The organism is Acidovorax sp. NB1 (genome assembly GCF_005405905.1).
Classification (GTDB): Bacteria; Pseudomonadota; Gammaproteobacteria; order Burkholderiales; family Burkholderiaceae_C; genus Acidovorax.
On the sequence record NZ_BJHU01000013.1, the window covers coordinates 227,792 to 340,307 of the forward strand.

Genomic DNA, 112,516 nt, shown 5'->3' on the forward strand with positions numbered 1-112,516 from the left:
TGGGTGTCCAGTCGCCCGCCTCGCTTTCGCGCATCTGCTGGGCCACCCAGTAGCCGTCCTGGCCGGGCAGCTTGATGTCGAGCAGCACCAGGTCTGGGCGGTGGGTCTTGAAGAGGTGCAGTGCAGCCTGGCCCTCGGGCGCCTCGAAAATGTCGGACACGCCAGCACGCCGCAACTCGGCCACCAGCGCTGCGCGCACGGAGCCCTGGTCCTCCACCACCAGCACCGAGAACGCATTGCCGGTGGGCAGGGGCTCGGGGGCCGGGTAGGGGGCGTTGCTGGAGCTGAAAGGCACGGTGGGTCTCCTTGGCGCCTTCAAGAAAGGCGCGGTCTCGGGCTCCCGGAGTACATGGCCCCGGGGCCTCGCACAGGCTCAGGATTCGCGGCGCAGCGCCGGGAACAGGATCACGTCGCGGATGCTCGGGCTGTCGGTCAGCAGCATCATGAGCCGGTCAATGCCAATGCCGCAACCCCCTGTGGGGGGCATGCCGTATTCCAGTGCACGCACGAAGTCGTGGTCATAGAACATGGCCTCGTCGTCGCCACTGTCTTTGGCCGCCACCTGGGCGTGGAAGCGCGCGGCCTGGTCTTCGGCATCGTTCAACTCGCTGAAGCCGTTGCCGAACTCGCGGCCGGTGATGTACAGCTCGAAGCGCTCCGTCACTTCGGGGCGGGTGTCGTTGGCACGTGCCAGGGGCGAGATTTCGGTGGGGTGCTCCATGATGAAGGTGGGCTGCCAGAGCTTGTCTTCCACGGTTTCTTCAAAGTAGAACACCTGCAGGCTGGCCAGCGAGCGGGTGGAGAGCTTGTCCTTCTCTTCCGTCATGCCCAGCTTCTTGAGGGCGCTGATGAGCCAGGCGGCATCGTCCACATGGGCGCCTGCTTCTGTGTATTGGAAGATGGCTTCGCGGATGGTCAGGCGGGCAAAAGGCTGGCTCAGATCCACGTCGCGCCCACCGTAGCTCAGCTGCAGCGAGCCTGTGGCCTTCAAAGCCACCTCGCGGATCAGCGTCTCGGTGAAGTCCATCAGGTCCAGGTAGTTCCAGTACGCCGCGTAGAACTCCATCATGGTGAACTCGGGGTTGTGGCGCACCGAGATACCTTCATTGCGGTAGCTGCGGTTGATCTCGAACACCCGCTCGAAGCCGCCCACGATCAGGCGCTTCAGGTACAGCTCCGGCGCAATGCGCAGGTACATCTCCTGCTCCAGCGCGTTGTGGTGCGTGACGAACGGCTTGGCGTTGGCCCCACCCGGGATGGGGTGCAGCATGGGGGTTTCGACTTCCAGGAAACCGTGGCTCACCATGAACTCGCGCAGGCCGCTCACCGCCTTGCTGCGCGCCATGAAGCGCTTGCGGGCCTGCTCGTCGGTGATCAGGTCCACATAGCGCTGGCGGTATTTTTGCTCCTGGTCGGCCATGCCGTGGAACTTGTCGGGCAGGGGGCGCAGGCTCTTGGTCAAGAGGCGCAGGCTGGTCACCTTGATCGACAGCTCGCCGGTCTTGGTCTTCATCAGCGTGCCCTCGGCGCCCACGATGTCGCCCAGGTCCCAGTGCTTGAACGCGGCGTACAGGTCTTCGCCCACGGCGTCACGGGTCACATAGAGCTGGATGCGGCCGCCCACGTCGCCCAGCGAGCCGTCCTGGATGGTGGCGAAACTGGCTTTGCCCATCACGCGCTTGAGCATCATGCGGCCAGCCACGGAGACGCTGACGGGTGCTGCCTCCAACGTTTCGTTTGCAGTCTCGCCATGCTCCAGGTGCAACTGCGCCGCTTTGTGGGCAGGCTTGAAGTTGTTGGGGAAGGCCACGCCGCCACCATTGGCTTGCACTTCGCGCAAGGCGCGGAGCTTTTCGCGGCGCTCGGCGATGAGCTGGTTGTCGTCCTGGGGAGCGGGGGCGAGGTTCTGGTCTGACATATGGAGGCCGTCGGTGCGGTGGCGTGGAAGGGGCTGGCCTACCCGAAGGGTCGGGCCTGAGCCAAACTCCTCATTTTATCGGTTATGTGCCGTCTTTTTGCGCCATGTCCCCTCGCGGGTGGCTTCCCCACAGCGCAGCGGCGGTCCGTACCACGATCTGGAAGTCGCCCCAGAGGGTGTGCGAACTTGCGTAGTCAGCGGCATACTGCAATTTGACAGGAAGGATCTGCTCCACATAGGTGCGCTCCGGGTCGCTGCTGTGGCCCAGCAGCGTGCTCTCTTCCCGAAACTCGATGGATGCTAGGTCCGTGATGCCCGGGCGCACGCTAAGCACGGTGTCTCTCAGTTCGGCGGGGTACAGCGCCACGTACAGGGGCACCTCGGGCCGTGGACCCACGATGCTCATGTCCCCCGCGAGCACGTTGATGAACTGGGGCAGCTCATCGAGCTTGGTGCGCCGCAGCCAATGGCCCGCGCGGGTGATGCGATCATCGTCCCCCACCGTGATCGCGGGGCCGGCGGCGTCTGCGCCGGCCCGCATGGTGCGGAATTTGTAGATGCGAAAGGGCTGACCCGCGCGCCCGATGCGCGTCTGCCGAAAGAAGATGCCACCCGGCGAGTCAAGCCGGACCCGCACGGCCACGGCCACCAGCAAGGGTGCCAGCAGCACGAGCGCCAGCGCCGAAAAAGCGATGTCAAACAGGCGCTTGGGCATCAGCCCAATACCTCGTGAAGCGCCGCGATCACGCGGTCCTGGTCTGCGTCGCTCATGGCCGTGAACAAAGGGATGCTAATCATCGACTGGTAGGCAGTTTCGGCATGCGGAAACATCTGCGGCGTGAGTTGGTAGCGGTCCCTCCAATAGGGATGCCGGTGCAGGGGCACATAGTGGACGCTGGTGCCGATATCCCGGTCCGACAGCGCCTGAATCACGCCGTCGCGGTCCAAACGGGAGCCCTCCTGCAGCCGGATGACATACAGGTGCCAGGCGTGCGTGTCGCCTTCCAGGGCATCGGCCGGCAGGATCAGTGGCAGCGAGGCCAAATGCTGGCGGTAGCGGGCCGCCAGATACTGGCGCCGCTGCACGAAGCCCGGCAGGCGCGCCAGTTGCTCCACCCCCATGGCGGCCGCGATGTCCGTCATGTTGTATTTGAAGCCCGGGGCGACCACTTCGTAGTACCAGGCCGGCGTCTTGGAAGTGAAGCGGTCGAAGGCGTCGCGGTTCATGCCGTGCAGGCGCATCACTCGCATGCGCTGGGCGATGGCTGGGTCGCGGGTGACTGCCATGCCGCCCTCGCCGGTGGTGATTGTTTTGTTGGCATAGAAGCTGAACACGGTCACATCGGACTGCAACTGCCCCACCACCTGGCCTTGCCAGGTGGTGGGCAGCGCGTGGGCTGCGTCTTCCACCACCTTGAGCCCGTGCTCCCGGGCAATCGCAAGGATCTTGTCCATAGGGCAGGCCAGGCCGCCGTAATGCACCGGCATGATGGCCCGCGTGGCGGGCGTGATGGCCGCGCGAATTTGGGCGGGGTCGATGTTCAGCGTCACCGGGTCCACATCCACCAGCACTGGGTCGGCCCCGAGGTAGCGGACTACTTCCACCGTGGCCGTGAAGGTCAGCGTAGGCGCTATCACCTCATCCCCGGGGCCGATGCCCAGGGCTTCCAGGGCGAGATGCAGGCCTGCGGTGGCCGAGTTCACGGCAATCCCCTCGATCCCGTTGCCGCCCAGGTACTGCACGAACGCCTGCTCGAACTCCTTGGTCTTGGGCCCGGTGGTCACCCACCCCGAGCGCATGGCGGCGCTGGCGGCTTCGATCTCGGCGGGCCCGATATCTGGCCTAGCGAACGGCAGGAAGCTGGTGGGAGCAATCGGTACGGCGGGGTGGGGCATCGTGGGGTCAGGCAATCGATGGGGCTGGGGTCAGTGCGCTGCGCGGCCTATGGGGTGGTACTCCAGGCCCAGCGCCTTCACCTCTACGGGTTCAAAAAGATTGCGGCCGTCGAAGATGACGGGCGCCTGCAAGGTGGCTGCGATGCGGTCGAAGTCGGGGCTGCGAAACTCTTTCCATTCCGTCACGATGAGGAGGGCCGTGGCGCCTTCGAGGGCATCGCTGGCGCTGTCCGCAAAATGCAGGCCGTCCCTGTGGCCCAGCACCGCGCGGGCCTGCGCCATGGCGACGGGGTCGTAGGCGCAGACCTGGGCTCCGTGCTGCAGCAGCTCCTGAATGATGGTGAGGCTCGGCGCCTCGCGCATGTCGTCCGTGCCCGGCTTGAATGCCAGGCCCCACAGTGCGAACCGCAGGCCGGTCAGGTCCTTGCCGAAGCGGTCCCTGACCTTGCGCACAAGTACACCCTTTTGCCGGTCGTTGACGGCCTTCACACCTTCGAGCACCTGCAGATGGTGCCCATGGTCCGAGGCTGTCTTGAGCAGCGCGCTCACATCCTTGGGAAAACACGAACCGCCATAGCCGGCGCCAGCGTACAGGAAGTGCGTTCCGATGCGCGGGTCCATCCCCATGCCGTTGCGCACATGCTCGATGTCAATGCCCAGCGTTTCTGCCAGCAGCGCCAGCTCGTTCATGAAGCTGATGCGGGTGGCCAGCATCGCATTGGCCGCGTACTTGGTGAACTCCGCGCTGCGCACGTCCATCACCACGAACCGGTCGCGGTTACGCATGAAGGGGGCGTACAGCGTGTGCAGCCGGCTGGCAGCCTCAGGGTCGCTGGTGCCGACGATCACGCGGTCGGGCCGCATGAAATCCTGCACAGCGGAGCCCTCCTTGAGGAACTCCGGGTTGGATGCGATGGAGTAGGCAGGCTGGGTTGTGCGTGAGGCCAGCACCGCGTCCATGGCCTGGCGCACCTTGTCCGCGGTGCCCACCGGCACGGTGCTCTTGGTGACCACCAGCTTGTACTGCGCCATGTGCTGTGCCACGGCCCGCGCAGCAGCCAGAACGTGCTGCAGGTCGGCCGACCCGTCTTCGCCTGCCGGCGTGCCCACCGCGATCATTTGGATCACGCCGTGCGCCACGGCCTGGGCGACATTGGTGCTGAACTGCAGCCGGCCCGCATGCGCGTTGCGCACCACGATGTCTGCAAGGCCCGGCTCGTGGATGGGGATGTGCCCCTCGCGCAGCGTGCCGATGCGGTCGGCATCGTGGTCCATGCATACGACATGGTTGCCCATCTCTGCAAAGCATGCCCCGGTGACGAGGCCCACGTATCCTGTGCCAATGACGGTGATCTTCATATGCGGTGCAGCGCTTCTCGTGCGGCATGTGCAACATGCGAGAGGCGCCCGGTGTGGGCGGAGGTGTTCATCGAGGTTTAACCGCCCATGTGAGGCGGTGGGTCCGAAGGGGGCGCAGCAGTTGCGACGCCGGTGCAACCATCCACGCCGGCAGCCTGCGTGCGATGGGCGGTGCCAGCGTCAGGCGGTGCGACTGCAGGTGCGCCTTTGGGAACAGTGCTTGCAGTTCCTGCAGCGGAACGCGCCGGACATCGGGGTTGCCGGGATTGTCCACCACAAAGTCGTACACCAGCACGCCCCCTCCCGGTGCCACCCAGCGCCACAGTACTTGCGCCATCTGGTGGCGAAACCCCGCATCCAGCAGCGAACTGAACAAAGTGAATGCCAACACTGCATCTTGGCTGGCGGGCGATATGTTGGCGTGAACGGCGTCTTCTTCCAGCAGCGTGACGTCCTTCGGTAGAAGACGCCGCGCCAGCGCCGCGCGGGCGGGCAGTAACTCGATACCGGTCAGGCAGGCCGGGGTGGCGCCCAGCCGAAGCAGGTCTTGCAGGTTGCCGCCGCTGCCGCAGCCCACTTCCAGCATGCGCCGGCTGCCCAGGCTGGGCCAGCCATGGTCAGCCCAGGTGCGTACCATGGCGCGCAGGCGCTCCTGCTGGGCCTGCAGGGCAGCGGCATTGCCGTACAGGCTGTAGCGTGCTTCGTCGGCGGCGGCGTCGCGCCGTGCATAGCGCGCCTTGACGGCATCTGGTTCTTGCTCCGTCATCGTGTGATCCGAGCAAAGTCGGCAGAAGGCTGGCGGGACCGCACGATGTCCCACAGGCCCCGCCACGTGCCCAGCCCATAGCCCACGTGGAAGGCCGCGATGGCCGCCGGCAGCCGGGGCAGCAGGGCCCAGTCGCCCGCAGCCCGGGCTGCTGCCGCAGATGCGGCCAGCAGATAGGTGCCGTACGCCAGGGCGAGGCCCGCGAAGGGGAGCGCCGTCCAGGGCAGCAGCGCGGTGCCGGCGCACGCGGCGGCCACGAAGATGGCCGGGACGAGCTGGCGCAGGGCACCCGGCTGGCCGTGCTTGCGCATGACGAAAGGCCGCCAGTAGCCGTACTGCCGCTGCTGCGAGAACAGGTGCCGCAGCGAGTCGCGTGGATGGTAGGTGGAGCGGATCAGCCGGCTTTGCCAGATGCGGGCGCCAGCCAGGCGCAGCCGCAGGTTGTGTTCGTCGTCCTGGTTGCGCACCAGGGCTTCGTCGAAGTGGCCGAAGCGCTCGAACACGCTGCGTGGCCAGCAGCCCAGGTAGACGGTGTCGACGGCGCCCTCGAACTGCACGTCGCGCGAGCGTGCGCCACCCACCACCCAGCGGCACTGGAAGGCCGCCGCCACCGCCACGCCCGTGGGCCCGGTGCCGCGGGCCACCCACGGGCCGCCCACGTTGTCGGCGCCCGTGCGCTCCAGGGCCTGTATGCACTGCGCAAGATAGTCCGGCGCGAACTGGCTGTGCACGTCCAGGCGCGCAATGATGCGGCCCCTGGCCCTGGCGATGCACGCGTTCAGGCCTGTGGAGACAATGCGTCCGGGGTTGTCCACCAGCACCAGGCGGGTGTCTGCGGCGCAGCGCTCCAGCAGCCGCTCGCGGGTGCCGTCATCGCTGTCGCCGTCGGCCACGAGCACTTCCATGTGCCAGCCCTCGGGCAGCACCTGGCTGATGGCCGAATCGCAGAACGCGTCGATGTGCTGGCGCTCGTTGCGGCACGGCACGATGACGCTGATGAGCGGGTTCAAGTCACGGTCCTCCTGCATGTTCACTGCGCGCCTGCAAGTCGTTGATAGAGCGCATGCACCCGGTCCATCTGGATGGCCCGGTCGCCGTCCTTAGCGATGCGCGCCGCATTGCGCTCGCCCACCAGACGCGCCGTGGCGTCGTCGGTGACGAGCGTGCGCAAAGTGTCCGCCAGCCCCGCGGCGTCGCCGGCATTGACCAGCCATTGCGCACCCAGCCAGTGCCGGTTGGCCTGCAGGTCGCTGGCGACGACGGCCAGGCCGCAGGCCATGCTTTCGAGCACTGCGACCGATGTGGCGTCGCTGTCGGGCACCGAGACGGAGATCCTGCAGTCGCCAAGCACGTGCGCCATGCCCGCGTCGTCCAGCCGGCCGTGCAGGAGCACGCACCCTTGCAGGCCCGCGGTGTGTACCTGCTGGCGCAACGCTGCCTCGAGACTGCCGCCGCCCAGCAGATGCAGGCGCAAGTCCAGGTGCGGCAGCCCGGCGCGCAGCCGTGCGAAGGCCTCGACGATGGTGTCGATGCAGTAGTTGGGCTCCCATGCGCGCAGGCTCACCAGTTGCACGGCGGGTTTGTTGTTCCAGGGCACGGGGCGAAAGCGATGCAGGTCCACGCCCCAGTGGATTTCCTCGGCCGGGCAGGCGGGGCCGAACCGCGCCACGGCTTCCATCAGGCTGGCCGAGTCGCCGGTGATGAGGTCTGCCTTGCGCAGTGTCCAGGCCGTTAGCCAACGCATCCACGGGCTCTTGAGCGGGGTCACGAGCAGGTCGGTGCCCCATGCCGTCATCACCAGCGGGTGCCGGCCGCATCGGGCCGCGAGGTAGCCGTACGACGTGACGTAGTGGGCATGCACGATGTCGGGTGCCAGCTCGCGCAGGTGGCGCTTCGTTTCGCGCACGCGAAAGAGCCAGTCGATGGAGCGCCGCACCGGCCGCAGCGTGCGGACCTCAACGTCCGCCAAGGGAGCAGGCCGGGCCGTGATCAGCGAGACGCACCAGCCGCGCTGCTGCATCTCGCGCGCCCAGCGCTGCACATGCGGGCTGGTGGCGTCGCCGAGCAGGCACAGGTGCCTTGGTGGGGCGTGTTTCATCGCAGCGGCCCCGCCCAGGATTCGTAGTGCGCCACGAGTTCGGGGAACTGCGTCAGCAACTGGGCGTCCCGCTCGCGGACATCGCCGATCTGGCGCGCTGGAGCGCCGGCCACGATGGCGAAGTCAGGCACCTCGCCGCGCACCTGTGCATAGGCGCACACCACCACCCCCTTGCCCAGGCGCGAACCCGCCTCGATCAGGCTGTGCGGGCCGATGAAGGTGTAGGCGCCTATCTGCACCGGGGCGCTGATGTAGCCGGGCCTGGCGCCCTCGTGGGTGGCGTAGCCCCGGCCCATCAGGCGGATGGCGCGGTGGGAGCTGTGGGTCACGATGCTCACGAAGTTGGTCACCTGCACGCCTTCGCCGATCCGCAGGCCGGCCGTGGCGTCGATGAAGTTGAACTGTCCGATGAACACATGGTCGGACAACTGCAGGCCTTCGGAGCCTTCGATGCAGGTGCTGGGCGCGATACGCGTGTGGGCAAGCTCGCGGCCAGCTGCGTCGCGTTCGCCGAACACCATGCGGTAGAAAAGTGCCTGCCAGAGGCTGCGACGCCAGCGGTTAAGCAGCGCTCTCATGGGGGATGTCCTTCCAGTTCGCCAGTGCCCAGAAATAGTAACCAAAGTAGACCAGCATGCTGGCCGAAATGCCCCACCCGGCGCCGGCCAGGCCGCCCAGATAGAGCCCGGGCACCAAGCCTGCAAAGAACAGGCATTGTCCGGCCAGCGCCAGGCGCAGCGCCCAGGCCTGGGCTTTCCAGGCCATGGTCACCACCGCCAGCGGGGACGCGACGAAATGCAGGGCGATGTAGGGCGCCATCGCGCGGGCGAGTTCGCCGGTCTGTGTCCACTGGTCGCCGAACGCCAGGGTGAAGGCCTGGGGGCCGGCCAGCAGCAGCACGGCCGCCAGCGGCAGCGCGATGGCCGCCAGCCCCAGCATGGCACGCCGGACGATGGCACGCGCTTCGCCATCTCCTGGGGCCCTGAGCAGGCGTGGATACAGGGTTTGCGACAAGGCCCCGCCCACCAGCGTCGCCGGAGCCTTCAGATAGCGCAATGCCAGCGCCCAGACGCCCGCAGACGCGTCACCGGTCAGGGTAGCCACGAGCACCAGCGTGAGCGTGTCTTGCAGGGCCCCGAGAAATGCGTGGGGCGTGTTGAGCAGCGGGAAGTCGCTATGCCGCCGCGCGGCGTCGGTCAGTGCCTGCCTCGGCATGCGCCACAGTGCTGCCCAGCCCCCCGCCGGTGCTGGGCGCGCCAGCAGGCACGCGGCGCCCAGCGCGGTGGCGGCAGACCCCAGCATCAGCCCCATCGGACCCATCTTCAGCAGGCCTAGCAGCAGCTGCACGATGGCGCCGCCCCCCTGCTGCAACAGCCTGGCCAGCGCCAGCAGCCCGAACAGCTGGGAGCGCGTGGCCCACATCGTGAGCCACTGCATGGCGCCTCCCGCCGCCACGGCCAGGGGCAGGCTCCACGCCAGCGGCAGATCGCCCCAGAGCGCCAGCAGCGCGCCCACGGCGGCGGATGCTGCGGTGACGGCCAGCAGGATGCGGGCGCACAGCGCCATCAATTCGGCGGCGCCCTCGTCGGCTGTCTCCAGCGGCAGCGCGAAATCATACCTGGCACAGGCGACCACCGCGATGTTGGTGGACACCGCCCACAGCAGCGCAAACTGCCCATAGGCCTCGGGGCTGTACAGGCGCGTGAGCGCAGGGCCGAGCAGCAAGGGGATGGCGTGGGCTGCCACGCTGCCCGTGAGCAGGGTCAGCGTGGCGCGCAAAAGTTCTGGCTTCATGGCGCTGCCGCGGCGTCAGGTTGGTAGCCCGGCACCAGTTGCCGCAGCAGGGCCGTCATGGCGCTGCGGTCGCCCGCCTGCGCAGCCCGCTGCAATGCGTGCAGCAGGGCGCGCAGATCACCCCAGGGGCGGTACTCCTCGCGGGCCCGCAGGATGCGGGGATGGGCGGTGGGCAAGGGGTTGTCGCCAATCAGGAGTTCCTCGAAGAGCTTTTCGCCAGGGCGTAGGCCGGTGAAAACGATCTCGATATCGCCCGCAGGGTGCTGTGCGTCGCGCACCGTAAGGCCCGACAGCGCCACCATGCGCTGCGCCAGGTCCAGGATCTGCAGCGGCTCGCCCATGTCGAGCAGAAACACATCGCCCCCTTCGGCCATGGCGCCGGCCTGCAGCACCAGCTGGGCGGCTTCGGCGATAGTCATGAAGTAGCGTGTGACGTCGGGGTGGGTCACCGTGATGGGCCCGCCAGCGGCGATCTGCCGGCGAAACAGGGGGATCACGCTGCCGCTCGACCCCAGCACGTTGCCAAAGCGCACCATGGAAAAGCTCGTGCTGCATTTCCAGGGGGGGGCCTCACCGACGTCGCCGTCCCCAGCGCGGCCGAAGGGACTGTGCGGCGATGCTGCGACCGCCTGCAGCACCATCTCGGCCACGCGCTTGGTGGCGCCCATGATGTTGGTGGGCCGCACCGCCTTGTCGGTGGACACCAGCACAAAATGGCTGGCATCGTGCTCCACGGCTACCTGCACCATGGCCAGCGTGCCGAACACGTTGTTCAGGATGCCTTCGCCCGCGTTGGCCTCCACCATGGGCACGTGCTTGTAAGCGGCGGCGTGGTAGATGGAGGCAGGGCGATGGTGGCGGCAGATGTCCGCCATGCGGTCCCGGTGTGTCACGTTCGCCAGCAGCGGCACCAGCTCGCAGCCGTGTTCTCCCTGCTGCGCCAGCGCCTGCAGTTCGTGGTGGATGCTGTAGAGCGCAAACTCGCTGTGGTCCACCAGCAGCAGTTGCCGGGGCTGCTCACGCACGATCTGCCTGCACAGTTCGCTGCCGATGCTTCCACCGGCACCAGTCACCAGCACCACGGTGCCCGAGAGATTGCGGCCGAGCAGCCCGGGGTCGGGCGCTACGGGTTCGCGGCCGAGCAGGTCTTCGATCTCCAGGTCCTGAAAGTCGGTGACGGTGACCCGGCCGCTAGCCAAGTCCGACAGGCCCGGCAAGGTGCGGATGCGCACGGGCAGGTCCCGCATGCCTTCGATGATCTCTCGGCGGCGCTGGCGCGTGCTGCTGGGCAGCGCGAGCAGGACGTCGGTGATCTCGAGCCGGCGCACCACGTCGGCAAGGGCCTGGGGCGAGTGCACGCGTACGCCGTTGATGCTGCGGCCGATCTTGCTGGCGTCGTCGTCCACAAAGCCTTTGAGCCGGTACTGGCGCATGTTGCCCAGGCCAGCTGCCGTCTGTGCCCCCGCGCTGCCCGCACCGTAGATCAACAGGCGATACGGCGCATGCCGGCTGCGGCCCGCCAGCGCCAGCCAGCCCAGTGCACGGCTGGCACCCACCAGAAGCATGAACAGCAGTGGCTGCAGGATGCCGACGCTGCGGGGAACCCCCTCCCATTGCGCGGCCAGCAGGCAGGCCAGGAGCAAGGCGCCATAGATGGCGACGGCCTTGCCCGTGGTGATGAGCGCTGTGATGCCGGTGTAACGGAAGATGGCGCGGTACAGTCCCAGCTTGGCAAAGATGGGAAACGCGAGCGCCGGCGCCAGCGCGTAGGCCAGCCACTGCATGCCTTGCGGCCAGTGGGGGGTTTCCAGCCGCAGTGTGAAGGCGAGCCACACAGCTGCGAGCCCCAGGCACACATCCATGGCCACGACCACCAGGCGTTTGGCTGCGCGGGACAAACCCAGGATGAGGCTTAGCATGGGTGTGAAATCGGGCGACGGGCGACGGGCGACGGGCGACGGGCGACGGGCGACGGGCGACGGGCGACGGGCGACGGGCGACGGGGGGCTTCCACTCTTCACTGCGTGGGGGCAATCCCCGTCCTCTCCAGCACATCCCCCACCAACTCCAGCCGCACCAAAGGGTTGTCGAGCTCCATCAGCCGTTGCTTGAGTTCCAGGGGTACAGGCAGCAGCTCGCACCAGCGGTTGGACACCCAGCCGCAATCGTCGAGTTGTGCATCTGTGGGCGTGATGGCGCTGGGGGTTTCGGGGTCGCGTTGTTGGAGAGTGTGAAGCACCTGCGCCAGAGCAATCGCCGCTTTCTTGAGGTCGTCGGGGACGGGCACGGAGAGGTCAGGGGCCATGTGGTTCACGTCTGCGGTCCATAGACCGTGGGGCAGGTGATGGCGCCGGGTGATGCGAAAACGCTGGCTGGCGCGACAGAGCAGGGTGATCAGGCCTGGCTGGGGATGATCCAGTTGCTCAATGATGGCCAGGGTACCGACATCGTTGAAACGCTCTTCTGGCGCACCCGCTTGGCGCACTTCGTGGCCGTGGGTCAGAGATACCACGCCAAAGGGGGCGCCTGCTTGGTGGCATTTGCGCACCATGTCCAGGTAGCGCACCTCGAACACTCGCAGCGTCAGCACGCCGCCCGGGAACAACACGGAGTTCAGCGGGAACAGGGGCAGAGATGACAGTGTGAGGGACTGGGACATGACCGTGGTGAGGCGCCTGGGCCCGCTATCATCCCACGGAGCAACCCGCTTTCAGTGCCGCCACCGGTTTTTGTTCCGCCTGCCCCTTATCCATACATGCTCTTCCAGATCGCCTCTTTCCTGCTCGACGTTGTTGGTGGCTTGCTCACGGGCGCGTGTTTGCTGCGGCTGTACATGCAGTGGCAGCGTGTTCCGTTTGGCAACCCAGTGGGGGGGCTCGTGTTTGCCCTGACGGACTGGTTGATCATGCCGCTGCGCCGGGTCATTCCTCCGGTGGGGCGCTGGGATGTGTCCAGCCTGGTGGCCGCTGCGCTGCTGCAGCTGGCGCAGTATTTCCTGCTGACTTTGTTGCTTGGCGCGGCATCGGCGTGGGCCTGGTTGCCGTGGTTGGCCCTGTGTGGCCTGGCGCGGGTGGCAGTGTCAGGGCTGATTGGCCTGTTGATCGTCTACGCGGTGATGTCGTGGGTGCAGGCGCGTTCGTCGTTGTCCGACGTGATCGCCAGACTGTGCGAGCCGGTGCTGCGGCCCTTGCGCAGGATCATCCCGCTGGTGGGGGGAATCGACCTCTCGCCCTTGGTGGCCCTGGTGCTGCTGCAGGTCGTGATGATTGTGCTGGGCCATGTGCAGGCCAGCGTCATGCGTTGAACGGGAGAGTCCAAAAAATGACTCTTCCGCGCAATAGGTAAGCTTTTTTAGCTATCAATTGAGGAGCAAATGGCCGTGCAAGTCGCGCAGGCCATTGATCCCATCAGGCGTTACATCACTGCGTCAGCCGGCAGGCGCTGCAGCATGGCCAGGCTGCTGGACACGGTGTTGCGCAGTTCGCGTCGGTCACAGATGAAGTCCACAGCACCCTTGGTCTGCAGGAATTCGGCGCGCTGGAAGCCTTCGGGCAGGGTCACGCGCACGGTGGATTCGATCACGCGGGGGCCCGCAAAACCGATCAGGGCCTTAGGCTCGGCGATCACGATGTCGCCCACGAAGGCGAAGCCAGCGCTCACGCCGCCCATGGTCGGGTCGGTCAGCACGCTGATGTAGGGCAGGCCCTTCTTGGCCAAGCGGGTGAGGGCCGCGTTGGTCTTGGCCATCTGCATCAGCGACAGCAGGCCTTCCTGCATGCGTGCGCCGCCGGTGGCGGTAAAGCAGATGAAGGGCACCTTTTGCTCGATGGCGGTTTCCACGCCGCGCACGAAGCGCTCGCCCACCACGGAGCCCATGGAGCCGCCCATGAAGTCGAACTCGAAGCATGCGGCCACCACGTTGATGCTCTTGACCGCACCGCCCATCACGATGAGGGCATCGGTCTCGCCGGTGTTCTCCAGTGCTTCCTTCAGGCGTTCAGGGTACTTGCGGCTGTCCTTGAACTTGAGAGCGTCCACGGGCAGCACTTCCTGGCCGATCTCGTAACGGCCCTCGGCATCCAGAAACGAGTCCAGGCGCGCACGGGCGCCGATGCGGTGGTGGTGGCTGCAGTGGGGGCAGACGTTCTGGTTGTGTTCCAGGTCAGCTTTGTAGAGCACCGTTTCGCAGCTCGGGCACTTGATCCACAGGCCTTCGGGCACCTGGCGGCGCTCGGTAGGGTCGGTTTGCTGGATCTTGGAGGGCAGAAGTTTTTCGAGCCAGGACATGGTGTTTTCCTCTTCAGTGGCGAGATCTGTCAGCGCAGCCGGTAGGCGTTTGGGGACAGGTCTTGAGTGAAATGAGGGCGCGCACCATGCGGCGCGCGCCGGGCAGCATTATGCGTCGAGTGCTTTACGCACACCACGCAGGAAGTCCACGGTGAGGGGCACCACCTTGGCGTGCTCCTGGTCTTCGATCAGCTGGATGATGCGACTGCCGATGACCACGGCGTCGGCCACCTTGCCGATGGCCTGGGCAGTGGCGGCGTCGCGGATGCCGAAGCCCACACCCACGGGAATGGTCACATGCTGGCGGATGCGGGGCAGCATCTGCTCCACAGCCGCCGTATCCAGCGCGCCGGAGCCAGTCACGCCCTTGAGTGACACGTAGTACACATAGCCACTGGCCACGCGCGCTACCTGGGCCATGCGTTCATCCGTGCTGGTGGGGGCCAGCAGGAAGATCAGGTCCATGCCGTGCTCACGCAGGCTGGCGGCAAAGGCTTCGCATTCTTCGGGCGGGTAGTCCACGATGAGCACGCCGTCCACGCCCGCCGCAGCAGAGTCGCGCACAAACGCGCCTTCGCCGTGCTTCTGGTCGTAGCGTTCCACGGGGTTGGCATAGCCCATCAACACCACGGGTGTGGTGCTGTTGCGCTTGCGGAACTCACGCACATGGTCGAGCACCTGCGTCATGCCAATGCCCAGGCTGAGGGCCTTTTCGCCCGCCTTCTGGATCACCGGGCCATCGGCCATGGGGTCGGAGAAGGGCACGCCCAGTTCGATCACGTCGGCACCTGCCTCGACCATGCCGTGCATGAGCGCGGGGGTGATGTCGGCGAACGGGAAACCGGCGGTCACATAAGGAATCAGCGCCTTGCGGCCCTGCGCTTGCAGGGCAGAGAAGGTGGATGCGATACGGCTCATTTATTTCACCACCTTGATGGGTTGCTCGCCACCCTTGACGGACTGCCCCTGGCAGCTGGGTCGGCAGTAAAAGTCGGCGCCGCTCAGGTCGGCCACGGTACCGATGTCCTTGTCGCCTCGGCCCGAGAGGTTGACCAGGATGGACTGGTCTGGGCGCATGGTTTTGGCCAGCTTCATGGCGTAGGCCATGGCATGGCTGGATTCCAGCGCAGGGATGATCCCCTCGGTGCGGCACAGGTAGTGGAAGGCGTCCAGCGCTTCCTGGTCGGTGATGCCGACGTATTCGGCGCGGCCGATCTCCTGCAGCCAGGCGTGCTCGGGGCCCACGCCGGGGTAGTCCAGGCCTGCGCTGATGCTGTGGGTTTCTGTAATCTGGCCGTTGTCATCCTGCAGGATGAAGGTGCGGTTGCCGTGCAGCACGCCCGCGCTGCCTTTTTGCAGCGATGCCGAGTGTTTGCCCGATTCCAGTCCTTCACCGGCGGCCTCCACGCCGATGAGGCGCGTCTTCTCGAACGGGATGTAGGGGTGGAAGATGCCCATGGCGTTGCTGCCGCCGCCCACGCAGGCGATGACGGCATCTGGCTGGTTGCCCAGTACCTTTTGCTCTGCCAGCATGGCAGGCATCTGCGTGATGGCTTCTTTGCCTATCACGCTCTGGAAGTCGCGCACCATCATCGGGTAGGGGTGCGGGCCTGCCACGGTGCCGATGATGTAGAAGGTGTTGTCCACATTGGCCACCCAGTCGCGCATGGCCTCGTTCAGCGCGTCCTTCAGGGTCTTGCTGCCCGACTCGACAGGCACCACGGTGGCGCCCAGCAGCTTCATGCGGTACACGTTGGGGCTTTGGCGCTTGACGTCCTCGGCACCCATGTAGACCACACATTCCAGGCCGTAGCGCGCGCAGATGGTGGCGGTGGCCACGCCGTGCTGACCTGCGCCAGTCTCGGCAATCACACGGGGCTTGCCCATGCGCTTGGCCAGCATGGCTTGGCCGATCACGTTATTGATCTTGTGGGCGCCCGTGTGGTTGAGGTCTTCGCGCTTGAGGTAAATCTGCGCGCCACCCATTTCGCGGCTGGTGCGTGCGGCATGGTAGATGGGGGAAGGGCGGCCTACGAAGTGCTTGAGCTCGTACTCGAACTCGGCGAGGAAGTCCGGGTCGTTCTGGTAGCGGGCGTAGGCCTCGCGCAGTTCTTGGATCGCGTGGGTCAGCGTCTCGCTGACAAAACTGCCGCCGTAGGGGCCGAAATGGCCCGATGCATCAGGTTGCTGATAGGAATTCATGGGGGTTCTTTGCAAGTTGGGCATCGGCCGCACGCACGGCGGCGATGAACCGTTGGATTTTTCCGGCGTCCTTGATGCCCTTCAGGGGGGCGCCATCGGGGCTGTTGGGGTCGGTGGCTTCGACGCCGGAGCTGACATCAACCGCCAGCGTCTTGCAACGCGGGCGGACTTGCAAAATGCCATCGGTCACGTTTGCAGGCGTGAGTCCACCAGACAAAACGAGGTGAGAGCTGACGCTTGGTGGAAGGAGTGACCAATTGAATGCCTTGCCGCCGCCGCCATAGCCTTCGACATGCGCGTCGAGCAGGATGGCCTGGGCGTGAGAATAATCGTGCGCGTATTTTACGAGGTCGAACCGGGCGGCACCATCACCCAGGGGAATGCGTGCGGCACGCAGGTAGGGCCGTGCACCCTGGCCGGTGGCGGCGAGGCAGTCTTCGGGAGATTCATCGCCGTGAAACTGGATGGTTGCGCCTGCGATCAAAGCGCTTGCAGCTATCACATTTGTAGCGGATTCGTTCACGCAGAGCAGCACGGGGGTCACGAAAGGTGGTAGCCGCCTGGCCAGCTGTGCTGCGCGCGCGGGTGTGACGGCACGGGGGCTTGGTGCATAGAGCACGAAACCGATCGCGTCGGCGCCGGCGGCCACCGCCGCGTCCACGTCTTCCTCACGCGTCAGGCCGCAGATCTTGATGCGGGTACGGGCGGGGGGGAGGGGGTGGTTGTCGTGGACTTTCATGGCAGCCAATCATACGCAGCCGTGCGCTGGGGTAGGCCCCAGCGGGCGTCGTAGACCGGGCCCTGGAAGTACAGCCCATCTGGCGAAAAGGTGGGCGCCGCAGCGTCGCGTGATCTGGCCGCCAGCACCTGCGCCACCCACTCGGGCGGCTGGTTTCCCTGGCCCACGGCGATCAGGCAGCCCATGATGTTGCGGATCATGTGGTGCAAAAACGCGTTGGCCTGGAACTCGAAGCGCCAGTAACAGGGGCTCCAGCCCAGTTCCGGGTGGGGCTCGCCCAGACCCCGGTGGGTGATATCGATGCGCTGCAGCGTCTTGACGGGTGACTTGGCCTGGCAGGCCGAGGCGCGAAACGACGTGAAGTCATGCTCGCCCAGCAGGATGTCGGCGGCTTGCCGCATGGCGCTGTGGTCCAGCGGGTGGTAGACCCAGCCCACGCGGCCAGCATCTACGCTTGGCCGCACGGGGGACTGCAGAAGCACATACGCGTAGCGCCGCGCGACTGCACTGGCGCGGGCATGGAAGTCGTCAGGAACGGGCTGCGCCCACTGAACGGCAATGTCGGCCGGGAGAAAGGTGTTGGTGCCGCGCACCCAAGACGATGCGGGCCGATGAAGCGGGGTGTCAAAGTGCACCACCTGCATCAAGCCGTGCACTCCTGCATCGGTGCGGCCCGCGCACAGGGTGCTCACAGGGTGCGTGGCAAAGCGGCCCAGGGCCGCTTCGAGTTTGTCCTGAATCGTGTTGCCCGATAGCTGGCTTTGCCACCCACTGTAGGCCTGGCCGTTGTAGCTGACACCCAGTGCCACCCGCGTCATGGGGAGGCCTGGGGACGAGGTGGGTAGGGAGGTGCTTGACGAAACGGGCTGCATCAGCCCAGTTCGGCCAGCATGCGCTGGGCGCGGGTCTTGAGCGCACCGCTGGATTCGGCCACCACCTCTTCGATCAGCGTGCGGGCGCCGTCTGTGTCGCCAATGGCGTTGAACTCTTCCGCCAGCGCCAGTTTGGTGGCCAGGGGATCGTCTTGCGCGGCGGCGGAACCATCGTCAGAGGGCTCGGGGGCGGGCGCTGGGGCCTTGGCTGCAGGAGCGGCCATGGGCTTGCTGGGCGCATTCAGGTCCAGTGACAGTTCGCCCAGGTCGAACTCCATGGGGCCGGAGTCTTTGGCGTCGCCCGTCAGTGGCATGGGGCCGGAGGGCGCCATGCTCAGGTCGTCCGCGCTGGGGAAGTCCAGATTGGCCACCGGAGGGGGCGCGATCATGGGGCTGGGCGCTGTGTCGGGGCTGTTCCAGGCAGCAGGGGGTTCTGCGGAGGGTGGGGGCAGATCCAGTTCCGGGCGCAGCGTCGGGGGCTCATCGTCGTTGCGGGCACCGGCGGCTGCGGCAGCGGCTGCTGCAAAACCGCCAGGTGCTGCGGGCGGCGCATCAGTGAGTGCGTCGTCAGGCAGGTCCAGGTCGAGATCGAGGTCCAGGTCGGGGGGCAGCGCCGCAGCGGCCGGACCGGCTGCGCCGGTGAAGGTGCTGGGGAAGCCACCGGGAGGCAGCGATGGAGATTCGTCTTCGCCCATGCCAGGGCGGCCGCCAGGCTGGTACAGCCGGTTGTCGGGCTCCAGGTCGCGGCCCAGTTCGGCAACGCGGGCCCAGTCCGGCCCTTCGCCTTGGGTCAGCTTGAAGACTTCACCTGCCACGGCCTCCAGGGCCTTGCGGTCTTGGCGCTTGGCGTAGATCTCGCCCAGCTTGACGTGCACGGAAACACGGCCTGGGTTGTGGCGGACCGCTTCTTTCAGAATTTCTTCGGCCTGCAGATCGCGGCCATAGGCCAGATACACATCGGCTTCGGCCACAGGGTCCACATCGCCCCCCGCGTCCAGCTGGCTGGGCGAGTAGGCCATGGAGGAACCGGTGGTCATCTCGCTGTTGGCCGTGTCCACGCGCTGGCCACCGCTGGCACCGAAGAAGGAGTCGGGCTGGATGCGGCTTTCGAGGAAGGAGCTGTCCACCCCGCTGTTCTGGCGGCGCCGCTGGACGACGCGGTAGGCGCCAAAGCCCAGCAGGCCCGCCAGAACGATGCCGCCACCAATCGGTAGCAGTGGGTCGTCCATCAGGCCTGCCAGGAAGCCGGGTTCCTCAGCTGGTGCAGGCGCCGGGACTGGGACGGGCACGGGGGCTGGCGTTGGTGCCGGGGCGGGGGCCGATGCTTCGGCTGCGGGTGCCGAGGCTGCGGCTTCGGCGGGAACCGTGGCTTCTGCCGGGGCGCTGGCAGCGGCGGAGGGTGCCGAGGCCGGGGCTTCGGGTGCCGGTGGCGCCGTGGGCGTTGCGGGCACAGCGGGTGCTTGAACTGCCACGCCTGCGGGGGCGCTTGCTGCGCCAGCCGCTGCAGGGGCCGCACTGCCGCCAGCGGCCGACGAGGCGGCTCCCAGCTTGTTCAGGTCGGTGATGTTCTTGGACAGCTCGGCCATCCGGGTGGCCGCTTCGCCGGCCTGCTTGTCTTTGGCGACCTGCTCTTCAGCGGCCTTCTGGCCCTTGACGGAACCCTTGGAGAGCGTGAGCTTGTCCGGAGCGGCCGTTGCGGGCTTTTTGTCTTCGACGCGGGTTTGCACAGAGCCGGAAGCGGATCGCTGCGCCGCAGCCACTTCGGTGGTGGGCGCTGCGCCAGCAAGCTTGCGGCGGAAATCGTTGAAGTCGCGCGCCTGTGCGGCGAGGATCTGGCGCGCCTCGGGGGCGGTGGTGGACTGGGCTGCTGCCTCGTCGGGCATCTGCAGCACGGCGCCAGCCTTGATGCGGTTGACGTTGCCCTGGATGAAGGCATCGGGGTTGGCGCGCATCATGGCGACCAGCATCTGGTCCAGCGACACGCCCGCGGGCTTGTAGGCGTTGGCAAGGCGGCCGGCTGTATCGCCAGCTTGCACGGTCACACCATCGGCAGGTGTTACGCGTGGTGCTGGGGCAGGAGCGGGACGAGGGGCCGCTGGTGCGGCAGCGGATTCGGCAGGCCTTGGCGCGGCGGGTGCGCGCACGGCGGGCGCGGCCTGCACCGCTGGTGCGGAAATTTGGGGCGATGCCGTAACCGCAGGCGCAGGGCGGCGCAGCGCGGGCGGATCGAACAGCATGGTGTAGCTGCGCACCAGGCGGCCGGTGCCCCAGTTGGCGTCCAGCACCAGGTCGAGGAAGGGTTCGTTCACGGGGCGGTCGCTGGTCAGGCGCAACACGGCCGTGCCATCGGGGCGGCGCTGCAGCTGGATCTGCAGGTTGTTCATCGTCTGGGTGTATTCCATGCCCTGGGCGCGGAACACTTCAGGGGCGGCTGCCGTGGCGCGCAGCGTGTCGGCTTCGGCCGGGGTGATTTGGGGCAGATCGATTTCTGCACGCAGGGGCTCGCCCAGGGCAGACTGCACAGTGATGCGACCCAGCGCGAGAGCGGACGCATCGGGGGCGTAAAAGCCAGCCGACACCACGGCCGCAGCCGCCAGGACAGAGAATTTCCAACGATGCATGTTTGCCAACAACTGATGAGGATTTTTTGCGGCTCGGACGAGCGGTGCTTTTTTTGTCATGGTCTGGTCCCGCCCCGGCGCGTGAAAATATGTAAAAAGCACCATAGCATCAATGTTTTGCACTGACAAGCTGAGGTGGCTCCGAAGCTTTGAGAGGGGCGCCGGGGCCCCAACTTGGGGCCTGCGGCTGTTGCCAATTGCCAACGTACCGTAACCGAGTGTGTCTGTAGTCCGGGCGTAAAAAAGCGCGCACACGGGGAGTGTGCGCGCTTCCGGGGCGGGGCTGGTAGCCCCTGGGATCAAGCGTCCAGCAGGATGCGCAGCATGCGGCGCAGGGGCTCGGCAGCACCCCACAGGAGCTGGTCGCCGATGGTGAAGGCGCCCACATATTCAGGGCCCATGGCCAGCTTGCGGATGCGGCCCACGGGGATGGTCATGGTGCCGGTCACGGCCACGGGCGTCAGATCCTTGATCGTGGCCTCGCGCGTGTTCGGAACCACCTTGGCCCACTGGTTGTCGGCGGCGATCATGGCTTCGATGTCCGCCACGGGCACATCCTTCTTGAGCTTGAAGGTCAGTGCCTGGCTGTGGCAGCGCATAGCGCCCACGCGCACGCAGAACCCGTCCACAGGCACGGCGGCAGAGTTGAAGCCTTCACCCTGGCCGAGGATCTTGTTGGTCTCGGCCATGCCCTTCCATTCTTCCTTGGACATGCCATTGCCCAGGTCCTTGTCGATCCAGGGGATCAGGCTGCCGCCCAGGGGCACGCCGAAGTTGGCGGTTTCGGCGCCGGTCAGGGCACGCTGCTTGGCGATGACCTTGCGGTCGATCTCCAGGATGGCGCTCTTGGGGTCATCCAGCAGCGAGCGCACTTCGGCGTTAAGGGTGCCGTACTGCGTGAGCAGCTCGCGCATGTGCTGGGCACCGCCGCCCGATGCGGCCTGGTAGGTCTGGGTGCTCATCCACTCGACCAGGCCCGCCTTGTACAGCGCGCCCACGCCCATCAGCATGCAGCTCACGGTGCAGTTGCCGCCGATCCAGTCCTTGCCGCCGTTGGCCAAGGCGTTCTTGATGACGGGCATGTTGACCGGGTCCAGCACGATGACGGCGTTCTTCTCCATGCGCAGGGAGGAGGCGGCGTCGATCCAGTGGCCGTTCCAGCCGGCGGCGCGCAGCTTGGGGTACACCTCGTTGGTGTAGTCACCGCCCTGGGCGGTGATGATGATTTCGCAGCGCTTGAGGGCCTCGATGTTGAACGCGTCCTGCAGCGCAGTCTCGTTCTTGGCCTGGGCAGGGGCCTTGCCGCCTGCGTTCGAGGTGGAGAAGAACATGGGCTCGATCAGATCGAAGTCCTTCTCTTGTTCCATGCGGTCCATCAGGACCGAGCCGACCATGCCGCGCCAGCCGACCAACCCTACCAACTTGCTCATTTCAACGCCCCTTTTCAGTGTAAGAAACAGTGCCCGACCGGGACTGACTTTTGCCCCGGCTCGTCTGGGCCAGGGAGGGCGCACGACGATACCGGAGCTGGGTCAGCCCTTAATGGTCGTGGTTTTGGTGGTGATTGCGCGCACAGCCACGCCTGCCAGGGCGGCAGTAGCGGTGTTCAGGTCGAACGGGCGGGCGGCAAACATGGGCGAGATTGTAGCGGATTGCCTTCGAATGCAGCATTTTTAAGCCCAAACCACCGGATTTCAGTGCTGGGCGATGCTTTCTTGAGACAGGTGGAAAGCGGGCACCCACAAAAAAGCGCCGCAGTGCGGCGCTTCTCGGGGAGATCGGGGCCCGCTGGCGGGGCCCGTCTTCATCAGTTCATCACTGCGCGGACAGCGCCTTCACCACGGCATCGCCCATCTGCGAGGTGCCCACCTTGGTCGTGCCTTCGCTATAGATGTCCGGCGTGCGCAGGCCTTGCTCCAGCACCTTCTGCACAGCGGCTTCGATGCGCTTGGCGGCTTCGTCCTGGTTCAGCGAGAAGCGCAGCATCATCGCGGCGCTCAGGATGGTGGCCAGTGGGTTGGCCACGCCCTTGCCGGCGATGTCGGGGGCGCTGCCGTGGCTGGGCTCGTACAGGCCCTGGTTGCTGCTGTTCAGGCTGGCCGATGGCAGCATGCCGATGGAGCCTGTCAGCATCGACGCTTCGTCGGACAGGATGTCGCCAAACATGTTGCCGGTCACGATCACGTCGAAGGCCTTGGGCTTCTTCACCAGCTGCATGGCGGCGTTGTCCACGTACATGTGCTCCAGCTCCACGTCCTGGTAGTCCTTGTGCACGTCGATGACCACGTCCTTCCAGAACTGGAAGGTTTCCAGCACGTTGGCCTTGTCTACGCTCGTGACCTTCTTGTTGCGCTTGCGGGCGGCTTCGAAGGCCACGCGGGCGATGCGTTCGATCTCGGGGCGCGAGTAGCGCATGGTGTCGAAGGCTTCTTCAGCGCCGGGGAAGTGGCCGTCGGTGGCCACGCGGCGGCCACGGGGCTGGCCGAAGTAGATGTCGCCCGTCAGCTCGCGGATGATGAGGATATCGAGGCCCGCGATCAGCTCGGGCTTGAGGCTGGATGCACCCACCAGCTGCTCGTAGCAGATGGCGGGGCGGAAGTTGGCGAACAGGCCCAGGTTCTTGCGCAGGCCGAGGATGGCCTGCTCGGGGCGCAGGGGGCGGTCGAGCTTGTCGTACTTCCAGTCGCCCACGGCGCCGAAGAGGATGGCGTCGGCGCTCTTGGCCAGATTCAGCGTGGCTTCGGGCAGCGGGTGGCCATGGGCTTCGTAGGCGGCGCCGCCCACCAGGGCGGATTCCATCTCGAACTTCAGGTCGAGCGCCTTCAAGACCTTGACGGCCTCGGCCACGATTTCGGTGCCAATGCCGTCACCCGGCAGAACTGCGATTTTCATTGGTTTGCTTCTATTTTGATAGCTGCTTGCGCTTTATGGATGCGCGGAAACGGCCATTTTTGATGGATATTTTGGGGCTCAGGACACCATGGTGTGCGCCAGCCAGGGCTTGGTTGCCAGGCGTTCGGCCTCGAAAGCCTTGATCTTGTCGGACTTGCGCAGGGTCAGGCCGATGTCGTCGAAGCCGTTGAGCAGGCAGTACTTGCGGAAGGCGATCACATCGAACGGGATCTCCTCGCCCTGCGGGCGCACGACCACCTGGCGCTCCAGGTCGATGGTGAGCTGGTAGCCGGGGAAGGCGGCCACTTCGTCGAACAGCTGGGCCACGGTGGACTCGGGCAGCACGATGGGCAACAGGCCGTTCTTGAAGCAGTTGTTGAAGAAGATGTCGGCAAAGCTGGGCGCGATCACGGCGCGAAAGCCGAACTGGTCCAGCGCCCAGGGCGCGTGTTCGCGGCTGGAGCCGCAGCCAAAATTCTTGCGCGCGATCAGGATGCTGGCGCCTTTGTAGCGCGGCAGGTTCAGCACGAAGTCGGGGTTGGGCTTGCGCTGGCTTTCGGGGATGCCGGGCTCGCCCTTGTCCAGGTAGCGCCACTCGTCAAACAGGTTGGGGCCAAAGCCCGTCTTCTTGATCGACTTGAGGAATTGCTTGGGGATGATGGCGTCGGTATCGACGTTCTCGCGGTCCATCGGGGCCACCAGGCCCTTGTGCACGGTGAATTTCTGCATGGCTGCCTTGTGTTACTTGTTGGCGGCGCGTTCAAGCGCGCCCCCTGCCCGTTGAACGTCCTGGCCCACGCCCTTGACGGTGTTGCATCCGGCCAGCAGCAAGGCGGCAGACAGTGCGATGAGGGTTGCGGCAATTTTCTTCATGGCGGGCTCCTTCAGGCGAATTGGCGAATGTCCACAAAATGGCCGTGCACGGCCGCGGCGGCGGCCATGGCGGGGCTGACGAGATGGGTGCGGCCCCCAGCGCCCTGGCGGCCTTCGAAATTGCGGTTGCTGGTGCTGGCGCAGCGCTCGCCGGGTTCCAGGCGGTCGGCGTTCATGGCCAGGCACATGCTGCAGCCGGGCTCGCGCCATTCAAAGCCTGCGGCCTTGAAGATCTGGTCCAGGCCTTCACGCTCGGCCTGCTCTTTGACGAGGCCCGAGCCGGGCACCACCATGGCCAGCTTCACGTTGCTGGCCACCTTGCGGCCCAGGTTCTTGACCACTGCGGCGGCTTCGCGCATGTCTTCGATGCGGCTGTTGGTGCAACTGCCGATGAACACCTTGTCGATGGTGATGTCGTTGATGGGCTTGCCCGGTTGCAGGCCCATGTAGGTGAGCGCACGCTCGATGGCACCACGCTTGTTGGCGTCCTTTTCCTTGTCGGGGTCGGGCACGCGGGCGTCCACGCCCAGCACCATCTCGGGGCTGGTGCCCCAGGTGACCTGCGGCACGATCTCGGCCGCGTCGAGCTTGACCACGGTGTCGAACACAGCGTCTGCATCGGAGTGCAGCGTCTTCCAGTACGCCACGGCCTGGTCCCACTCCACACCGGTGGGCGACAGGGGGCGGCCCTTCACATATTCAATCGTCTTGTCGTCCACCGCCACCAGGCCCGCGCGTGCGCCGCCTTCGATGGCCATGTTGCACACGGTCATGCGGCCTTCCATGCTCATGGCACGGAACACCGAGCCTGCGAATTCGATGGTGTAGCCCGTGCCGCCCGCCGTGCCGATCTTGCCAATGATGGCCAGCACCACGTCCTTGGGCGTCACGCCCGGCGCCAGCGTGCCGTCCACCTGCACCAGCATGTTCTTGGCTTTTTTAGCCAACAGGGTTTGCGTGGCCATGACGTGCTCGACTTCGGAGGTGCCGATGCCGTGGGCCAGTGCGCCAAACGCACCGTGTGTGCTGGTGTGGCTGTCGCCGCACACCACGGTCATGCCGGGCAGGGTGGCGCCGTTTTCGGGGCCGATCACGTGCACGATGCCCTGGCGCTTGTGCATGAAGGGGAAGAACGCAGCGGGCGAGATGGTCGCCATGTTGTCGTTCAGCGTGGTGATCTGTTCCTTGCTGATCGGGTCGGTGATGCCGTCATAGCCGTTCTCCCAGCCTGTGGTGGGCGTGTTGTGGTCGGCCGTGCCCACGATGGAACTCATGCGCCACACCTTGCGGCCCGCTTCGCGCAGGCCCTCGAACGCCTGCGGGCTGGTGACTTCATGCACCAGGTGGCGGTCGATGTAGAGGATGGAGGTGCCGTCCTCTTCGGTGTGGACGACATGCTCGTCCCAGATCTTGTCGTACAGGGTGCGTCCCATGGCGTGGCTTTCTTTCTGCTTTCAGGTGGGGGATTGGATTTTAGTGTCGGGGGTGGAGAGCGGCAGTGCCTCGGATGCGGACCGTGGCGCGAGGTGTTCCACCAGCAAGCGGGCCGTGATGGGCAGGGCGTCGAAGTCGCGGGCCACCACCCGCAGCTCGCGGTGGGCCCAGGCATCCGTCAGCGGGATGGCCTGCAGCTGGCCCACGCCGCGCATCAGTGCAAACGCCCGGTCGGGCAGCAGGCCCACACCCAGGCCGTTGTCGATCATGCGGCACATGGCATCAAGCCCGGTGACCTGGATGCGTTGGCGCAGCGGCCGTCCGGCAGCGGCGGCGGCTGCGCGCATGGCCAGGCTGATGCTGCTGTTGGCGTGCAGGCCGACGATGTCCCAGTCCAGGACTTCTTCAAAATTGATAGCTGCTTGGGCAGACAGGGCGTGCCCAGAGGGGACTACAAGCACCAAACGGTCTGACCGGTACGGGCGGCTTTGCAGGGCGGGATTGCCCCCTGCGCTGGCGGTGCCGATGTTGCAGATGCCCAGGTCGGCCGCGCCCTCCTGCACGGCGTGCAGCACGTCGCTGGAGAGGTGTTCCTGCAAGTCGATCTTGATCTGGCTGTGCTCGCGAGCAAACGCGCCCAGGTCTTCGGGCAGAAACTGGAAGATGGCCGAGATGTTGGCGTGCATGCGCACATGGCCGCGCACGCCGTCGGCGTATTCGCTCAGCTCGCCCTGCATGCGCTCCAGGCCAAACAACACAGTGCGGGCGTGGTGCAGCAGGCTCTCGCCCGCGGGGGTCAGGGTCACGCCCCGGCTGTGGCGGTAGAGCAGGGCGGTGTCCACGGCCGTTTCCAGGTCGGACAGGCGCTTGCTGACGGCCGATGCGGCAATGAATTCGCGCTCGGCCGCCCGGCCGATACTGCCGAGTTCGCACACCGCCACAAACAGTTGCAGCGAGGTGAGGTCGATACGGCGCGCAAAACTGCGCTCTGAGCTTTTCATGGGGCGTTTGTCTTCTCTGAATGAGAAGGTTGGCTATTTTCTGCCCATTATGTTTTGTTTGTCATCGCCATGTGCGATGGCTTGGCTGCCCGTCCGCGTGTGAATGGCGAGCTGGCGGGCCCCGGGCGGGCCGAGGTGGTGGATTCAGGCCGCGCAGGTGCTGCCGTGCTCCGGCACTGCCGCATTCCAGCGCAGCTCGTGCGCGATGCGCTGGCGCAGGTGGTCGGCCGCGCCCATTTCGCCATGCACCACATACACCTGGTCGGGCGCATGGCCCATGCTGCGCAGCCAGGCGATGAGCTGGTTGCTGTCGGCATGGGCCGAGGCGGACGACAGCCGCACCACCTCAGCGCGCACGGCCACGTCCTGGCCGTGGATGCGGATCGTCTTTTCGCCCTCGGCCAGGCGGGCGCCGCGTGTGCCCGGCGCCTGGTGGCCGGTGAGGATGATCATGTTGCGGTGATCGCCCGCGTGCAGCGCCAGGTGGTGCAGCACGCGCCCGCCGGTGGCCATGCCGCTGGCCGACAGGATGACCATGGGGCCATGCAGCCGGGCCAGGCCCTTGGACTGCTCGGGCGTCTGGACCATGGTGGCGCCATGCTCCAGCGCCTGCACCTCGCGGCCGCTCAGGCGGTGCTCCTGCATGTGGTGCTGGAACAGGCCCGTGGTGCTCACGGCCATGGGGCTGTCCAGAAACACCTTGAGCGACGCAGGCACCACCCCCTGCGCCTTGAGCAGGCCAATGGCATGCAGCACCACCTGGGCACGGCCCACGGCAAACACCGGCACCACGGCCGTGCCACCGCGCGCGGCCAGGCGCTGCAGGGCGGGGCCCAGTTCGTCCAGCAACCCCTCGGGCGGGTGTTCGCGGTCGCCGTAGGTGGATTCGATGAGCACCGTGTCGGCCGGGGGCGGGGCATCGGGCGGGTTCATGAGCAGGTCATCGGGCCGCCCCAGGTCGCCCGAGAACAGGATGCGCCGGCCGCCCACCTCCAGCAACACGCTGGCGGCGCCCAGGATGTGGCCTGCCGGGGAGAACGTCACCCGCCAGCCAGGCATGGGCTCAAATGCCTTGTGGAAGGCGTGGGTCTGGAACTGCTTGAGGCAATGCAGCGCATCCAGCCGGGTGTACAGCGGCAGGGCCGGGCTGTGGCTGCTGAGCTGGTGGCGGTTGAGGAAGGCGGCGTCCTCTTCCTGCAGGTGCCCACTGTCGGGCAGCAGGATGGTGCACAGGTCGCGTGTGCCTGGCGTGCAGTGGATGGCGCGGGCATAGCCATCGCGGGTGAGCAGGGGCAGGTAGCCGCTGTGGTCCAGGTGCGCGTGGGTCAGCACCACGGCATCGATCTGGTGGGGCGTGACGGGCAGGGGCTGCCAGTTGCGCAGGCGCAGCTGCTTGTAGCCCTGGAACAGGCCGCAATCCAGCAGCAGGCTCTTGCCGTTGTGCCGCACCAGGTACTTGGAGCCGGTGACCGTGCCCGAGCCGCCCAGGAAGGTGATATTGACGTTCATGCCGATGCCCCTTGTTCCCTTTTTTCCCGGATTGCAGCCCTTTGACCGGCCGGTGGGCTTTCATGCTACTGCGCAGATCGCCCAGGGTTGCGGCGGGCGGGCGGATTCTTGCCTCAGATCAAGAAATTGCCGCTGGCAATGTTTTTCTGTTGCAAATCCCCTGGCGGTACTACAGTGGGCAGCCCATCTCCTGATGCCCCGTTTTTGGCGGGACCTTCATCCCAAAGGTTGAGGTATGCAACCCAGGTTTTCCTGTCACGCGCATGGCGCCTTGCTGGCAGCAGTTTTGCTGACGGGCGGGCCGCAGGTGCGCGCGCAGACCCTGGACGATCCGCCCGAGTGGGCGGACGAGCCTCCCGTGCTGTCGCGCTGGCTGGAAGAGGGCTACGACGCCGAAGTGCGGCGCCAGCCACACCGGGCCGCGCAGCGGTACTGCGATGCCGCACGCTATGGCAGTGTGGAGGCGCAATACCGCTTGGGCCGCCTGCTGATGCGGGGGCGCGATGTGGTGCCAGACCCGGCAGCCGCCGCCACGTTGCTGGCCCTGGCGGCGCAGCGGGGCCACGAGAAGGCACGCGGCCTGGCCGAAGGCCTGGTGCCTGGTGATCAGCTGCCGGACTGCCTCACCACGGGTGATGCGCCCCGGCTGGAGGTGCGCGATTCTGCCCAGGAGGTCGTGCCCCAGGAGGTGGTGGACCGCTATGTCAGCAACCTGCCCGACGACAAGCGCCGCCACGCCGAGCTGGTGCAGCGGCTTGCACCCCGCTTCGAGGTGGATCCGCGCCTGGCGCTGGCCATCGTGCGTTCCGAATCCAACTTCCAGGCCCGCGCGCTGTCGCCTAAGAATGCGCAGGGGCTGATGCAGCTGATCCCCGAGACGGCCGAGCGTTTTGGCGTGCGCGATGTGTGGAACCCCGAGCAGAACGTGCGGGGCGGGTTGACCTACCTGCGCTGGTTGCTCGACCGTTTTGGGGGCGATGTGGCACTGGCCTCGGCCGCCTACAACGCGGGCGAGAAAGCGGTGGAGCGCCATGGCGGTGTGCCGCCTTACAGCGAGACACGCGAGTACGTGCGCCGCATTCTGGGCTTTTACCGCGCGCCGCAGCATGAGCGGCCTGGCAAGGCCACGGGGCTTGTAGCGCAGCCGGTTGCGCGCATGAAAAAACCGCCCGGGCCGTGAGGCCGAGGGCGGTTGGCAGTCGGGCGTTGCGGTGGCCTGATCAGCTGAAGAAATTCTTCAATCGGTCCGTCCAGCTCTCGCCGCTGGGCGAGTGGCGGGCGCCGCCCTTCTTGAGCGAATCTTCCAGCTCGCGCAGCAGCTTGCGCTGGTGCTCGGTCAGCTTCACAGGTGTCTCGACCGCAATGTGGCAGTACAGGTCGCCGGGGTAGCTGGCGCGCACGCCCTTGATGCCCTTGCCGCGCAGGCGGAACTGCTTGCCGGCCTGGGTGCCTTCGGGGATGTCGATGGCCGCCTTGCCCGCCAGTGTGGGCACTTCGATCTCGCCGCCCAGCGCGGCCGTGATGAAGCTCACGGGCACCTGGCAGTGCAGGTCGTCGCCGTCGCGCTCAAAGATGTCGTGCTTCTTCAGGCGGATCTCGATGTACAGGTCACCGGGTGGGCCGCCATTGGTGCCTGGTTCGCCGTTGCCGGTGGAGCGGATGCGCATGCCGTCGTCGATGCCGGCAGGGATCTTCACTTCCAGCGTCTTTTGCTTCTTGAGCTTGCCCTGGCCATGGCAGGCCGTGCAGGGCTCGGGAATGATCTTGCCCGTGCCCCGGCAGTGTGGGCAGGTTTGCTGCACGCTGAAAAAGCCCTGGCGCATCTGCACCGTGCCCGCTCCCTGGCAGGTGCCGCAGGTCTTGGCGCTGGTGCCAGGCTTGGCGCCACTGCCGTGGCAGGTGTCGCAGCTCTCCCACGAGGGGATGCGGATCTGCGCGTCCTTGCCACGTGCGGCCTCTTCCAGCGTGATCTCCATGGCATAGCTGAGGTCGCTGCCCCGGTAGACCTGGCGGCCACCGGCACCGCGCCCACGCCCGCCCTGCTGGCCGAACATGTCGCCAAAGATGTCGCCAAAGGCCTCGGCAAACCCGCCAAAGCCCTCCGCCCCCGCGCCACCGGGGCCGCGCATGTTGGGGTCCACCCCCGCGTGGCCGTACTGGTCGTAGGCGGCCCGCTTTTGCGGGTCCGAGAGCATCTCGTAGGCCTCCTTGGCCTCCTTGAATTTCTCTTCGGCAGGCTTGGCCGCGTCACCCTGGTTGCGGTCAGGGTGGTGCTTCATCGCGAGCTTGCGATAGGCCTTCTTGATTTCTTCGTCCGAGGCGTTCTTGGGAACACCCAGGATTTCGTAAAAGTCTCTTTTCGACATGGTGATCTGCGGTCCGGTTGGAACAGGAACGCCGCGCAAGCACCGTCAACGGCACCGCGCGGCGGCTGGGATCAACGGGAAGGTGTTCAGCCCTTCTTGACTTCCTTGACCTCGGCGTCCACCACGTTGTCATCGTCCGCAGGCTTTGCGGAAGATGCGGCGCCTGCAGCCCCTGCTGCGTCGGCACCACCGGCGGCCTGGGCGGCTTGTGCAGCCTGGGACTCGGCGTACATCTTCTCGCCCAGCTTCTGGCTGGCGGCCATCAGGGCGGTGGTCTTTTCGTCGATGGAGGCCTTGTCCTCGCCCTTCAGGGCTTCTTCCAGTGCCTTCACGGCGGCCGTGATCGCGTCCTTTTCGCCTGCGTCCAGCTTGTCGCCGTGTTCGGCCAGGCTTTTGTTCACGCTGTGAACGGCGGCTTCGCCCTGGTTCTTGGCCTGCACCAGCTCAAGCTTCTTCTTGTCGTCCGCAGCGTTCAGCTCGGCGTCCTTCACCATCTTCTGGATTTCTTCTTCCGACAGGCCGGAGCTGGCCTTGATGGTGATCTTGTTTTCCTTGCCCGTGCCCTTGTCCTTGGCGCCCACGTGCAGGATGCCGTTGGCGTCGATGTCGAACGACACTTCGATCTGGGGCACGCCACGCGCTGCGGGTGGAATGCCTTCGAGGTTGAACTCGCCCAGGGCCTTGTTGCCCGATGCCATTTCGCGCTCGCCCTGGAACACCTTGATCGTCACGGCGGGCTGGTTGTCGTCGGCCGTCGAGAAGGTCTGTGCGAACTTCGTCGGGATCGTGGTGTTCTTAGTGATCATCTTGGTCATGACGCCGCCCAGGGTCTCGATGCCCAGGGACAGCGGTGTCACGTCCAGCAGCAGCACGTCCTTGCGGTCGCCCGACAGCACCTGGCCCTGGATGGCAGCGCCCACGGCCACGGCTTCGTCAGGGTTCACGTCCTTGCGGGGATCCTTGCCGAAGAATTCCTTGACCTTCTCCTGCACCTTGGGCATGCGGGTCATGCCGCCGACCAGGATCACGTCGTGGATGTCGGACACGGACACGCCGGCATCCTTGATCGCTACGCGGCAAGGCGCGATGGTGCGCTCGATCAGCTCTTCCACCAGGGCTTCCAGCTTGGCGCGGGTCAGCTTGATGTTCAGGTGCTTGGGGCCCGACGCGTCGGCCGTGATGTAGGGCAGGTTGATGTCGGTGGAGGCCGAGTTCGACAGCTCGATCTTGGCCTTTTCAGCGGCTTCCTTCAGGCGTTGCAGGGCCAGCACGTCCTTGGACAGGTCCACGCCCTGTTCCTTCTTGAACTCGCTGATGATGAAGTCGATGATGCGCTGGTCGAAGTCTTCGCCGCCCAGGAAGGTGTCGCCGTTGGTGGACAGCACTTCGAATTGCTTTTCGCCGTCCACGTCGGCGATTTCGATGATGGACACGTCGAACGTGCCGCCACCCAGGTCATACACGGCGATCTTGCGGTCGCCCTTTTCCTGCTTGTCCAGGCCAAAGGCCAGGGCCGCTGCGGTGGGTTCATTGATGATGCGCTTGACTTCCAGGCCGGCGATGCGGCCGGCGTCCTTGGTGGCCTGGCGCTGTGCGTCGTTGAAGTACGCGGGCACGGTGATCACGGCTTCCGTGACGGGCTCGCCCAGGTAGTCCTCGGCGGTCTTCTTCATCTTGCGCAGGATGTCGGCCGACACCTGCTGGGCCGACAGCTTGCTGCCACGCACTTCCACCCAGGCATCGCCGTTGTCGGCAGCCACGATGGAGTAGGGCATCAGGTCGATGTCCTTTTGCACTTCCTTTTCGGTGAACTTGCGGCCAATCAGGCGCTTGATCGCGTACAGCGTGTTCTTGGGGTTGGTCACTGCCTGGCGCTTGGCCGAGGCACCGACGAGGATCTCGCCATCTTCCTGGTAGGCAACGATGGACGGCGTGGTGCGCGCGCCTTCGCTGTTCTCGATCACGCGCGTGGTGTTGCCTTCCATGATGGACACGCAGCTGTTGGTGGTGCCCAGGTCAATGCCGATGATTTTTCCCATGATTTTTCTCCGAATGCTTGAATGGTTTGGATGGCTAGTAACTTGTGGATAACTCGTGGGGGTTCAAGTCATCCGTGCTGATTTATTTGAAGATTTACTTCGGGGCCGTGACGGTGACCAGGGCCGGGCGCAGCACGCGCTCGGCAATCACATAGCCCTTTTGCAGCACGGCCACGACGGTGTTGGCCTCTTGCTCGGCGGGCACCACGCTGATGGCCTGGTGCTGGTGCGGGTCGAACTTGGCGCCGGCGGCGGGGTTGATGGCGATCACCTTGTTGCGCTCCAGGGCCGAGGTCAGCTGGCGCAGGGTGGCGTCAGCGCCTTCGCGCAGCTGCTGGGGCGTGGCCTCCTTGATGGCCAGGGCAGCGTCCAGGCTGTCGGCCACGGGCAGCAGGCTTTCGGCAAAGCTCTCGATGCCGAACTTGCGGGCCTTGGCCACTTCGTCGTCGGCACGGCGGCGGGCATTCTCGGCCTCGGCCTTGGCACGCAGGAACTGGTCGGCCAGGTCGGCACTCTTGGCCTTCAGCTCGGCCAGCTCGCCCTGCAGGCGGGCCAGCTCGTCGGAGGCGTGGGCAGCCATGGCGGCTTCGACTTCTTCGGGGGCGGGGGCGCTCTGGGGCGGGGTGGTTTGGCTGTGGTCTGACATGTCTTGGTCTGAAGGTGAATGAAACAGTACGCGCGGGAGTTGGGGGCATGCCACCACAAATCAAGGTCTGCACCAGGGATTTGTCTTTTGGGGCCCTGCATGCAGCGCGCGGCGGTGGTAAGCATGTCGGCCCAACCCCGGGTTTTGCAAGGGTGGAGTGCCCTTTGGGCCTGCACTTGCGCCGTGCTGGGCGGGGCTTGCCGCGTGCAGAGTGTACAAGCGGCAGCGGCCGGGCTATAATCGCAGGCTTTCCCTTGCCACACCACTTCTAGACGCGGTGGGTGGTCTCACCCAAAAGGAGTTTGCATGCGTCATTACGAAATCATTTTGTTGATCCATCCGGATCAAAGCGAACAAGTTCCAGCCATGCTGGAGCGCTACAAGGGCATGATCACCGCTGGCGGTGGCAAGGTGCACCGTGTGGAAGACTGGGGCCGTCGTCAACTGGCGTACCTGATCAACAAGCTGGCCAAAGCCCACTACCTGTGCGTGAACATCGAAGCCGACCAGGCTGTGATGGCTGAACTGGAGCACGCCTTCAAGTTCAACGACGCCGTGCTGCGCCACCTGACGGTTCAGAAGAAGAAGGCCGACACGGGCCCATCTTCCATGATGAAGACCGTCGAGCGCGAAGAAGCCCGCAAGGCCAGCCAAGCGGAATACGCAGCTGCCGGCGGTGAGCGCGGCGAGCGCTGATCCATCACTCTTTGGAGTGGAGAACCGCGTTGTCCTGACCGCCTGTATCGCAGAGGCTGAACCCCTGCGCTACACCCCCGCCGGATTGCCTGCCATCACCCTGCGTCTCGAACACGAGTCCCAGCAAACTGAGGCAGACCATCCCCGCGAAGTCAGGGCAGCCATGAAAGCCGTTGCCTTTGGTGCAATGGCCGAGCGGCTGGCAAGGCAAAACATCGGAAGTCTCTGGACTTTTCATGGATTTCTGGCTAACCAGCGCAATGGCAAGACTGCAGTGCTCCACATCCAGGATATTCAACAAAATTAATTTTCAAGGGGTCCGCAATGGCCACGTTCAAGAAGTTCAACAAAGACAAGCGCCCAAAGCGCAACACCCAGTCCCTGCTGTTCAAGCGCAAGCGCTTCTGCCGCTTCACGGTGACGGGCGTTGAAGAAATCGACTACAAGGATGTCGATACGCTGCGCGATTTCATCGCCGAAAACGGCAAGATCATCCCCGCGCGCCTGACCGGCACGCGCGCTATCTTCCAGCGTCAGCTGAACACCGCCATCAAGCGCGCCCGCTTCCTGGCCCTGGTGCCTTACAGCGACCAGCACAAGATCTAAGGAGCACAACCCATGCAAATCATTCTGCTCGACAAGGTTGTGAACCTCGGCAACCTCGGTGAAATCGTCAAGGTCAAGGACGGCTACGCCCGCAACTTCCTGATCCCTTCGGGCCGTGCACGCCGTGCCACCGAAGCTGCCAAGGCAGAGTTCGAAGCCAAGCGCGCTGAACTCGAAAAGGCTGCTGCCGCCAAGCTGGCAGAAGCCCAAGCCCAAGGCGAAAAGCTGGCTGGCACCACCGTCAAGCTGACCCAAAAGGCGGGCGTGGACGGCCGCCTGTTCGGTTCCGTGACCAACCATGACATCGCCGAAGAGCTGAACAAGCTGGGCTACAAGGTTGCCAAGGCCCAGATCCGCCTGCCCAACGGCCCCATCAAGGTCGTGAGCGAAAGCGCTGTGAACGTGGCTCTGCACACCGATGTGGTGGTGGAAGTCAACGTGTCGGTCTACGGCGAAACCGCTTGATCGACAGCGCGTAGATAATCTGCGCGACTCGCTGCGAAAGCCGCCTCCGGGCGGCTTTCGTGTTTTCGATCGGGGCATTTGTACAGGGTTGCCCACCGGTCATCCACAGATTGTCCCAAGGCTTATCCATCCAGGCCGCCGCCCCGTGGTCCATGGGGTGGCCTGTTTTCAGACCTGTCCCGGAGAAATCCATGTCCGCTGTTTTCCCTCCGCTCGATGAACAGGGCTCGCTGCCATCCCCCAGCGAGGATCAGGAAATCGCCAAGCTGCGCACGCCGCCGCATTCCATTGAGGCCGAGTCCAGCGTGTTGGGCGGTCTGCTGCTGGACAACAACGCTTGGGACCGTGTGGGAGACCTGCTCAAGGAAGGCGACTTCTACCGCTACGAACACCAGGCCATCTATGCGGCCATCGGCGCACTGATCAACGCCAGCAAGCCTGCCGACGTGATCACGGTGTTTGAGCAGCTCAAGAACCAGGGCAAGGCCCAGGAGATGGGCGGGCTCACCTACCTGAACAATCTGGCGCAGTACGTTCCGAGCGCCACCAACATCCGCCGTTACGCGGAGATCGTGCGCGAGCGGGCCATCCTGCGCAAGCTGGTCACGGCCAGCGACGAGATATCCACCAACGCCTTCAACCCACAAGGCAAGACGGTGGAGCGGATCCTGGACGAAGCCGAGGCCAAGATCTTCGCCATTGGCGAAGAGGGGTCGCGCAACAAGCAGGGTTTTCAGTCGCTCGATAATCTGGTGATCGACCTGCTCGACAAGGTGCAGGAGATGGCCGACAACCCGGCCGACGTGACCGGTGTACCCACCGGTTTTGCGGACCTGGACCGCATGACTTCGGGCCTGCAGGCGGGGGACATGATCGTGCTGGCGGCCCGCCCCTCCATGGGCAAGACCTCGTTTGCCGTGAACATCGCCGAGCATGTGGCCCTCAACGAAGGCCTGCCGGTCGCCATCTTCTCCATGGAAATGGGTGCTGCCCAGTTGGCGGTGCGTATCGTGGGCTCGATCGGTCGGGTGAACCAAGGCAACCTGCGCACAGGCAAACTCACGGATGATGAATGGCCGCGCCTGACCGAGGCCATCGAACGCTTGCGCACCGTCTCGCTGCACATCGACGAGACCCCGGGCCTTTCCCCCGGCGAGCTGCGCGCCAACGCACGGCGCCTTGCACGCCAGTGTGGCAAGCTGGGCCTGATTGTGGTGGACTATCTGCAGCTCATGAGCGGCTCGGGTTCGGCAGCAAGCTCGGACAACCGGGCCACCGAGCTGGGCGAAATCTCCCGGGGCCTCAAGATGCTGGCTAAGGAGCTGCAGTGCCCGGTGATCGCGCTTTCCCAGCTCAACCGCTCGGTGGAGCAGCGCACCGACAAGCGCCCCATGATGTCCGACCTGCGCGAATCGGGCGCTATCGAGCAGGACGCGGACATCATCATGTTCATTTACCGCGACGACTACTACAACAAGGACAGCAAGGAGCCCAACGTGGCCGAGGTCATCATCGGCAAGCAGCGTAACGGCCCGACGGGGACCGTGAAGCTGTTCTTCCAGAAGAACCAGACCCGCTTCGAAAACCTAGCCATGGGCGGCGGCGACGATTACTGACGCGCGGAAATCGATCTCCAAAAATGAAAAGGCCCCTGCCATCGGCAGGGGCCTTTTGCTTTTCTGTCCGAGATCAGAGCACTTCGCTGGCAAAGTCCGCCAGGCGCGAGCGCTCACCCCGTGCCAGCGTGATGTGTCCGCTGTGTGGCCAGCCCTTGAAGCGGTCCACTGCATAGGTCAGGCCCGAGGAGCCTTCGGTCAGGTAGGGGGTGTCGATCTGCGCCAGGTTGCCCATGCAGATGATCTTGGTGCCCGGGCCGGCACGGGTGATCAGGGTCTTCATCTGTTTTGGGGTCAGGTTTTGAGCCTCATCAATGATCACGTACTTGTTCAGGAAGGTGCGTCCGCGCATGAAGTTCATGCTCTTGATCTTGATGCGGCTACGGATCAGCTCGTTGGTGGCCGCGCGGCCCCATTCGCCCGCATTGCCACCGTCGCCCTTGGCCAGAAACTCCAGGTTGTCGTCCAGAGCGCCCATCCAGGGGCCCATCTTTTCTTCCTCGGTGCCGGGCAGGAAGCCGATGTCTTCGCCCACGCTTACCGTGGCGCGGGTCATGATGATCTCGGTGTAGCGGCGGTCGTCCAGCACCTGGGTAAGGCCTGCGGCCAGGGCCAGCAGGGTCTTGCCGGTGCCGGCCGTGCCGGTCAGGGTCACGAAGTCGATCTCCGGGTCCATGAGCAGGTTCATGGCGTAGTTTTGCTCGCGGTTGCGCGTGGTCACTCCCCACACCGCATTTTTGGCAGAGCCGTAGTCCTTGAGCGTCTGCAGCACCGCCGTTTTTTCGCGGATCTCGCTCACGCGTGCAAACAGGCTTGGCTCGCCAGGGGCCTCGAAGTACACGAACTGGTTGATCATCAGCTGCGGCACGATGGGCCCGCCGATGCGGTAGTAGGTGTGGGCGCCGCTCTGCCAGCTTTCCACGTTCTTGCCGCTCTTGGCCCAGAAGTCGGGTGGCAGGGCCAGTACGCCTGCGTAGAGCAGGTCGCCGTCTTCCAGCGTCTTGTCGTTCTGGTAGTCCTCAGCGTTCAGGCCCAGGGCGCGGGCCTTGACGCGCATGTTGATGTCCTTGGACACCAGCACCACCTCGCGCGGCGCATGCAGCTTGCGCAAGGCTTCCACCACGCCCAGGATCTGGTTGTCGGCCTTGCCGGGTGGCAAGCTGGTGGGCAGGCTGTAGTCCAGCGGCACCGTCTGGAAGAACAGGTGGCCGCCCGCAGCACGCTGGCCGGTGGAGTCGAGCTTCAGGCCCTTGGCCATGTCGGCGCCCTGGGCGGCAGCCAGCGCATCCAGCGTGCGGCTGGCTTGGCGGCCATTGCGGGCGACTTCGGTCATGCCCTTCTTGTGGCCGTCCAGTTCCTCCAGCACGATCATCGGCAGGAAGATGTCGTGCTCTTCGAAGCGGAAGAGGCTGGTCGGGTCGTGCAGCAGCACATTGGTGTCCAGCACGAAGAGCTTGGTCGGGCCTTGCGGTGCGGCTTTCTTGCCCCGTGGTGCCGGGGCAGGTGCTGCAGCGCTGGGGCTTATGGCCGCGGTGGTGGTGCGGGCCTTGCGCGCGCCTGTCGCGCGGGCGGCGGGCGATGCTGCAGGCTCGGGAGTGCGGGCCAGACTCTCTGCCGAGACCAGAGGAGTGGCGACCAGGGCGATGGGCGCCAGCGGCGCTGAGTTGCCTGTTTTGCGCCCGGCACGGGCCGATGGGGTGGTTGCCCGCACGGGTGCGGCAACGGGTTCATTGGCGGAGGTGGGTGACACCCGTGGACGGGCCGTGACTTCAAAGGCTTCGGGCGCGAGGAGTGCAGCGCGCCGGCTGGGGGCGGGGGGCAGGGGCATGGTGGCAGGGCCTCGGTCGGTAAAGGAAGAAAGACGGGTCAGAAAGCAAAAAGCCGCCTGGAGGCCGAGGCGGCTTTTTGGGGTGGGGCAAACGTCGCGATAACCAGGGGCATAAATCCATTATGCCTACTCTGGATGTCTTGCCGGGGCAAAACCAGTGGGGTGTCGCGTCGATGCTCCAGCGGCTTGATCCGGGCGCGAAGGCTGTGGAGGATCAGGCGGCCTTTTTCAGGGCCTTGATGGATTTCACGGTCTTGAGGACTTCGTCCACATGGCCGGGCACCTTGAGGCCGCGCCACTCTTGCACCAGCAGGCCGTCGGGGCCGATCAGGAAGGTGCTGCGCTCGATGCCCTTGACCTTCTTGCCGTACATGATCTTGTTCTTGACCACGCCGAACATGTGGCACATCTTCTCTTCGGTGTCGGCGATCAGCTCGAAAGGCAGTTCCAGCTTTTCCTTGAAGTCGTCATGCGACTTCATGTTGTCGCGCGACACGCCGAACACGGCGGCGCCAGCCTTCACGAAATCCTTGTACTTGTCGCGAAACTGCATGGCCTCCGTGGTGCAGCCAGGCGTGTTGTCCTTGGGATAGAAGTACAGAACCAGAATTTGGCCAAGGTGGGAGGTGTTGGAGACCTTGATTCCACCGGTCGCGTTGGCTTCAAATTCAGGGAGGGGTTTGTTGACAACGATCGCCATATCACTTCAATCTCTCAGGATGTAGTCGTTGGTAAGCCGGGGGAATGGGGTGTGTTATTGCTCTTGGTGGTGCCCCCGACCGCAACCGGTGATTTTACCCCGAAATCGATTGCCGGCCAAATGTAAGACTGTGTGTCTTGCCTTTGGTGGCGCGCACTTTTGCAAGGCTTTGCATAGGTTCTGCGCGCCTGGCGCGGGGGCTGCGGGCGGCCCTCAGGGCTCCAGAATCAGCGCTGCCACCACGTTGCGGCCTTCCCCGGCCAGGATGTTGTAAGTGCGGCAGGCCGCTGCCGTGTCCATGGTTTCCAGCCCGAGCCGCCGGGTCATCAGCGGTGCCAGCCAGGGGGGGGGCGGGAAGCGGTTGCGTGTGCCGCTGCCGAAGATCACCAGTTCGGTTTCCAGTGTCGCCAGCTGTGCGAAGTGTTCCGGGGTCAGGTCTTCGTAACGCGTGCAGGGCCATGCCTGGCGCAGACCGCTTGAGCCCAGAAGGACGCTGTGGGTGATCTTCTCTGCGTCCACGCTGATCCAGCCGGGGCCATAGCCGCTGATGGTCTGTGCGTTCGAGCGGTCGGGCTGGAATTTCATGGATGTGCGTGTGGTGCGGTCTGCAGGGCGCTGCCGCAGGCGCGCGCCAGGGGGGAGGGGGCCGGTTCTGTGGTCAAATTATAGGTTTCGCCGAGTGCCCAGCGGCCCTGGCTGCCTTGTCGCCGCTGTCTCGCCGTCTTTTCCACCGCCTCGCTTTTTCGTCAGCGCATGAAAACCGTCCAAAAATCCGCCAAGCTCGCCAACGTCTGCTACGACATCCGGGGGCCGATCATGGACGCGGCCAAGAAGATGGAGGAAGACGGGCACAAGATCATCAAGCTCAACATCGGCAACCTGGCCGTGTTCGGCTTCGATGCGCCCGAAGAGATCCAGCTCGACATGATCCGCAACCTGCCCAACTCTGCGGGCTATTCGGACAGCAAGGGCATTTTTGCCGCGCGCAAGGCCGTGATGCACGAAACCCAGAAGCAGGGCATCAAGGGCGTGGCGCTGGACGACATCTACCTGGGCAACGGTGCCAGCGAACTCATCGTGATGGCCACGAATGCGCTGCTGGACACGGGCGACGAGCTGCTGCTGCCCTCGCCCGACTACCCGCTGTGGACGGCGGCGGCCAGCCTCTCGGGCGGCACGCCCGTGCACTACCTGTGCGATGAAGCCAACGGCTGGATGCCCAACCTGGCCGACATCCGCGCCAAGATCACGCCCCGCACCAAGGGCATCGTGGTCATCAACCCCAACAACCCCACGGGCGCGCTGTACTCCGACGATCTGCTCAAGGGCATCGTCGCCATCGCCCGCGAGCATGGCCTGGTGATCTTTGCCGACGAGGTGTACGACAAGGTGCTGTACGACGGCGCCAAGCACACGGCCATCGGCTCGCTGAGCGAAGACGTGCTCACGCTCACCTTCAACTCGCTGTCCAAGAGCTACCGCTCCTGCGGGTACCGTGCGGGCTGGCTGGTGGTGTCGGGCGACAAGAAGCCCGCCAAAGACTACATCGAGGGCCTGAACATGCTCTCGAACATGCGCCTGTGCGCCAACGTGCCCGGCCAGTGGGCCGTGCAGACCGCGCTGGGCGGCTACCAGAGCATCAATGAGCTGGTGGGCGAGGGCGGCCGCCTGCGCAAGCAGCGCGACCTGGCCTATGAGCTGATCACCGCCATCCCCGGCGTGAGCTGCGTGAAGCCGCAGGCGGCGCTGTACATGTTCCCGCGCCTGGACCCGGCCGTGTACCCCATCGAGGACGACCAGCAGTTCTTCCTGGAGCTGCTGCAGGAGACCAAGGTCATGCTGGTGCAGGGCACGGGCTTCAACTGGGCCGCGCCCGACCACTTTCGCATCGTGTTCCTGCCGCACGAAGACGACCTGCGCGACGCCATCGGCCGCGTGGCACGTTTCCTGGAGCAGTACCGCAAGCGCTGCGGCACCGATCTGCGGCGCGTCGGCTAATACTCACTTTTTGATAGCTGCTGGCGCTTGATGGACAGGCGCAAACCCCATTTTTGACTGGTATATCTTCCATGAAACCCATCCAAGTAGGCCTTCTGGGCATCGGCACCGTCGGCAGCGGCGTGTTCAACGTGCTTGCACGCAACCAGGACGAAATCAGCCGCCGTGCGGGCCGTGGCATCGAGATCACCATGGTGGCCGATCTGGACGTGGAGCGCGCCAGGGCCGTGGTGGGCGATGGCATCCAGGTCGTCAACGACGCCCGCGCCATCATTGCCAACCCTGACATCGACATCGTCATCGAGCTGATCGGTGGCTACGGCATTGCGCGTGCGCTGGTGCTGGAAGCCATTGCGGCGGGCAAGCATGTGGTCACCGCCAACAAAGCGCTGCTGGCCGTGCACGGCACCGAGATCTTCGCGGCCGCATCGGCCAAGGGCGTGATGGTGGCCTTCGAGGCCGCCGTGGCCGGTGGCATCCCCATCATCAAGGCGCTGCGTGAAGGCCTCACGGCCAACCGCATCCAGTGGCTTGCCGGCATCATCAACGGCACCACCAACTTCATCCTGTCCGAGATGCGCAGCAAGGGCCTGGACTTCGACGTGGTGCTCAAGGAAGCGCAACGCCTGGGCTATGCCGAGGCCGACCCGACCTTCGACATCGAAGGTGTGGACGCGGCCCACAAGGTCACGCTGATGAGTGCGATTGCGTTCGGCATTCCGGTGCAGTTCGACAAGGCCTATGTCGAAGGCATCACCAAGCTGGGCGCAGCCGACATCAAGTACGCCGAGCAGCTGGGCTACCGCATCAAGCTGCTGGGCATCACCAAGCGCGCTGAAAAGGGCATCGAGCTGCGCGTGCACCCGAGCCTCGTGCCCTCCAAGCGCCTGATCGCCAACGTCGAAGGTGCGATGAATGCCGTGGTGGTGCAGGGCGACGCCGTGGGCACCACGCTGTACTACGGCAAGGGTGCGGGCTCCGAGCCCACTGCCAGCGCCGTGATCGCCGACCTGGTGGACATTGCCCGCCTGCACACCGCAGACCCCGAGCACCGCGTGCCGCACCTGGCCTTCCAGGCCAACACGCTGCAAGGTGCCATGGACCAGCTGCCCGTGCTGCCGATGAGCGAAGTGGTCACCAGCTACTACCTGCGTCTGCGTGTGGCCGACCAGGCCGGCGTGCTCGCCAAGGTCACGGGCCTGCTGGCCGAGGCCGGTGTGAGCATCGACGCCGTGCTGCAGCGCGAGGCCGATGAAGTGGGCGGTGAAGGCTCCACACAGACCGACCTGATCATCCTGACCCACGACACCCGCGAAGGCACCATGGACGCCGTGATCGCCCAGATGCAGGCCCTGCCCACGGTGCTGGCCCCCATCACGCGCATCCGCAAGGAAGAGCTGAACTGAGCCAGCCCCCACGAGCCATGATGCCGCCCCGCCATGCCCACCCTGGTTGCCGCCCTCACGCTGTCGGCGCTGCTCAAAATGGCGCATGTCGATCTGCCGCGCTGGCATCTGGCGTTCTGGTTCGGCCTGCTGGTCATGCTGACCTTGTTCGGGTTCATGCCGCGCGCGCAGGCCATCCTCAACGGGGTGGGCAGTTTTCTGGCAGCCTGGCTGTACTTCGTGCTGCTGGAGCGCACGGACAACTACGAGGACAAGCCACTGCACTGGCTGGTCCTGATCGGCGGCTTCCTGCTGCTGATCGCCTCACGTTTTTACCTTGATATCCGCGTGTACGGCATCAGTCTTTGAGCGACACCGACGGGACCCCCTCATGAAATACCTCAGCACACGCGGCCACGCAGACCGCAAACAGTTCTGCGACATCCTGCTCGAAGGCCTGGCGCCCGATGGCGGCTTGTACCTGCCCGAGACGTACCCCAAGATCACCGCCGCCGCCTTGACCAAGCTGCGCAAGGCGTACCACGAGCAGGGCTACGCCGAGCTGGCGTTCCAGATCCTGTCGCTGTACATCGACGACATCCCTGCTGCAGACCTCAAGGCCATCTGCGCCAAGACCTACACCGCTGAAGTCTTCGGCACGGGCGAGATCGTTCCCCTGCGCCACCTCGAAGACGGCCTGTGGCTTGAAGCCCTGTCCAACGGCCCCACGCTGGCCTTCAAGGACATGGCCATGCAACTGCTGGGCAACCTGTTCGAGTACGAACTGGGCCGCCGTGGCGAGCAGCTCAACATCCTGGGCGCCACCAGCGGCGACACCGGCAGCGCGGCCGAATACGCCATGCGCGGCAAAGAGGGCGTGCGCGTGTTCATGACCAGCCCGCACGGCCGCATGAGCGCCTTCCAGCAGGCGCAGATGTTCAGCCTGCAGGACGAGAACATCCACAACATCGCCATCGAAGGCGTGTTCGACGACTGCCAGGACATCGTCAAGGCCGTGTCCAACGACCACGCCTTCAAGGCCAAGTACAAGATCGGCACGGTCAACTCCATTAACTGGGCGCGCCTGCTGGCGCAGGTGGTGTACTACTTCGCGGGCTACATCCAGGCCACTGAGAGCAACAGCCAGAAGGTCAGCTTCACGGTGCCTTCGGGCAACTTTGGCAACGTGTGCGCAGGCCATGTGGCACGCATGATGGGCCTGCCCATTGCCAAGCTGGTGGTGGCCACCAACGAGAACGACGTACTCGACGAGTTCTTCCGCACCGGCGTGTACCGCGTGCGGGGCAGTGCCGACACGCACGAAACATCGAGCCCCTCGATGGACATCAGCAAGGCCAGCAACTTCGAGCGCTTCATTTTTGACCTGCTGGGCCGCAACGGCCAGCGCACCAAGGCCTTGTTCAGCGCCGCGCTGCAAACCTATGGCCGCTTTGACCTGAGCGCCGACCCGCTGTTTGCCGATGCCGCCAAGAAATACGGCTTTGAAAGCGGCAAGAGCACCCACGCCGACCGCCTGGCCACCATCAAGGACACCTTCGAGCGCTACGGCGTCACCATCGACACCCACACCGCCGACGGCGTGAAGGTGGCGCGCGAACACCACAGCGATGCCAAGGTGCCCATGATCGTGCTGGAGACTGCACTGCCCATCAAGTTTGCCGAGACCATCGTCGAGGCCCTGGGCCATGCGCCCGAGCGCCCCGCCAAGTTTGCAGGCATCGAAGACCTGCCCAAGCGCGTGCACGTGATGCCCGCCGATGTGGAGCAGGTCAAGGCCTACATCGAGCGCCACTGCGCTCCCGCTGCGCAGGGTTGAGGCTGCTTCCCCTTCCTGGAGGGGAATGTTTGAGAAAAAACGCCCCTGGCGCGCGTCTGGTAAGCGCTAGTAGCTATAAATACGATAGCTAACCAAGGAGCACTGGATGAAGGTTGTCGGTTTTGCCGGGTTCTCCGGCAGTGGCAAGACCACGCTGGTCGAGCAGCTGATCCCCGAGCTGCGGCTGCGCGGGCTGCGCGTGTCGGTGGTCAAGCATGCCCACCACAGTTTCGACATCGACCACCCGGGCAAGGACACCTACCGCCACCGCGAGGCTGGCGCCTTTGAAGTGGTGGCTGCGTCGGACAAGCGGCTGATGCTGGTGCGCGAGTTCGAGCAGCCCGCCACGCTCAGCGTGCACCACCTGCTGGCCGAGCTGTACCAGGGCGTGGACTGGGTGCTGGTGGAAGGCTTCAAGGACAGCGACCTGCTCAAGGTCGAAGTCTGGCGCGCCCCCGAGCCCGGCCAGTTGGCCAAGCCCGTGCGCTACCCCGAGGACGACTTTGTGGTGGCCGTTGCCACCGATGCCGCCGCAAGCCTGCCCCAGCCCACCCAGCTGCCGCTGCTGGACCTGAACCAGCCCGCACAGGTGGTGGACTGGCTGATCGAGTACGGCCACCGCTTTGAATACAACTGGGAACTGCACGGAGGGCTGGTGCCATGCGCCCCCCAATGAAGCCCCTCAAGGCGCTGGACGACGCGCTGGCCGATCTGCTGGCCCAGGCCACGCCGCTGCCGGGCACGGACACCGTCACCACCTTCGACGCCGACGGCCGTGTGCTGGCGCAAGACTGTGTCTCGGCCCTGCAGGTGCCCCCTCAGGACAACAGCGCGATGGACGGCTACGCCGTGCGCTGCGCCGATGTGGCGGCGGCAGGGGTGGTGTTGGCCGTGTCGCAGCGCATTCCTGCGGGCAGTGCGGGCGACCCGCTGCAGCCTGGCACGGCCGCACGCATCTTCACCGGCGCGCCCGTGCCTGCAGGCGCCGATGCGATCCTGATGCAGGAGGACTGCGAGGCCCTTGCTGCCGCCGATGGCCTGGGTTCGGTGCGTGTCAACGCCGTCCCCCAGGCCGGCCAGTGGATCCGCAGCGCGGGCGAGGACATCACCCGGGGTGCTGTGGTGCTGGCGGCGGGCACGCGCCTGACCCCGGCCGAGCTGGGCCTGGCGGCCAGCATTGGCCTGCACGAACTGCAGGTGGCCCGCCGCCCGCGCGTGGCGCTGTTCTCCACCGGCGATGAACTGGTCATGCCCGGCGAGGTGCCGCCCGAGCAGATGCGCCCCGGCGCCATCTACAACAGCAACCGTTTCTTTTTGCGTGCCATGCTGCTGCGCCTGGGCTGCGAGGTCACCGACTTCGGCATCGTGCCCGACCGACGGGATGCCACCATCGCGGCCTTGCGCGATGCGAGCGCCGCCCACGACCTGATCCTGACCAGCGGCGGCGTGAGCGTGGGTGAGGAAGACCACATCAAGCCCGCCGTGGAAACGCTGGGCACGCTGGACCTGTGGCAGATCGCCATGAAACCCGGCAAGCCCTTCGCATATGGCCAGATCCCGCGCGAGGGGGGCGCCGCCCATTTCATGGGCCTGCCCGGCAACCCGGTGTCTAGCTTTCTGACCTTTGCGCTGCTCGTGCGGCCGTTTGTGCTGCGGCTGCAGGGTGTGTTGGATGTGGCTCCCCAATCCATCGCTGCCCGCGCTGATTTTGTGTGGCCCAAGGCCGACAAGCGCCGCGAATTTCTGCGCGTGCGCCACAACGCCGCAGGCGGGCTGGACCTGTTCGGCAACCAGAGCTCGGGCGTGCTCACCTCGGCCGCCTGGGGCGACGGGGTGGTGGACAACCCGGCGGGCCAGACGATTGCGGCGGGCGATACCGTGCGGTACATCGCCTTCTCGGAAATCCTGTCATGAAGATATCTGTCCGCTATTTCGCATCCATCCGCGAGGCCATTGGCACCGGGCAGGAGGGGGTGGAGACGGCCGCCGCCACGCTGGGCGCACTGCGCGACGAACTCATTGCGCGCGGCGGTGCCCATGCCGCCAGCCTGGCGCGGGGCCGGGCTGTGCGCATGGCACTCAACCAGACCCTGAGCGATGAATCCGCCCCCCTGGCCGACGGGGCCGAGGTGGCGTTTTTCCCGCCCGTTACCGGGGGCTGAGCCCAGCAGAGGCCAGGGCCTGCAGGCGCAGATTCAGCGCTTCCGATGCGCCCATCATCGGCGCCCGCAGTTCATTGCACATCTCGCCTGCATGGGCCAGCACGGCCTTCAGCGGCGCCGGGTTGGGCTCGGCAAAGCAGACCTCGATCCAGGGCAGCAAGGCCTGCCACACGCGGCGGGCTTCGCCCAGGTGGCCTGCGCGCAGCAACTCCATCAGCTCCACAAAGCGGGGTGTCTGCCAGTGCGCGCTGGCCGAGATCGCGCCCGCGCCGCCCAGGGCCAGGGTGTGGAAGATCTGCGCGTCTTCGCCCGTCAGCACCTGCAGGCGGCCATCGGCGATCAGGGCCTGTGTCTTGGCGGGGTTGCCGCCGCAGTCCTTGATGGCCTCTATGCGCGGATGTGCGGCCAGCGCCAGCAGCGTTTCGGTGCTGAGCGTGGCCCCTGTGCGGTAGGGAATGTCGTAGATGAGCACGGGTGCCTTGCTGGCATCGGCCAGGGTGCGGAACCAGTGCAGCAGGCCCTCCTGAGAGGGGCGGATGTAGTGCGGGGCCGACACCAGCAGGCCCGCCGCCGGATAGCGTGCCAGGGCCTGCACCTGCTCCAGCACCTGGCCCAGGTGGTAGCCCGACACACCCATCACCACGGGCAGGCCCTGGGCGGCCTGGAGCACCGTTTCCAGCACCTGCAGCTGCTCGGCCTTGTCCAGCGCGGCGGCTTCGCCCGTGGAGCCGCAGGCAACAAAGCCTGCCACCCCCTGGGCACGCAGCCGGGCGGTGAGGGCAGCGAGCGCCGGGTGGTCCACAGCCCCGTCCTTGAACGGCGTGACCAAGGCGATCCAGAGCCCGCTGAACAGCGGCAGCGGGGAGGGCGTGGTGGCAGTGGTTGGATTGGTAGCGGTGGCAGACATGCAAAACATCCTTTCAGGGTTCGACCAGGGGAAGAACCGTCCGGAAGGAATGCGCGCGGAATGCCGGGGAGGGAAAAGAGAAAAAAAAGAAGGTGATTTCTCTACCAGGTGGTTCCGTCGCTCATCCGGACGGAACCACAGCTCCGGTCAGATGAGCTCTGGTTTTTTGGCTTTGACCACGCACTGCAATGCCACCGCAGATGCGGCAGTCATGGCGAAGGGTGTGTGCGTGGGCATGGGGCGCAGTATAGCGAGGCCGTTGTGAAAAGCTTGTCTGAAAGCCGCCACGGCGCGGCTCTAGGGTTGTGCAGGGGCCGCAGCGGGTTGCTCGGGGATCAGCTCGGGGCAGGGCCAGTTCAGCAGCTCGGCCAGGCGGGTGGTGATCCAGGTGGCCTCGGCCACTGACACGCCCGATTCGGCCGTGCACAGCCCGGCGTGGATGCGCCGCAGGATCTCGGCCTCTGACGGGGCCTGCACGTGGTAGAGCGTCTGCGCATGCTCCACCAGGTGGCCCGCGAGGTCTTCGCACAGCTCATAGCGGGTGCGCACCACGGCGGGCTTTTCGGTCAGGCGCTGGCGTGTATCGCTGTACACCGCCATGAACGAGGGCGGTACGTGGATCTGGTTGTCGTCGTCCATGGTGCTTGTCAGTCCGGGGTGAACAGGCGCTCGAACTTGGCCTGGTCTGCCGCCAGCGCAAAGCTCACGAGCTGGCCCATCTTCATGTCCGACAGCCGACAGGCGGCAAACAATGTGGTCTTGCCAGCCAGCTCCATCACCTCCAGGTCGATGATGGCGTAGGGGGAGGGCACGAACACCTGGTGCTCGAACACCTCCTTGTGCGTATTGCGGGGCGAGGGGTAGAGCTTGTACAGCTCGGTGGTGATGGTTTGCGTGGCCATGGTGGAAAAAGGGGCTGCGGTGCGGGTACAGTGCGGGCGAATCGTACAGACAAACCCTTTTACCCCTCTATGGCACGAAACAAAAGCGAATGGCCCGCCAAGGTCCTGGCCCTGATCCAGAGCGGCAACCTGCCTGCGGCCATCGCACAGATCAAGGTGGCGCCCTCGGTGTCCGACGTGACACGTCTGCAGACCCTGCTGGCCAAGCTGCCGCCCACCCCCGCGCTGGCCCAGCTGAACAAGGTGGTGGAGGAAGAGCATGCCCTGCTCTCGGCCCCCCGGCTGCACCGCTCGCCATGAGCGCGCCGCATGCCCCCCTGCCTGAAAGCCCTGCCGCCATGAGCCTGCCCCGCGTTTCCATCCAGACCGAAGATTTCGACCTGTCCGCCGAAGTGGCGGCCCTGCGCAGCGAGAACAAGGGCGTGGGCGCGGTGTGTAGCTTTGTGGGCACGGTGCGCGACCGCAACGAAGGGGACCAGGTGGCGTCCATGGAGCTGGAGCACTACCCGGGCATGACCGAAAAATCCATCGAGGCCATGGTGGACGAAGCCTTTCGCCGCTTCGACATCTTTGGCGCCCGCGTCATCCACCGCGTGGGGCTGCTGCAGCCGCTCGACCAGATCGTGCTGGTGGCCGTGACCAGCGCCCACCGGGGCCAGAGCTTTCAGGCCTGCGAGTTCTTGATGGACTACCTCAAGACCCAGGCACCGTTCTGGAAGAAGGAAGAAACCCCCCAGGGCGCCCGCTGGGTGGATGCGCGGGTGAGCGACGACGCGGCGCTGGCGCGCTGGGGCATCACGCTGGGCAACGCGACCTGATGCGTTGTGCGCTTTGGGCGCTGGAAATTGGAAAAAATTGGCCGTCTCCGCGCTCTGGTAAAGCGTTTATAGCTATAAAAATTATAGTAACTGATGCTTGTGTGGTGGGGCAAATCACTGACGCAGGTCAACAAGGGGCCATGGGGTGGGCCAGGGAACTGTCTTGAAATCAGGCAGGCCGCGCCTCAAGTGTTCTGCAATTCGGAGGACATTCACCCATGCGTCTCGACAAATTCACCACCAAGTTCCAGGAAGCCCTGAGCGATGCCCAGAGCATTGCGCTGGGCCATGACAACGCGTACATCGAACCCGTGCATGTGCTGCTGGCCATGCTGCAGCAGGACGACGGCCCCAAGGCGCTGCTGCAACGCGCGGGCGCCAATGTGCCCGGCCTGCTCACGGCGGCCGAGGCGGCCGTCAAGCGCCTGCCCCAGGTGCAGGGCAATGACCAGGTGCAGGGCGGGCCCGAGCTGGGCCGCGTGCTGCAGGCCACCGAGAAGGAAGCTATCAAGCGCGGCGACCCCTTCATTGCGAGCGAGTTGTTTTTGCTGGCCGTGATCGACAGCAAGGGCGATGCCGCAAAGATTGCGAAGGACAACGGCCTGACCCGCAAGAGCCTGGAGGCCGCCATTGACGCCGTGCGCGGCGGCCAGAAGGTGGACAGTGCCGAGGCCGAAGGCCAGCGCGGCGCGCTCGCCAAATACTGCCTGGACCTGACCGAGCGCGCGCGCCTGGGCAAGCTGGACCCTGTGATTGGCCGCGACGACGAGATCCGCCGCGCCATCCAGGTGCTGCAGCGCCGCACCAAGAACAACCCCGTGCTCATCGGCGAGCCCGGCGTGGGCAAGACCGCCATCGTCGAAGGCCTGGCACAGCGCATCGTGGCGGGCGAGGTGCCCGAAAGCCTCAAAGGCAAGCGCGTGCTCAGCCTGGACATGGCGGCCCTGCTGGCCGGTGCCAAGTACCGGGGCGAGTTTGAGGAGCGCCTGAAGGCCGTGCTCAACGAGCTGGCCAAGGACGAGGGCCAGACCATCGTCTTCATCGACGAGCTGCACACCATGGTGGGCGCGGGCAAGGGCGAAGGCGCGATGGATGCGGGCAACATGCTCAAGCCCGCCCTGGCGCGTGGCGAGCTGCACTGCGTGGGCGCCACTACGCTGGATGAGTACCGCAAGTACATCGAGAAGGATGCGGCACTGGAGCGCCGCTTCCAGAAGATCCTGGTGGGCGAGCCGAGCGTCGAGGCCACCATCGCCATCCTGCGCGGCCTGCAGGAGAAGTACGAGGTGCACCATGGCGTGGACATCACCGACCCGGCCATCGTGGCTGCGGCCGAACTGTCCAACCGCTACATCACCGACCGCTTTCTGCCTGACAAGGCGATCGACCTGATCGACGAGGCGGCGTCCAAGATCAAGATCGAGATGGACTCCAAGCCCGAGGTCATGGACCGCCTGGACCGCCGCCTGATCCAGCTGCAGATCGAGCGCGAGGCCGTGCGCCGCGAGAAGGATGAGTCTTCGCAAAAGCGCTTTGCGCTGATCGAGGAAGAGATCGCCAAGCTGCAAAAGGAGATCGCCGACTACGACGAGATCTGGCAGTCCGAAAAAGCCCAGGCGCAGGGCAGTGCCCATGTGCGCGAGGCCATCGACAAGCTCAAGTTCCAGATCGAAGAGTTCACCCGCAAGGGCGACTTCAACAAGGTGGCCGAGCTGCAGTACGGCAAGCTGCCTGAGCTGGAAAAGCAGCTCAAGGAAGCCCAGGCGCAAGAGGCTGGCAAGGACGGTGCCCCTGCCGCGCGCCGCCTGCTGCGCACCCAGGTGGGTGCCGAAGAAATCGCCGAGGTGGTGAGCCGTGCCACCGGCATCCCCGTGTCCAAGATGATGCAGGGCGAGAAGGACAAGCTCTTGCAGATGGAAGACAAGCTGCACGAGCGCGTGGTGGGCCAGCAAGAAGCGATTGCCGCCGTGGCCAACGCCATCCGCCGCTCGCGCTCGGGCCTGTCCGACCCCAACCGCCCCACGGGCTCGTTCCTGTTCCTGGGCCCCACGGGCGTGGGCAAGACCGAGCTGTGCAAGGCGCTGGCGGGCTTCTTGTTCGACAGCGAAGACCACCTGATCCGCATCGACATGAGCGAGTTCATGGAGAAGCATTCCGTGGCCCGCCTGATCGGCGCGCCGCCTGGCTACGTGGGCTATGAGGAGGGCGGCTACCTGACCGAGGCCGTTCGCCGCAAGCCCTACAGCGTGCTGCTGCTCGACGAGGTGGAAAAAGCCCACCCCGACGTGTTCAACGTGCTGCTGCAGGTGCTGGACGACGGCCGCCTGACCGATGGCCAGGGCCGCACCGTGGACTTCAAGAACACGGTGATCGTGATGACGAGCAACATTGGCTCGCACCTGATCCAGGCGATGGTCGGGCAGGACTCACAGGACATCAAGGACGCGGTGTGGGGCGAGCTGAAAAACCATTTCCGGCCCGAGTTCTTGAACCGCATCGACGAGACGGTGGTGTTCCACGCGCTGGATGCGCAGCACATTGCGTCCATCGCCAAGATCCAGTTGCAGCTGCTGCAATCCCGGTTAGCCAAGATGGATTTGGAGCTGCAGGTGTCCGACGCCGCCTTGGCAGAATTGGCCAAGGTGGGGTTCGATCCCGTGTTCGGTGCGCGGCCGCTCAAGCGGGCGATCCAGCAGCGCATCGAGAATCCGCTGTCGAAGTTGCTGCTCGAAGGGCGATTCCCGCCCAAGAGCGTGATTCCGGTCACCGTCAATCCGGTGCTGGAGCCGGGCGTGTTCCAGTTCGGCGTGGCCGAGCGGGGATGAGCCCGGCGGGGAAGGGTGAGCTTTGCCCTTTCCCCAAGATGTGAAGGAGAGGTGTCGTTTGAATGAATTTGTTGCAGGCCTTGTGCGCCTGCTGCTGCGTGTTGTGGTCCTGGCCATGGGGCTGGTGCTGTTTGCCAGCCTGCTGGTGGCGGCCCTGGTGCTGGCGCTGGTGTGGATGCTGCGCGCAGGCTGGGCGCGCCTGACGGGCAAGCCTGTGACTCCTTGGGCCATGCGCATGGACCCCCGCACGGGTTTCAGCACCGTGTTCCGCTCTACCGAGCGTTGGTCGTCTGGCCGCCGTGGCGCAGGAGCGCCAGACGCGGGCGGCGATGCAGCGGCATCGCGCCGGGGCGGTATCCTGCCGGGATCTGCCGAAGTCACCGACGTCGAAGCGCGCGAAGTGCGCTGAGAGTGGCTGCCGGGACGCACCCTCAGGGCGTTTACCCTGTGGGTGCGTTCGTTTTTTCGTGACACGCCCTGATCCATGACACCTGCCGATATCCACGCCCATTTCGACTCACAACGCCAGGCTAGCCGCGCGCAGGTGGATGTGCCCCTGCTGGTGCGCCGCGAGCGCTTGCTGCGCCTGTCCAAGATGCTCGACGAGCATGGCCCCGTGCTGGCCGCAGCGGTGCAGGCCGACTTTGGCATGCGCTCGCCGCGCCTGACCGAGGTGGCCGACTTCTTTGTGCTGCGCGCACTGCTGTCGCACACGCTGCGCCACCTAGCGAAGTGGACCAAACCCCAGAAGGTGCGCACGCCGCTGTATCTGCAGCCCGCCCATGCCTTCATCCAGCGCCAGCCGCTGGGTGTGGTGGGCGTGATTGCGCCGTGGAACTACCCGGTGCAGCTGGCCCTGGCGCCCGCCATCACGGCGCTGGCAGCGGGCAATCGGGTGATGCTCAAGCCCAGCGAGCTCACGCCCCACACCTCGGCCCAGCTGGCGGCCCTGGTAGCCCAGTTTTTTACCCCTGACGAGTTCTGTGTGGTGCAGGGCGATGCCAACTTGTCGGCGCTGTTTGCCTCACTGCCGTTCGACCACCTGGTGTTCACCGGCTCCACAGCCGTGGGGCGCAAGGTGGCGCAGGCGGCGGCGCAGCACCTCACGCCCACCACGCTGGAGCTGGGCGGCAAGTCCCCTTGCATCATCGACGGCCACTGCAACATGCAGGACGCGGCGCTCAAGATCGCCCACGGCAAGTTGCTGAATGCCGGGCAGACCTGCATCGCACCCGACTACGTTTTGCTGCCTCGGGGGCGCGAGGGCGAATTTGCGCAGGCCTACCGCGCAGCGGTGGCCCGCCTGTTCCCCACCATCGAGGGCAACGCCGACTACGCCTCCATCATCACCCCGCGCCACCATGCGCGCCTGCGCACCATGCTGCAGCAGGCCCAGACCCAGGGGGCCGAGGTGCAGACCATCGACCCGGCCGCAGGCAAGCCCGTGATCCACACGGTGGGCACGCTGGGCGACGGCGCCAGCCGCCAGATGCTGCCCACGCTGGTGTTTGGCGCCACCTCCCAGATGCAGCTCATGCAGGAGGAAATTTTTGGCCCCATCCTGCCGGTGATCTCGTACGAGCGGCTGGATGACGCCATTGCCCACATCAACACCGGGCCGCGCCCGCTGGCGCTGTACTGGTTTGGCGACAGCGAGGCCGTGCGTGACGACGTGCTGCGCCGCACCGTGAGTGGCGGCGTGACGGTGAACGACACGTTGATGCACATTGCCCACGACAACCTGCCCTTTGGCGGCGTGGGCGACAGCGGCTGGGGCGCCTACCACGGTGAGCAGGGCTTTCTGCGCTTTTGTCACCAGAAGTCGGTGCTGGTGCAGTCGCGCTGGGCGATGGGCGCGCTGTTCTACCCGCCCTATGGCGCCCGGTTCGACCAGGTCATGGGTTTGTTGCGCCGCTGGCTGTAGCCGTCGTGGGGGGCTCGCTCTCTGGGCTCTCTTGCACTTGGGCGTTTGACGCTGCGGTCCCACCGTCCGGCGGGGCCGGGGGGCGGGTGATGAGCTGCACGATGGCATCGCGCAGCTGGCCGGTGGACACCGGTTTGTGCAGCAGCAGGGCCGAGGTGGACTGCGCATCGCGCAGGCGCTGAGGCGAGGTGTCTCCCGTCATGATGATGGCGGGCACAGGCGTGCCCAGGTAGGTGCGCAGCGCCTGCAGCACCTGCTTGCCGGTCTCTTCGTGGCGCAGGCGGAAGTCCGTGATGATGATGTCGGGGGTCACGTCTTCCAGCGCCTCCAGTGCATCGGCGCTGGACTCGGCCGTGAGGCACTGGCAGCCCCAGCTTTGCAGCAGTGATTGCATGCCCAGGCGCACCGCCTCGTCATCGTCGATGGCCAGCACCTTCAACCCCGCCAGGCTGCGGGCCGGGGGCGTGGGGCTGGCATCGTCCTCCAGCGCGCCCTGCCAGCGGTCCAGCCACAGCCGGAACACCGAGCCCCGGCCGGGGTGCGAACGCAGCTCCACCGAAGTCTTCATCTCGCGCGCCAGCCGCTGCACGATGGCCAGGCCCAGGCCCAGGCCCTTGCGCCGGTCGCGCTCGGGGTTGCCGAGCTGGTGGAACTCCTTGAAGATGTCTTCCCACTGGTGCACGGGGATGCCCGCCCCGGTGTCCCACACCTCCAGCGCCAGTCGCTTGCCGCGCGTGCGGCAGGCAATGAGCACACCGCCGCGCGCGGTGTAGCGCAGTGCGTTGGAGATGAAGTTGTGCATCACCAGCCCGACCAGCGAGCGGTCGGCAAAGGCGGCGGCCGAGGTCTCGCGGGTGCGGTACACCAGCCCCGCCGTGTCGGCCTGCACGCCGAATTCCTGCTCCAGCGCCGTGAGCAGCGGCTGCACGGCAAACGCCGCTGGCCGCACCTTCACCACACCCGCTTCCAGCCGCGAATAGTCCAGCAGCGTGGTGAGCATTTCGGCTGCCGCGCCCGAGGCGGCGTGCGCGTGCTGGAGCACCGTGCGCTGGTGGTCGTTGAGCGGGCTGCGCTGCAGCGATTCGAGGAAGAGCCCCATGGCATGCAGGGGCTGGCGCAGGTCATGGCTGGCGGCCGCCAGAAAACGCGATTTGTCGCGGTCGGCCTGCTCGGCGGCCCCTTGTGCCGCCAGGGCGCGCTGGGACTCGGCGCGCAGCTCGTTCACCAGGCGCTCGTTTTCGAGTTTGAGCGCGATGCTGCGCCGCGTGGCCCGGTCGGCGGTGCGGGCCTGCAGGCAGGTCAGCGCGTAGTACACGCCGCTCAGGAACAGCGCAGGCCACATCACGGGCCCGCCGGCCAGCGCCACGGCCGTCATCACCCCGCCGATGGCGCTGGTGAGGTAGGTGACATAGGCCCGGTACAGCGGCGCCCCCAGGCCCAGTGCGCCGGACGAGACCGTGCTGATGATGCCGATGGCATAGATCACGCTGTCGGAGGTGCCCCAGTACAGCACCACATAACCCAGGCTGCCCCAGCTCAGCCCCATGGCGGCCATGCAGGCAATCAGCTTGCGCGCGGCTTGGGGGGCCGGGTCGGAGAAGGGGGAGATGCTGCGCAGCGTGAGGTAGACACCCGCAACCACCAGCGCGTGGGTGGCCAGCCAGACGGTGGTGGCCTGCGTGTCGGCCACGCGGGCCATGACCCACAGGGTGCCCAGCGCGGTGGCCAGAGACGCCAGCAGCGTCATCGGGAAGTTTTGCCGCAGCAGGGCTACTTGCTCGCGCAGCACCTCGTCGCGTTCCCACACGGGCCAGCCCCAGCGGGTGGGGGGCTGGGCGCCTGGGGGCTCGGGCGCGGTGTCAGAGGGGGTCATGGAGCTGTGGTGTAGACAGGCCCAGGCGCTGCGCGGCCAGCAGCGCGGCGCTGCGGCTGTTTACGCCCAGCTGCGAAAAGATGGCGGCCACATGCACACGCACCGTGTTTTCGCTCAGGCCCAGGTCGCGGGCGATCACCTTGTTGGGTTTGCCGGTGCACAGCAGCGAGAGCACATCGAGTTGGCGCGCCGTGAGCGAGGGCGCATCGGGCCCGCGCGTGGTGGCGCTGTTGCCGCTGTTGATCGGGAAGCAGGGCTGGCCCGACAGCGCGCAGGTGATGGCCTCCAGGATGTCTTCGGCATTGGCCGATTTGGGCAGAAAACCGTCGGCGCCCCGGGCCCGCGCCTCGTGGACCGCATCGGGCGCCACGCTGGCGGACACCAGCACGATGCGGGCCTGGGGACAGGCCTGGCGCACCAGGCGCAGGCCGTCCAGGCCACTCATGCCGGGCAGCTGGATGTCGAGCAGCACCAGGTCGATGTCGGCCTGCTGCAGTGCACAGGCGTCGGCAATCGAGCCCGCCTCGGCAATCGTGCCCACGCTGGGATGGTCCTGCACGATCAGGCGCAGCCCGGTGCGGAACAGGGCGTGGTCGTCCACCAGCAGCAGGCGGGCATTCGTCCGGGCACTTTGGAGGGCACTCATTGGGCAAGTATTGCGCACAACCGGGTGTTGCGGGCTAGTCCATTTGTGCGATGGACGCAGGCTAGGTCACTTTCTAGACTTTCCGTCAAGCATTGAAAAGCACGTTGAACAGATTTCTGGAGTGCCCGCCGATGCGCAAACCTTCGTCTTCCACCTCGTTTTCAAAGGGCTTCCTATGACCACCAATGCGCTGATCCACGGTTCCACCCCTTCTGCAAGTGCCCATCGGGGGGGCGAGCGGCGACCGGCCGCCCCTGCGGGCGCCGGCCTCGGGGGCAATACGCTGGCACAGATCATGGAAGAAAACTGCCCCGACATGCTGGCCGCCGCAGGGGTGGTGATCGAGCACCTGGATGCCCAGGCCGGAGCCTGGCAGTTTTCTGCCGACCAGGGGCAGACCTGGCGCGCCATCCGCACCGACCTCATCAACCGCCCAGGCAACCTGGGCCTGGCACTGGACCGCGATGCGCGTCTGCGGGTGCTGCCCTTTGGCGGCCACCGGGTGACGGGCGCACGGGTGGCTTTCCATGCCGTGCAGCGCAGCCACGGGCAAGGCAACGGCAGCTACCGCGCCTATGCCCCGGACGAGCGGGACGGCGGCTCGCGCACCGTGACGCTGGTGCTCAGCCTCGCGGCCATCAACGGCGCACCGCCCGTGGTGCATGTGCCGCGCCCGCGCAACAAGCGGGCCATGGTGCAGCGTGCGGCGGCCTCGGTGGGGGTGGGCGCTGCGCTGTCGGGCTCGATGGCCATGGCCTGAACCATGCGGCAGAGCGGGGCCGGGTGCCCGGCCGTGCATGCCACAAACACCGCATTTTGGGGAGCGAAGCCGAACGTTTGACGAGGACAAAACAGGGGCCTCTGGAGGGCAAAAAACCGTTTGCGGCGACAATGCCGACCTTTCGCATTTTCATTCCCTGTTTTCGTTCGGTTTTTTCATGTCCAGTATCCAGGTTCGTCCCGCCACGCTTCGCGATGCAAAAGCCATCGCCCAGATCCACACCGTCTCCGCCCAAGAGGCTTACAAAGGGCTGGTGCCAGACGAGCAGTTGAAATCCATGTCGTCGGTCGAAAAGCGCCAGGCCTACTGGCGCGAGGCCATTGAGTATTGCGAGCCCCAGGTGCAGGTGGCGGTGGACGGCGAGAAGATCGTCGGCTTTGTCGGCTACGACCGCTCGCGCGATGAGAAGTCCCGCCCCACCACGGGTGAAATCTGGGCCATCTACGCTGCGCCCACCCACTGGAACCAAGGCGTTGGCCTGGCGCTGTGGGACGCCGCCCGCGACGGCCTGCACGAAGAAGGCTGCACCAACGTCACAGCATGGGTGCCGCTGCGCAACGAGCGCGCCATTCGTTTCCACGAAATGGCGGGCTTCAAGCAAGAACTCTCTACCGCCAAGACCAATGTGATTGGCGGCGTGAAGATCGAAGAAGTGCGCCTGAAACGGCCCATCAACGCATAGGCCACACGATGATTGAATGGAGCCGCCAGGGCCAGACACAACAAGCCCAGTGGCGCTCCGAAGCTGGCGCCCCGGCGCCGCGCCGGGTGGTCACCGCCGACGACACCTTGCCCGCCGACACGGCCTACCGCATGGCCTGTGAAGGCACAGGCCTGCTGTGGCAGGGCGATTTCCAGAACGCCCGGCACCTGCTGCAGGCGCTCATGCGGCGTGCGGATTCCAAGACCGGCAAACACCGCCGCTCGGCTGCCAAGGCCGCCCAGAAGGCTGCAGTGGCCACGCCTTCCGAGGCTTTTCACCTGCACCGCCAGGCCCAGGCGCAGCGTGCGCGGGTGCTGGCGTCCATCCTGATCCCGCTGGAAGGCGACTACAGCATCGCGCTGCGCCGCGCGCCCGACTGGCGCGAGGCCTGCACCCAGGCCTGGGGGCCTGCCACCGGTGAGCGCTGCGTGGCCACGCTGCGCGAGCTGCTGGGCCTGGTGGGTGCCTACGAATGGCGTAAGAAGGGGGTGGAGGTGCCCGCGCTGGGCGCAGCGCCCCGCGACCGGATCCATCCGCACTACGGCGTTTTCTCGCCCGTGCGGGGCGAGTATGTGGACCTGGTGGCCAGCACCCCGCTGCCCAGCCAGGCGTTGGCCTTTGACATTGGCGTGGGCACGGGCGTGTTGTCTGCCGTGCTGGTGCGCCGGGGTGTCCAGCGGGTGGTTGCGACCGACCAGGACCCCCGGGCCCTGGCCTGCGCACGCGACAACCTGCAGCGCCTGGGGGTGCTGCCCCAGGTTGAACTGCTGCAGACCCATCTGTTTCCGCCCGGCCGTGCGCCGCTGGTGGTGTGCAACCCTCCCTGGGTGCCAGCGCGCGCCAGCTCGCCCATCGAACACGCCGTGTACGACGAAGGCAGCCGCATGCTGCGGGGTTTTCTGGCGGGGCTGCCCGAGCACCTGGAGTCTGGCGGCGAGGGCTGGCTGATCCTGTCGGACCTGGCCGAACATCTGGGCCTGCGCCCGCGCGAACAACTGCTGGGCTGGATTGCCGAAGCAGGCCTGGTGGTCCGGGGGCGGCACGATGTCAAGCCGGTCCACGCCAAGGCGGCCGATGCGGGGGATGCCCTGCATGTGGCGCGGGCGGCGGAGGTGACTTCGCTCTGGCGGCTGGCTGCAGCCGCCTGAGGCTGGAGTTTCAGAGCTTCAGCCCTCCAGCAGTGCGGGCTGCGTGGCGGCATAGACGCCGGGCGCGGCCCCGGGGGCACGTGGCAGCAGTTGCTCCAGCCGCTCGCGCAGGCTGGCGGCGCGTTCAGTGCCTGCGGCCAGGGCCACTTCCTCGAACATGGCATCTCCCACGTCCAGCATGCTGGTGCGGTCCCGCGCGGTGCGCAGGGCCTCGCGAAAATGCTGTGCCAGCACCGGGTCGCGGCGGGCAAACAGCCGCTCGCAGGTGTCGAACAGGTACATGCGCGCACCGGCGAGCGAGCGCAGGGATTCACCCGGCTCCGGCCGCTCGATGGACGGGGCTTGGCTGGTGGCCTCCGCCTCAGCGGGTGAGGGGAGGGGGGCTGTGGAGGGCGTGGGCAGCTCGGCCGGGCCCGTCAGGTAGCCCTGGCGCATGAGGTTGTCCACAATCTGCGCGCCGATGCCGTTGTACATAGCCTGCAGGTCGGACAGCGGTTTGCCGTCGGCCAGCAGCAGCAGCGAGCGTTCGCGCAGGCTCAGGGTGCGTACGCCGGGCGATAGCTCCTGGCGGGCTTTGTCGGTCTTTTGTAGCAGCATGGGGGGCTCCGTTCGGGCACGAATGCCCGCCATTGCAGCCGCCCCCCATGACGCCGTGATGACCCTTTGCCGCACAATCCGGGGGCTTTGCCCTGTGGCGTTTGGCCGAAGACTGAGATTTGCTCACTTTTTGATAGCTATAAAAGCATATCCATCAGGCGAAAGCGCTTGTTTTTATTCATATTCTTAGGGCTGTGCCGTGTGTGCGCGGCCCTGCACCGCCCCCGACCGCGATGACCCTGCTGCTTGCCCCCATGGAGGGGCTTCTGGATTTTGTGCTGCGCGACGTGCTCACGCGCGTGGGCGGGGTGGACCGCTGCGTGTCGGAGTTCATCCGCATCACCGGCACGCTGCTGCCCGACAAGGTGTTCCTGCGCTACCTGCCCGAGCTGCGCAACGGCAGCCGCACGCTGGCGGGTGTGCCCGTGCGGGCGCAACTGCTGGGCTCCGACCCGGTCAGCATGGCCGAGAACGCCGCACGCCTGGCCGCGCTGGGGCCGGAGGGCATCGACCTGAACTTTGGCTGCCCGGCCAAGGTGGTCAACCGCCATGGTGGCGGGGCTGCGCTGCTGCAGGAGCCCGAGCGCATTGCCGCCGTGGTGGGGGCTGTGCGCCGCGCCGTGCCAGTGCACCTGCCGGTGTCGGCCAAGATGCGCCTGGGCTTCAACGACACGGGGTTGATGCGCGAATGCGCCCAGGCCATGCAGGCCGGGGGCGCGGCCGAGCTGGTTGTGCATGCCCGCACCAAGGCCGATGGCTACCGCCCACCTGCGTACTGGGAGCACATCCCCACCATCCGCGCTGCCGTGGCCATCCCGGTGGTGGCCAATGGCGAGATCTGGACGGTGGCCGACGCGCAGCGCTGCCGCGATGTCTCGGGCTGCGATGCCCTCATGCTGGGGCGCGGCATGGTGGCCGACCCGGGGCTGGCCCGCGCCATCCGTGCCTTCGACGCCGGGCAGCCGGGGGCGGACCCTGTGGTCTGGGCCGATTTGATTCCCCACATCGCAGCCTTCTGGCAGCTGGTGTGCGACGACCTGGAACCCCGCCAGCGCGCGGGGCGCCTCAAGCAGTGGCTCAACCTGCTGCGCAGGCGGTTTGTGGAGGCCGAGGTGGCGTACCAGCATGTGCGCACCATGACGGACCAGCGCGCCATCACCGCCTGGGTGGTGGCGCAACAGGCCCAGGCGCAAAGCGGCGCCTGATCCGCCCCGGACCGCAGGGGCGCGGGTGCTTGGCTACAGCAGGTGGTCGGGCGCGAGGGGGCCCAGCAGTTGCAGCATCAGGCGCAGGGGCAGGCTGGCATCGGGCTCGGTGGTGGCGTCGGGCAGGCCGCTGTCCTTGGGCGCGCGCCATACCAGGCCCTGGTCGGTCTGCTGCACCTGCCAAGCGGCGTCTTGCAGGGCGGTGTCGATCTGTGCCGTGGCACGGCGTGACAGCTCGCCACTGCGGATCAGCAGCGCCACCTCGGTGTTCTGCCGCTGCGAGCGCAGGTCCAGGTTCATCGAGCCGATGACGAGCAGGCGGCCGTCCACGATCATGAGCTTGGAGTGCAGCATGGCGCGCGAGCTGCCGCCGGCTCCGCTGCCGCCCGTGCCCCCCATGCTGCCGGTGCTGCCGAAGGCCCCGCGCAGCACCCCGGTGAGTTCGCTGCGCATTTCGTACAGCTCCACCCCCATGGCCAGCAGCGTGGGCCGGTGGCGCGCGTAGCCCGCGTGGGCAATGGGTGCATCGTTGGACGCCAGCGAGTTGGTGAGCACCCGCACACGCACGCCCCGTGCCCGTGCGGCGGCAAAGGCACGCTCCATGTCGGGCCCGGGCACGAAGTAGGGCGAGATGATCAGCAGGTCGCGCCGCGCCTGGCCCATGAGCTGCAGCAGGCCGTCCACCACGGTGTCGGTCTGGGCTTCGGCGGTGGTTTCGCCGTCGGGCGGGAGCGAGGGGGCGGTGTTGCCATTGCCATTGCCATTGCCATTGCTCAGGGCGGGATTGGCTGACAAGGCAGGTGGCGCCACGGGCTGGGCGACTGTCTGGGAAGCCGTGGGCGCATCCGCCGAAGCGGATGTGGTTGTGATTGCAGTGCCCCGAGGGCGGACCAGCGCCGCGATGTTGGCGGGCGTGGCGCGCGGCGGGTTCTGGTCGGGCAGGGGGGTGGCGGAGGTGCCATCGGGCGGGATCTTGGCGGGCCGGTCCGCCAGCACGGCGGCGGGTGCCCAGACAAACTGCACCTGCTTCAGGTCCATGGGCTCCTGGTTCCAGATGCGTGCACGCCGCGTGTCCGTTGTGTTGCGCCCGGTGGGGGCGGGCGGGGCCCCGGGTGCGGTTGCGCTGGTGCTTGCGCTTTCCACGCGCTCTTGCTGCGTGGCCTCGGCGGCGCGGATGCTCTCGCGCAAGCGGTCCAGCTCTTCACGGGTGATGAGCGACTGTACCGGGTAGGCGCGCTCGTTGTTCCAGTAGCTGTCGAAGCTGCGCGAAAGATCCTGCACGACGCTGCCCGCAGCCAGCACGTCCAGGTCCACAAAGTTGCCCGATTCGGAGTTGCCGAAGTAGGCATCCCCCAGGTTGCGCCCGCCCGTCACGCCGAGTGCGTTGTCAGCGATGAAGAGCTTGTTGTGCATGCGCTGCTGCACCCGCGAAAAATCGCCCAGCAGGCTGAACATGCGGCCCACGGGCGACCCGCGCGCGCCTGTGAGCGGGTTGAACATGCGCATCTCGACATTGGGCACAAAGGCCAGCCGCATCACCAGCGCATCACGCCCGGTGCTGTGAAAGTCGTCCAGCAGCAGCCGCACGCGCACACCGCGCCGGGCGGCGGCTGCCACGCTGAGCAGCAGGCGCTCGCTGCTGGCGTCGGCGTGGATCGCGTAGTACTGCAGGTCCAGCGTTTTCTGGGCGGCATCCACCAGGGCCAGGCGGCTGCTGTAGGCCGCCTGGGGGCCGCTGAGCAATACAAAGCCCGAGGGATGGCGGGCCTTTTGGGTCATGCGGCGAGCCTCTACCCATTGGCCCAGTGGGGTGTCGCTGGGGTTTTGCAAAGCGGTGGACACAGGCCGCTCCACATCCTTGGGCAGGCCCGCGCAGCCCATGAGGGCTACGGTGGCCAGCAGCGCAAGGCCCCATCGGCCATGGCGGGCCAGGGAGGTCAGGAAGAGGGGGGAGGGCAGCAACGGGGCCATGGTGGGATGAGAGGATGGGGGATTGTGACCTTGGAGCCACAGGGGCGTTGCTCCAAGGTGTATCCCGCCATCAGGCCCGGGCCTGTCGGACGAGGCCCCCATTTGCCCTACTGTCCTACGGATGCACCAATCCCAGGCCTCTCACGTCCGGCCCGGCGCTGACGGCTTACCAGCTCACTTCGCGGTCGGGTGTGGCACTGATCTTGTGGATGGACAGGTCGGCGCCGTCGAACTCTTCTTCCTGCGTGAGGCGCAGGCCGACTGTGTGTTTGAGCAGGCCATAGACGATGAAGCCCCCCAGCAGCGCCCAGACCACCCCCAGGCCCGTGCCGATCAGCTGTGCCGGCAGGCTGACGCCGCCCAAGCCCCCCAGCGCCTTGCTGCCGAAGATCCCCGCCGCCAGCCCGCCCCAGGTGCCACACAGGCCATGCAGAGGCCAGACGCCCAGAACGTCGTCAATCTTCCATTTGTTCTGGGTAAGGGTGAACATCAGCACAAAGATGGCGCCCGCCACAGCGCCCACCACCAGCGCCCCCAGGGGATGCATCAGGTCCGAGCCTGCACACACGGCCACCAGCCCGGCCAGCGGGCCGTTGTGCACAAAGCCCGGGTCGTTTTTGCCCAGCACCAGCGCTGCAAGCGTTCCGCCCACCATGGCCATGAGCGAGTTGACCGCTACCAGGCCGGAGATTTTGTCCAGGGTCTGGGCGCTCATCACGTTGAAGCCAAACCAGCCCACCACGAGCACCCAGGCGCCCAGCGCCAGGAAGGGGATGTTGGAAGGTGGGTGGGCCGAGATCGCGCCATCCTTGCGGTAGCGGTTGGCGCGCGAGCCCAGCAGGATCACGGCGGGCAGGGCAATCCAGCCGCCCATGGCATGCACCACCACCGAGCCCGCAAAGTCATGAAACTCTTCGCCCGTGACGGCCTTGATCCAGGCCTGCACGCCGAAATGCTGGTTCCAGGCAATGCCCTCAAAGAAGGGATACACAAAACCCACAATGACCGCCGTGGCCATGAGCTGGGGCCAGAACTTGGCCCGCTCGGCAATCCCCCCGGACACGATGGCCGGAATGGCGGCCGCAAACGTGAGCAGGAAGAAGAACTTGACCAGCGCGTAGCCGCTTTGCTGCGCCAGCGCTTCTGCCCCCATGAAGAAATGCGTGCCGTAGGCCACGCTGTACCCCACCACAAAGTAGACGACGGTGGACACAGAGAAGTCCACCAGGATCTTCACCAGCGCATTCACCTGGTTCTTCTTGCGGACCGTGCCCAGCTCCAGAAAGGCAAAACCGGCGTGCATGGCCAACACCATGATCGCCCCGAGCAGAATGAACAGAGCATCCGTGCCCTGTTTGAGTGCTTCCATAACGTCCTCGCGCTAGTGATTGATCGACTCTGGTGCATTTTGAGTGTCTGCAGCAGATTTGCACCAGATTGATGCAAAAGTCGTGCCAGATATTGGTGCGAGTATCTGCACTGAGATGGGGCGGCGTGGCAATGGGTGGCGGGGTGCCCTGCGGGCACGGTTCGTTGGACCAGGGGCTGTGGTCAATCCACCGAGGTGCTTGGGGAGCTTTCTTGCAGATCACCGCGCATCACTGCGATGGTGGCGTCTGCGGGCGCTGGCGGCCTGCGGCATTTCAATGCTCTTGGGGGGCCAACTGCTGAGCATGCCCTGGGACTCCCAGCAGCCCGTCCCAATCTGCTCTGGACTCATTGCCCCCTGCCTGGTTCGCGAAACATTTCCCCGTAAGCGCTTGTCCGGCGCCGCTGGAGAGGGCTTGATGCCTGGAGTCCTCTGAATAGGCCTATGGCCGCGCGTGTAGCAGAAAGAGTATTGAGAAGAGTGGTTGCTACTGGGGCCTGCTGAACCCAAGCTGTGGCGGCATGCGGCCTATGGAGGTGGGCGCCTGCCGGGTTGCGATTCCACCGGGGCGGGCGCCGGTCGCGCGGTGCAAAACCTTGACGCAGTGAAAGACAGGGGATGCCTGCTGCGTCAAAAAGCTTCGCGCCCAGGCACCCGGGCCACGATGCGCAGGTCCGGTCCCAGTGCTTCCACCGACCTGAAGTTCAGCTGCAGCCCCTGCGACAGCACTTCGAAAGGCCCCAGCTGGGCCAGTCCGAACCCAGAGCCCAGCAGCATGGGGGCCAGATATACCAGCATCTCATCCACCAGCCCCTCGCGCACCAGCGAACCATTGAGCTTGTGGCCGGCTTCGACGTGCAGCTCATTCACCCCACGAGAGGCCAGGTCGCGCAGCATTGCAGGCAAATCCACTTTGCCCTGCGCGGTGGGCAAGCAGACCACGGTGGCACCACGTGCCTCCAGGGCGACCCTCTTTTCATCGTTCTGGATGGCCGCGTAAATGTAGGTGGCGCGGCCCTCCAAAAAGAGGCGGGCGTCCGGTGGGGTCTGCAACTGGCTGTCCACCACCACCACATGGGGTTGGCGCGGGGTGGACACCTCGCGCACATCCAGGCGTGGGTTGTCGTCCAGCACAGTGCCAATGCCTGTGAGCACTGCACAGGCGCGCGCGCGCCAGGCATGGCCATCGGCACGGGCTGAAGGCGACGTGATCCACTGGCTGGCTCCGTTGGGGAGCGCGGTGGTGCCATCCAGCGAAGCCGCAGTCTTCAGGCGCACCCAGGGCGTACCCCGCACCATCCGGCTGAAGAATCCGATATTGAGTTCGCGTGATTCATCCGCCCCGGGGCCGACCTCCACCTCCACCCCTGCCGCACGCAACCGGGCAAATCCCTGCCCGGCGACCAAGGGGTTCGGGTCGGTGAGGGACGCCACCACCTTGCCAATCCCGGCCGCCACCAAGGCGTCGCTGCACGGCCCTGTACGCCCCTGGTGCGCGCAGGGCTCCAAAGTCACATAGGCAGTCGCCCCTCGGGTGCTGTGCCCTGCTTCTTGCGCGGATCGCAGCGCCACAACTTCCGCATGGGGGCCTCCTGCCTGCTGTGTATGACCACTGCCTATTTCCCGCCCGTCTGGCGCCACCAGCACACAGCCAACGCGCGGGTTGGGGTTGGAAACAAAAAGCGCCTGGGCGGCAAGCCCAAGCGCTTTGTTCATCATGGTCGTCAACTCGTCAGTGCGGTGCATGGGCGGATGCTAATGCATAGGCAAGGGCCAATAGCGGGCTAGTAAGGGGGGGCCTACCTGTTCCAGCATTCATTCATCAAGGGTTGCACTCCAGAGGCTGCGCCTCGGACGCCAGTATGCGTCAACGTGTAGTTGCCGCATTTGTCACCAAGTTGCCCGCCTGCAGGAGTTGCTGTCAGTGTGTATGCGGTTCCTGATGCTGCACCTCCTGGTGGTGATGCCACTGCAATGGTGTAGCGGCCAGAATTAATCGTAGTGAGTGTCGTCGGAAACGATGCTGTCAACGGGTAAGTGCCGGTAGCTGTGGCCGCACGCTCCATCCATTGCGACGCTTGAAGCAAGGCGGCGCGGGCTTCTGCGCGGTACCCGCGGCGAACATACTCCGAGTAACTAGGCAATGCAATGGCTGCAAGAACGGCCACGATGGCGACCACAATCATGACTTCAATCAAAGTGAAGCCTCTTTGTTGCTGATTCATCTGAAATCCACCTCCGATACCTAAGTTACTGCAATTGCCGCCAATTGACTGTCGATGCTGGCTTGGCTAGCTGTAGTTGTGGTGGTTCTGTACCGGGGGGGAGGGGGCCACTACCGCCACCGCCACCGCCACCGCCACCGCTGCCGCCGCCAATTTTGATAATAATCCCTTTTCCTCTCAAGGAAATGCCTTTGGGAGATGTGGTTGTACGATTCGTGTCATTGTCCTGTGCGGCGGCCGCCTGATAAAGACCGTCGCCGTTAGCATCCAGGATTTGCTGCGTAGGTTTCAAACCATACTGAACACCTAGAAACGTTCTGTAGCCCCGGGCAGGCGAAGAGGTGGGTTGGCAGGTTTCTCCAGTTGTGTTGCCTCCGGATGCAGGAACTATACTGAGGAGATCAATGACGTCGCTGCCATCAAAGAAAGTGGGCATGCTCAAAACCCGTTCCCCAGCAATCGGTAATTCAAAATACCAACCCTTTTGAGTGCCAGCGAGGGAGTAAGCCAGTGCTGTCTGGGTAGCGGGCATGCGCCAGAAGCTTGAATTGCTACTGGTTCCCTGTCCGGCAATGACTGGTGCGCTAAACACGCGTTCTGCAAGTTTTGTATCTCGTCCGTTGGTTCCGACGGCTGTTGGTGTTACTGTGGATGTATCCTCAAGCACCTTGCCTAAATTGGGGCCAGCGGCTGTATCCAGCTTGTAGCGTGTATTGTCCAATATCGAGTAAAGTGTTTGAACCGTTACGTCCGTTCGGTCGCCTTCGGTTAAATTTCTACCTGTCCCAAAAACAACCATCATGCCACCGACAGTAACGTTAGGCCTCAGATTAACGGCTGCAGTAATTGGTTGGCGATTTGCAGTATTTGCCTTTTCCACCGCAGTGTAGAAGGGGGTGCATGCCGTGCATCCTGCCGAGGAGAATGCTACTTTCCAGTTGCTTGCATCTGCGTTAGATACATCAAACTTCCAAATATTACCGCGCAAATCTCCTGCATAAATAATATCCACGGTGCCATCGCCATTCACATCCAGCAAGCGTGGCGTAGAAAGTCCATTTGCTGCAGATTCCGCTCCTGTACTCGCAGCATTGATCTTTTTGATGGATTTGTCTCCATCGAGATATTGAATCAAAAGAACGGGATCTTCACTGCCGCTGTTATAACCATTGCCCAATACAACAGCCCAACGGCCATTATTCATGCGCGTAATCTGGGTAGCAATCTGTGAGTTGTTCTCTGAAGTAACAGGGTCTCCAAAAATATAACCAATATCGCTATCCACTCCATCGGTCTTGTCCATCACGACGAGCGAAGATGCGTTGGCTGCTGAGAGGTTGGAGGTTTCTGTCCCTCCCGTGTATCCAGGGCGGGTGACATCCAGAACATAATAGCCTTTGCCGCCAGCGCCCAATGTTCCCACCAACATTGTTTTCCATGACGGAAGCGCACTGGTTCCTGTATTGACATCACCCGTGAAAGGTGATCCATCAACAAAATAGCGGTGGCTGTAATCTTGTTTCGACAGCTGGGAAAGATTTTTTATGACCCCCTGAGGAACATATGCAATCTTCTCCGCACCATCTGCAGCTGAAAAACCATGCAGCATGCCATCGTTACCGCCAACATAAAGCATAGGCATACGATAACGCTGTGCATTTGCAAAGGTGCGATACCCATCTACAGTCAGACCATTATTGGGAGGGCCGACGTACCACAATGTGGAGTTTGCAATATCACCCTGCCGAGAACGACGAACCCGGAATGGCTCCGTAACGGTTGTCCCTTCTTTGGTTCTGTCGCCTCGAATGTAGTTCAGTCGGTCTTCTCCAAGGGCATCGGTCACTGTATCAACAGTGTTTAACAGAATTTTTTGAGCTGCACTAAGGTTCGTCCAAGTAAATGTTGTGCCAGCGGTCGTCGTGTCGTTGTATGTGAAAATTAATCTGGAAGATACGTCGGCAGTCGACAGTTCATCCAGCTTATCTCCTGTTGTCTTTCCTCTTATTGGCAGGGTTGAGGTCATTCCCCACGCTGTGTTGTCGGAGAGTGTCCCAGTCGCAACAGCAACTGTTTTCGATCCAATCCCACCAATCCAACCATCTGCTTCGTAGGTGGAGAAGAAAGCCGTAGTTCCTTGATTGCTGATGGAGCTGGAAGCGCTTGAAAATCCAGTTATCGGCCTAGTGGAGTCGGCAATAATTGTGCCAACAATATCTTTAAAAGCATTAACCAAATCTTGTGACGTCTGCGCTGGATAAAACTTGCCTCGGCTATTTATGGCAGTGTGCCAGAGTTCTTCTTGCCGGCCAGTTTCATTGGTGGTCAGGGGATCTCGCCACAGTCTGGTCCCAACAATAGCGCGCGAAAAATCCCCGCCATACATGCCTTGTGCAATGTTGAACATGGGATTGGTACCAATATTGGTCCAGTTTGCCGCTGCGTTGTATCCAATCGTATACGTGACCATGTGCTGCCAGTTGGCAGGATTGTTCTTTGGATTCCAGTACTGTGGGATGGTTGCCGTGGTGGCTCCGTCGGCAAATGTTTCAGAACCTGATTTTTTTATGAGTGGAACAACTTGATTGTTGATCCCTGATTGGAGATCATGCCTCCAGTAATAAAATGCCATATCAGATAGTGTGGATACGGCATTCGTTCCCCAGTTATCTCTGTATATACGTGTTTCAGGTGCTGTAATATCGTAGGACGTTCCGTCCGGCAAAGTGTGGTTGGTGCCGTCGTCGTTGTTGATGGTATTGGCTGGGTTGTTATTCCAACCGCCATCGGTCATCAAAATGTTATACGAGCGGCGGCATGCATGTACGGGAGCCTCAGTGGTGCCGGGGTCAAAATTATATGGATTGTTGATTCCTGTGGTTTTCAGGTATTCACCTGCAATCCCTTGCATGCGGTGAGTTGGGGTGTTTCCTCCTGCGGCCAGTGTATTCACCCATTTGATGAAATTTCCGCGATGACTATCGTCCGTGGGGTCCTCTAGTCCTCGCAGGACTTTCATTGAGTTTTTGCTATTGCAACTCGCGTCGGTGCTGGGTATGGTATTGCAACCCCAAAGGGACTGATAGGCAAGTCGTATGGAATCATCCGGCACGTTAGTGGGTTTGAAGGTTTCTTTCAGCGCATCTTTCAGTGCAGTAATGCCGGCTGCGCCCATACTGCCAGAATTGTCAACTGATACGATGATATTTGGCGCCGGCTCTCTGCTTGCTGAACCGGCTGGGTATTGGACTAGGCTCAAGAAGTCGCCCGCCAGAACCATTTGGGGACAGCCAATGGTGCTGATGATTAGCGCTATGGCATTTTTCCGAAAGTTATGATTTGTTTTCATATAATTTCCTGATGTCGCCGTGAATTACTTGGTTTCGCCAGATATGGATGGGAACGCTACGATGTTTTGTAAAACAACTTGTGTGCTCGGCTTGAGTCCGCGAGCAATAGCTGTAATGCGAAAGAAGATCTTGGCATTTACTACTTCAGGCTCTGCCCCAGCTAACACACCTGGACCGGTTTCTTTGGGTTCATACTTAATGACTTCTACCCAGTACCAAGCCCCTCTGCCTGCCGTAGTGTCTGCCAAGATGGAGTTACTGGAAGTTCCAGCGCTTCCCCCTGTGTACTGGCCGTATCTAGCTCCAATATTGGCAGCAATCATGGCGCTCATCGTGATAGAGTTATTCCAAAAGTCCTGCGCACCAGTGCGAAACTGGCAAATGCCGTTGAAGCATTTTGTGGTCTGAGCATCGAGGGCGTAAGTCAGTGCATCGAGCTCGTCATGAGCAGTTGGATAAAAAGTTGAACTGACGACTGCTCGCTGGTTTGTTCCCAATTCTATGCCCTGGCGAATATCCAGTTCGGCGTCTTGCAGCATCACTTGTGCTGCCTCAAACGCCCTCTGGTAATCTGTATCGTTTCCCACGATGAGTTCGTTAAAAAACGCTGTTCTTGATGCCCACAAGGCCAGCAGCATTGACATCAAAACCAATACGATGACAATGAAAAGCGAGATGCCTTGTTGATTTTTATATTTTTTCATGACTAACTCACGATATGGCTTTGGGCCATGCATGGTTACGAATGTGGAATATGTTCTTGAATACCATTCGTAATCTGTTTCCTCGGGTTGCAGTGGTTCCGTCGCATTTTGTATAGCTTGCACCGACGGTATCTATGATTTGCTCACCCTCTAGCTCAAGGCATACTTCAATGCCATATACCTCAGGCCAGTCGGTGGGGCTCAGGTTGGCTGCAGATGCATAGCGAAATTGTGGCTGGTTATCTGCTACGTTCAATTTTTGTTGTAGATAGCGAATCCTTATGTCTACCAAGTTGCTAATGATTGGTTGAATATTGCCAATACTGTTAGAGCATTCAAGGTCGGTGCCATTTTTCCGAAATTGATTGAGAATGATTGGAGCTGAAGCAACTCCATTGTTTTCTCCTAAGCAATCACTGACAAGATATCCCTCGATTGGCGTGGAAGAAGGTGGGGATGGATAAATGGAATCGCTCGCATTGACATATCGCAACGAGATTATGAACTGGCTAGCTGTCGGTGCGTCCAGTCCTGCAATGGGTGGGAGGCCAGATAACGTAACAGCAGTCGGTTGAACAAATGTCGCTGCATCACGCGGATCCGCTGCTGTATTGAGTGGTCTTCCTCCAGCTTGGCGTAGTTGTTGTCCAATTACTCTGAAAGCATAAGATGCCTGTTGTTGCAGAGTGGTGGTGTCACTAATCGTGGTGGTTACCCCCCGCGATACCATAATCGCACCTAGGCCAACACTAATTGTGAGCAGGCCGATTGTCAAACCAACCAATAATTCTATAAGTGTGGCTCCGCGTTCTTTGTTCTGCATGCGGGAGGAAATATATGAATTGAAGGTGCTATGCGCTGTTGGGCTTGTGTGCATCATAGGCTTTATTCAAATGTCAGAACAAAAAACCAGCGGGCCGCTGGGTATGCAGCGTTGAGTAAGGTTGATATATTGCAAGTGGCAAATTTTCCCCGCTGGGCAGGTTACAGATCCAGAGGATGAAGTTCCAGTCACTGAAAAAATGGCCTTGTATGCGGAGGTATCTGCCAATGAATCACCTTCACGGGCGCGTTCATTTTCTCGCCAGGAGAGCATCACCCCCAACTGCCTGGCATCGCTTCCAGAAACAAAGACAGTTGCATCACCAACGGGTAAATTTGCCCTCACACTGCGCAACCAGCGATCCACGTCGTAAGCGGCCAATTGGGCTGCTGTGCAGTTTGAGGTGGGAAATCCTGAGTCGATCGCACAAGCCGGGGGGGAGCCCAATGTCGATGCCCACGCAACGGCATAGCTGGCGGCGTTTCCAATTGCGTTTGGGTTAGCTCTGACCCGCTCACTAAGGTCCTCAATCAGCTTGACGGCTTGAGCGCGCCTGACGCCGGTTTGGGTGTCGGCTAGTGTTCGCATCTGAATGCCCACTACGCCGAGTAATCCAAGCGCCATTACTACGATTGCAACCAATGATTCGAGGAGCGTAATCCCTTTTTGAGAGGCCTTGCGATTGCGGGAGGGATCATAAACTAGCATGTCACGCTTTCTTTAACAACACGGACTCGCCCGCCAGATGAAAAGCAAACCGCAGTCGCGGCGGGTGATGTCACGCCACCTGCTCGTGGGACAATGGCGAAGCTGGCTGCATTAATATTATTGGTCCGCCCCCATCGATCGAAGCGAAATGATGCTGCGCTATTGTTGTTCATAACATTTACACTCGTGGGCATTTGAAAAGATTGCAGGACTTCTTCTCCCGCATCTAGATTCCCGTCCTCATCTGTGTCCGCAAAAATAATCCATCCGCAGCTCCATTCTTGATTGGTCGAAGCGAATGTGCAGCCATCCGTGCCATTTGCAATTTTTCTAACACTAACCTTGCCGCCTCGCTTGATTGCCTCCGATCGTGCCACATAAATTGTGCTGGTTATGTTGCTTACCGTTTGGTTTGTGCGCCAGCGCTCAATCATGGGACCAAAGCTTGGGAGTGCCATGGCTGTAAGCACGGCCAGAATTGTGATGACAATCAGCAGCTCAAGGGCGGTGAAGCCTAGAGCGTGCCGCGACGTCTGGGCTAGTCGCCTTGCTGGGTCAGTGTGGGGTGCGTGCATGCTTCGCATCATATGTCTCTGGAGTTTGTCCGGAGGTGCGGGTTGGATGGGTGGCTTCGACGGAGTGATGAGCGGTGTTCGCTATCGTGTGTAGCCGAGGCATGCACCTGCATTGTTGCGGCCTCGGCACTCGCGTTTCAATCGACGGTCTCTCTCGGCACTTGACTCTTCCGAGCTGCTCTTTGGCTGCTTGGCGCGAGTCTGTTTGTTTGTGGGGCCACTGGTACTTTGTGCTGTGTTGGGATCCTTTTTTGTGTGGGTTTTTAAGTGGGCTGCATTTGGAGTGCTGAGGGTCGCAAGAAAAATAAGCGCGTAAATTAATTGAAAAGTTGTTGATCGCATTTTTGGATTGATCGAGTTTAAAATTTCAGTAATGTTGGATGGCGGCTATGTGTTTTAGGTAATTCCGGTGATGTTTGAAAAAATGGCATGAGGGCTGATCTTATTAAGATATTTCATTCTCATATTTCGAATTTTTGATATTTAATTGATTTATCCTTTTTGAAGCGAGTCCAGGCGCTGGGGGGCATTTTTTCGCCCATTGTCTATTATAAAAATTATCGATCCCCTTTGTTTTTTGCCTGCTATTTGCGCTGTTCTGCTAAAATTAAAGAAGGTCTCATCTGTGGAGTTATTGGAAAAGGCGTGGTGTGTCGTGATGATGAGGCTCCTTCGGGTGGCGATGAGCTGGGGGGCAAACTTTGGGTATCTTTCTTTCCTCTTCGTGAAAACCTGCTGGCTGCCCTCTCGGCAACTTAGTTGAGGACCTCGAATGGCTTTGCAGATTGAGTCCTGTCAGGCCGTGCGTCATTCTTGCCCACTGTTCGGAAACTGGCACATAAATTCTGGTGGATTTGGCATGTGGATGCTTTTGATATCCGGGCTTCCCCCCCCCTCGGGGGGCAAGATTTTTGGATTCGGCGGAGTCTGAATGGCTCATGATTTTGGTGCGCAGTTTTCCAGGTGCTTTCTGAAGGGGGCTGGGTGGATGGTCGCGCCCACGTTTGTGGCCCTTGCTTCAATGCGTTTGTGCTGCGCGCCTCGCTGGCAATGATTGCGCGCGCGAAAGACGTGCAGGTATGGGTGTTTGCGCATCTGGGTTGCATCCGTCGCGCCATGGCGCTGATTGGGGGGGGGGCACCTAGTGCGCTTAAAGCAGCCGCTCAGGTTGGGCTGTATTTTTTCTCGTATTTCGGGGTGGGGCGACTCTTTCGATGTGGCCAAGCGGTTGGCAGCGGCGTTGCGGGGTCTTGGGCAGTGAGCTTGGCGCAGTTGGGTCGAATGGTTGCGTTGGACTTTGTTTTCTAGCAGTTCCCAACGGCTTGCCCACGAGGTTGGGTGGTCAAAAACCTGTCTCGGGGTATAATCCAAAGGTTTTGCATGGTGCAAGACGCACGCCAGCGGCCGTTCCAGCTGCTGGCGCAAGTAAAAACCATGGCCTGCTTCGCGCTAGGCCACATCCAAGGAAAAACATGATCGCATCCTCCATCAAGGCCGAAGTCGTCAAGGCGAACGCCCGTGCTGCCAATGACACTGGCAGCCCAGAAGTGCAAGTGGCCCTGCTGACCGCCCGCATCAACGAACTGACCCCCCACTTCAAGACGCATGCCAAGGACCACCACGGTCGTCGCGGCCTGCTGCGCATGGTGAGCCGTCGTCGCAAGCTGCTGGACTATCTGAAGGCCAAGGACGCTGACCGTTACACCGCGCTGATCGCCAAGTTGGGTCTGCGCAAGTAATTTTCATTGCATGCGAAAACGCCTGGGTTAGTCCGCTAGCTCAGGCGTTTTTTACTTCGGAGTCGCAAAACAGAGCGAAGCTGTGTCATTCCAATGAAGTTGCCGCCATGGCTTGGTGGGCAGGTTCCCTGGAATGGCATCGTGTTCTGAATTGCCCTCCATGACAATCTGGCAGCCAGCTGCCAGCTATTAAAACAGGAGCTGAACATGAGCATTTTCAACAAAGTCACCAAGTCCTTCCAGTGGGGCGACAAGACCGTCGTCATGGAAACGGGTGAAATCGCCCGCCAGGCCTCCGGCGCCGTGCTGGTCAACATCGACGATACCGTGGTGCTGGCCACCGTGGTCGGTTCCAAGATCGCCAAGGCTGGGCAGGATTTCTTCCCGTTGACCGTGGACTACATTGAGAAGACCTACGCCGCCGGCAAGATCCCCGGCAGCTTCTTCAAGCGCGAAGCCAAGCCCAGCGAACTCGAAACCCTGACCAGCCGCCTGATCGACCGCCCGATTCGCCCGCTGTTCCCGGAGGGTTTCTACAACGACGTGCACGTGGTCATCCACACCATCTCGTTGAACCCCGAAGTAGACGCTGACATCGCCGCCATGATCGCCGTGAGCGCCGCTCTGTCGATCTCCGGCATCCCGTTCAACGGCCCCATCGGCGCCGCACGCGTGGGCTACATCAACGGTGAATACGTGCTGAACCCCGGCCAGACCCTGCGCAAGAACTCGCAGATGGATCTGGTGGTGGCCGGTACCGAAGCCGCCGTGCTGATGGTTGAGTCCGAAGCGCAGCAACTGCCTGAGGACATCATGCTGGGCGCCGTGGTGTTCGGTCACGAACAAGGCAAGATCGCGATCAACGCCATTCACGAACTGGTACGCGAAGCCGGCAAGCCCGTATGGGATTGGCAAGCTCCTGCCAAAGACGAGCCATTCATCGCCAAAGTCGCTGGCCTGGCCGAAGAAAAGCTGCGCGCTGCCTACCAGATCCGCAGCAAGCAAGCCCGCACGCACGCCCTGCGCGAAGCCACGGCCTCCGTGTTCGCGTCGCTCAAGGCCGAAGGCGTCGAGTTCGACTCCGTAAAGGTCGAGGGCCTGCTGTTCGACATCGAAGCCAAGATCGTGCGCAGCCAGATCCTGGCCGGCGAGCCCCGCATCGACGGCCGTGACACGCGCACCGTGCGCCCGATCGAAATCCGCAACTCTGTGCTGCCCCGCACCCACGGCTCCGCCCTGTTCACGCGCGGTGAAACCCAGGCGCTGGTGATCTCCACGCTGGGCACCGAGCGCGATGCGCAGCGCATCGATGCGCTGGCCGGCGAGTTCGAAGATCGCTTCATGTTCCACTACAACATGCCTCCCTTCGCCACCGGTGAAGTGGGCCGCATGGGCTCCACCAAGCGCCGCGAAATCGGCCACGGCCGCCTGGCCAAGCGAGCCCTGGTCGCCGTGCTGCCGACCAAGGAAGAATTCCCCTACACCATCCGCGTGGTGTCCGAGATCACCGAGTCCAACGGCTCGTCGTCGATGGCGTCGGTTTGCGGCGGCTGCCTGTCCATGATGGACGCCGGCGTGCCCATGAAGGCCCACGTGGCCGGCATCGCCATGGGCCTGATCAAGGAAGACAACCGCTTTGCCGTGCTGACCGACATCCTGGGTGACGAAGATCATCTGGGCGACATGGACTTCAAGGTGGCCGGGACCACCAGCGGCATCACCGCCCTGCAGATGGACATCAAGATCCAGGGCATCACCAAGGAAATCATGCAGGTCGCCCTGGCACAGGCCAAGGAAGCGCGCATGCACATCCTGGGCAAGATGCAGGACGCCATGGGCGAAGCCAAGACCGAAGTGTCCAACTTCGCGCCCAAGCTCTACACGATGAAGATCAACCCCGAGAAGATCCGCGACGTGATCGGCAAGGGTGGTGCGGTGATCCGTGCGCTGACCGAGGAAACCGGCTGCCAGATCAACATCGAGGAAGACGGCACCATCACCATCGCCGCCACCGATGCTGCGAAGGCCGACGAGGCCAAGAAGCGCATCGAGCAGATCACGGCCGAAGTTGAGATCGGCAAGATCTACGAAGGCCCTGTGACCAAGATCCTGGACTTCGGTGCACTGATCAACCTGCTGCCCGGCAAGGACGGCCTGCTGCACATCAGCCAGATCGCGCACGAGCGCGTCGAGAAGGTGTCCGACTACCTGACCGAAGGCCAGATCGTGAAGGTCAAGGTCATGGAAACCGACGAGAAGGGCCGCATCAAGCTGTCGATGAAGGTGCTGGCCGAGCGCCCAGCCGGTGGCAGTGATCGTCCCGCGCCCGCTGAGCGTGGCGACCGCGAGCCCCGCCGCGACCACGGTCGTGACGGTGGCCGCCAGCCTGCTGAGCAGCAACAACAGCAGCAATCCTTGCTGTCGGACGGTGCGTCCGAGCAGGTGGTTGGCTAAAAGCTTGATTGCTATTGATTTTGTAGCTTGAAGCGCTTATCCATAGCGCGCAAGCTGCCAAAATCTTTTGAACCCTATCCTTTATGGATCGCAATATGCGTGCAGTTGAGATCACGTCTTTTGGCGGGCCTCAGGTGTTGGCTTTGGGGCAGCGCCCCATGCCGCAGCCTGGTGTGGGTGAGCTGTTGATCCGTGTGGCCGCCAGCGGCATCAATCGCCCCGATGTGCTTCAGCGCATGGGGCACTATGCGCCGCCGCCGGGGGCATCGGACCTTCCAGGTCTGGAGGTTGCGGGTGTGGTGGAGTCTGGTGACGCTGCCGCGTTGGCCGAGGCGGGGCTGCAGGTGGGTGACCGCGTGTGTGCACTGGTGGCTGGTGGTGGTTATGCCGAATGGTGTGTTGCTCCGGTGGCGCAGTGCTTGCCCGTGCCAGAGGGGTTGAGTGATGTGGAGGCTGCATCGCTTCCCGAAACCTTCTTCACGGTGTGGAGCAATGTCTTTGACCGTGGCCGCCTGCAGGCGGGTGAGACCCTGCTGGTGCAGGGGGGCACAAGCGGCATTGGTGTCACGGCGATCCAGCTGGCCCGGGCGCTCGGTGCGGTGGTCATTGCCACCGCGGGCAGTGACGACAAATGCGCAGCGTGCCTCGCGCTGGGTGCGCACCATGCCGTCAACTACAAGTCGCAGGACTTTGTGGCTGAGGCTCGGCGCATCACCGAGGGGCGGGGCGTGGATGTGGTGCTCGACATGGTTGCGGGCGACTATGTTGCGCGGGAGGTGGAGTGCCTTGCGGAGGATGGCCGCCTGGTCATCATCGCCGTGCAGGGTGGTGTCAAGAGTGACTTCAATGCGGGGCTGGTGTTGCGGCGCCGTCTGACCATCACTGGTTCTACGTTGCGTCCGCGCCCTGTCGGCTTCAAAGGGGCCATTGCCCGGGCGCTGCGCGAGCAGGTGTGGCCTTTGCTGGCGGTTGGCAAGGTGCGCCCGGTCATCCACAGCACATTTGCGGCGGCAGACGCTTCGCAGGCCCATGCCTTGATGGAGTCGAATCAGCACATCGGCAAGATTGTTTTGACGTGGTAACCATGAACAACAAGAAAAAACTCATCGCAGGCAACTGGAAGATGAACGGCGGTTTGGCCGCCAACGAGGCTTTGCTGAAGGCGCTTGCTGCTGGCCTTGGTGATGTGGCGTGCGACGTGGCGGTCGCTGTGCCCACTCCTTATCTGGCGCAGGTGCAAATGCTCACCGCTGGAACGGTGGTTGCAGTCGCGGCGCAGGATGTATCCCCTCATGAATCGGGTGCCTATACCGGCGAAGTCTCCGTGGCCATGCTCAAGGAGTTTGGTGTGCGCTATGCCTTGGTCGGGCACTCGGAGCGCCGACAGTACCACGGCGAAACCGACGTGGTGGTGGCGGAGAAGGCGCAGCGTGCCCTGGCGGCCGGAGTCACGCCCGTCGTTTGTGTGGGGGAAACCTTGCAAGAGCGCGAGGCGGGCCAGACCGAAGCAGTCGTCAAGCGCCAGCTCGCTGCTGTGATCCACCTCAATGGCCATTGCATTAGCGAGATCGTGGTGGCGTACGAGCCAGTCTGGGCCATTGGCACGGGCCGCACGGCATCGCCAGAGCAGGCGCAGGCTGTCCATGCCGTGCTGCGTGCGCAGCTCTCGGCGGCCAGCGAACATTCCGACCGCATCCGTCTGCTCTATGGCGGCAGCATGAATGCCGCCAATGCGGCGCAACTGCTGGCTCAGTCGGACATCGATGGTGGATTGGTGGGTGGCGCCTCGTTGAAGGCGGCCGACTTTTTGCAAATCATTGCGGCAGCCCGTTGAGGCTGCCGAAGTTATTCAATCAGGAGTGAACAGAGAATGAACGTGATCGTGAATGTGATTTTGGCGGTGCAGATGTTGGCAGCCCTGGTGATGATTGGTCTGATCCTCATCCAGCATGGCAAGGGGGCCGACATGGGGGCTGCATTCGGCAGTGGCAGTTCTGGCAGCCTGTTCGGTGCCAGCGGCAGCGCCAACTTTCTGTCCCGTACGACGGGTGTGCTGGCGGCGGTCTTTTTTGTGTCTACTTTGGCTCTGGCCTACTTTGGCAACGCCCGTCCTGCCAGCTCGGGCAGTGTGCTTGAAGCCCCTGCGGCTGTGGTGCCTGCAGCCGCTCCGGATGCCGCAGTGGCACCTGCCGTGCCTGCATCGGGTGCTGCGCAGATTCCGACCAAATAATCTGCACTAATTTGGGTCCTGCAAGCTGAAGCAGGGTTTTTCCGGAGTAGAATTCCGGATTGTCTGGAAAGCCAAAACCGCAAGGTTCCTCATGCCATCCAGACGCAGCAACCAGCCGTCGTGGTGAAATTGGTAGACACGCTATCTTGAGGGGGTAGTGGCGAAAGCTGTGCGAGTTCGAGTCTCGCCGACGGCACCAAAACAAAGGCCTCCCCGCATGACCCATCCGGGCTCATGTCGGGCAAGGCCACAGCGGTGAGCACATCCTCAAGATGAACCTCGATCAGTACCTCCCCGTCCTTTTGTTCATCTTGGTTGGCATCGCCGTCGGCGTTGTCCCCCTCGTACTCGGCTACATACTGGGCCCCAATCGCCCGGATGCCGCAAAGAACTCCCCCTACGAATGTGGCTTTGAAGCCTTCGAGGATGCGCGCATGAAGTTCGACGTGCGCTACTACCTCGTGGCCATTCTCTTCATTCTGTTCGACCTCGAAATCGCATTCCTCTTCCCTTGGGCGGTGACGCTGCATGAAGTGGGCATGGCCGGTTTTGTGGCTGTTGTGATCTTCTTGGCCATCCTGGTCGTGGGTTTTGCCTACGAGTGGAAAAAGGGTGCCCTGGACTGGGAATGAGCGGGCTTCAACAAGGATCGATGCAATGATTGAAGGCGTGATGAAGGAAGGCTTCATCACCACGAGTTACGACTCTGTGGTGAATTGGGCCAAGACCGGTTCCCTGTGGCCGATGACTTTTGGTTTGGCCTGTTGTGCTGTGGAGATGATGCACGCGGCGGCTGCTCGCTATGACATCGGCCGTTTCGGCGCCGAGGTTTTCCGCGCCAGCCCTCGCCAGTCCGATCTGATGATTGTGGCGGGCACGCTGTGCAACAAAATGGCGCCTGCGCTGCGTAAGGTGTACGACCAGATGTCGGAGCCTCGGTGGGTGCTGTCGATGGGCTCGTGTGCCAACGGCGGTGGCTACTACCACTACAGTTATTCTGTGGTGCGTGGGTGCGATCGCATCGTGCCTGTGGATGTATATGTGCCTGGTTGCCCCCCTACAGCAGAAGCGCTGATCTACGGGATCATCCAGTTGCAGCAGAAGATTCGCCGCACCAACACCATTGCTCGTGTCTGAAGGGTTGATGATGACTGCTGTTGCCATTCGGCCTGAGAAACTCAAAGACAACATTGCTGCCGCGCTGGGCGCCAAGGTGCGTCAGATCACAGTGGCCCTGGACGAGGTCACGGTGGTGGTGTCTGCTGCAGACTACCTGGATGCCATGCGTCTGTTGCGCGACGCCGAGGGCTGCCGCTTTGAGCAATTGGTGGATCTGTGCGGCGTGGATTACTCCGCTTACGGCGATGCGGTGAATGAAGGTGCTCGCTACTGCGTGGTGTCGCACCTTTTGTCGGTGAGCCTCAATCAGCGCGTGCGGGTGAAGGTGTTCTGCGCTGACGATGATTTTCCGGTGGTGGCATCGGTGTCTGATCTGTGGAATTCAGCCAATTGGTACGAGCGTGAGGCGTTTGATCTGTTCGGCATCGTGTTCGATGGTCACAACGACTTGCGTCGCATCCTGACTGACTACGGTTTCATTGGTCACCCGTTCCGCAAAGACTTCCCACTCTCGGGTCATGTCGAGATGCGCTACGACGCCGAGCAGCGCCGCGTGGTCTATGAGCCTGTGTCGATCGAGCCGCGCGAAATCACGCCGCGCATCATCCGCGAAGACAAGTACGGAGGCCTGCACTAAGGCGCTTGTCGCCCCACGTGAACCATCATGGCTGAAATCAAGAACTATTCCCTGAACTTTGGTCCTCAGCACCCTGCAGCGCACGGCGTGCTGCGCTTGGTGCTCGAGCTCGACGGCGAAGTCGTCCAGCGTGCCGACCCGCACATCGGCCTGCTGCACCGCGCCACTGAAAAGCTGGCCGAGCACAAGACCTACATCCAGTCGCTGCCCTACATGGACCGTCTGGACTATGTGTCGATGATGTCCAACGAGCACGCTTACTGCTTGGCCATCGAAAAACTGCTCGGCCTGGAAGTGCCCGTGCGTGCGCAATACATCCGTGTGATGTTCTCTGAGATCACGCGCCTGCTAAACCACCTGATGTGGCTGGGTTCGCACGGCAACGACTGTGGCAGCTCCACGATCCTGATCTACACCTTCCGCGAGCGTGAAGACCTGTTTGACATGTACGAGGCCGTTTCGGGCGCGCGCATGCACGCGGCGTACTTCCGTCCCGGCGGTGTGTACCGCGATTTGCCGGACTCGATGCCGCAGTACAAGGTCAGCAAGATCAAGAACGCCAAGGCACTGGAGGCCCTGAACCAGAACCGCCAAGGCTCGCTGCTCGATTTCATCGATGACTTCACCAAGCGCTTCCCAGGCTGCGTGGATGAGTATGAGACGCTGCTCACCGACAACCGCATCTGGAAGCAGCGTACCGTGGGCATCGGCGTGGTGCCGCCCGAGCGTGCGTTGAACCTGGGCATGACCGGCCCCATGATCCGCGGCTCTGGTATCGCCTGGGATCTGCGCAAGACGCAGCCCTACGATGTGTACGACCGTATGGACTTCGATGTGCCTGTGGGCAAGACGGGTGACTGCTACGACCGCTATTTGGTGCGTGTGCAGGAAATGCGCGAGTCCAACCGCATCATCAAGCAGTGCGTGGACTGGCTACGCGCCAACCCCGGCCCCGTGATCACAGACAACCACAAGGTGGCAGCGCCAGCGCGTGAATCCATGAAGTCCAACATGGAAGAGCTGATCCACCACTTCAAGCTGTTTACCGAAGGCTTCCACGTGCCCGAAGGCGAAGCCTACGCGGCCGTTGAGCACCCTAAGGGCGAGTTCGGCATCTACCTGGTGAGCGATGGCGCCAACAAGCCCTATCGCTTGAAGATTCGTGCGCCCGGCTTTGCACATCTGGCCACATTGGATGAAATGGCCCGGGGTCACATGATTGCCGACGCGGTAGCCATCATCGGCACCATGGATATCGTGTTCGGAGAGATCGACCGATGAGCAACAACAGCAATACCAAGATCACTGAAGCCACGCTCGCCCGTTTTGCGCGCGAAGTGGCCAAGTACCCGCCCGAGCAGGCGCAGTCCGCCGTGATGGCCTGCCTGTCCATCGTGCAGCAGGAGCAGGGCTGGGTCAGTGTCGAGAGCGAGGCTGTGATCGCCGACTACCTGGGCATGGCCCAGATTGCGGTGCACGAAGTCACCACGTTCTACAACATGTACAACCAGCAGCCGACGGGCAAGTACAAGCTCAACGTCTGCACCAACCTGCCTTGCCAGCTGCGCGACGGCCAGAAGGCGCTGCACCACCTTGAGAAGAAGCTCGGCGTGACCATGGGCGAGACCACGCCAGATGGCCTTTTCACACTGCAGCAGTGTGAATGCCTGGGCGCCTGCGCCGACGCACCCGTGATGCTGGTCAACGACCGCACCATGTGCAGTTTCATGGACAACGACAAGCTCGACCAGCTCGTCGATGGCCTCAAGGCAGCGGAAGGGCAAGCATGACCACCGCCGCACAAATCCTCTCGCAGTTCCAGGCCACGGGCGTCCAGACCTGCTTCCATGATCGCCACATCAATCCGCAGATCGTTGCGGGCCTGGATGGTACGAACTGGAGCATCAAGGACTACGAAGCGCGTGGCGGCTATGCTGCGCTGCGCAAGATCCTGGGTACCGACGGCGGAGAGCCGCTCACGCAAGACCAGGTCATCGCCACCGTCAAGGAATCAGGCCTGCGCGGCCGTGGCGGTGCGGGCTTTCCCACCGGTCTCAAGTGGAGCTTCATGCCCCGCTCGTTCCCTGGTCAGAAGTACCTCGTCTGCAATTCCGACGAGGGTGAGCCGGGCACCTGCAAGGACCGCGACATCCTGCAGTTCAACCCGCACATCGTCATCGAAGGCATGATCATTGCGGCCTACGCGATGGGCATTTCCGTAGGTTACAACTACATCCACGGCGAAATCTTCCAGACCTACGACCGCTTCGAAGAAGCGCTCGAAGAAGCACGTGCGGCGGGCTATCTGGGCGACAATATCCTGGGCAGCAACTTCAGCTTCCAGCTGCATGCCGCACACGGTTTCGGTGCGTACATCTGCGGTGAAGAGACCGCGCTGCTTGAATCGCTGGAAGGCAAGAAGGGCCAGCCACGTTTCAAGCCGCCATTTCCGGCCAGCTTCGGTCTGTACGGCAAGCCCACCACCATCAACAACACCGAGACCTTCGCGGCCGTACCGTGGATCATCCGCAACGGTGGTGCAGCCTATCTTGAATGCGGCAAGCCCAACAACGGCGGCACCAAGATCTTCTCGGTCTCGGGCGATGTGGAAAAGCCAGGCAACTATGAAGTGCCCCTGGGGACGCCGTTTGCCAAGCTGCTCGAGCTCGCCGGTGGCGTGCGCAAGGGCCGCCAACTCAAGGCCGTGATCCCGGGCGGCTCGTCTGCCCCGGTGCTGCCAGCGTCCATCATCATGGAATGCACGATGGACTACGACTCCATCGCCAAGGCAGGTTCCATGCTGGGTTCGGGCGCCGTCATCGTGATGGACGATTCCCGCAGCATGGTCGAAAGCCTGTTGCGCCTGTCGTACTTCTACTCGCACGAATCCTGCGGGCAATGCACGCCGTGCCGCGAAGGCACGGGCTGGATGTGGCGTGTGATCGACCGCATTCAGCATGGTCAGGGGCGCGATGGCGACCTGAACCTGCTCAATTCGGTGGCAGACAACATCCAGGGGCGCACCATTTGTGCGCTGGGTGACGCAGCGGCCATGCCGGTGCGCGCCATGATCAAGCACTTCCGTCCGGAATTCGAAGCGCTGATCCGCCAAGAGAAGACCTCTCAGGCCTCCACCTCCGCCTGATCGCGAGAAACGCATATGGTTGAAATCGAACTCGACGGGCAGAAAGTAGAAGTTGCCGAAGGTTGCATGGTGATGCATGCAGCCGAAAAGGCCGGCACCTACATTCCCCATTTCTGCTACCACAAGAAACTCTCAATCGCTGCCAACTGCCGCATGTGCTTGGTGGACGTGGAGAAGGCTCCCAAGCCTATGCCTGCCTGCGCTACGCCGGTGACGCAGGGCATGATTGTGCGCACCAAGAGCGACAAGGCCATCAAGGCCCAGCAGTCGGTCATGGAGTTTCTGCTGATCAATCACCCGCTGGATTGCCCCATCTGTGACCAGGGTGGCGAATGCCAGTTGCAGGATCTGGCCGTGGGCTATGGCGGCTCTTCTTCGCGCTATGAAGAAGAAAAGCGTGTGGTGCCCGTCAAGGACGTTGGTCCGCTGATTTCCATGCAGGAAATGAGCCGCTGCATCCATTGCACCCGCTGCGTGCGCTTCGGCCAGGAAGTGGCCGGCGTGATGGAGCTGGGCATGATCCATCGCGGCGAGCATTCCGAGATCACCACCGTCACGGGCGATACCGTGGACTCCGAGCTGTCGGGCAACATGATCGACATCTGCCCCGTGGGTGCCCTGACCAGCAAGCCGTTCCGCTACAGTGCCCGCACCTGGGAGTTGTCGCGCCGCCGCTCGGTGAGCCCGCACGACTCGACTGGCGCCAACCTGATTGTTCAGGTCAAGAACCACAAGGTCATGCGCGTGGTGCCTTTGGAAAACGAAGCCGTCAACGAATGCTGGATTGCCGACCGCGATCGTTTCTCCTATGAAGCGCTCAATGGCGAAGACCGTCTGACCCAGCCCATGCTCAAGCAGGGCGGGGTGTGGAAGGAAGTGGACTGGCAGACCGCGCTGGAATACGTGGCCAACGGTCTGAAGAACATCAAGAATGATCATGGCGCCAAGAGCATTGGTGCCTTGGTCAGCCCGCACAGCACGCTCGAAGAGCTGTACCTGGCCTCTGCGCTGGTGCGCGGCATCGGCAGCGACAACATCGACTACCGGTTGCGCAATGCTGAGTTCGCGGCGCCTGAAGGTATCCGCTGGCTCGGTACGTCCATCGCTTCCCTCTCCATGCTGCAGCGCGTGCTGGTGGTGGGCTCCAATCTGCGCAAGGACCACCCGCTGTTTGCCCTGCGCATCCGCGAGGCTGCACGCCATGGTTGCCAGGTCAGCGCCATCGGTTCGACGGCCCAGGATTGGGCAATGCCTGTGCAGCCGTTTGTTGCACAAAGCGCTGCGGAATGGGTCACGACGCTGGGGGGCATCGCTTCCGCAGTGGCCCAGGAAAAAGACATTGGCGCCCCCGAAGGTGCGGCCGCTGCCAGCGAGGCTGCCCAAGCCATCGCCCGCTCGCTGCTGAGTGGTGAGCGCAAGGCTGTGTTGCTGGGCAATGCCGCTGCGCACCACGCGCAGGCCACTCAGCTGCTTGCCCTCGCCAACTGGATTGCAGAAAACACAGGCGCGACCGTCGGTTACCTGACGGAAGCAGCCAACACGGTGGGCGCGCAGTTTGCGGGGGCTCACCCTGTCAACGGTGGTTTGAATGCGGCCCATATGGTCTCCGGTGGTTTGAAGGCGGCACTGCTTCTGAATACTGAGCCAGTGCAGGATTCCGCAGCAGGTTCTCAAGCAGCTACTGCCTTGGCTGCTGCAGAGATGGTGGTTACCTTGAGCCCCTTCAAGGCCAACATGGAGTTCAGTGACGTTCTGTTGCCAATTGCTCCGTTCACCGAAACTTCGGGCAGCTTTGTCAATGCCGAAGGTCGCCTGCAAAGCTTCCACGCCGTGGTCCGCCCCCTGGGGGACACCCGCCCCGCCTGGAAGGTCCTGCGAGTGCTGGCCAACCTGCTGGGCGTGTCTGGCTTCGATTTCGAAACCTCGCAGGACGTGCTGGCCCGCGCTACGAATGCCCCGGCGGGTTCGGTCACGCAATTGCCGGCTGCACAGCTGTCGAATGCAGTGAAGGCGGTGCCCGCAGCGGTAGCCGCAGCAGGCGAGCCCGTGGTGGCTTCCATCTATCAACTGGACGGCCTGGTGCGCCGTTCCACGTCGCTGCAGCTCACTGCCGACGCGCGCATGGCACGTGAAGGAGTGGCCGCATGATCGACGCGATCTACAACGCGGGCCTGAACCTGCTCTCCTTTGGCTGGTGGACTGGTGTGGTCTGGCCGGTGCTCTGGATCCTGATCAAGATCGTCTGCATCCTGGCGCCCCTGATGGGCGCAGTGGCTTACCTCACCTTGTGGGAGCGCAAGCTGCTGGGTTTCATGCAAGTGCGCCATGGCCCCAACCGCGTGGGCCCCATGGGTCTGCTGCAGCCGATTGCCGATGCGCTCAAGCTGCTGACCAAGGAAATCATTCAGCCCACCGCTGCCAGCAAGGGCCTGTTTGTGCTGGGGCCGGTTATGGCCATCATGCCGGCCTTGGCTGCCTGGGTAGCGATCCCTTTCGGCCCCGATGTCGCGCTGGCCAACGTGAACGCCGGCTTGCTGCTCGTGATGGCTATCACCTCCATCGAGGTGTACGGCGTGATCATCGCTGGCTGGGCATCGAACTCGAAGTACGCCTTTTTGGGTGCACTGCGTGCTTCGGCACAGATGGTGAGCTACGAAATCGCCATGGGCTTCTGCTTCCTGGTGGTGATCATGGTGTCGGGCAGCATGAATCTGACCGAAATCGTGATGTCGCAGGGCAAGGGCATGGCTGCCGACAAGGGCCTGGTGTTCCTGTCGTGGAACTGGTTGCCCCTGCTGCCCATCTTCTTGGTGTACCTGATCTCCGGCGTTGCTGAAACCAACCGCCATCCCTTCGACGTAGTCGAAGGGGAAGCCGAAATCGTGGCCGGTCACATGGTCGAGTACTCGGGCATGGGCTTTGCCATCTTCTTCCTGGCGGAATACGCCAGCATGTGGCTCGTGTCCATCCTGGCCGCGCTCATGTTCCTGGGCGGTTGGCTGTCGCCCATCGACAGCGCGCTGTTCAACTGGATCCCTGGCTGGATCTGGCTGGGGCTCAAGACCTTCCTCGTGGTGTCCATGTTCATCTGGATCCGCGCCACCTTCCCGCGCTTCCGCTATGACCAGATCATGCGTCTGGGCTGGAAGATATTCATCCCGGTGACGCTGGTCTACCTGCTCTTCGTGGGCGGGTGGCTGCTCTCGCCCTGGAACATCTGGAAATAAGCGGGGACACACAAATGACTGCCGTTGTTGCTGCTGCACCTTTTTCGTTCAAAGATTTCTTCAAGAGCTTCATGCTCGTGGAGCTGGTCAAGGGCATGGCCCTGACCGGTCGGTACGCCTTCCGCCGCAAGGTGACCGTCCAGTTCCCGGAAGAAAAAACACCTCTGTCGCCTCGTTTCCGCGGCCTGCATGCACTGCGCCGCTATGAAAACGGTGAAGAGCGCTGCATTGCCTGCAAGCTGTGCGAGGCCGTGTGCCCCGCCATGGCCATCACCATTGAATCGGACGTGCGTGAAGATGGTTCGCGCCGCACCACGCGCTACGACATCGACCTGACCAAGTGCATCTTCTGCGGCTTTTGCGAAGAGAGTTGCCCGGTGGATTCGATTGTCGAGACGCACATCTTCGAATACCACGGTGAAAAGCGTGGCGATCTGTATTTCACGAAAGACATGCTCCTGGCCGTGGGCGACCGGTACGAAGGTGAAATCGCGGCGGCCAAGGCTGCGGATGCCAAGTACCGCTGAGCGGTGCTGAGCGCAGCTTTTTTGCCAGACTTTCTATAAAGACCCGATTCATGGACGCCAAGACTGGTTTCTTCTACCTCTTCTCGGTTGTGCTGCTGTTTGCGGCCTTCCGGGTGATCACTGCGCGCAATCCCGTGCATGCAGTGCTCTATCTCATCCTTGCTTTCTCTCAGGCAGCGGCCGTTTGGTTGCTGCTCAAGGCGGAGTTCCTGGCCATCGCCCTGGTACTGGTGTATCTGGGTGCTGTGATGGTGCTGTTCCTGTTCGTGGTGATGATGCTGGACATCCATATCGATACCGTGCGCAAAGGCTTCTGGAAGCACTTTCCCTTGGCCGCGACGGTGGGTGCACTGATCGCCCTTGAAATGGCGGCTGTGTTGATGGGCGGTTTCCGCAGCATGGATGAACCCAAGGCAGTTGCGGCCGCTGTGGATGCCGCTGGCCAGGTGGTTCAGTACTCCAACACCAAGGCGCTGGGCAAGCTGCTCTATACCGAATACCTGTACCCCGTTGAGATTGCGGCCGTGATTCTGCTGGTCGCCATGATCGCGGCCATTGCGCTGACGCTGCGCCAGCGCAAGGACAGCAAGGCCATCAATCCTTCGCTGCAGGTTCGGGTGCGTGCGAGCGATCGTCTGGAGGTTGTGAAGGTGGCAGCAACCCAGAAGGCTGGGCCAGAAGCGCCTGCCGAACCTGTTGCCGAGGAGAAAAAAGCATGACGCTGACTTTGGGCCATTTCCTCTCTCTGGGGGCCATGTTGTTCGCGCTGGCCGTGATCGGCATTTTCCTGAACCGCAAGAACCTGATCGTGCTGCTTATGGCGATCGAGCTGATGCTGCTCGCCGTGAACATGAACTTCGTGGCGTTCTCGCACTACCTGGGTGACATGCACGGACAGGTGTTCGTGTTTTTCATCCTGACGGTGGCGGCGGCCGAGTCGGCCATTGGCCTGGCCATCCTGGTGCTGCTGTTCCGCAACAAGTCCAGCATCAACGCGGAAGACCTCAACACCCTCAAGGGTTGATGAGCCACCCGTATTCGCAAGGTTCTCAAGAATGAGTCAAACCCTCTCTGCTTCAACGCTCCTGGCCGTGCCGCTGGCCCCGCTGGCGGGCGCTTTGCTGGCCGGCATCTTCGGCACAACCTTTGGCGGCAACTGGATCGGCCGCCGCCTGAGCCACACGCTGACGATTCTGGGCGTGCTCGTCGCTTTCATCCTTTCGGCCATGACGCTCAAGAGCGTTGCCGTGGATGGCGCTCGCTTCAATGAGACGCTCTACACCTGGATGGTGGTGGGTGGCCTGAAGATGGAAGTGGGTTTCCTGATCGACAGCCTCACAGCCATGATGATGGTGGTGGTGACTTTCGTCTCGCTGATGGTGCACATCTACACCATTGGCTACATGGAAGAAGACGACGGCTATAACCGCTTCTTTGCCTACATCTCGCTGTTCACCTTCTCCATGCTCATGCTGGTCATGAGCAACAACCTGCTGCAGCTGTTTTTCGGCTGGGAAGCTGTGGGCCTGGTGTCCTACCTGCTGATCGGCTTCTGGTTCAACAAGCCCACGGCGATCTTCGCCAACATGAAGGCATTCCTGGTCAACCGCGTGGGGGACTTCGGCTTCATTCTGGGCATCGGTCTGATTGCCGCCTACACCGGCACGTTGAATTACAGCGAAATCTTTGCCAAGGCTGGTGAACTCGGTGCTCTGTCGTTCCCTGGCACCAGCTGGATGCTGATCACCGTGATCTGCATCTGCCTGTTCATCGGCGCGATGGGCAAGTCCGCTCAGTTCCCGTTGCACGTCTGGCTGCCTGATTCGATGGAAGGTCCAACCCCCATCTCGGCGCTGATCCACGCGGCCACCATGGTGACCGCAGGCATCTTCATGGTGTCGCGCATGTCGCCGCTGTTCGAGCTGTCGGACACCGCGCTCAATTTCATCCTGGTGATTGGTGCCATCACGGCGCTGTTCATGGGCTTCCTGGGCATCATCCAGAACGACATCAAACGCGTGGTGGCCTACTCCACGCTGTCGCAGCTGGGTTACATGACCGTGGCGCTGGGTGCCTCGGCCTACTCGGTGGCCGTGTTTCACCTGATGACCCACGCGTTCTTTAAGGCGCTGCTGTTCCTCGGTGCTGGCTCGGTCATCATGGGCATGCACCACAACCAGGACATCCGCTGGATGGGGGGCGTGCGCAAGTACATGCCCATCACCTGGATCACCTCGCTATTGGGTTCGCTGGCACTGATCGGCACACCGTTGTTCTCGGGCTTCTATTCCAAGGACAGCATCATTGAGGCGGTGCACTTCAGCCACCTGCCTGCAGCGGGCTTCGCGCACTTTGCCGTGCTTGCGGGTGTGTTCATCACGGCGTTCTACTCGTTCCGCATGTACTTCCTGGTCTTCCACGGCAAGGAGCGTTACGACCAGAATCCTGATGCGCATCACGACGATCACCATGACGACCACCACGGTCATGATGCCAAGCCACACGAGTCGCCCTGGGTGGTGACGGTCCCCTTGGTGCTGCTGGCCATCCCTTCGGTGGTGGTGGGCTTCATGTTCATCCAGCCCATGCTGTTCGGTGACTTCTTCAAGGATGTGATCTTTGTGGATGCGGCCAAGCACCCTGCGATGGCCAAGCTGGCAGAAATCTTCCACGGCCCCGTGGCCATGGCGGTACACGGTCTGCAGACGGCCCCGTTCTGGTTGGCTGTGGCTGGTGTGGCGCTGTCGTACTACATGTACATGGTGAATCCGGCACTGCCCGCTGCGATCAAGCGCATCTGCATGCCCATCTACACGTTGTTCGAGAACAAGTACTACCTGGACTGGATCAACGAGAACATCCTGGCCCGTGGTGCACGGGCGTTGGGTGTCGGCCTCTGGAAGGGGGGCGACCAGGCCATTATTGACGGCGCCCTGGTGAACGGCTCCTGGAAGCTTGTGCGCGGAGTCTCCGGCGTTGTCCGCTGGGTGCAGTCCGGCTTTGTCTTCCACTACGCGCTGGTGATGATTCTGGGTGTCTTTGCACTGATGACCTGGTTCGTCTGGGGCGACACGTTCCTGCAGCTCATCAAATAAGGAAAACAACAAATGGGTCTGTTGAGTCTTGCAATCTGGACACCGATTGCCTTCGGTGTGCTGCTGCTGGCCATTGGTCGGGATGAGCACGCACGCGCCGTGCGCTGGCTGGCGTTGCTGGGGGCGCTGCTGGGTTTCCTGGTCACGCTGCCTTTGTACGACGGCTTCAAGCTGGGCACTGCAGCCATGCAGTTTGTCGAGAAGGCCTCCTGGATCGAGCGCTTCAATGTGCACTACCACCTGGGGGTGGACGGCATTTCGTTCTGGTTTGTACCGCTCACCGCGTTCATCACGGTGATCGTGGTGATCGCCTCGTGGGAGGCCATCACCGAGCGCGTGAACCAGTACATGGGCGCGTTCCTGATCCTCTCGGGTCTGATGATTGGCGTGTTCAGCGCGCTCGACGGCATCCTGTTCTACGTTTTCTTCGAAGCCACGCTGATCCCGATGTACCTGATCATCGGTATCTGGGGCGGCCCTAACAAGATCTACGCGGCGTTCAAGTTCTTCCTGTACACGCTGCTCGGCTCGCTGCTGATGCTGATCGCGCTGATCTACCTGTACAACCAGTCGGGCGGCAGCTTTGACATCGCGACCTGGCACCAGTTGCCTCTGAGCCGCCGCGCACAGACCATGCTGTTCTTCGCGTTCTTCGCCGCGTTTGCTGTGAAGGTCCCCATGTGGCCGGTGCACACCTGGCTGCCCGACGTGCACGTGGAAGCGCCTACCGGCGGCTCTGCCGTGCTGGCGGCGATCATGCTGAAGCTGGGTGCTTACGGCTTCCTGCGCTTGTCGATGCCTATCGCCCCTGATGCCGCCCGTGAGTGGGCCTGGCTGATGATCGCGCTGTCGCTGATCGCGGTGATCTACGTGGGCCTGGTGGCCATGGTCCAGAAGGACATGAAGAAGCTGGTGGCCTATTCGTCCGTCGCGCACATGGGCTTTGTGACCCTGGGCTTCTTTATCTTCAACGACCTGGGCGTCTCCGGCGGCCTGGTGCAGATGATTGCCCACGGCTTCGTGTCGGGCGCGATGTTCCTGTCCATCGGTGTGCTCTACGACCGCGTGCATTCGCGTGAGATCGCTGCCTACGGTGGCGTGGTCAACACCATGCCCAACTTCACGGCCTTCGCGCTGCTGTTCGCCATGGCCAACTGTGGCCTGCCGGGCACGGCCGGTTTTGTGGGCGAGTGGATGGTGATCCTGGGCGCGACCAAGGCCAACTTCTGGATCGGTCTGGCTTCGGCCACGGCACTGATCTTCGGCGCCGCCTACACGCTGTGGATGTTCAAGCGCGTGTACCTGGGCCCGGTGGCCAACGACCACGTCAAGGAACTCACCGACATCAACAGCCGCGAATTCCTGGTGATGTCGCTGCTGGCGATTGCCGTGCTGGCCATGGGCCTGTACCCACGCCCCTTCACGGACGTGATGGACACCTCGGTCGCGGAACTGCTCAAGCATGTCGCACTGACGAAGCTGAACTGACCAGACTGAACTGAGAGATTCGAGATGATTGACAACATCAGCTGGCTCGCGATTTACCCCGAAATCGTGCTGTTGACCATGGCCTGCGTGATCGCGCTGGTCGATCTGGGTGTTCACAGCGCACGCCGCACCGGCACTTATGTGCTGACCATGCTCACGCTGGCCGTGGTGGCTGCCCTGCAGGCCATGTACGCCAGCAGCGGCAACACCTTCTACGGTTTTGGCAACATGGTGGTGAGTGACGCCATGGGCAACTGGCTCAAGTGCTTTGCCACCGTGGCCATGATGATCACGCTGGTCTATGGCCGTCCCTACGCGGCGGACCGCGACATGATGCGCGGCGGCGAGATGTTCACGCTGTCGATGTTTGCGCTGCTGGGCATGTTCATCATGATCTCTGGCAACAACTTCCTGGTGATCTACCTGGGCTTGGAACTGCTCACGCTGTCGAGCTACGCACTCGTGGCTCTGCGCCGCGACAACGCCACAGCCACCGAAGCGGCCATGAAGTATTTCGTGCTTGGTGCCATGGCCAGCGGTTTCCTGTTGTATGGCCTGTCCATGGTCTACGGCGCCACGGGTTCGCTCGATATCGGTCAGGTGTTCAAGGCCGTCAACTCCGGTCAGATCAAGCACCAGGTGCTGGTGTTTGGCCTCGTGTTTGTGGTGGCGGGTCTGGCGTTCAAGCTTGGCGTGGTGCCTTTCCACATGTGGATTCCCGACGTGTACCAGGGCGCTCCCACAGCCATCACGCTGATGATCGGTGGCGCGCCCAAGCTGGCGGCATTCGCGATCACCATCCGCCTGCTGGTCGATGGCCTGCTGCCCCTGGCGATCGACTGGCAGCAGATGCTGGCGGTGTTGGCGATCGGTTCGCTGCTGGTGGGTAACCTGGCCGCCATTGCGCAGACCAACCTCAAGCGCATGCTGGCGTACTCCACCATTTCGCAGATGGGTTTTGTGCTGCTGGGCCTGATGTCGGGTGTGGTCAATGGCAATGTCGATGCCACGGCGGTCGAGAACGCCTATAGCGCGTCCATGTTCTACGTGGTGACCTATGTGCTGACCACGCTGGCCGCCTTCGGCGTGATCCTGCTGCTGGCGCGTGAAGGCTTCGAGAGCGAAGAAATCTCCGACTTCGCCGGCCTGAACCAGCGCAGCCCGCTGTACGCCGGCGTGATGGCCGTGTGCCTGTTCTCGATGGCCGGTATCCCACCGATGGTGGGCTTCTACGCCAAGCTGTCGGTGCTGCAGGCCTTGGTGGCCTCCGGCCAGAGCCTGTACATCGCCATGGCTGTGTTCGCCGTCATCATGTCGCTGATCGGCGCCTTCTACTACCTGCGTGTGGTCAAGGTCATGTACTTTGATGCTCCGCTGACGGCCACTAACGTGTCTGCCCCGGTGGATGTGCGTGTGGTGTTGACCATCAATGGTGCCCTGGTCCTGGTGCTGGGCCTGTTGCCTGGCGGCCTGATGGCGCTGTGTGCAGACGCCGTGGTGCGCGCGCTGGCAACCTGATCTGGATGCGGCCGAGATGCTGATGATGCTGCAGCAGCACGCTGCTTCTGTTTCCGTCGGTCGCTGACCGGTCACCGGCTCGTTCTTCCGTGTCGCTCACCGGATCCGTCTGGCTCATCATCGTGGCGGCCTTTGTGGCTGCCAACCTGCCCTTTGTGAACCAGCGCTGGCTGGTGGCGGGGCCGGTAGCTGCGCCCGCCAAGCCACTGGTGGGGCGGTTGTTGGAGCTGATCGCGCTCTACTTTGTGGTCGGTGCGCTGGCCCTGCTGCTGGAGCGCCGGGCCGGTCAGATTGCTCCCCAGGGTTGGGAGTTCTATGCCATCACCGGCACCATGTTCTTGACCTTTGCGTTTCCCGGTTTTGTGTACCGCTACCTGCTGCGGCGCCACCACGGTTGAGCCGAGCGGAACGGCCTGTACACGCTAGTTGCCATGAAGGTGCTGGACCTCCAATGTCGGCAAGGCCATGTCTTCGAGGGCTGGTTTGGTTCCGAGGACGACTTTCAGGGCCAGAAGCAGCGGGGCCTGGTGCAATGCCCCCTGTGTGGTGACGACCACATCGAAAAAAGGCTCAGCGCCCCGCGCTTGAACCTGGGCGCCCGGGCACCTGCAGCCCCCGAAGCCGCCACTACCCCCTCCGCGCTCCAAGGTACCCATAGCGTTGCCGCGTCGGAGGCCGCCATGCTGCCCCCGGCCTTGCAGGCTGCGTGGCTGGAACTGGCTCGCAAGGTGGTGGCCAACACGGAAGATGTGGGTTCGCGTTTTGCGCAGGAAGCCCGGCGCATGCACCATGGCGAGGTGGAAGAGCGCGCCATCCGGGGCCAGGCCACCCCCGACGAGGCGGTACAGCTGCTGGAAGAGGGCATTGCCGTGATGCCCTTGCCGCTGCCTGCGGCTGCCAAAGAAACCCTGCAGTAGCTTGCATGGGTTGGGGCGGGGCAGGAGGGGCCTGGATTTCTGCCTTTTTTGCCCTTCTGCGCGCGACCTGTATGTCTTTAATGCTATTATTTTTGTAATATTTGGACGTTGCTCCACGCCGCTCTGCCCGCCTCACGCTGCGAATTGCAGCGCCGCAAGCCGGGCATAGACGCCGCCCAGCGCCAGCAGGCTGGCGTGGGTGCCTTGTTCCACGATGCACCCATGGTCCAGCACCACGATGCGGTCTGCGTTCTGCACCGTGGCCAGCCGGTGCGCAATGACCAGTGTGGTGCGGCGCCCGGTGTGGCGTTGCATGGCGGTGTCGAGGGCCGCCTGCACCATGCGCTCGCTCTCGGCATCGAGGGCGCTGGTGGCTTCGTCAAGCAGCAGCAGCGGCGGGTTCTTGAGCATGGCGCGTGCAATCGCGATGCGCTGGCGCTGTCCGCCTGACAGCCGCACGCCACGTTCGCCCAGGAAGGTGGCATAACCTTCGGGCAGGGCCGTGATGAAGTCATGCGCAAACGCGGCACGGGCGGCGGCCAGCACTTCGTCGTCCGTGGCTTCGGGGCGCCCATAGCGGATGTTGTCCATGGCCGAGGTCGAAAAGATCACGGCGTCCTGCGGCACCGTCCCGGTGTGGGCGCGAAGGGTGTCGAGCGCGATGTCGCGGATGTCCACTCCGTTGAGCAGGATGCGCCCGCGCCTGGGCTCCGGTGCACCGATAAGGCTGGGTGGGGTCGTGGCATCCACGTCATAAAACCGCTGCAGCAACTGGAACACTGTGGTCTTGCCCGCACCGCTGGAGCCCACCAGGGCCACGGTTTCCCCGGGGGCCAGGTGCAGTGAAAAGCCATGCAGCGCGGCCTGCTCCGGGCGCGATGGATAGTGAAACCACACATCGTCAAACTGCACCTCCAGGCCCTGGCCCGACGTGGGCAAGGGCCGGGGCGTTGCGGGGTCTGCCACGGGGGAGCGGCTTCCCAGCAGCTCCATCAGCCGTTCGGTGGCGCCCGCAGCGCGCAGCAGGTCTCCGTACACCTCTCCCAGCACCGCCACGGCACCCGCCAGCAGGATCACATAGACCACGGTTTGCCCCAGGTGGCCTGCACTCATCTGGCCTGCCAGCACGGCTTCTGTGCCACGGTACAGCCCCCACAGCAGCAGGGCGGCATTGGCAATGATGATGAAGGCGACCAGCACGGCCCGTGCGCGGGTGCGCTGGATGGCGGCCTGGAAGGCGTTCTCGGTGGCACGCATGAAGCGGGCCGTCTCGCGGGGTTCGGCGGCGTGGCTTTGCACCACCGGCACGGCATTCAGCACCTCGGCTGCGATGGCGCTGGAGTCGGCCACACGGTCCTGGCTGTCGCGCGACAAACTCCGCACGCGCCGACCGATCCACATGGTGGGCAAGACCACCAACACCACCGCCAACAGCACGACCGACATGACATAGGGGTTGGTCCACACCAGCATGGCCAGCGCACCGATGCCCATCACCGCATTGCGCAGGCCCATCGACAGCGAGGACCCGACCACAGCCTGCACCAGGGTCGTGTCAGCTGTGAGGCGGGACAACACCTCCCCGGTCTGCGTGGTTTCAAAAAACTGCGGGCTTTGCCGCAGCACATGGCTGTACACGGCATTGCGCAGGTCGGCGGTCACCCGCTCGCCCAGCCAGCTCACCATGTAAAAGCGTGCCGCAGAAAACACCCCCAAGGCAACGGCAACGGCGAACAGCGCCTCAAAATGGCCCCGCAACGCCATGGCCTGAGCGCCCTTGTCAGCGGCTGCGCCCCCCACCAGACCCCCATCGACCAGGCCGCGCAGCGCCACAGGAAACGCCAGCGTGGCCAGAGCCGCCAGCACCAGGAAGACCCCTGACAGCATGATGCGTATGCGGTAGGGGCGCAAAAACGGGAGCAGGCCGGTTAACGAGCGGGGTGCCCCGCGTGCCGGGGTGGAGGAGGGGGTGGATGCCATGGCGGCAGTGTAGGCCCGGCCAGAGCAGGTGCCATCGGGGCAAGGATTTGCCGAGCCCCGGGGCGCTGTCAGCAAAAAGTCAGTGATGCATCGCCCGCACGGGCCGCAGCACCAGCATCGCCAGCCCGCCGTGTGAGCCGCTGGATTGAGCGCTGGCCTGCGGTGCAGGCTTGTCGCCGGTGGCGAGCCTGCACGGCCGGCGACCGCTACGTAGGCATTTATACATAGGCATTAGTCCCAGTATCTACCGCAGGGTAGGGGGACATACGATGCGCCGAGACCCACACACGTGGAGACCTTGTCGCAAGGCTCCCTTTCTCAGCACCCTACGGAGCGGCCAAGGCGCAATGAGCGACGTCATTCTTGAAACCAAAAGCCTGACCAAAGAGTTCAAGGGCTTCACTGCCGTGAGCGATGTGAACCTGGCGGTGCGCCGGGGCTCCATCCATGCGCTGATCGGCCCCAATGGCGCAGGCAAGACCACCTGCTTCAACCTGCTGACCAAGTTCCTGGAGCCCACCTCGGGGCTCATCCGCTTCAACGGGCACGACATCACGCGGGAGCAGCCCGCGCAGATTGCCCGGCGCGGCGTGATTCGTTCGTTCCAGATCTCGGCGGTGTTTCCCCACCTCACGCTGATGGAGAACGTGCGCCTGGGCCTGCAGCGCAAGCTCGGCACCTCGTTCCACTTCTGGCGCAGCGAACGCACCCTGAGCCAACTGGATGACCGCGCCATGCAACTGCTGACCGAGGTGGGCCTGGAAGACCTGGCCGACGAGGTCACGGTGAACCTGCCCTATGGCCGCAAGCGTGCGCTGGAGATCGCCACCACGCTGTCGATGGAGCCCGAGCTGATGCTGCTGGACGAACCCACCCAGGGCATGGGCCACGAAGACGTGGACCGCGTCACCCAGCTCATCAAGAAAGTGTCGGCGGGCCGCACCATCCTGATGGTGGAGCACAACATGAAAGTGGTTTCCACCATTGCCGACCGCATCACCGTGCTGCAGCGCGGCGCCGTGCTGGCCGAAGGGCCTTACGCCGAAGTCTCGAACAACCCCCAAGTCATGGAAGCCTACATGGGCACGACCGACGGCCAACTGCAGGGAGCGCACTGATGGCTGGCGTTCCCGCACTCGAAATCAAGAACCTCGAAGCCTGGTATGGCGAGTCGCATGTGCTGCATGGCGTGGACATCGTGGTGCAGCCCGGCGAGGTGGTCACGCTGCTGGGCCGCAACGGCGCAGGGCGCACCACCACCATGCGCGCCATCATGGGCCTCACCGGTGCGCGCAAGGGCTCGGTCAAGATCAACGGCGTGGAAACCGTGAACATGCCCACGCACCGCATCGCCCACCTGGGCGTGGGCTACTGCCCCGAAGAGCGCGGCATTTTCTCCAGCCTGTCGTGTGAAGAGAACCTGCTGCTGCCACCGGCGCTCAAGACCGGAAAAGCCGGTATGTCGGTGCAGGAGATTTACGCCATGTTTCCCAACCTGGCCGAGCGCAAGAACAGCCAGGGCACACGCCTGTCGGGCGGCGAGCAGCAGATGCTGGCCGTGGCCCGCATCCTGCGCACGGGCGCCAACCTGCTGCTGCTCGACGAAATCTCCGAGGGCCTGGCGCCCGTCATCGTGCAGGCCCTGGCCCGCATGATCAAGATGCTGCGCGAAAAGGGCTACACCGTGGTCATGGTCGAGCAGAACTTCCGCTTTGCCGCGCCGCTGGCCGACCGCTTCTACGTGATGGAACACGGGCGCATCGTGGAGAAGTTCGGGGCTGCCGAGCTGGAAGCCAAGATGCCTGTGCTCAACGAACTGCTGGGCGTCTGAGACACGCCCACACTCTTTCCCCACCGTTTTCTTCCACCACACCTATAGGAGACAAATCCATGAAGAAACAACTCAAAGTGCTGGCACTGATGCTGGGCGTTGCTGGCTTGGCCACCTCGGCTGCGCACGCGCAGGACAAGGTCAAGATCGGTTTCATCACCGACATGTCCAGCCTGTACGCGGACGTGGAAGGCAAGAACGGCGCGGTCGCCATCCAGATGGCGATTGATGACTTTGGTGGCAAGGTGCTGGGCATGCCCATCGAATTGATGAGCGCCGACCACCAGAACAAGGCCGACATCGCCGCCTCCAAGGCGCGCGAATGGATCGACACCCAGGGCCTCACCATGGTGTTTGGTGGCACCAACTCGGGCACCGCACTGGCCATCGCCAAGGTGGCGCAGGAGAAGAAGCGTGTCTACATCAACAACGGCGCCGCCAGCTCCGCCCTGACCAACGAACAGTGCTCGCCTTACACCGTGCACTATGCGTATGACACCGTGGCTCTGGCCAAGGGCACGGGCTCGGCCATTGTGGATGGCGGCGGCAAGAGCTGGTACTTCCTGACGGCTGACTACGCTTTCGGCCACGCGCTTGAAGCCGACACCACCGCCGTGGTCAAGGCCAAGGGCGGCACTGTGGTGGGTGCTGTGCGCCACCCACTGAACGCATCGGACTTCTCGTCCTTCCTGCTGCAGGCGCAGAACTCCAAGGCCCAGATCCTGGGCCTGGCCAATGCGGGCGGCGACACCATCAACTCCATCAAGGCCGCCAAGGAGTTTGGCATCGGCAAGAGCATGAAGCTTGCTGGCCTGCTGATCTTCATCTCTGACGTGCACAGCCTGGGCCTGCGCAACACCGAAGGCCTGCAGTTCACCACCAGCTGGTACTGGGACCTGAACGACGAGACCCGCAAGTTCTCGGCCCGCTTCTTCGAGAAGACCAAGCGCATGCCCGGTGAGATCCAAGCGGCCGACTACTCGGCCACCATGAACTACCTCAAGGCCGTGGAAGCCGCCAAGACGGTGGATGCCGACAAGGTCATGGAAACCTGGCGCAAGATGAAGATGAACGACTTCTTTGCCTCGGGACAGATTCGTCCTGATGGCCGGTATGTGCACGACATGTACCTGATGGAAGTGAAGAAGCCTGCAGAGTCCACCAAGCCCTGGGACTACTACAAGCTGATCAAGAAGCTGCCTGGTGACTCCGTGTTCACCACCAAGGCCGAGAGCAAGTGCGCGCTCTGGAAGTAAACCCCTGAGAGTACGCACCCGGGCCCAACCCTGCCGCTGCGGGCGGGGCCCGGCCTGCGGGCGCCCTCTGACCTGAACCCCTCCACCTGCTGCTGCCTCCCATGGAAATCTTTGGTGTCTCATTGCCCGGCCTGTTGAGCCAGCTCCTTCTGGGGCTGGTCAACGGATCGTTTTACGCAATCCTCAGCCTGGGGCTGGCCGTGATCTTCGGCCTGCTCAACGTCATCAACTTTGCGCACGGTGCGCTGTTCATGACCGGGGCGTTGCTGACATGGATGGCCATGAACTACTTCGGCATTAACTACTGGTTGATGCTGGTGCTGGCGCCGCTCGTGGTGGGGCTGTTCGGAGTGCTGATCGAGCGCCTGCTGCTGCGCTGGATCTACAAGCTCGATCATCTGTACGGCCTGTTGCTCACGCTGGGCCTCACGCTGCTGATCGAAGGCGTGTTCCGCTCCATCTACGGTGTGTCGGGCCTGGGCTATGACACGCCCGAGCTGCTCGAAGGCGCGACCAACCTCGGCTTCATGATCATGCCCAACTACCGCGCCTGGGTCGTTGTGGCATCGGTGGTCGTGTGCCTGGCCACTTGGTATGTGATCGAAAAAACCAAGCTTGGCGCCTACCTGCGCGCCGGCACTGAAAACCCGCGTCTGGTAGAGGCCTTCGGCATCAACGTGCCGGTGATGGTGACATTGACCTACGCCTTTGGCGCAGCGCTGGCCGCGTTTGCCGGGGTGCTCGCAGCCCCTGTGTACCAGGTCACACCGCTCATGGGCCAGAACCTCATCATCGTGGTGTTTGCCGTGGTGGTGATTGGTGGCATGGGCTCCATCATGGGCTCCATCCTCACCGGGCTGGGCCTGGGCATCATCGAAGGCTTCACCAAGGTGTTCTACCCTGAAGCATCTTCCACCGTGGTGTTTGTCATCATGGTCATCGTTCTTCTCATTCGCCCCGCCGGCCTGTTCGGCAAAGAAAAATAAGGGGCCGCCAGCATGAACTTCAAGAACATTGCCCCCATCGGATACGGCCTGCTGCTGCTGGGCCTGGTTGCCGCGCCGTTCCTCGGTGCCTACCCTGTTTTCGTGATGAAGCTCATGTGCTTTGCACTGTTTGCTTCGGCCTTCAACCTGCTGCTGGGCTACACAGGGCTGCTGTCGTTTGGCCACGCGGCCTTTCTGGGGGGCGCTGCCTACGTGGCGGGCCACGCAATCAAGGTCTGGGGCCTCACGCCCGAGGTGGGCCTGCTTCTGGGCACGGCAGGCGGCGCGCTGCTGGGCCTGCTCTTTGGCTGGCTCGCCATCCGCCGCCAGGGCATCTACTTCTCGATGATCACACTGGCGCTGGCGCAGATGCTTTTCTTCGCCTGCCTGCAGGCCAAGTTCACCGGCGGCGAAGACGGCCTGCAAGGCGTGCCACGCGGCAAGCTGTTTGGCGTGATCGACCTGCAGAGTGATCTGGTCATGTACTACGTGGCGCTGGTAATCGTGGCGCTGGCGTTTTTGCTCATCGTTCGCACCATCCATTCACCGTTTGGCCAGGTGCTCAAGGGCATCAAGGAGAACGAGCCCCGCGCCATTTCGCTGGGCTACGACACGCACCGCTTCAAGCTGCTGGCCTTTGTGCTGTCAGCCGCGCTGGCAGGCCTGGCGGGTTCGCTCAAGACCCTGGTGCTGGGCTTTGCCACGCTGTCGGACGTGCATTGGACCGCATCGGGCCAGGTCATTTTGATGACGCTGGTGGGCGGCCTCGGCACGCTGTCGGGCCCGCTCATCGGCTCGGCCGTGGTGGTGCTGCTCGAAAACAAGATTGGCGAATTTGGCAACCTGCTGGCCGCATTGACCAGCGTGGAATGGTTCAAGACCTTGGGCGAATCCGTCACCATGGTCACGGGCCTGATCTTCGTGATCTGCGTGCTGGCCTTCCGCCGGGGCATCATGGGCGAAATTATTGCCTGGCTGGCACAGCGCCGAGCCGGCAGCTCCACCAAACATTGAGGATGTGACGCCGCCGGCTCTGACGGCATCTTTCGATAAAAAAGCCGCTGCAGCCCTTACAGGCGCAGCGGCTTTGCATATCCGGTCATCTCCAGATAGCCCCGGCCCACGGGCTGCCCGTTGCCGTCCAGCAGATCGGACAGCCCCTCCCAATAAATCGCGCCGCTGGACCCGCTGCTGTCCAGCTCCTGGTTGTCCAGCAGCGCGCGCACTTCAAACTCGCCCACGGGCGTAAACACCCGCCACTGCACCGGGTAGCGTGCACCGCTGTGCGGACTGGCCCAGGTGCGCAGCGGGGTGAACACCACGGCCTGCGCGCCAAACACCTGCATGGGCTGCCCAGGTGCCCGCCATGACCCGCCCGCCCACAGCGCTGACCCATCTGAGCGCCGCAGTCGGAAGGCCGTGAGCGCGCTGCCATCGGCCAGGTTCATGCCAATCCAGTCCCAGCCCTGGGCCTCGGGGTGCATCAGCGCCTCGCTCCACTCGTGGTCCATCCACGCGCGGCCGGTGCCTGGCTCCACTGCCATGCGGCGGCCCGCCACCGTCAGGTGCCCGCTCACGGCCAGCTGCGGCTGGCTGTAGTAGTAGCTGGCCTGCGCCGCATCCGGCCCCTTGCGCGAAAGGCCTTGCTGGCCCTGCAGCAGCACCGGCTGTGTGCTGTCGAACTGCAGTTCCAGCCCCAGCTCGCTGCCAGTGATGCGCGTGGTGTATCGACTGGTCATGAAATCTGGCTTTTCACGCGCCGTGTCGCTGCGTTCCAGCGTCCAGTCCTGCAGGCGGATGTGCGTGTCCGCCTCACTGGCCTGCGCCACGCCAAAGCCCGCACGCGCAATGCGCTGGTCGTGCCGCAGGCGCTGGCCCTTCACATCGGTGATGGCAGCATGCGCAAACAGCAGCTGCTTGGCCGCAAAAGCCGATTGCAGGCTTTGCGTCGCGTCCACCCGTGACCGGAAAAACGTGAGCTGAAAGCCCCACGGCTGCCCCTGCGCTTGCACATGGCCGGTGATGTACCACCACTCGGTGCGCAGCTCCGGGTGGCTGCCATGGTCGCGCGGGAAGGCCAGCGTCCGCGCAGGCAGTGCTTGCGCCGCCCCCGGCCAAAGCAGCGTGCCCAGCCCGGCTGCCTGCAGGCTGGCCCCCATCAGCCAGTGGCGGCGTGTGGAGCTGTGCATGGTGTGGGCATCGAGGTACGGGATGGAATTGCGGAATGTGAATGGCGGGGTGGGGCAGGGCCCTCAGCCCATCAACGCATCCACCTTCTGCTGCGCGGCCGAGCAATCGCCAAACGTGCGGTCCACCCACTCGGTGTCGAAATACGTGGGCAAGTAGCGCTCGCCCGCATCACACAGCAGCGACAGGATGGAGCCGCGCTCGCCCCGCTCGCGCATCTCGCTGGCCAGCGTCAGCATGGCCACAAAGTTGGTGCCGGTGGACGGCCCCACGCGCCGCCCCAGCAGCTGCGACAGCGCACGCATGGCGGCAATGGATTCGCAGTCCACCACATCCACCATGCGGTCCACCAGCGTGCGGATAAAGCTCGGCTCCACACGCGGGCGCCCAATGCCCTCGATGCGCGAGCCCGGCGCTGTGAGCAGCTCATCGCCCGTGCGGTGGTAGGCGCTGAACACCGACCCCACCGGGTCGGCCACACACACCTGCGTGGCATGCCGCTGGTAGCGCACATAACGGCCAATCGTGGCGCTGGTGCCACCCGTGCCCGCACCCACCACAATCCAGCGCGGCACCGGGTGCGGCTCGCGTGCCATCTGCGTGAACATGCTCTCGGCAATGTTGTTGTTGCCGCGCCAGTCGGTCGCGCGCTCGGCATAGGTGAACTGGTCCATGTAGTGGCCGCCCGTCTCCTCGGCAATCGCTCGTGCCGCGTCATACACCGCGCCCGCGCTGTCCACAAAGTGGCAGCGCCCGCCATGGAACTCGATCTGCGCGACCTTCTCGGGCGACGTGCTGCGCGGCATCACCGCCACAAACGGCAACCCCAGCAGGCGGGCAAAGTAGGCCTCACTCACTGCCGTGGAGCCGCTGGACGATTCCACGATGGTTGAGCCCTCATGCACCCAGCCGTTGCACAGCGCATACAAGAACAGCGACCGCGCCAGCCTGTGCTTCAGGCTGCCCGTGGGGTGGGTGGATTCGTCCTTGAGGTACAGGTCAATGCCATGCGCAGCAAACGCGGGCAGCCGCAGCGGGATCAGGTGCGTGTCGGCACTGCGCTGGTAGTCGGCTTCGATGCGGGCGATGGCTTCGTGGAGCCAGGGGGAGGGGAGGGTCATGGGGGGATTGTCGGGGAGGTTGGATTGGCCGTTGGTACTGTGGCCGCGAGTCGCAGGGGCAGCAGTACCGCGCGACACGATAGGCGTGGGCATTCGTCTTTTAAGCGGTTGTCTTGGCTAGACGCATGTGAAGTTGAACGAGATCCCCAAGTTCAGCTCTCTCAGCAATCGCAAGGAATCAGGTTGTACTGTCAGGTAAGGGTATGGGCTTTCAGAAAAACACCCTAGAACTACGTGAGCAGACGATGACTGTGAAATCAGCTGTTGAAAATAGTCTCGATGGGGAGCAACGGCGTGCCAAAGCCATTCGATGTGCTCATCCAGTGAGGCCGATGCCCCTCGAGGTGATTCGAGTATCCAGATATCTTCTAGCCACTTTTTCTGGGCAAATCGCGTCTCGCCTTCACGATGCGCGCGCGTAGGTGCAATGCCTGTCCGTTCCGAAATTGCTTTGTGGTGTTCACCAATTCCGGCGATTCGCAGCGATGCATCAAAGTGATAGAGGCGGTGTTTGCCGACATGCGAAGGTTTGACAAGAATTTTTTCTCGGCGTCGCATGCCGCGCTTCAAGCGTTTTCGGACCGCTGTTGAGATTTGGGCCATTGATTTCTTTCAAATATTGACGTCCCGATCGACCTTCGGATGGCTTTGGGTTGATGGTGTCCTTAGACAAAAATGTTACGGAAACCGGGCGGCTGGTAGTGCTGACAGAGCCTCTCAATGCGGCATCACCAATCCTCCTTCACCGCCATAACCGCATCCCTCCCCGCCGCCGCTCGCCCCGCCAGCCACGCGGTGACCGTGCCTGACACCACAACGGCAGCACATAGCGTGAGCAATCTCCATCCAGGCACCGCCAAGTCCATCGTCCAGTGAAAACTCTGCGGGTTGACCACGTGCACCAGCACCACCGACACGGCCAGCCCCAGCAGCACGCCTGCCGCCGCGCCCACGGCCGTCCACGCAGCGCCTTCGCCTGCCACCACGGTCAGGATCTGCCGCCGCGTGAGGCCCAGGTGGGCGAGCAGGCCGAACTCTTTGCGGCGTGCCAGCACCTGGGCGCTGAAGCTGGCGGCCACGCCGAAGAGGCCGATGGCGATGGCGACGGCCTGCAGCCAGTAGGTGACGGCAAAGCTGCGGTCGAAGATGCGCAGGGAGCGGTCGCGGATGGCGCCGGAGGAGGCGAATTCGACCAGGGCGTCGCCGTTGTCGCCCGCGCCTGCTGTGCGGCCTGCGTGGGTGGCGGCCAGGGTGCGGATGGCTGCCTGCAATGCGGCGGTGTCGGTGCCTTCGCGGGGCCACAGGGCCAGGTCGCTGGCGCGGGCGTCGCCGGTCAGGTGCAGCCAGGCGGCGCGGTCCAGGGCCACGGCGCCGGACTGGCGGGCGTAGTCGCGCCACACGCCTGCTATGTAAAAGATAGCTGCTTGGGCATATCCATCGGGCGCAAGCGGCCTAAAAGACTCTGAAAGTGCGGGCCACTCCATGCCAGGGCGCACGCCATACAGGTCCACCACCGCTTCGCTGATGTAGACGGCCACGCGGCCTGCAGGCACGCTGAGGGGCTCGCCCACCAGGGGCAGGCTTTGGGCGGGGTTGTCGCCCAGGGGGCGGCTCAGCATGGCCAGGGGGGGCAGGGTGGGGGAGAGCTGCACGGGGCTGGCGCGCAGGGCCTGCACGCGTTCCACGCCGGGCAGCTGGGCCACGGCTTCGGCAAAACCGGCGGGCAGCAGCGCGGCCTCGGTGCCGGTGGTGCCACTGGTGCTGAGGGCCGAGCGCACATACAGCGGCGAGGGCAGCACGGCGTCCAGCCACTGGGTGACCGAGCCGCGAAAGCTGGCCACCATCACCGTCAGCGCCACGGCCAGGCTGAGCGATGCCACCACGCCGCCCACCGCAATGGCGGCGCTGCCGCGCATGCGCCGCGCGCGCTCCAGCGCCAGCAGCGGCAGCGTGTGGCGCGCGGCCAGTGGCTGCAATGCGGCCAGCAGCTGCGCCATGCCCCAGGGCAGCAGCGCGATGCCGCCCACCAGCAAGAGGCCAATGGCCACATACGCCGCCAGCGGCACGCCGCCCACCGGGGGCGCCAGGGCCAGCAGCCCGCCGCCTGCCAGCAGCACCAAGCCCAGGGTGCCCCGGTCGGCCTGGCTGGCAGCGGTGCCCAGGCCCTTCAGCGTCTGGGCCGGGGGCAGTTGCTGCGCGGCGCGTGCGGGCCACCAGCCGCCTGCAAGGGCTGCGGCCACGCCCAGCGCGCCGTACACCAGCGCGGCGGGGGCGCTCCACTGCAGCGCGGGCTGCACGCCCGCAAAGTAGCCGCCGCCCAGGTCGCCGCCCAGCAGCTGCAGGGCGGTGGCAGCCAGGGCGGTGCCCAGCGCAATGCCCAGCACGCTGCCCAGCAGCCCCAGCGCGGCCGATTCGGCCAGCACCAGCAGCAGGCGCTGGCGCGGCGTGGCGCCCAGCACGGCCAGCAGCGCAAACTGCGGCCCGCGCTGCGCCACGCTGAGCGCCAGCACCGAGAACACCAAAAAGGCCCCGGTGAACAGCGCCACCAGCGCCAGCACCGTGAGGTTGACGCGGTACGCGCGCGAGAGGTTGCTGATGCGCTGGGCTGCGTCGCCGGGCTGCGCCAACACGGCATTGGCGGGCCAGCCGGGCTCGGCGCGCAGCGTGCGCTGCCAGGCGGTGGCGTCGGTGCCGGGCTGCAATTGCAGGTCGATGCGCGTGAGCGCACCCTGGCGGCCAAACAGGTCTTGCGCGGCGCCAATGTCCATCACCGCCAGTGGCGCGCCACCGGCGGCCACGGTGCCTGCCACCTGCACCGGCACACGTTGCTGCAGGCCGGTGATCAGCTGCACGGTGGGCGGCGGGGCGCCATTGTGCGGGCCGCTGGTGGGCAGGCCCAGCGCCTGCAGCGCGGCGGTGTTGAGGAACACGGTGGCGGGGGCGAACAGGGCAAAGCGGTCGGCACCACCCCACGGGCGCGGCATGAGCGCGGGCGCCATGGGTGGCAGCAGCAGGGCGTCGGCGCCCAGCACGCGCAGCGGGGTGCGGGCGGTCTGGGGGGGGGCAGCGGCATCCACGGCCTGCGCCACGGCCGACAGCTCCAGCAGCGGGCTGGCGCGGGCCACCTGCGGGTCGGTGGCCAGGCGTTCGTACAGCGCCTCGGGCAGGGGGCCCTGCATGGCGCGCAGCTCCAGGTCGGGCTGTCCGTTGACGGCGCGCACGGCCTGCGAAAACTCGTCCAGCGCCGAGGCATTGATCACATGCACCGCAAACGCCAGCGCCACGCCCAGCATCACGGCCGCCACCGCTGCGGCACTGCGCCAGGGGTGGTGGCGCAGGTCTTGCCAGGAGAAGGTGCGAAGCAGGGCGAGCATGGCCTGCATTGTGGCCGCAGGCGTTGGGAGCCTGGGTTTTTGATGCACATCAACCTTGCATTTCAACCCCCTTGAAGACGCGATACCGCAGGCCTATCTTGGAGCCAGGGCCCGCCCTCCTGCGCAGGCTCAGTTGTCCGTTTCAACCCCTTTTCAGGAGCAAAACCATGAACTCTCTCGTGACCCGTGGCAGTCTGTTTGACGACTTCTTCAAGGACATTGCCCCCGGCTTTTACGTGCGCCCGCTGCATGGCGACAACCTGCCTTCGCCCAGCCAGATCAAGGTGGACGTGAAGGAGACCGAAGGCGGCTATACGGTGCAGGCCGAAGTGCCCGGTGTGGCCAAGGAGGACATCCATGTTTCGCTCGAAGGCAATGTGGTGAGCCTTCGCGCCGAGGTGCGCCAGCACGACGAAAAGCGCGAAGGCGAAAAGCTGCTGCGCAGCGAGCGCTATTTCGGTGCCGTGGCCCGCAGCTTCCAGCTGCCCGCCGATGTGGATGCCGCACAGGCCAAGGCCAAGTACGACAACGGTGTGCTCACGCTGAACCTGCCCAAGAAGGTGAACAAGGCCGCACAGCGGCTGAACATCGAGTGATGGGCCGTTTCCCGCTCTGACCCCGGCTTTGCTCGCGTGTCAGGGCGTGGTCCGCGTCCCCACGGCCCGCTGCAGCATCGCAGGGCCGGTGAGCACGGCGCGCACAAAATCGGTCTGGCGCCCCACACCTGCCTTGGTGGCGATGGTGCGGAACTGGCTGCGCACGGTGTGGATGGACACCGACTGTTGGTCGGCATATTCCTGCAGCGACAAGCCATTGACCAGCGCCTGGGCCAGGCGGGCTTCGGCGGGCGTGAGGCCGTACAGGCTGCGCAGCACCCCTTCGAGCGACTGCAGTGCGCTGGCCGGGTTGCTGATGAAGACGGCCCCACAGGCATGGGCGCCAAAGGGCTCGGACCAATGCGGCAGCGGTGCCACCATCACATGCAGCTCGTTGCCTGTGAGGCCGCGCAGCCGCAGGCCGGTGCCCGCGTGCATGGGGGCGCCGGTCGGTGTGGAGACCACCGCCCGCATGGCGGCCTGCAGGCGCTGGTCGTCTGCGTGCTGCGTGGCGTGCAGGCCCTCGCGTTCGTTGATGCCCAGCAGCCCGCTGGACTGGGCCAGCGTGTGCGCGCGGCCGTTGGCGTGCAGCAGGCAGGCGCCTTCGCCCAGCAGCACCACGCCCATGGGCAGGCTTTCCATCACCGAGAGCGATGCATGCGCCAGGGCCTCGGCGCGGTGCAGGCGGCGGTGTAGCGCAAAGGCGGTTTGCAGGTGCGGCACCAGCGACTGCAGCCGCAGCTCTTCATCGGCCGTGTAGGGGCCGCAGCGCTTGCTGCGCACGGCCGTGACGTTGAAGGAGCGGTGCCTGCGTTTTTCGACCACCGCCGCCAGTGTGTAGAACAGGTCGAGCGGGCGCAGCCAATCGCAATGCCATTCGGTGCGTGGCAGATGTTCGTCGGGATAGAACTTGGACCCGTTGACGATGCAGCCCTCGTGGTGCATGCGCTCGTCCTGCGTCCAGACATTGGTGCGGCAGTAGTGGGCCGCAAAGCTGGCCATGGACTCTTCATCCACCCCATGGTGGGCGGCGAGCGAGGTCATCCCACCCGTCACCTCCACCGATCCGTCAGAGAAATCCTGCCCAAAGATCATCGTGGTCTGCGACGAGAACTCGGCCGCAAAGCGCGCCAAAAATTCCTGCCACCGGCTCGCGTCCAGCGCGGCGTCGTAGACGCTCCTGATCAGGCCTGGCATTCCGATGTCGTTGTGGGCGTAGGTCGGCAGCGTGGTCATGGGTCCTCGTTCCGGGGGGCGATCGGGCCGTGCAGTCTGCCAAATCATACGTTTGGGGGATGCCGAGGACAACACGAATGGATACAAAGGCGCATGTGCCGGGCGCCTGCGGCGATGCGCGTGGGCTGGAATGCAAGGCACAGCGTTCCTGGTGGGGCTGCCGCATCCGGGGTGCGCGGGGCAACCCGTGTACCCCGGATGTTGTGCTGCTGCAGGCCTTGCGCGCGGTTTCAGTGGGGGGCGATGCCGTCTGCAGTGAGGCGCAGCACCCGGTCCGCCCGCGCCGCCGCTGCATCCGAATGCGTGACCAGCACCAGCGATGCGCCATGCTCGCGCGTCTGCGCCAGCAGCAGGTCCATCACGCGGGTGGCGGTGGTGGGGTCGAGGTTGCCGGTGGGCTCGTCGGCCAGCAGCAGGGCGGGGCGGTGCACCAGGGCGCGGGCGATGGCCACGCGCTGCAGTTGGCCGCCGCTGAGCTGCTGCGGCAGGCGGGCGCCCAGGCCTTCAAGCCCTACGGCATCGAGCATGTGCTGCACGCGTTCGGGCTCGGTCCCGGTCTTGCCCAGCAGCATCAGCGGCAGGGCCACGTTCTGCGCCACGTCCAGGTGCGGCAGCACGTGGAAGGCCTGGAACACAAAGCCCACATGGGCGCGCCGCCACAGCGCGCGCTGGGTGTCGTCCAGCTGGCCCAGGTCGGTGTTGCCGTGGGTGATGCTGCCGGTGTCCCAGCTATCGAGGCCCGCCAGGCAGTTGAGCAGGGTGGACTTGCCCACGCCCGAGTCACCCACGATGGCCACAAACTCGCCGGGCGCCACGCTGAAGTGCACGTTGGCAAACACCGGCGTGCCGCCATAGTGTTTGCCCAGGCCGTCCACGCGCAGCAGGGTCATGATGGGGCGCGCTGCGCCAGCCGCTGCAGCACGGCCTGCACCAGCTGGGCCACGGCGTGGGGGTGGTCGCAGGCGATGGCGTGGCGTGTGGGCATGCTGCGCAGCCAGGTGATCTGGCGCTTGGCCAGCTGGCGCGTGGCGGCAATGCCGCGCTCGCGCAGCAGGCCCATGTTGATGGGGCGGCCGGGCGCCTGCGCGGCCAGAAAGTCCAGCTCGTCCCACACCTGGCGGTAGCCCACGCAGCGCATGGAGGGCAGGTCCGGGTGCAGGTCGCCGCGCGCGTGCAGGGCCTTCACCTCGTCGATGAAGCCACCGGCCAGCATGGTGTCAAAACGCTGGGCAATGCGCCCGTGCAGCCAGGCCCGGTCGTCAGGTTCCAAGGAAAAAAGGGCGCTTGCGCCCGCTGGTAAAGCGCTGTTAGCTCCTTTTTTTGTAGTGTGAAAGCTCGACAGCGGCTGGCCGGACACCTGCCACACCTCCAGCGCGCGCTGGATGCGCTGGCTGTCGCCGGGCGCCAGGCGGGCGGCCGTCACCGGGTCCACCCGCGCCAGCTCGGCGTGCAGGGCGGGCCAGCCCTGCTCGGCGGCCTGGGCCTCGATCTTTGCGCGCACCTCGGGGTCGGCGGCGGGCATGTCGTCAATGCCGTCGAACAGTGCCTTGAAGTACAGCATGGTGCCGCCCACCAGCAGTGGCAGGGCGCCACGGGCGCGGATCTCGGCCATCAACTGGGTGGCGTCCTGCACAAACTCGGCGGCACTGTAGGCCTGCAACGGGTCGCGGATATCGATGAGGTGGTGCGGCACGGCAGCGCGCTCCTCCGGCGTGGGCTTGGCGGTGCCAATGTCCATGCCCCGGTACACCAGGGCCGAATCCACGCTGATGATCTCGACGGGCTGGCCCTGCTTGCCCAGCACGGCGGCCAGGGCCAGGGCCCCGGCGGTTTTGCCCGATGCGGTGGGGCCTGCCAGGGCGATGGCCGGGAGGTGGTCTGGCAGGCTATCTTGGGTCTCAGGCACGGTCACGGGCGGCTCCAAACTTCTGCACCAGCGTCCACGAGATGATGGCCAGCACCACCGACCAGAACCAGATGCCGTTGACCAGCGGCCACACCGTGCCGTCCAGCCGCAGGCCCAGCCAGCCGCCAATCGCAAAGGCCGCCAGCATCATCATGAAACCGTTCAGGGCCGACGCCACGCCCGCTGCCTGCGGAAACGGCCCCACAGCCCCGCTTTGCCCGCAGGGCTGGTGGATGCCATGGCCCAGCATGAACAGGTAGAACGGCAGCAGCAAGGCCCAGGGGTGGTGCCAGCCCATCCAGGCCACCAGCGCCATCAGCGTGCCACCGGCCACGCTCAGGCCCCCGGCAATGGCCACCGTGCGCTGCAGCCCGTGGCGGGCCAGCAGGCGGCGGCACAGGAAGGTGCCGCCCAGGTAGGCCGCGCAGGCCGAGGCCATGGTCCAGCCGTACTGCGTGCGGGTGAGGCCCAGCACGTCGATATACACAAACGACGACGCCGCCAGAAAGGTGAACAGCCCGCCATAGGTGGCCGTGGTCTGCAGCGAGAACGCCCAGAAGGTGGGGCTCTTCAGCACATGCAGCCAGGTGCCGACCAGCGCACGCGGCTGCAGGGCCAGCGGGTTGCGCTGCGCCAGCGTCTCTGGCATGCGCAGGGCCACCAGGGCCAGGGTGACGATCGCATACACCGTCAAGGCAGACAGCGCAGCGCGCCAGCCCAGCCACTCGCTCAGCAGCCCGCCCAGCGGCGCGCAGATGCAGGCCACGATGCCCAGGCCGGTGAGCGCCTTGGACATGGCGCGCGCGCCTTCGAGCGGCGTGTACAGGTCGCGCACGATGGCGCGTGCGCACATCACCACCGCGCCCATGGCCGCGCCCTGGGCAATGCGCCACACGATGAGCAGCGCCATGCTGGGCGCCAGCGCGCTGCCCACCGAGGCCACGGTGTAGATGGCCAGGCCTGCCAGCAGCACGGGGCGGCGGCCAAAGCGGTCGGACAGCGGGCCCCACACCATTTGTGAGCAGCCAAACGCCAGCAGCAGGCCGCTCAGGGTGAGCTGCGCCGCCGACAGCGGCGCGCCCAGGCTGCGGGTGAGGGCAGGCAGGGCAGGCAGGTAGAGGTCAGTGGTGACGGGCTGGATGGACAGCAGCAGGGCCAGCACCAGGATGGCCAGGCCGGGATGGATCGAGACAGGGGCGTGCGCCGCAGGCACAGCGGTGGCGGAGGGGGCAGACATATCTGTCTGAGGGTACCAGAAGGGGCGCCCGCGCCCGGCGGGCCGGGGCTG

The 112,516-nt window shown here is 64.0% G+C and carries 106 protein-coding genes and 1 tRNA gene (1 of these 107 only partly in view); 52 read left to right on the forward strand and 55 right to left on the reverse strand.

Annotation, left to right across the window (positions count from 1 at the left end; translation table 11 throughout):
* The 12 genes from AvAM_RS05785 to AvAM_RS05840 all read right to left on the reverse strand — a co-directional run.
* A protein-coding gene (locus AvAM_RS05785) for a diguanylate cyclase domain-containing protein (protein WP_137746193.1) crosses the window boundary here: on the reverse strand, nt 1-295 show its 5' portion. Its footprint begins 740 nt before the window's first position; only the first 295 of its 1,035 coding nucleotides appear in the window; the start codon lies at nt 293-295; the stop codon falls past the left edge of the window.
* A 78-nt stretch (nt 296-373) separates the two neighbouring features.
* Nucleotides 374-1,918 (reverse strand): lysine--tRNA ligase, encoded by a 1,545-nt coding sequence (gene lysS / locus AvAM_RS05790; RefSeq protein ID WP_137746194.1) that lies wholly within the window; start codon nt 1,916-1,918, stop codon nt 374-376.
* Nucleotides 1,919-2,000: 82 nt separating this feature from the next.
* Entirely contained in the window at nt 2,001-2,633 is a 633-nt protein-coding gene (locus AvAM_RS05795) for a sugar transferase (protein WP_137746195.1), read from the reverse strand.
* Nucleotides 2,633-3,814 carry a DegT/DnrJ/EryC1/StrS aminotransferase family protein gene (locus tag AvAM_RS05800; protein ID WP_137746196.1) on the reverse strand — a complete coding sequence of 394 codons (1,182 nt, stop codon included), beginning with the start codon at nt 3,812-3,814 and terminating at the stop codon, nt 2,633-2,635. Before AvAM_RS05800 ends, AvAM_RS05795 begins: the two co-directional genes overlap by 1 nt.
* 30 nt (nt 3,815-3,844) lie before the next feature.
* Nucleotides 3,845-5,173, reverse strand: coding sequence for a UDP-glucose/GDP-mannose dehydrogenase family protein (locus AvAM_RS05805; protein WP_137746197.1), 1,329 nt, complete (start codon nt 5,171-5,173; stop codon nt 3,845-3,847).
* A gap of 67 nt (nt 5,174-5,240) precedes the next feature.
* Nucleotides 5,241-5,939, reverse strand: coding sequence for a methyltransferase domain-containing protein (locus AvAM_RS05810; RefSeq protein WP_137746198.1), 699 nt, complete (start codon nt 5,937-5,939; stop codon nt 5,241-5,243).
* Nucleotides 5,936-6,949, reverse strand: a complete 1,014-nt coding sequence (locus tag AvAM_RS05815) for a glycosyltransferase family 2 protein (RefSeq protein WP_375708139.1) — start codon at nt 6,947-6,949, stop codon at nt 5,936-5,938. The genes AvAM_RS05810 and AvAM_RS05815 overlap by 4 nt, the downstream gene beginning before the upstream one ends.
* 20 nt (nt 6,950-6,969) lie before the next feature.
* Nucleotides 6,970-8,037, reverse strand: coding sequence for a glycosyltransferase (locus tag AvAM_RS05820; RefSeq protein WP_137746200.1), 1,068 nt, complete (start codon nt 8,035-8,037; stop codon nt 6,970-6,972).
* Complete coding sequence (locus AvAM_RS05825) at nt 8,034-8,615, reverse strand: acyltransferase (protein WP_137746201.1); 582 nt, start codon at nt 8,613-8,615, stop codon at nt 8,034-8,036. Before AvAM_RS05825 ends, AvAM_RS05820 begins: the two co-directional genes overlap by 4 nt.
* Nucleotides 8,599-9,831 carry a lipopolysaccharide biosynthesis protein gene (locus AvAM_RS05830; RefSeq protein WP_137746202.1) on the reverse strand — a complete coding sequence of 411 codons (1,233 nt, stop codon included), beginning with the start codon at nt 9,829-9,831 and terminating at the stop codon, nt 8,599-8,601. Before AvAM_RS05830 ends, AvAM_RS05825 begins: the two co-directional genes overlap by 17 nt.
* Nucleotides 9,828-11,750 carry a nucleoside-diphosphate sugar epimerase/dehydratase gene (locus AvAM_RS05835; RefSeq protein WP_137746203.1) on the reverse strand — a complete coding sequence of 641 codons (1,923 nt, stop codon included), beginning with the start codon at nt 11,748-11,750 and terminating at the stop codon, nt 9,828-9,830. Before AvAM_RS05835 ends, AvAM_RS05830 begins: the two co-directional genes overlap by 4 nt.
* A 98-nt stretch (nt 11,751-11,848) precedes the next feature.
* A complete protein-coding gene (locus tag AvAM_RS05840; protein ID WP_137746204.1) occupies nt 11,849-12,490 on the reverse strand; it encodes an LON peptidase substrate-binding domain-containing protein in 642 nt (213 codons plus the stop codon).
* A gap of 96 nt (nt 12,491-12,586) precedes the next feature.
* On the opposite strand from AvAM_RS05840, the gene AvAM_RS05845 reads away from it, so the two are divergent.
* Nucleotides 12,587-13,135 carry a YggT family protein gene (locus AvAM_RS05845; protein WP_137746205.1) on the forward strand — a complete coding sequence of 183 codons (549 nt, stop codon included), beginning with the start codon at nt 12,587-12,589 and terminating at the stop codon, nt 13,133-13,135.
* Between the two features lie 110 nt (nt 13,136-13,245).
* Here AvAM_RS05845 and accD read toward each other — a convergent pair whose 3' ends face one another.
* The 13 genes from accD to AvAM_RS05910 form a co-directional block, all read right to left on the reverse strand.
* Nucleotides 13,246-14,118 (reverse strand): acetyl-CoA carboxylase, carboxyltransferase subunit beta, encoded by an 873-nt coding sequence (gene accD, locus AvAM_RS05850; protein WP_137746206.1) that lies wholly within the window; start codon nt 14,116-14,118, stop codon nt 13,246-13,248.
* Between the two features lie 108 nt (nt 14,119-14,226).
* Entirely contained in the window at nt 14,227-15,036 is an 810-nt protein-coding gene (gene trpA / locus AvAM_RS05855) for a tryptophan synthase subunit alpha (protein ID WP_137746207.1), read from the reverse strand.
* The gene (trpB, locus tag AvAM_RS05860) at nt 15,037-16,320 is read right to left on the reverse strand and encodes a tryptophan synthase subunit beta (protein ID WP_137746208.1); all 1,284 of its coding nucleotides are present in this window, start codon (nt 16,318-16,320) and stop codon (nt 15,037-15,039) included.
* Entirely contained in the window at nt 16,298-17,059 is a 762-nt protein-coding gene (locus AvAM_RS05865) for a phosphoribosylanthranilate isomerase (protein ID WP_137746209.1), read from the reverse strand. The genes trpB and AvAM_RS05865 overlap by 23 nt, the downstream gene beginning before the upstream one ends.
* On the reverse strand, nt 17,056-17,877 hold the full coding sequence (gene truA, locus AvAM_RS05870; protein WP_137746210.1) for a tRNA pseudouridine(38-40) synthase TruA: 822 nt from the start codon (nt 17,875-17,877) through the stop codon (nt 17,056-17,058). The genes AvAM_RS05865 and truA overlap by 4 nt, the downstream gene beginning before the upstream one ends.
* Nucleotides 17,878-17,930: 53 nt before the next feature.
* Complete coding sequence (locus tag AvAM_RS05875) at nt 17,931-20,552, reverse strand: FimV/HubP family polar landmark protein (protein ID WP_249367961.1); 2,622 nt, start codon at nt 20,550-20,552, stop codon at nt 17,931-17,933.
* A gap of 299 nt (nt 20,553-20,851) precedes the next feature.
* On the reverse strand, nt 20,852-21,982 hold the full coding sequence (gene asd / locus AvAM_RS05880) for an aspartate-semialdehyde dehydrogenase (RefSeq protein WP_137746212.1): 1,131 nt from the start codon (nt 21,980-21,982) through the stop codon (nt 20,852-20,854).
* A 385-nt stretch (nt 21,983-22,367) separates the two neighbouring features.
* Entirely contained in the window at nt 22,368-23,444 is a 1,077-nt protein-coding gene (leuB, locus tag AvAM_RS05885) for a 3-isopropylmalate dehydrogenase (RefSeq protein WP_137746213.1), read from the reverse strand.
* A 78-nt stretch (nt 23,445-23,522) separates the two neighbouring features.
* Nucleotides 23,523-24,173 (reverse strand): 3-isopropylmalate dehydratase small subunit, encoded by a 651-nt coding sequence (leuD, locus tag AvAM_RS05890; RefSeq protein WP_137746214.1) that lies wholly within the window; start codon nt 24,171-24,173, stop codon nt 23,523-23,525.
* 12 nt (nt 24,174-24,185) lie between these two features.
* Nucleotides 24,186-24,317, reverse strand: coding sequence for an entericidin A/B family lipoprotein (locus AvAM_RS05895; protein WP_063461163.1), 132 nt, complete (start codon nt 24,315-24,317; stop codon nt 24,186-24,188).
* Between the two features lie 11 nt (nt 24,318-24,328).
* A complete protein-coding gene (leuC, locus tag AvAM_RS05900; RefSeq protein ID WP_137746215.1) occupies nt 24,329-25,750 on the reverse strand; it encodes a 3-isopropylmalate dehydratase large subunit in 1,422 nt (473 codons plus the stop codon).
* Between the two features lie 21 nt (nt 25,751-25,771).
* A complete protein-coding gene (locus AvAM_RS05905) occupies nt 25,772-26,752 on the reverse strand; it encodes a LysR family transcriptional regulator (protein WP_137746216.1) in 981 nt (326 codons plus the stop codon).
* Between the two features lie 144 nt (nt 26,753-26,896).
* Complete coding sequence (locus AvAM_RS05910) at nt 26,897-28,261, reverse strand: MBL fold metallo-hydrolase (RefSeq protein WP_137746217.1); 1,365 nt, start codon at nt 28,259-28,261, stop codon at nt 26,897-26,899.
* A 271-nt stretch (nt 28,262-28,532) separates the two neighbouring features.
* Between AvAM_RS05910 and AvAM_RS05915 the strand changes: the two genes are divergently transcribed.
* On the forward strand, nt 28,533-29,441 hold the full coding sequence (locus tag AvAM_RS05915) for a lytic transglycosylase domain-containing protein (RefSeq protein WP_249367963.1): 909 nt from the start codon (nt 28,533-28,535) through the stop codon (nt 29,439-29,441).
* A gap of 40 nt (nt 29,442-29,481) precedes the next feature.
* Here AvAM_RS05915 and dnaJ read toward each other — a convergent pair whose 3' ends face one another.
* The 3 genes from dnaJ to grpE form a co-directional block, all read right to left on the reverse strand.
* Nucleotides 29,482-30,627: a molecular chaperone DnaJ gene (gene dnaJ / locus AvAM_RS05920; RefSeq protein WP_137746219.1), complete on the reverse strand. Its 1,146-nt coding sequence runs from the start codon at nt 30,625-30,627 to the stop codon at nt 29,482-29,484.
* An 86-nt stretch (nt 30,628-30,713) separates the two neighbouring features.
* Nucleotides 30,714-32,666 (reverse strand): molecular chaperone DnaK, encoded by a 1,953-nt coding sequence (gene dnaK / locus AvAM_RS05925; RefSeq protein WP_137746220.1) that lies wholly within the window; start codon nt 32,664-32,666, stop codon nt 30,714-30,716.
* A 94-nt stretch (nt 32,667-32,760) separates the two neighbouring features.
* Nucleotides 32,761-33,312, reverse strand: a complete 552-nt coding sequence (gene grpE / locus AvAM_RS05930; protein ID WP_137746221.1) for a nucleotide exchange factor GrpE — start codon at nt 33,310-33,312, stop codon at nt 32,761-32,763.
* A 306-nt stretch (nt 33,313-33,618) separates the two neighbouring features.
* Between grpE and rpsF the strand changes: the two genes are divergently transcribed.
* From rpsF to dnaB, 5 genes are all read left to right on the forward strand, one after another.
* Nucleotides 33,619-34,008: a 30S ribosomal protein S6 gene (gene rpsF / locus AvAM_RS05935; protein WP_094285575.1), complete on the forward strand. Its 390-nt coding sequence runs from the start codon at nt 33,619-33,621 to the stop codon at nt 34,006-34,008.
* A gap of 16 nt (nt 34,009-34,024) precedes the next feature.
* Complete coding sequence (gene priB / locus AvAM_RS05940) at nt 34,025-34,315, forward strand: primosomal replication protein N (RefSeq protein WP_137746222.1); 291 nt, start codon at nt 34,025-34,027, stop codon at nt 34,313-34,315.
* 17 nt (nt 34,316-34,332) lie between these two features.
* On the forward strand, nt 34,333-34,614 hold the full coding sequence (gene rpsR / locus AvAM_RS05945) for a 30S ribosomal protein S18 (RefSeq protein ID WP_005795932.1): 282 nt from the start codon (nt 34,333-34,335) through the stop codon (nt 34,612-34,614).
* A gap of 12 nt (nt 34,615-34,626) precedes the next feature.
* Entirely contained in the window at nt 34,627-35,079 is a 453-nt protein-coding gene (gene rplI, locus AvAM_RS05950) for a 50S ribosomal protein L9 (protein WP_137746223.1), read from the forward strand.
* Nucleotides 35,080-35,270: 191 nt separating this feature from the next.
* The gene (gene dnaB, locus AvAM_RS05955) at nt 35,271-36,695 is read left to right on the forward strand and encodes a replicative DNA helicase (RefSeq protein ID WP_137746224.1); all 1,425 of its coding nucleotides are present in this window, start codon (nt 35,271-35,273) and stop codon (nt 36,693-36,695) included.
* A 73-nt stretch (nt 36,696-36,768) separates the two neighbouring features.
* Here the strand turns inward: dnaB and AvAM_RS05960 are convergent, their stop codons facing one another.
* The 3 genes from AvAM_RS05960 to AvAM_RS05970 all read right to left on the reverse strand — a co-directional run bounded on the left by AvAM_RS05960 (nt 36,769) and on the right by AvAM_RS05970 (nt 39,808).
* Entirely contained in the window at nt 36,769-38,523 is a 1,755-nt protein-coding gene (locus AvAM_RS05960) for a PhoH family protein (protein WP_137746225.1), read from the reverse strand.
* A gap of 214 nt (nt 38,524-38,737) precedes the next feature.
* Entirely contained in the window at nt 38,738-39,223 is a 486-nt protein-coding gene (locus AvAM_RS05965) for a peroxiredoxin (RefSeq protein ID WP_063461152.1), read from the reverse strand.
* Between the two features lie 213 nt (nt 39,224-39,436).
* Nucleotides 39,437-39,808, reverse strand: a complete 372-nt coding sequence (locus tag AvAM_RS05970) for an Mth938-like domain-containing protein (protein WP_137746226.1) — start codon at nt 39,806-39,808, stop codon at nt 39,437-39,439.
* A gap of 168 nt (nt 39,809-39,976) precedes the next feature.
* On the opposite strand from AvAM_RS05970, the gene AvAM_RS05975 reads away from it, so the two are divergent.
* The 7 genes from AvAM_RS05975 to moaD all read left to right on the forward strand — a co-directional run bounded on the left by AvAM_RS05975 (nt 39,977) and on the right by moaD (nt 46,605).
* Nucleotides 39,977-41,221 (forward strand): pyridoxal phosphate-dependent aminotransferase, encoded by a 1,245-nt coding sequence (locus AvAM_RS05975; protein ID WP_137746227.1) that lies wholly within the window; start codon nt 39,977-39,979, stop codon nt 41,219-41,221.
* A gap of 71 nt (nt 41,222-41,292) precedes the next feature.
* Nucleotides 41,293-42,627, forward strand: a complete 1,335-nt coding sequence (locus AvAM_RS05980) for a homoserine dehydrogenase (RefSeq protein WP_137746228.1) — start codon at nt 41,293-41,295, stop codon at nt 42,625-42,627.
* 33 nt (nt 42,628-42,660) lie between these two features.
* Nucleotides 42,661-42,975, forward strand: a complete 315-nt coding sequence (locus tag AvAM_RS05985) for a response regulator (RefSeq protein ID WP_137746229.1) — start codon at nt 42,661-42,663, stop codon at nt 42,973-42,975.
* A gap of 22 nt (nt 42,976-42,997) precedes the next feature.
* Nucleotides 42,998-44,443: a threonine synthase gene (gene thrC / locus AvAM_RS05990; protein WP_137746230.1), complete on the forward strand. Its 1,446-nt coding sequence runs from the start codon at nt 42,998-43,000 to the stop codon at nt 44,441-44,443.
* 106 nt (nt 44,444-44,549) lie between these two features.
* Nucleotides 44,550-45,119 (forward strand): molybdopterin-guanine dinucleotide biosynthesis protein B, encoded by a 570-nt coding sequence (gene mobB / locus AvAM_RS05995; protein ID WP_137746231.1) that lies wholly within the window; start codon nt 44,550-44,552, stop codon nt 45,117-45,119.
* On the forward strand, nt 45,104-46,357 hold the full coding sequence (gene glp / locus AvAM_RS06000) for a gephyrin-like molybdotransferase Glp (RefSeq protein WP_137746232.1): 1,254 nt from the start codon (nt 45,104-45,106) through the stop codon (nt 46,355-46,357). Before mobB ends, glp begins: the two co-directional genes overlap by 16 nt.
* The gene (gene moaD, locus AvAM_RS06005; protein ID WP_137746233.1) at nt 46,354-46,605 is read left to right on the forward strand and encodes a molybdopterin converting factor subunit 1; all 252 of its coding nucleotides are present in this window, start codon (nt 46,354-46,356) and stop codon (nt 46,603-46,605) included. Before glp ends, moaD begins: the two co-directional genes overlap by 4 nt.
* Here the strand turns inward: moaD and dapA are convergent.
* The 3 genes from dapA to AvAM_RS06020 all read right to left on the reverse strand — a co-directional run bounded on the left by dapA (nt 46,592) and on the right by AvAM_RS06020 (nt 48,414).
* The gene (gene dapA, locus AvAM_RS06010) at nt 46,592-47,512 is read right to left on the reverse strand and encodes a 4-hydroxy-tetrahydrodipicolinate synthase (RefSeq protein WP_137746234.1); all 921 of its coding nucleotides are present in this window, start codon (nt 47,510-47,512) and stop codon (nt 46,592-46,594) included. The two genes, moaD and dapA, sit on opposite strands and share 14 nt — an antisense overlap.
* 297 nt (nt 47,513-47,809) lie before the next feature.
* Entirely contained in the window at nt 47,810-48,151 is a 342-nt protein-coding gene (locus tag AvAM_RS06015; RefSeq protein ID WP_137746235.1) for a hypothetical protein, read from the reverse strand.
* An 8-nt stretch (nt 48,152-48,159) separates the two neighbouring features.
* Nucleotides 48,160-48,414: a hypothetical protein gene (locus AvAM_RS06020; protein WP_137746236.1), complete on the reverse strand. Its 255-nt coding sequence runs from the start codon at nt 48,412-48,414 to the stop codon at nt 48,160-48,162.
* 69 nt (nt 48,415-48,483) lie between these two features.
* Between AvAM_RS06020 and AvAM_RS06025 the strand changes: the two genes are divergently transcribed.
* From AvAM_RS06025 to AvAM_RS06045, 5 genes are all read left to right on the forward strand, one after another.
* A complete protein-coding gene (locus AvAM_RS06025) occupies nt 48,484-48,714 on the forward strand; it encodes a hypothetical protein (protein WP_137746237.1) in 231 nt (76 codons plus the stop codon).
* 38 nt (nt 48,715-48,752) lie between these two features.
* Nucleotides 48,753-49,232 (forward strand): molybdenum cofactor biosynthesis protein MoaE, encoded by a 480-nt coding sequence (locus AvAM_RS06030; protein ID WP_137746238.1) that lies wholly within the window; start codon nt 48,753-48,755, stop codon nt 49,230-49,232.
* A 218-nt stretch (nt 49,233-49,450) separates the two neighbouring features.
* The gene (gene clpB / locus AvAM_RS06035; RefSeq protein ID WP_137746239.1) at nt 49,451-52,057 is read left to right on the forward strand and encodes an ATP-dependent chaperone ClpB; all 2,607 of its coding nucleotides are present in this window, start codon (nt 49,451-49,453) and stop codon (nt 52,055-52,057) included.
* Between the two features lie 58 nt (nt 52,058-52,115).
* Nucleotides 52,116-52,466, forward strand: a complete 351-nt coding sequence (locus AvAM_RS06040) for a hypothetical protein (RefSeq protein ID WP_137746240.1) — start codon at nt 52,116-52,118, stop codon at nt 52,464-52,466.
* 75 nt (nt 52,467-52,541) lie between these two features.
* Nucleotides 52,542-53,981: a coniferyl aldehyde dehydrogenase gene (locus AvAM_RS06045; RefSeq protein WP_137746241.1), complete on the forward strand. Its 1,440-nt coding sequence runs from the start codon at nt 52,542-52,544 to the stop codon at nt 53,979-53,981.
* Here AvAM_RS06045 and AvAM_RS06050 read toward each other — a convergent pair.
* Both AvAM_RS06050 and AvAM_RS06055 read right to left on the reverse strand, forming a co-directional pair.
* Nucleotides 53,953-55,854: an ATP-binding protein gene (locus AvAM_RS06050; RefSeq protein WP_249367965.1), complete on the reverse strand. Its 1,902-nt coding sequence runs from the start codon at nt 55,852-55,854 to the stop codon at nt 53,953-53,955. The genes AvAM_RS06045 and AvAM_RS06050 overlap by 29 nt on opposite strands.
* The gene (locus AvAM_RS06055) at nt 55,841-56,500 is read right to left on the reverse strand and encodes a response regulator transcription factor (protein WP_137746242.1); all 660 of its coding nucleotides are present in this window, start codon (nt 56,498-56,500) and stop codon (nt 55,841-55,843) included. Before AvAM_RS06055 ends, AvAM_RS06050 begins: the two co-directional genes overlap by 14 nt.
* Before the next feature lie 175 nt (nt 56,501-56,675).
* Between AvAM_RS06055 and AvAM_RS06060 the strand changes: the two genes are divergently transcribed.
* From AvAM_RS06060 to AvAM_RS06075, 3 genes are all read left to right on the forward strand, one after another.
* On the forward strand, nt 56,676-57,260 hold the full coding sequence (locus tag AvAM_RS06060) for a hypothetical protein (RefSeq protein ID WP_137746243.1): 585 nt from the start codon (nt 56,676-56,678) through the stop codon (nt 57,258-57,260).
* A 178-nt stretch (nt 57,261-57,438) separates the two neighbouring features.
* Nucleotides 57,439-57,963 (forward strand): GNAT family N-acetyltransferase, encoded by a 525-nt coding sequence (locus AvAM_RS06070; RefSeq protein WP_137746244.1) that lies wholly within the window; start codon nt 57,439-57,441, stop codon nt 57,961-57,963.
* A gap of 8 nt (nt 57,964-57,971) precedes the next feature.
* Entirely contained in the window at nt 57,972-59,132 is a 1,161-nt protein-coding gene (locus AvAM_RS06075; RefSeq protein WP_137746245.1) for a class I SAM-dependent methyltransferase, read from the forward strand.
* An 18-nt stretch (nt 59,133-59,150) separates the two neighbouring features.
* Here the strand turns inward: AvAM_RS06075 and AvAM_RS06080 are convergent, their stop codons facing one another.
* Nucleotides 59,151-59,729, reverse strand: coding sequence for a hypothetical protein (locus AvAM_RS06080; RefSeq protein WP_137746246.1), 579 nt, complete (start codon nt 59,727-59,729; stop codon nt 59,151-59,153).
* Nucleotides 59,730-59,962: 233 nt separating this feature from the next.
* Here AvAM_RS06080 and AvAM_RS06085 point away from each other — a divergent pair, with 233 nt between their 5' ends.
* Nucleotides 59,963-60,934 (forward strand): tRNA-dihydrouridine synthase, encoded by a 972-nt coding sequence (locus AvAM_RS06085; RefSeq protein WP_137746247.1) that lies wholly within the window; start codon nt 59,963-59,965, stop codon nt 60,932-60,934.
* A gap of 33 nt (nt 60,935-60,967) precedes the next feature.
* Here the strand turns inward: AvAM_RS06085 and AvAM_RS06090 are convergent, their stop codons facing one another.
* The 9 genes from AvAM_RS06090 to AvAM_RS06130 form a co-directional block, all read right to left on the reverse strand.
* Nucleotides 60,968-62,905 (reverse strand): phospholipase D family protein, encoded by a 1,938-nt coding sequence (locus AvAM_RS06090; RefSeq protein WP_249367967.1) that lies wholly within the window; start codon nt 62,903-62,905, stop codon nt 60,968-60,970.
* A gap of 166 nt (nt 62,906-63,071) precedes the next feature.
* A complete protein-coding gene (locus AvAM_RS06095) occupies nt 63,072-64,274 on the reverse strand; it encodes an ammonium transporter (protein WP_137746248.1) in 1,203 nt (400 codons plus the stop codon).
* Nucleotides 64,275-64,904: 630 nt separating this feature from the next.
* Nucleotides 64,905-66,020 carry a bifunctional diaminohydroxyphosphoribosylaminopyrimidine deaminase/5-amino-6-(5-phosphoribosylamino)uracil reductase RibD gene (gene ribD, locus AvAM_RS06100; RefSeq protein ID WP_137746249.1) on the reverse strand — a complete coding sequence of 372 codons (1,116 nt, stop codon included), beginning with the start codon at nt 66,018-66,020 and terminating at the stop codon, nt 64,905-64,907.
* A gap of 53 nt (nt 66,021-66,073) precedes the next feature.
* Nucleotides 66,074-66,499, reverse strand: coding sequence for a type IV pilin protein (locus AvAM_RS06105; protein WP_137746250.1), 426 nt, complete (start codon nt 66,497-66,499; stop codon nt 66,074-66,076).
* A 25-nt stretch (nt 66,500-66,524) separates the two neighbouring features.
* A complete protein-coding gene (locus tag AvAM_RS06110; RefSeq protein ID WP_137746251.1) occupies nt 66,525-69,848 on the reverse strand; it encodes a pilus assembly protein in 3,324 nt (1,107 codons plus the stop codon).
* Between the two features lie 24 nt (nt 69,849-69,872).
* A complete protein-coding gene (locus AvAM_RS06115) occupies nt 69,873-70,553 on the reverse strand; it encodes a PilX N-terminal domain-containing pilus assembly protein (RefSeq protein WP_249367969.1) in 681 nt (226 codons plus the stop codon).
* Nucleotides 70,554-70,560: 7 nt separating this feature from the next.
* Nucleotides 70,561-71,376, reverse strand: a complete 816-nt coding sequence (locus tag AvAM_RS06120; protein ID WP_137746253.1) for a PilW family protein — start codon at nt 71,374-71,376, stop codon at nt 70,561-70,563.
* 66 nt (nt 71,377-71,442) lie between these two features.
* Nucleotides 71,443-72,084: a type IV pilus modification protein PilV gene (pilV, locus tag AvAM_RS06125; protein WP_137746254.1), complete on the reverse strand. Its 642-nt coding sequence runs from the start codon at nt 72,082-72,084 to the stop codon at nt 71,443-71,445.
* Complete coding sequence (locus AvAM_RS06130; RefSeq protein WP_137746255.1) at nt 72,078-72,659, reverse strand: GspH/FimT family pseudopilin; 582 nt, start codon at nt 72,657-72,659, stop codon at nt 72,078-72,080. Before AvAM_RS06130 ends, pilV begins: the two co-directional genes overlap by 7 nt.
* A 501-nt stretch (nt 72,660-73,160) precedes the next feature.
* On the opposite strand from AvAM_RS06130, the gene AvAM_RS06140 reads away from it, so the two are divergent.
* From AvAM_RS06140 to AvAM_RS06250, 23 genes are all read left to right on the forward strand, one after another.
* The gene (locus tag AvAM_RS06140; protein WP_137746257.1) at nt 73,161-73,418 is read left to right on the forward strand and encodes a hypothetical protein; all 258 of its coding nucleotides are present in this window, start codon (nt 73,161-73,163) and stop codon (nt 73,416-73,418) included.
* A 713-nt stretch (nt 73,419-74,131) separates the two neighbouring features.
* Nucleotides 74,132-74,398, forward strand: coding sequence for a 30S ribosomal protein S15 (gene rpsO / locus AvAM_RS06145; RefSeq protein ID WP_005793232.1), 267 nt, complete (start codon nt 74,132-74,134; stop codon nt 74,396-74,398).
* A 207-nt stretch (nt 74,399-74,605) separates the two neighbouring features.
* Nucleotides 74,606-76,852, forward strand: coding sequence for a polyribonucleotide nucleotidyltransferase (pnp, locus tag AvAM_RS06150; protein ID WP_137746258.1), 2,247 nt, complete (start codon nt 74,606-74,608; stop codon nt 76,850-76,852).
* Nucleotides 76,853-76,947: 95 nt separating this feature from the next.
* On the forward strand, nt 76,948-77,934 hold the full coding sequence (locus tag AvAM_RS06155; protein WP_137746259.1) for an NAD(P)H-quinone oxidoreductase: 987 nt from the start codon (nt 76,948-76,950) through the stop codon (nt 77,932-77,934).
* 2 nt (nt 77,935-77,936) lie between these two features.
* Complete coding sequence (gene tpiA / locus AvAM_RS06160) at nt 77,937-78,686, forward strand: triose-phosphate isomerase (protein WP_137746260.1); 750 nt, start codon at nt 77,937-77,939, stop codon at nt 78,684-78,686.
* Between the two features lie 36 nt (nt 78,687-78,722).
* Nucleotides 78,723-79,082: a preprotein translocase subunit SecG gene (secG, locus tag AvAM_RS06165; protein ID WP_137746261.1), complete on the forward strand. Its 360-nt coding sequence runs from the start codon at nt 78,723-78,725 to the stop codon at nt 79,080-79,082.
* Between the two features lie 114 nt (nt 79,083-79,196).
* Nucleotides 79,197-79,281, forward strand: a tRNA-Leu gene (locus tag AvAM_RS06170).
* Between the two features lie 73 nt (nt 79,282-79,354).
* Nucleotides 79,355-79,714, forward strand: a complete 360-nt coding sequence (locus tag AvAM_RS06175; RefSeq protein ID WP_124513227.1) for an NADH-quinone oxidoreductase subunit A — start codon at nt 79,355-79,357, stop codon at nt 79,712-79,714.
* A 25-nt stretch (nt 79,715-79,739) separates the two neighbouring features.
* Nucleotides 79,740-80,219: an NADH-quinone oxidoreductase subunit B family protein gene (locus tag AvAM_RS06180; protein WP_007849129.1), complete on the forward strand. Its 480-nt coding sequence runs from the start codon at nt 79,740-79,742 to the stop codon at nt 80,217-80,219.
* A gap of 10 nt (nt 80,220-80,229) precedes the next feature.
* Nucleotides 80,230-80,838, forward strand: a complete 609-nt coding sequence (locus AvAM_RS06185; protein WP_137746262.1) for an NADH-quinone oxidoreductase subunit C — start codon at nt 80,230-80,232, stop codon at nt 80,836-80,838.
* 27 nt (nt 80,839-80,865) lie between these two features.
* A complete protein-coding gene (locus AvAM_RS06190; protein ID WP_137746263.1) occupies nt 80,866-82,119 on the forward strand; it encodes an NADH-quinone oxidoreductase subunit D in 1,254 nt (417 codons plus the stop codon).
* Nucleotides 82,116-82,628 (forward strand): NADH-quinone oxidoreductase subunit NuoE, encoded by a 513-nt coding sequence (gene nuoE, locus AvAM_RS06195; protein ID WP_137746264.1) that lies wholly within the window; start codon nt 82,116-82,118, stop codon nt 82,626-82,628. The genes AvAM_RS06190 and nuoE overlap by 4 nt, the downstream gene beginning before the upstream one ends.
* Nucleotides 82,625-83,983, forward strand: coding sequence for an NADH-quinone oxidoreductase subunit NuoF (gene nuoF / locus AvAM_RS06200; RefSeq protein ID WP_137746265.1), 1,359 nt, complete (start codon nt 82,625-82,627; stop codon nt 83,981-83,983). The genes nuoE and nuoF overlap by 4 nt, the downstream gene beginning before the upstream one ends.
* Before the next feature lie 15 nt (nt 83,984-83,998).
* Entirely contained in the window at nt 83,999-86,131 is a 2,133-nt protein-coding gene (gene nuoG / locus AvAM_RS06205) for an NADH-quinone oxidoreductase subunit NuoG (RefSeq protein WP_137746266.1), read from the forward strand.
* On the forward strand, nt 86,128-87,210 hold the full coding sequence (nuoH, locus tag AvAM_RS06210; protein WP_137746267.1) for an NADH-quinone oxidoreductase subunit NuoH: 1,083 nt from the start codon (nt 86,128-86,130) through the stop codon (nt 87,208-87,210). Before nuoG ends, nuoH begins: the two co-directional genes overlap by 4 nt.
* A gap of 14 nt (nt 87,211-87,224) precedes the next feature.
* The gene (gene nuoI / locus AvAM_RS06215) at nt 87,225-87,737 is read left to right on the forward strand and encodes an NADH-quinone oxidoreductase subunit NuoI (RefSeq protein WP_137746268.1); all 513 of its coding nucleotides are present in this window, start codon (nt 87,225-87,227) and stop codon (nt 87,735-87,737) included.
* A 50-nt stretch (nt 87,738-87,787) separates the two neighbouring features.
* Entirely contained in the window at nt 87,788-88,456 is a 669-nt protein-coding gene (locus AvAM_RS06220; protein ID WP_137746269.1) for an NADH-quinone oxidoreductase subunit J, read from the forward strand.
* A complete protein-coding gene (gene nuoK / locus AvAM_RS06225; RefSeq protein WP_005793248.1) occupies nt 88,453-88,761 on the forward strand; it encodes an NADH-quinone oxidoreductase subunit NuoK in 309 nt (102 codons plus the stop codon). Before AvAM_RS06220 ends, nuoK begins: the two co-directional genes overlap by 4 nt.
* A 31-nt stretch (nt 88,762-88,792) precedes the next feature.
* Nucleotides 88,793-90,832: an NADH-quinone oxidoreductase subunit L gene (nuoL, locus tag AvAM_RS06230; protein ID WP_137746270.1), complete on the forward strand. Its 2,040-nt coding sequence runs from the start codon at nt 88,793-88,795 to the stop codon at nt 90,830-90,832.
* 12 nt (nt 90,833-90,844) lie between these two features.
* On the forward strand, nt 90,845-92,320 hold the full coding sequence (locus tag AvAM_RS06235; protein ID WP_137746271.1) for an NADH-quinone oxidoreductase subunit M: 1,476 nt from the start codon (nt 90,845-90,847) through the stop codon (nt 92,318-92,320).
* Nucleotides 92,321-92,344: 24 nt separating this feature from the next.
* Complete coding sequence (gene nuoN / locus AvAM_RS06240) at nt 92,345-93,838, forward strand: NADH-quinone oxidoreductase subunit NuoN (protein ID WP_137746272.1); 1,494 nt, start codon at nt 92,345-92,347, stop codon at nt 93,836-93,838.
* A gap of 89 nt (nt 93,839-93,927) precedes the next feature.
* On the forward strand, nt 93,928-94,236 hold the full coding sequence (locus AvAM_RS06245) for a DUF2818 family protein (protein WP_137746273.1): 309 nt from the start codon (nt 93,928-93,930) through the stop codon (nt 94,234-94,236).
* 33 nt (nt 94,237-94,269) lie between these two features.
* Nucleotides 94,270-94,755: a DUF1178 family protein gene (locus AvAM_RS06250; protein WP_137746274.1), complete on the forward strand. Its 486-nt coding sequence runs from the start codon at nt 94,270-94,272 to the stop codon at nt 94,753-94,755.
* 132 nt (nt 94,756-94,887) lie between these two features.
* On the opposite strand, the gene AvAM_RS06255 is transcribed toward AvAM_RS06250, so the two are convergent.
* Nucleotides 94,888-96,735 (reverse strand): ABC transporter transmembrane domain-containing protein, encoded by a 1,848-nt coding sequence (locus AvAM_RS06255; RefSeq protein WP_137746275.1) that lies wholly within the window; start codon nt 96,733-96,735, stop codon nt 94,888-94,890.
* A 347-nt stretch (nt 96,736-97,082) separates the two neighbouring features.
* Here AvAM_RS06255 and AvAM_RS06260 point away from each other — a divergent pair, with 347 nt between their 5' ends.
* From AvAM_RS06260 to AvAM_RS06280, 5 genes are all read left to right on the forward strand, one after another.
* Nucleotides 97,083-97,853, forward strand: a complete 771-nt coding sequence (locus tag AvAM_RS06260) for an ABC transporter ATP-binding protein (RefSeq protein WP_137746276.1) — start codon at nt 97,083-97,085, stop codon at nt 97,851-97,853.
* A complete protein-coding gene (locus AvAM_RS06265) occupies nt 97,853-98,566 on the forward strand; it encodes an ABC transporter ATP-binding protein (RefSeq protein WP_137746277.1) in 714 nt (237 codons plus the stop codon). Before AvAM_RS06260 ends, AvAM_RS06265 begins: the two co-directional genes overlap by 1 nt.
* Nucleotides 98,567-98,625: 59 nt before the next feature.
* Nucleotides 98,626-99,822: an ABC transporter substrate-binding protein gene (locus AvAM_RS06270; RefSeq protein ID WP_137746278.1), complete on the forward strand. Its 1,197-nt coding sequence runs from the start codon at nt 98,626-98,628 to the stop codon at nt 99,820-99,822.
* Nucleotides 99,823-99,923: 101 nt separating this feature from the next.
* Nucleotides 99,924-100,808 carry a branched-chain amino acid ABC transporter permease gene (locus tag AvAM_RS06275; protein WP_137746279.1) on the forward strand — a complete coding sequence of 295 codons (885 nt, stop codon included), beginning with the start codon at nt 99,924-99,926 and terminating at the stop codon, nt 100,806-100,808.
* Between the two features lie 12 nt (nt 100,809-100,820).
* Nucleotides 100,821-101,822, forward strand: coding sequence for a branched-chain amino acid ABC transporter permease (locus AvAM_RS06280; protein WP_137746280.1), 1,002 nt, complete (start codon nt 100,821-100,823; stop codon nt 101,820-101,822).
* A 56-nt stretch (nt 101,823-101,878) separates the two neighbouring features.
* Here the strand turns inward: AvAM_RS06280 and AvAM_RS06285 are convergent, their stop codons facing one another.
* The 4 genes from AvAM_RS06285 to AvAM_RS06300 form a co-directional block, all read right to left on the reverse strand.
* The gene (locus AvAM_RS06285; RefSeq protein WP_137746281.1) at nt 101,879-102,997 is read right to left on the reverse strand and encodes a lipocalin-like domain-containing protein; all 1,119 of its coding nucleotides are present in this window, start codon (nt 102,995-102,997) and stop codon (nt 101,879-101,881) included.
* A gap of 63 nt (nt 102,998-103,060) precedes the next feature.
* A complete protein-coding gene (locus AvAM_RS06290; protein ID WP_137746282.1) occupies nt 103,061-104,116 on the reverse strand; it encodes a PLP-dependent cysteine synthase family protein in 1,056 nt (351 codons plus the stop codon).
* A 117-nt stretch (nt 104,117-104,233) separates the two neighbouring features.
* Entirely contained in the window at nt 104,234-104,719 is a 486-nt protein-coding gene (locus tag AvAM_RS06295; RefSeq protein WP_137746283.1) for a DUF4279 domain-containing protein, read from the reverse strand.
* 125 nt (nt 104,720-104,844) lie between these two features.
* Nucleotides 104,845-107,499, reverse strand: coding sequence for an FtsX-like permease family protein (locus AvAM_RS06300; protein ID WP_137746284.1), 2,655 nt, complete (start codon nt 107,497-107,499; stop codon nt 104,845-104,847).
* A 158-nt stretch (nt 107,500-107,657) separates the two neighbouring features.
* On the opposite strand from AvAM_RS06300, the gene AvAM_RS06305 reads away from it, so the two are divergent.
* A complete protein-coding gene (locus AvAM_RS06305; protein WP_137746285.1) occupies nt 107,658-108,086 on the forward strand; it encodes an Hsp20/alpha crystallin family protein in 429 nt (142 codons plus the stop codon).
* Nucleotides 108,087-108,125: 39 nt separating this feature from the next.
* Here AvAM_RS06305 and AvAM_RS06310 read toward each other — a convergent pair whose 3' ends face one another.
* The 4 genes from AvAM_RS06310 to AvAM_RS06325 all read right to left on the reverse strand — a co-directional run bounded on the left by AvAM_RS06310 (nt 108,126) and on the right by AvAM_RS06325 (nt 112,465).
* Nucleotides 108,126-109,322 (reverse strand): helix-turn-helix transcriptional regulator, encoded by a 1,197-nt coding sequence (locus AvAM_RS06310; RefSeq protein WP_137746286.1) that lies wholly within the window; start codon nt 109,320-109,322, stop codon nt 108,126-108,128.
* 230 nt (nt 109,323-109,552) lie between these two features.
* Complete coding sequence (locus AvAM_RS06315) at nt 109,553-110,212, reverse strand: ABC transporter ATP-binding protein (protein WP_137746287.1); 660 nt, start codon at nt 110,210-110,212, stop codon at nt 109,553-109,555.
* On the reverse strand, nt 110,209-111,207 hold the full coding sequence (gene miaA / locus AvAM_RS06320; RefSeq protein ID WP_137746356.1) for a tRNA (adenosine(37)-N6)-dimethylallyltransferase MiaA: 999 nt from the start codon (nt 111,205-111,207) through the stop codon (nt 110,209-110,211). Before miaA ends, AvAM_RS06315 begins: the two co-directional genes overlap by 4 nt.
* 13 nt (nt 111,208-111,220) lie before the next feature.
* The gene (locus AvAM_RS06325) at nt 111,221-112,465 is read right to left on the reverse strand and encodes a multidrug effflux MFS transporter (protein ID WP_137746288.1); all 1,245 of its coding nucleotides are present in this window, start codon (nt 112,463-112,465) and stop codon (nt 111,221-111,223) included.
* Nucleotides 112,466-112,516: the final 51 nt, after the last annotated feature.

Bases quoted from the DNA above. Each gene is read 5' to 3' on its own strand.
- lysS (WP_137746194.1), bottom strand. From the start codon at position 1,918: ATGTCAGACCAGAACCTCGCCCCCGCTCCCCAGGACGACAACCAGCTC.
- AvAM_RS05795 (WP_137746195.1), bottom strand. From the start codon at position 2,633: ATGCCCAAGCGCCTGTTTGACATCGCTTTTTCGGCGCTGGCGCTCGTG.
- AvAM_RS05800 (WP_137746196.1), bottom strand. From the start codon at position 3,814: ATGCCCCACCCCGCCGTACCGATTGCTCCCACCAGCTTCCTGCCGTTC.
- AvAM_RS05805 (WP_137746197.1), bottom strand. From the start codon at position 5,173: ATGAAGATCACCGTCATTGGCACAGGATACGTGGGCCTCGTCACCGGG.
- AvAM_RS05810 (WP_137746198.1), bottom strand. From the start codon at position 5,939: ATGACGGAGCAAGAACCAGATGCCGTCAAGGCGCGCTATGCACGGCGC.
- AvAM_RS05820 (WP_137746200.1), bottom strand. From the start codon at position 8,037: ATGAAACACGCCCCACCAAGGCACCTGTGCCTGCTCGGCGACGCCACC.
- AvAM_RS05825 (WP_137746201.1), bottom strand. From the start codon at position 8,615: ATGAGAGCGCTGCTTAACCGCTGGCGTCGCAGCCTCTGGCAGGCACTT.
- AvAM_RS05830 (WP_137746202.1), bottom strand. From the start codon at position 9,831: ATGAAGCCAGAACTTTTGCGCGCCACGCTGACCCTGCTCACGGGCAGC.
- AvAM_RS05835 (WP_137746203.1), bottom strand. From the start codon at position 11,750: ATGCTAAGCCTCATCCTGGGTTTGTCCCGCGCAGCCAAACGCCTGGTG.
- AvAM_RS05840 (WP_137746204.1), bottom strand. From the start codon at position 12,490: ATGTCCCAGTCCCTCACACTGTCATCTCTGCCCCTGTTCCCGCTGAAC.
- AvAM_RS05845 (WP_137746205.1), top strand. From the start codon at position 12,587: ATGCTCTTCCAGATCGCCTCTTTCCTGCTCGACGTTGTTGGTGGCTTG.
- accD (WP_137746206.1), bottom strand. From the start codon at position 14,118: ATGTCCTGGCTCGAAAAACTTCTGCCCTCCAAGATCCAGCAAACCGAC.
- trpA (WP_137746207.1), bottom strand. From the start codon at position 15,036: ATGAGCCGTATCGCATCCACCTTCTCTGCCCTGCAAGCGCAGGGCCGC.
- trpB (WP_137746208.1), bottom strand. From the start codon at position 16,320: ATGAATTCCTATCAGCAACCTGATGCATCGGGCCATTTCGGCCCCTAC.
- AvAM_RS05865 (WP_137746209.1), bottom strand. From the start codon at position 17,059: ATGAAAGTCCACGACAACCACCCCCTCCCCCCCGCCCGTACCCGCATC.
- truA (WP_137746210.1), bottom strand. From the start codon at position 17,877: ATGACGCGGGTGGCACTGGGTGTCAGCTACAACGGCCAGGCCTACAGT.
- AvAM_RS05875 (WP_249367961.1), bottom strand. From the start codon at position 20,552: ATGCATCGTTGGAAATTCTCTGTCCTGGCGGCTGCGGCCGTGGTGTCG.
- asd (WP_137746212.1), bottom strand. From the start codon at position 21,982: ATGAGCAAGTTGGTAGGGTTGGTCGGCTGGCGCGGCATGGTCGGCTCG.
- leuB (WP_137746213.1), bottom strand. From the start codon at position 23,444: ATGAAAATCGCAGTTCTGCCGGGTGACGGCATTGGCACCGAAATCGTG.
- leuD (WP_137746214.1), bottom strand. From the start codon at position 24,173: ATGCAGAAATTCACCGTGCACAAGGGCCTGGTGGCCCCGATGGACCGC.
- AvAM_RS05895 (WP_063461163.1), bottom strand. From the start codon at position 24,317: ATGAAGAAAATTGCCGCAACCCTCATCGCACTGTCTGCCGCCTTGCTG.
- leuC (WP_137746215.1), bottom strand. From the start codon at position 25,750: ATGGGACGCACCCTGTACGACAAGATCTGGGACGAGCATGTCGTCCAC.
- AvAM_RS05905 (WP_137746216.1), bottom strand. From the start codon at position 26,752: ATGAAAAGCTCAGAGCGCAGTTTTGCGCGCCGTATCGACCTCACCTCG.
- AvAM_RS05910 (WP_137746217.1), bottom strand. From the start codon at position 28,261: ATGAACGTCAATATCACCTTCCTGGGCGGCTCGGGCACGGTCACCGGC.
- dnaJ (WP_137746219.1), bottom strand. From the start codon at position 30,627: ATGTCGAAAAGAGACTTTTACGAAATCCTGGGTGTTCCCAAGAACGCC.
- dnaK (WP_137746220.1), bottom strand. From the start codon at position 32,666: ATGGGAAAAATCATCGGCATTGACCTGGGCACCACCAACAGCTGCGTG.
- grpE (WP_137746221.1), bottom strand. From the start codon at position 33,312: ATGTCAGACCACAGCCAAACCACCCCGCCCCAGAGCGCCCCCGCCCCC.
- rpsF (WP_094285575.1), top strand. From the start codon at position 33,619: ATGCGTCATTACGAAATCATTTTGTTGATCCATCCGGATCAAAGCGAA.
- rpsR (WP_005795932.1), top strand. From the start codon at position 34,333: ATGGCCACGTTCAAGAAGTTCAACAAAGACAAGCGCCCAAAGCGCAAC.
- rplI (WP_137746223.1), top strand. From the start codon at position 34,627: ATGCAAATCATTCTGCTCGACAAGGTTGTGAACCTCGGCAACCTCGGT.
- dnaB (WP_137746224.1), top strand. From the start codon at position 35,271: ATGTCCGCTGTTTTCCCTCCGCTCGATGAACAGGGCTCGCTGCCATCC.
- AvAM_RS05960 (WP_137746225.1), bottom strand. From the start codon at position 38,523: ATGCCCCTGCCCCCCGCCCCCAGCCGGCGCGCTGCACTCCTCGCGCCC.
- AvAM_RS05965 (WP_063461152.1), bottom strand. From the start codon at position 39,223: ATGGCGATCGTTGTCAACAAACCCCTCCCTGAATTTGAAGCCAACGCG.
- AvAM_RS05970 (WP_137746226.1), bottom strand. From the start codon at position 39,808: ATGAAATTCCAGCCCGACCGCTCGAACGCACAGACCATCAGCGGCTAT.
- AvAM_RS05975 (WP_137746227.1), top strand. From the start codon at position 39,977: ATGAAAACCGTCCAAAAATCCGCCAAGCTCGCCAACGTCTGCTACGAC.
- AvAM_RS05980 (WP_137746228.1), top strand. From the start codon at position 41,293: ATGAAACCCATCCAAGTAGGCCTTCTGGGCATCGGCACCGTCGGCAGC.
- AvAM_RS05985 (WP_137746229.1), top strand. From the start codon at position 42,661: ATGCCCACCCTGGTTGCCGCCCTCACGCTGTCGGCGCTGCTCAAAATG.
- thrC (WP_137746230.1), top strand. From the start codon at position 42,998: ATGAAATACCTCAGCACACGCGGCCACGCAGACCGCAAACAGTTCTGC.
- mobB (WP_137746231.1), top strand. From the start codon at position 44,550: ATGAAGGTTGTCGGTTTTGCCGGGTTCTCCGGCAGTGGCAAGACCACG.
- glp (WP_137746232.1), top strand. From the start codon at position 45,104: ATGCGCCCCCCAATGAAGCCCCTCAAGGCGCTGGACGACGCGCTGGCC.
- moaD (WP_137746233.1), top strand. From the start codon at position 46,354: ATGAAGATATCTGTCCGCTATTTCGCATCCATCCGCGAGGCCATTGGC.
- dapA (WP_137746234.1), bottom strand. From the start codon at position 47,512: ATGTCTGCCACCGCTACCAATCCAACCACTGCCACCACGCCCTCCCCG.
- AvAM_RS06015 (WP_137746235.1), bottom strand. From the start codon at position 48,151: ATGGACGACGACAACCAGATCCACGTACCGCCCTCGTTCATGGCGGTG.
- AvAM_RS06020 (WP_137746236.1), bottom strand. From the start codon at position 48,414: ATGGCCACGCAAACCATCACCACCGAGCTGTACAAGCTCTACCCCTCG.
- AvAM_RS06025 (WP_137746237.1), top strand. From the start codon at position 48,484: ATGGCACGAAACAAAAGCGAATGGCCCGCCAAGGTCCTGGCCCTGATC.
- AvAM_RS06030 (WP_137746238.1), top strand. From the start codon at position 48,753: ATGAGCCTGCCCCGCGTTTCCATCCAGACCGAAGATTTCGACCTGTCC.
- clpB (WP_137746239.1), top strand. From the start codon at position 49,451: ATGCGTCTCGACAAATTCACCACCAAGTTCCAGGAAGCCCTGAGCGAT.
- AvAM_RS06045 (WP_137746241.1), top strand. From the start codon at position 52,542: ATGACACCTGCCGATATCCACGCCCATTTCGACTCACAACGCCAGGCT.
- AvAM_RS06050 (WP_249367965.1), bottom strand. From the start codon at position 55,854: ATGACCCCCTCTGACACCGCGCCCGAGCCCCCAGGCGCCCAGCCCCCC.
- AvAM_RS06055 (WP_137746242.1), bottom strand. From the start codon at position 56,500: ATGAGTGCCCTCCAAAGTGCCCGGACGAATGCCCGCCTGCTGCTGGTG.
- AvAM_RS06060 (WP_137746243.1), top strand. From the start codon at position 56,676: ATGACCACCAATGCGCTGATCCACGGTTCCACCCCTTCTGCAAGTGCC.
- AvAM_RS06070 (WP_137746244.1), top strand. From the start codon at position 57,439: ATGTCCAGTATCCAGGTTCGTCCCGCCACGCTTCGCGATGCAAAAGCC.
- AvAM_RS06075 (WP_137746245.1), top strand. From the start codon at position 57,972: ATGATTGAATGGAGCCGCCAGGGCCAGACACAACAAGCCCAGTGGCGC.
- AvAM_RS06080 (WP_137746246.1), bottom strand. From the start codon at position 59,729: ATGCTGCTACAAAAGACCGACAAAGCCCGCCAGGAGCTATCGCCCGGC.
- AvAM_RS06085 (WP_137746247.1), top strand. From the start codon at position 59,963: ATGACCCTGCTGCTTGCCCCCATGGAGGGGCTTCTGGATTTTGTGCTG.
- AvAM_RS06090 (WP_249367967.1), bottom strand. From the start codon at position 62,905: ATGGCCCCGTTGCTGCCCTCCCCCCTCTTCCTGACCTCCCTGGCCCGC.
- AvAM_RS06095 (WP_137746248.1), bottom strand. From the start codon at position 64,274: ATGGAAGCACTCAAACAGGGCACGGATGCTCTGTTCATTCTGCTCGGG.
- ribD (WP_137746249.1), bottom strand. From the start codon at position 66,020: ATGCACCGCACTGACGAGTTGACGACCATGATGAACAAAGCGCTTGGG.
- AvAM_RS06105 (WP_137746250.1), bottom strand. From the start codon at position 66,499: ATGAATCAGCAACAAAGAGGCTTCACTTTGATTGAAGTCATGATTGTG.
- AvAM_RS06110 (WP_137746251.1), bottom strand. From the start codon at position 69,848: ATGAAAACAAATCATAACTTTCGGAAAAATGCCATAGCGCTAATCATC.
- AvAM_RS06115 (WP_249367969.1), bottom strand. From the start codon at position 70,553: ATGAAAAAATATAAAAATCAACAAGGCATCTCGCTTTTCATTGTCATC.
- AvAM_RS06120 (WP_137746253.1), bottom strand. From the start codon at position 71,376: ATGCAGAACAAAGAACGCGGAGCCACACTTATAGAATTATTGGTTGGT.
- pilV (WP_137746254.1), bottom strand. From the start codon at position 72,084: ATGCTAGTTTATGATCCCTCCCGCAATCGCAAGGCCTCTCAAAAAGGG.
- AvAM_RS06130 (WP_137746255.1), bottom strand. From the start codon at position 72,659: ATGCACGCACCCCACACTGACCCAGCAAGGCGACTAGCCCAGACGTCG.
- rpsO (WP_005793232.1), top strand. From the start codon at position 74,132: ATGATCGCATCCTCCATCAAGGCCGAAGTCGTCAAGGCGAACGCCCGT.
- pnp (WP_137746258.1), top strand. From the start codon at position 74,606: ATGAGCATTTTCAACAAAGTCACCAAGTCCTTCCAGTGGGGCGACAAG.
- AvAM_RS06155 (WP_137746259.1), top strand. From the start codon at position 76,948: ATGCGTGCAGTTGAGATCACGTCTTTTGGCGGGCCTCAGGTGTTGGCT.
- tpiA (WP_137746260.1), top strand. From the start codon at position 77,937: ATGAACAACAAGAAAAAACTCATCGCAGGCAACTGGAAGATGAACGGC.
- secG (WP_137746261.1), top strand. From the start codon at position 78,723: ATGAACGTGATCGTGAATGTGATTTTGGCGGTGCAGATGTTGGCAGCC.
- AvAM_RS06175 (WP_124513227.1), top strand. From the start codon at position 79,355: ATGAACCTCGATCAGTACCTCCCCGTCCTTTTGTTCATCTTGGTTGGC.
- AvAM_RS06180 (WP_007849129.1), top strand. From the start codon at position 79,740: ATGATTGAAGGCGTGATGAAGGAAGGCTTCATCACCACGAGTTACGAC.
- AvAM_RS06185 (WP_137746262.1), top strand. From the start codon at position 80,230: ATGACTGCTGTTGCCATTCGGCCTGAGAAACTCAAAGACAACATTGCT.
- AvAM_RS06190 (WP_137746263.1), top strand. From the start codon at position 80,866: ATGGCTGAAATCAAGAACTATTCCCTGAACTTTGGTCCTCAGCACCCT.
- nuoE (WP_137746264.1), top strand. From the start codon at position 82,116: ATGAGCAACAACAGCAATACCAAGATCACTGAAGCCACGCTCGCCCGT.
- nuoF (WP_137746265.1), top strand. From the start codon at position 82,625: ATGACCACCGCCGCACAAATCCTCTCGCAGTTCCAGGCCACGGGCGTC.
- nuoG (WP_137746266.1), top strand. From the start codon at position 83,999: ATGGTTGAAATCGAACTCGACGGGCAGAAAGTAGAAGTTGCCGAAGGT.
- nuoH (WP_137746267.1), top strand. From the start codon at position 86,128: ATGATCGACGCGATCTACAACGCGGGCCTGAACCTGCTCTCCTTTGGC.
- nuoI (WP_137746268.1), top strand. From the start codon at position 87,225: ATGACTGCCGTTGTTGCTGCTGCACCTTTTTCGTTCAAAGATTTCTTC.
- AvAM_RS06220 (WP_137746269.1), top strand. From the start codon at position 87,788: ATGGACGCCAAGACTGGTTTCTTCTACCTCTTCTCGGTTGTGCTGCTG.
- nuoK (WP_005793248.1), top strand. From the start codon at position 88,453: ATGACGCTGACTTTGGGCCATTTCCTCTCTCTGGGGGCCATGTTGTTC.
- nuoL (WP_137746270.1), top strand. From the start codon at position 88,793: ATGAGTCAAACCCTCTCTGCTTCAACGCTCCTGGCCGTGCCGCTGGCC.
- AvAM_RS06235 (WP_137746271.1), top strand. From the start codon at position 90,845: ATGGGTCTGTTGAGTCTTGCAATCTGGACACCGATTGCCTTCGGTGTG.
- nuoN (WP_137746272.1), top strand. From the start codon at position 92,345: ATGATTGACAACATCAGCTGGCTCGCGATTTACCCCGAAATCGTGCTG.
- AvAM_RS06250 (WP_137746274.1), top strand. From the start codon at position 94,270: ATGAAGGTGCTGGACCTCCAATGTCGGCAAGGCCATGTCTTCGAGGGC.
- AvAM_RS06255 (WP_137746275.1), bottom strand. From the start codon at position 96,735: ATGGCATCCACCCCCTCCTCCACCCCGGCACGCGGGGCACCCCGCTCG.
- AvAM_RS06260 (WP_137746276.1), top strand. From the start codon at position 97,083: ATGAGCGACGTCATTCTTGAAACCAAAAGCCTGACCAAAGAGTTCAAG.
- AvAM_RS06265 (WP_137746277.1), top strand. From the start codon at position 97,853: ATGGCTGGCGTTCCCGCACTCGAAATCAAGAACCTCGAAGCCTGGTAT.
- AvAM_RS06270 (WP_137746278.1), top strand. From the start codon at position 98,626: ATGAAGAAACAACTCAAAGTGCTGGCACTGATGCTGGGCGTTGCTGGC.
- AvAM_RS06275 (WP_137746279.1), top strand. From the start codon at position 99,924: ATGGAAATCTTTGGTGTCTCATTGCCCGGCCTGTTGAGCCAGCTCCTT.
- AvAM_RS06280 (WP_137746280.1), top strand. From the start codon at position 100,821: ATGAACTTCAAGAACATTGCCCCCATCGGATACGGCCTGCTGCTGCTG.
- AvAM_RS06285 (WP_137746281.1), bottom strand. From the start codon at position 102,997: ATGCACAGCTCCACACGCCGCCACTGGCTGATGGGGGCCAGCCTGCAG.
- AvAM_RS06290 (WP_137746282.1), bottom strand. From the start codon at position 104,116: ATGACCCTCCCCTCCCCCTGGCTCCACGAAGCCATCGCCCGCATCGAA.
- AvAM_RS06295 (WP_137746283.1), bottom strand. From the start codon at position 104,719: ATGGCCCAAATCTCAACAGCGGTCCGAAAACGCTTGAAGCGCGGCATG.
- AvAM_RS06300 (WP_137746284.1), bottom strand. From the start codon at position 107,499: ATGCAGGCCATGCTCGCCCTGCTTCGCACCTTCTCCTGGCAAGACCTG.
- AvAM_RS06305 (WP_137746285.1), top strand. From the start codon at position 107,658: ATGAACTCTCTCGTGACCCGTGGCAGTCTGTTTGACGACTTCTTCAAG.
- AvAM_RS06310 (WP_137746286.1), bottom strand. From the start codon at position 109,322: ATGACCACGCTGCCGACCTACGCCCACAACGACATCGGAATGCCAGGC.
- AvAM_RS06315 (WP_137746287.1), bottom strand. From the start codon at position 110,212: ATGACCCTGCTGCGCGTGGACGGCCTGGGCAAACACTATGGCGGCACG.
- AvAM_RS06325 (WP_137746288.1), bottom strand. From the start codon at position 112,465: ATGTCTGCCCCCTCCGCCACCGCTGTGCCTGCGGCGCACGCCCCTGTC.